This is a genomic window from Mesorhizobium sp. LCM 4576 (assembly GCF_001854815.1).
Lineage (GTDB): Bacteria > Pseudomonadota > Alphaproteobacteria > Rhizobiales > Rhizobiaceae > Mesorhizobium > Mesorhizobium plurifarium.
This window is the reverse complement of the sequence record NZ_MDDT01000024.1, coordinates 173,015-288,357: the sequence shown is the minus strand read 5'-3', so window position 1 is coordinate 288,357 and position 115,343 is coordinate 173,015. Positions and strand designations below refer to the sequence as shown.

Here is a 115,343-nt window from a genome sequence, read left to right as displayed (position 1 = left end):
GATGCCGTCGGAGAGCCTGTTCGCGGTCAGTACCTTCATTGCTCAACTCCTTGGGCGACAGCTGAAGCCGCGCCCTCATGCCCCGTATCTTCACATCTATGTGCCGCGAGCGGCTCGGATCGTTCGAAATTGGCGCCGGCAACGGCGTCGCCGATGATCGTCATCACCGGGCCGGTGAGGTCGGCGCGCGCCTCCAGGGACGGCAGGTCGGCCAATGTCCCATGGAAACGACGGCGAGTGCCGAGGCTGGCGTTCTCGACGACGGCGACGGCGGTGTCCGGCGACAGCCCGGCTTCGATCAGCCGGCCGGCGACCTCGGCGGCAACCGAACGGCCCATATAGACGGCGACGGTCGCGCCGGAGATGGCAAGCTTTGCCCAGTCCGGCAGCGAGTTGCCCTTGAGATCGTGCCCGGTGGTGAACACCATCGAGGAAGTCACACCGCGCAGCGTCAGCGGCAATTCGAAATCGGCGGCGGCGGCGAAGGCCGCGGTGACGCCCGGAACCACCTCATAGGCGACCCCGGCGCCGCGCAGCGCCGCCATTTCCTCGCCGGCGCGGCCGAACACCAGCGGGTCGCCGGACTTCAGCCGCACCACTTTGCTGCCGGCGCGGCCAAGCTCGATGAGCAGCGCGTTGATCTCTTCCTGGCTCTTGGAATGACAGCCCTTGCGCTTGCCGACCGGCAGGCGCTCGGCGTCGCGGCGGCCCATGGCCACGATCGCCTCGGGCACCAGCGCGTCATAGACGATGGCATCGGCCTCCATCAGCAGGCGGTGCGCACGCAAGGTCAAAAGATCCTCCGCGCCCGGGCCGGCGCCGACCAGCGCGATATGCCCTTCGACCGGGGCATCCTGGGTCAAAAGCTCGAGCGCCGCGCCATGCGCCTCGGCGAGTTCGCCTGCTTCGATGGCCTTGGCCGGTGCGCCGGCGAAGAAATCGCTCCAGAAGCGGCGGCGGCGATTGCCCTTCGGCAGTTTCTCGGCGGCGGTGCGGAACGACGCGGCGAGCGCCGCCAGCCGGCCGAGCGACGGCGACAGCATGCGATCGATGCGCCCGCGCAGCATCTGCGCCAAAACCGGTCCGGCGCCTTCGGTGCCGATGGCGACGGCGACCGGCGCGCGGTTGACCAGGGCCGGGGTAAAAAAATCGCAGAGCTCAGGCCGATCCACGACGTTGACCGGGATGCCCAGCCGCCGCGCGTCCTCGGCTACGCGACGGTCGAGCGCCTCGTCGCCGCTCGCGGCGAACACCAGGGCCGCATCCCGGAGATGCGCCGCTTCATATGCCGCCTCGATGCGAACGGCGCCGGCCGATGCGATGAAGTCCAACAGACCGCTGCTGGCATTGTCGGCAATGATGCGCAGCACCGCGCTCGACTGCGCAAGCAGCCTGGCCTTGGCAAGCGCCTCCTCGCCGTTGCCGACGATGGCCACGGCTTCGCCATCGACCCGCATGAAGACGGGAAAGGCATTGAGCTTGGTGTTGGTCGGCGGCATGGCAACGAGCAATATTGGAACAGTTTGGCAGTTTTACGCGGGCTGGCCAAAAACCAGAAGGCAAGCACTCGCGTGCCGCCGAACAGCAGGCAATCGCTTTTTCGCAGCCGCGAAGGGCAAGAGAAAAAAATTCTACTTTAAGAATGGGACGGACAGGGCGAGGTGAGAAACCGCCTTGATCCGTCGCAATTTTTAGCACCGGGTCGGGAAAGCGGCAAAACAGTTTTTTCTAAATTCTACTAACTTGGTAGATTAAAGCCGACCTTGCTGTTCGGCACCCGGCAACGCCTGGCCGGAGCAGTCGAAGGCGCTACCGCCAGATCGGAACCATCATGCTCCGCGGCTCGTTTGCCTAGCGATCATACTGTCGATCCCGAGCGCCGTCGATCGACAACAATGCAAAGCAAAGGAGGTAGGCCATGAGCGTCAAGCTGAAGCGCGGATTGTGGGTCATCGTGGCCGATGGCGAAAAGGCGCTCTTCCTGCGCAACCAGGGCGACAGCAAGTTCCCGAATCTGGAAGTGGTGCAGGAGATGGAACAGGAGAACCCGGCAACGCGCGAGCAAGGCAGCGACAAGCCGGGCCGGCAAAGCAATGAAGGCCCCCGCAGCGCCGTCGAAGAAACCGATTGGCACCGTCTGGGCAAGGAGCGCTTCGCCGTCGAGATTGCCGACCGGCTCTACAAGCTCGCGCATGGTGGTGCGTTCGACGCGGTCGTGCTGATCGCGCCGCCGCAGGTGCTTGGCGAGATGCGCCAGAAACTGCATAAGGAAGTCAGCGRCAAGGTGCAGGCCGAAATCCCGAAGACGCTCACCAACCACACGATTTCCGACATCGAGAACCTGCTGCAAGCGGCATAAGGCGGCGAAAAGAAAGCGGCTTCGAGGCTGGATCGCGTCCCGAAGCCGTCTCTTTGTCGGCGGGGCGCCGATTTTCCGGTCCGCGCACTCCTTGAGCGTCGTTTTCTGCGCGGCGGTGGTTGCGTCATCGCCGCTCCCTCTACCATATTGCCGAAGGCGACGGCCTCGGCGGGCGCCCATCCGACATCGTGAATTTTCGAAAGGCGCTCCATAGACAATGCCGCATGACACACCCCTTATCGCCACCATCGTCGCCGGTCTGGGGCTTGCATTCGTCTTCGGGGCGTTAGCCAACCGTTTCCGCATCCCGCCGCTTGTCGGCTATCTTGTCGCCGGCGTCCTGGTCGGCCCGAACACGCCGGGTTTCGTCGCCGACGCCAGCCTCGCCAACGAGCTCGCGGAGATCGGCGTCATCCTTTTGATGTTCGGCGTCGGCCTGCATTTTTCGCTGAAGGACCTTCTGTCCGTCCGCGCCATCGCCGTGCCGGGCGCCATCGTGCAGATCGGCTTCGCGACGCTGCTCGGCGTCGGGCTTGCCTGGCTGCTCGGCTGGTCGCTGGGCGCCGGCCTGGTCTTCGGCCTGGCGCTTTCGGTCGCCTCGACCGTGGTGCTTTTGCGCGCCATGCAGGAGCGGCGGCTGATCGAGACCGAGCGTGGCCRCATCGCCGTCGGCTGGCTGATCGTCGAGGATCTGGCAATGGTGCTGGCGCTGGTGCTGTTGCCRGCGCTCGCGGGCGTGCTTGGCGGCCAGGCGCAGGTCGATGACCATGCGAGCCTGCTTTCGCTGCCCGCCAGCTACGGCATATGGGGCGTCGTCGGCGCAACATTCGCCAAGGTCGCCGCCTTCGTCGTCGTGATGCTGGTGGTCGGCCGCAGGGTGATCCCGTGGATCCTGCATTACGTCGCCCATACCGGCTCCAGGGAATTGTTCCGGCTCTCGGTGCTGGCGATCGCGCTCGGCGTCGCCTTCGGCGCGGCGAAGCTGTTCGGCGTTTCGCTGGCGCTCGGCGCCTTCTTCGCCGGCATGATCATGAGCGAATCCGAACTCAGCCACCGCGCGGCGGAAGAATCACTGCCGCTGCGCGACGCCTTCTCGGTGCTGTTCTTCGTCTCGGTCGGCATGCTGTTCGACCCGCTCAGCCTGATCAGCAACGGCCTGYCGATCCTCGCCACATTAGCGATCATCATTATCGGCAAGTCGATCGCGGCTTTCGTCATCGTGGTCGCCTTCCGCTATCCGATCGCGACCGCGCTGATGATTTCGGCGAGCCTTGCCCAGATCGGCGAATTCTCCTTCATCCTGGCCGAGCTCGGCGTCGGCCTGAAACTGCTGCCCGAACAGGGCCGCGACCTGATCCTGGCCGGCGCGATCCTGTCGATCCTGCTCAATCCGCTGATGTTCCTCGTTGTCGACTGGATGAAGCCGTGGCTGGAAAAGCGCGCCGGCAAGACGGCTACGCCCGAGGAGGCAAAGCCGATCGGCCCGGCGACCGAGCCCGGCCAGGTCGCTTCGGTCCAGGCAACGTCAGGAAAGGAAGACGGCCCGCCGCCCAGGACCGCGCTTGCCGGCCATTCCATCCTGATCGGTTATGGCCGCGTCGGCAGTCTTGTGGGCGCGGCGTTGAAGGAAGCCGCCCTGCCCTTCCTGGTGATCGAGGACGCCGACAAGACGCTGGCGAAGCTGCGCGACGACGGCGTCGAGACCGTCGCCGGCAATGCCGCCAATGCGGATGTCTTCGCGGCCGCCAATCCGGAGGGCGCCAAGCGGCTGATCCTCGCCATTCCCAATGCCTTCGAGGCGGGGCAGGTTGTGCTCAGGGCCCGCGCGGCCAATCCGGAGATCAACGTCATTGCCCGCGCTCATTCCGACGCCGAGGTCGAGCATTTGAAAGGGCTCGGCGCCGACACCGTGATCATGGGCGAGCGCGAGATCGCGCGGGGGATCGTTGAGGTGGTGACCGGCAAAAACACCGGTCCGTCCGGTCCCGCCATGGTGGTCGATCCCCAACCCGCCTGACGTGGCTCATGCAACGAAGGCGGAGCCACCATTCCGCGCGATATCGCTGAGATATTTCGCCGGTGGCTTACCCAGCGCCTTYTTGAACATGGTAATGAAGGCGGTGACGGAGTGATAGCCGAGATCGCCCGACACCTGTTGCACACTGGCGCCGGATGACAGTTCCCTGAGCGCGACGATCAAGTGCAGTTGCTGGCGCCAGCGGCCGAAGCTCAAGCCCGTCTCCTTGACGATAAGACGCGCCAGGCTGCTTTCGCTCAGCGCCACGCGATCCGCCCACTGCGCCAGCGTGCCGCGATCGGCGGGGTCGTCGGCAAGCGCTTCGGCGATCCGTCGCAGCCGCGGCTCGGCCGAGATCGGCAGGTGCAATTGCTGCACGGGCATCAGCGGCAGTTCGGCGAGCAGGACCTTTCCCAGGAAATCGCACCGCGCGTCGTGTGGCGCGCATTCCGACAGTTCGATGATCACCTCGCGCAGCAGCGGCGAGATCGACAGCGTGCAGCACCGATCCGGCAGGTCGGCGGCGCCCGGCTCGATATAGACGAAGAAAATCCTCGCATTGGCCGTCGCGATGTTGCTGTGCTCCATGCGGCTCGGCACCCACACCCCGCAATGYGGCGGCACCATCCAAAGCTCGTTCGGAACGCGGCAGGTGACGGCACCGCCGAGCGCGAAGACAAGCTGCCCCTTGCGATGCCAATGCTCGCGCACCTCGGCCCTGGTCTCGGTGACGTCGACGCCAATTGCGATCGCCGGCGCGGCCACTTGATCGACATCGAAATCCAGCCAGGGCCAGCGGAGTGGCTGTCTCATGCTTGACGTCTTTTAGCGATCATTTGGCTTTATCTCTAAATTTTTCAAACCCAAAAGTCGATAGGTTAAGCCTTTCCGTCGCAGCCGATCGCGTCTCCCAGGCGTCAATTTCAAAGGTGGACCTATGCTCGCTCTCGCAATTTCTTCCGACAGCCCCAGCCGGCTGAAACTCACCGAAGCCGACGAGCCAAGCTGCAAGGCGAATGAAGCATTGGTGACAGTTCATTCGACATCATTGAATCGTGGCGAGCTGCGCCTGCTCGCCATCCGCCCTGATGGCTGGATACCCGGCCAGGACATCGTCGGCTTTGTCCAACGCGCGGCGGCCGACGGCTCGGGCCCGGCCGCGGGCACGCGCGTCGCGGCCTTGGTCGACCAGGCCGGCTGGGCCGAACATGTCGCCGTTCCGACCGACCGGCTCGCCGTCATACCCGAGGGCGTAAGCTTCGCCTCCGCCRCCACGCTGCCGGTGGCGGGCACGACGGCACTGAGGACCTTGCGCCATGGTGGCGATCTCGCCGGCCAGCGGGTCCTGATCACCGGCGCGAGCGGCGCGGTCGGCCGCTTCCAGATCCAGATCGCCCGCGAGCAAGGCGCTTCGGTGACGGCGATCGCCTCGGCCCGGCACCACGATGATCTTCGCGATCTGGGCRCCGGGCAGGTCGTCGAGTCGATCGAACTGGCGGAGGGGCCGTTTTCGCTGATCACCGAGTCGGTCGGCGGCAAAAGCCTCGCCGACGCGATCGAGCGCGTCGCCCCGGGCGGAACGATCGTCATGTTCGGCTCGAGCAGCGGCGAGCTCACGCCGGTTGGGTTCCGCCAGTTCGTCCCAGGCCACGAGGGCGCGAGGCTGCAGACCTTCGCCTATTACACGTCCGGCTCAGCCATAGGCGCCGACATCGCCTGGCTGCTTGGCTTGGCCGCCGCCGGCAGGCTGGAAACCCGCGTGGCCATGACCGTGCCGTGGACGGACATCGGCCAGGCCCTGGACGCGCTCCGGCAGCGCAGCTTCAGCGGCAAGGCCGTCGTCACCATGGCTTGAAGTTAGACGTGCTGGCCGCCATTGATGTGGATTTCCGAGCCGGTCACGTAGGACGACTGGCCCGAGCACAGGAAGTAGATGATGTCGGCCACTTCCGACGTGGCGCCCAGCCTTCTCAGCGGGATCGTCTCGACTATTCTGTCGGTGCCGGGCGACAGGATCGCCGTGTCGATCTCGCCCGGCGCGATCGCGTTGACGCGGATGCCGTGCGGACCGAAGTCATGCGCCATCTCGCGCGTCAGCGAGCCGAGCGCCGCCTTGGACGTCGCATAGGCCGTGCCGGCGAACGGATGCACGCGGGTCCCGGCGATCGAGGTGACGTTGACGATCGAGCCCTTGGCAGCGGCGAGCTCCTTGAACAGGCCTCTGGCCAGCATGATCGGCGCGAAGAAATTGACCTGGAACACGTCGCGCCAGACATGCATCGGCGTGTCGATCGAGTTCATCCGGCTGCCGTCCTTCAGCTTCGGCGAGATGCCGGCATTGTTGACCAGCGCGTGCAGCTGCCCGCCATGCGCTTCCAATCGGTGGCGGATTTCCGAAATGGCGATGCCGACATCCTCCTGGTCGGCGAGATCGACCTTGATGTGGTCTTCAGGCCCGGCCGGCCACGGGCAGTCCTCGGCAAAGGCCTGGCGCGAGCAGGTGATGACTCGCCAGCCTTCGCGCGAAAAGCGCTTCACCGTCGCATGGCCGATCCCCCGGCTGGCGCCGGTGAGCACGATGGTTTTTCTGCTGTCGGTCTCGGCCATGGTTCTGTCTCCGGCCGGACATGTAGCCGAAGGCGGCAGCCATTGCGAGAGGCGAAGTGCCGCTTCAGCCCCCGCTCAATATGTCGAGGATCGAGGTTCGGTGCTTCTTGGTCGGACCGCCGACATCGCCGGGCGGCACTGGATGCTTGATCGAGGCGGTCGACCCGTTGTCGCTCGGCATGTCAAAGCCGTCCGCATCGACGGTCTGGGCCGGGCGCACCTGACGTGCCGGCGCGGGCGCCTGGGCGGTGGGCGCCGGCTGGCCGACGGCGGCCGGCGGCGCGGGCGGCGGCTGCGAGGCATCCGCCGACGGGATCTCGTCGGGCACGATCGTATCGGACGGCGTCGACTTCCAGGTGCCGGGCAACGGCCTCACCGGCACACCTTCATGCGCGGCCACCATGAATTCGTGCCAGGCCTGCGCCGGCAAGGCGCCGCCGGTGACCTTCTTCATCGGGCTGCCGTCGTCATTGCCGAACCACACGCCGGTGGTGAGATTGGCGGTGTAGCCGACGAACCAGGCGTCGCGCGAGTTCTGGCTGGTGCCAGTCTTGCCGGCCGAGGGCCAGTTGAACGCCGCCTTCTTGGCGGTGCCGACCTCGACGGTGCCGGTCATCATCGAGTTCATCATGCCGACGATATCGGCCTTGATGACGCGCGGCGCGCTACCGGCGCTACCCTCGTAGAGCACCTTGCCGTTTGCTGTCGTGATGCGCTGGATGAAATGGATGTCCGGCTTGTAGCCGCCATTGGCGAAGGGCACATAGGCCGCGGTCAGCTCCAGCGGCGTCACCTCCGAGGTGCCGAGCGCGATCGAGGTGTTGGCCTGCAGATCGGACTGGATGCCCATCCGATGCGCGGCTTCCACCACGGCGTCGGGTCCGACTTCCATGGTGAGCTGTGCCGCCACCGAGTTCAGCGACTTGGCCAAAGCGGTGGCCAGCGTGACCTTGCCGTAATATTTGCCGCCGTAATTGTCGGGCGTCCATTTGCCGATTTTGATCGGCGCGTCGTTGCGGATGCTGTCCGGCGTGCGGCCGGCTTCCAGCGCCGCCATATAGACGAAGGGCTTGAAGGCGGAGCCCGGCTGCCGGCGCGCTTCCGAGGCGCGGTCGAACTGGCTGGTCGAATAGTCATAGCCGCCGACCATGGCGCGCACCGCGCCGGAATCGTCGATCGACACCAGCGCTCCTTGGGTGACGTTGAGCTTCTTGCCGCTCTCGTCGATCAGCCTCCGGATCGACTGTTCGGCAAGCTTTTGCAGGTTGAGGTCGACGGTGGTGTTGATGACGATGTCGCCGCGCACGTCGCCGATGAGGTCGGGGAGTTCGTCCATCACCGTGTCGGCGACGTAGTTTTCCGAGCCGGTCCAATAGGACGGCGCGCGCGTCGCGGGCGCGCTCAGCGCCGTCTTGTATTCCTTGTCGCTGATCTTGCCGGTCTCGCGCATGGCGGCGAGCACAAGCTGCGCCCGCTCCTCGGCCGCCTTCGGGTCGCGCGCCGGCGAAAGCTTGGACGGCGCCTTGAGCAGGCCCGCCAGCAGCGCCGCCTCCGAAAGCGACACGTCGCGCGCGCTCTTGCCGAAATACCRCCGCGAGGCCGCCTCGACGCCATAGGCGCCCGAGYCGAAATAGACCCGGTTGAGGTACATTTCGAGGATCTGGTCCTTGGTATGCTTGTGCTCGAGCCAGAGCGCCAGCAGCACTTCCTGCACCTTGCGCTCCAGGGTGCGGTCCGGCGTCAGGAAGAGGTTCTTCGCCAGTTGCTGCGTCAGCGTCGAACCGCCTTGCGAGAAATGGCCGCCGATGAGGTTGGTGACCATGGCGCGCGACAGGCCGATCGGGTCGATGCCGAAATGCGAATAGAAGCGCCGGTCCTCGATGGCGACCACGGCCTCCGGGATATAGGGCGACATTTCGTGCAGGCCGACGGCCTCGCCGCCCGACGCGCCGCGATTGGCGATAAGCTGCCCATCGACCGAGACGATCTTGATGTTCGGCGCGCGGTCCGGGACCGACCATGTCGTCGCCGCCGGCATCTTGGCGCCGTAATAGACGACGATGCCGGCCGCCGCGATGCCGCCCCAGATGCAGAACACGAAGCACCAGTAGWCAAGCCGCGTGGCGATGCCGAGCAGCCCGCGCCGACTGCGGTCGCGGCCACGTCCGCTACCTCGCGATTTCGCCTTGGCGGACCTGCCCTTCGAAGCGGATTTACGACTGCCCGGCACGACGCGATCCTCCTCGCTGACCGAAAAGCCCTCGGAGGATCTCGCGCGCGGCGATCCCTCGAAGCTCGGTTCGATGCGACTGTCTCTGCGGTTCGCCATACGCTCTTGCTTGCTGCCCCGGTGCCGATGGCGTTCGGGTTGAAGACTAGATGCGGCGGTTTAAAGGCGCGTTAAATTGATGGCCGCCCARCCATTTGAAATTCCTTGCGAATTTCTTAATCCGTTACCGCGCGTTACCGCTGCCGTTACCGCTCTGTTCACGGCGCTTAAGCCGCGCCTCGGCAAAGCGGTCGGCGGCTTCCAACACGGCGCGATCATACTTCTCTGTCGTCTTGGTCCCGGTGTGTCCGGCGACCTTGCTGGTATCGTCCAGCCTGGCGCCCGACGCCCTRCCCTCCGTGATACCGGACGCGCGCAGATCGCGAGCCCACAAGGTCGCCGGCAGGCCCGCCGCTTTGCGGTCCACCGTCCAGCGCTGCGCGAAGATCGAAGCCCGCCATGGCAGGCCGTTTTCTTCCGAAACGATCATTGGGCCAGTGCGCTGCTCAACCGGCCAGTGCTTCAACTCTTCCATCACCATCGGCGCTTTCTGCAGCGAATAGGAAATACTCGCTCCGGAGCTGTCGGCGGTCTTGGACGGCGTGTAGTGAAGCACCATGTCCGCGTCGATGTCTTCCCATCGCAGGCCGAACCATTTCAGATCTCGATCGGCATCAAGGATTTCTGAAATACCACCCATGTCCATCGGCCACCATTGCCCAATTACATCCCAAAGCCGCAAAACCGTCTCGAAGCACAGGGCGTAGGCAAGCGCCGATGATGGCCGGCCGTTCCGGTGGGCTGCGGCACGTGCAGCGATGATCTGTTGTGCCGACGCGGACTGGTTGCGCGGTTTCGGGTGCGGCAACGTCTTGGCGGTCGCGCGCATGACGGCTGCCAGCGTTGAACAGCCTTCTAGTCTCATCATGATCCCGAAGCTCACCGCGGCAAACAGCACTGCGCGCGCCGTGGTGGCGGCGGCGAGGTATCGGCCATTCTCCGACCACACGTCGTGCCAGTCCATGAGATCGACGCCAGTAGTTTGATCGATACGGACGCTGCCGATGTGGCCCTTCAGGTTCTTCAGATAGTGATTGTAAGGCCGGAGCGATCCAGGTCGTAGCTTCCGATAGGTGCTTCGCGGGTGTGTCTCATAGATCATCAGCAGCGACTTGATCGAGCCATCGAACTTCAGCGGATCGGCACGGTAGCCGGTACGCCAGAGAAGCATTTCCGCTTGCAGGGAATCGCACTTCGCCTTCAGCATTTCGGGCTGATCGGCGAGATAATACAGGTTCACCGTTTTCGGGATATAGCCGTTCTTCACATCAGCTTCGTCGGCAATCCAAAACGGCGTCCTGCCGTTGGCGCGCTTAATCCACTTCAGCCCTGGTGCCTTGGTCTGCTCTTCGTCTTCCATTGACTTGCGTCCGCTCTGCCTGGCGCCGCTGCCGGCGACTGGGCGGTGCCAAAATAACCTTCGTAGAAACGGCGTACGAGAGCAACAGGCCGACCGCCATGGAAATCGTCAACCGCCGGGAAGCCCGGCTTGCAAGATAGGGTCGGCAGTCGCTCGCGCATCCACCTTTCCGCATTCTCGCGACCGACAATCGCCTGGGCGATCTGCTGATCGGTAGCGAACAAGGGCAAATCGTCGAGCCGCAGTGGTGTTTCGGCGACCGTTCTCGGACGCATCAATAACTGAGTTTTTTTCATCGCTCATGCCCAGATTGCGACGTGCGATTGCAACGTCAGGGCAAGCATCGTCGAAATTGCTGGAATAGCGCATGGCCGTTGTGTACGCTCCTGTATCCCTTTCTGCTCTGATTTATTCCCCAGCTGAAATGTAGTCCCCGATTTCGCGCCGTGAGACTTATCAGAAGATTCGAGTCAGCTCCATGGAGCTAACTTTTCGTCGTCCGCTCGCTGATCCGACCAATATCTTCCAAGGCTGAGCGGATTTGCGGCCAGGGAAGTTCATCATCATCCTTTGACGGCTGCCCTTCCCTGAGTATGGCATCGAGCTTAGCTACCACTCCGGCAAGGGAACTTTGCTGGCGTTTCTGACAACGCCTTAAGCAACGGCTCCGCGCGATCGGCCGCCTCACTTTCAGCGCGCAACGCGGCAGAATAGCCAATTGCACGATCGAAGGCATCCCATCGCCTTTGATGAGCTAGCAGCTCGGCCTCGACCTTCGCGCCAATTGCTGGATCGACAGAACCTTCGCAAAGCATATCGCGAAGCGAATCCAGTGAATTMAGCGTGACGGTACTACCATCGGCAAGCTCGATCATCACATTCTTCGATTGGTGTCTTTCGAAAACGCTGTCGGCAACAGCTTTTGGCTTCGATCCCGCCATTGCAATTGCCGTTCGCGCAAGTAGGCTCCTGCGGGTGACGGGATGCAGAGTCGTGCTATTGTCGGAATCAGCCATGATCCGAGCTCCCTGAAGCTTAGACGTGGTCAGGCTAGGCGAGGTGCACTAACACCGCGTCTAGCCGAACCCCGGACCAAAGAGGGGCCAAGGGTATCTTTGATACCTTTGGATCATAGAGGAATGATCTAAAGGGATCAAGAAGAATTGGTAACTGCGGCACAGATGCGGGCGGCCCGAGCGTTGATCGGTCTCTCACAAGCGGAGCTTGCCCGTCGGGCTGGCGTCTCTATTCCGACAATAAAGCGCTGCGAGAGCGACAGTGAGCGCACTGCGGTCGTGGCTGCCGAGACCCAAGATAAGATTCGGGCTGTCCTTGAGACAGAGGGGGTAGAATTCACTAATGGCAATCGCCCTGGAGTCAGATTGCTCCGCACCTAACCGGCCAATGATCCATGAACGCGGTGCGGCAAGAAGATCACCGCCCCGATCTCATGCTCCAAGGTCGGGTTGAGCCAGAAGCATTCGTTCCGGTTTGGATCGATGGAAGCAAAAGCCGCCATTGCGCTACTAGTCAAAGGCGGCACCGTCCTGAAAGCGCGTATGGCAAGYCCTTCTCAGAAAAGAGCTTGACAGGCATGATTCGRCATTGGACCCTCCAGGCCGGAATTCCTGAGGGCTACACGCTTCATGGATTGCGCCGCAGGTTTTCACCTAAGCAGTACTCGTCCGCGGTTTTGAACCGTGGGCAAGGCGTGGGCAAAGCCRCTTTTTTCGCAATGAAATCAAAGGTCATGACGACGTGTCCCCGCAGATGACGTACGGGCGGCTCTTTGGCCTTGTGGCAGAGCACAAAATCGGCCCGTACTCCGGAGCATCGTTAGATGGCGCGGGGACACGCTATTGAACCTCGTCCAGGAAGCGGATAGGCGTAAGCGGCCATCGCGTCCGGACTTGAGTGCGCTGTCATTGTGAACGCGGAGGATGTTTCGCTCGCCACCCCGAGGCTCGGTTCCTGTGGCCGGAGTTCGCGCTGGATTCTGTGGRTTCTGACTGACTCCTCAGCTCGCTTGAGACGATAGTTAGCGCCCCTTTAAGTAAAGATGTTGCGTCAAAGGCCGCCAAATATTGYTTTACGTGCCTTCCTCGGGTTGTTTGACCCACTAAGCAGTGGCATAAAAGTGACCGGGCAGCTTGGGGTAAACGCCACAAATGGCACTTTTTCGTTATCTTAATGATGACGCGTTTCTGATCTTTTCACGCAAATTCCGATTCCTCTATGAGGCGGCGTTATTAGATGCCTACGAGCGCTTCTTCTCTCGTGGAGCATCCTTCCCTACGCCTCAGGAAGTCGTCCACGCAATCTACGATCTCATCAAACGAAAGCCTGAGCTTCTTGCCGAGGGCGACGATGTTGGTGAAGGCCTTCCCGACTTAGTGTCAAAGCGCCGTCGGCGGCTGAAGTTTGCAGGCGAGGCGAATGAGGCTGCGGAAACAGYGTTGCGGGTCGCAAGTGTTGCCTACCAGAAGCTGATCCAGACCGGTTGGCTCGAAGAGGAAGAATATGGGCTACGAGTGACCGTAGATATGCCCATGGGGGCAAGCTTGGTCATGCAGCTCCTGTCCAGTCTGAAGTCCGACGTGAGCCAGCGCTTTGGTGGCGTCGTTGTCAACGTCAAACAAAGTCTGGAGCTGGCGGCAAGACTCCAGCCAGGGTCTTCAGGAAAGGACGCCGTGGATGCTGCATATGCCGTGGTGCAGGCGAGAGAACACGCCACCGCCTTTCTCAAGACGCTCAGGGCGATCCTCTCGGACCTGAGGCGGATCCGCCGGACTATTATGGAATCGCGGAGCATGCGCGAGAGGGTAGACGCTTACTTTCAGGAATTCATCGGTGAATTGGTTCTAAAGGACTTCCAAGCCATCCACACTTTCAATCATCCCTTTAGATTCAAGGACCACATCCTTGACCTGGCTCGCGATATCTCTCTCCACCCCGAAATCATGAAGATGATCGCTTCGGGCTATGTCGAGAGCGGAATGGCCGATACCCACGAGGATGGGCTTAGAACAGCAGAGACCGACCTTCTATCGATTCAGGAAGTCTTTGATGGCATCGGCGAGATGTTCGACCGGATCGCCATCTTTCGCCGGCAGCTCGAACAGCGACTCCGCAACACGGTCAAATATGCGGAACAAGGGAGCAGTGGCATTTCGAGCCGGRCCGCATCGCTCATACACCGGCTTCACAAGGTAATGGACCAGCGCCMTACCCTTTCTGAGTTCGCTTGGGTACCCCTCCCGGTCGAGCCGATGCGAACGCCGTGGTCGGAAAGGCACCTCGCGCAGCCGCGGCAACCACGTAAGGCGCTGGAGTCAATGGCGGTCCCACCCAAAGTCCTGGATCCGTTGCTGGCGCTGCGTAAGAAACTCAAGAAGCAGTACATGGRAAGAATCGTTCCAGACGAGAAACAACTACTGCAATGGCTAAATGATAAAGTTCCGCTGGCGGTGACGAAAGAGGCACGTTTCCTGGAGATAGAAGACGTAGACTCATTCATTGCATTCGATGTGATCCGACGGTTTACCAAACCGGGCGAAGTTCCGCCTTCTATCGCGGCGGCGTTTGAGATCGTGGATGACTCTCAGGGACATCAGCATGATAGCGAGTGGATAAAGTGCGGTAACTTCCTCATCCGGAGACGGGTTGCCATGGCTGGAGGCGTGGATGCTGACTGAGTTCGAGGAGGTCGAGGCCCGATACGGCGGGGACAAGGGTGCCGACCTTCGGAAAGCTTGCCGATACCTCCTCCGTCATCAATTCGTCTATTCGGGCGATCGGGGTGTGGCGACCGTCTATGATGTAATTATGGATAGTCGCTTCAGAAAAGTGATCGACAATTTCTTTGATTGCATTGGCTACCGCGTCCACCGCGAGCAAGACGAACAGTGGGCGGGGATTGTGCTTGATGATGAGGAGATGTCGTCAACACCAAAAATGAGGGCTGACGAGACTATCGTGCTTCTGGTGGCAGCGGCTCATTGGCAGGACGAAGCGAACCAGGGCAACGTTGAAGAGCGTGCGACGGTCTTGACCACATTTAACGCCCTCTACGAGAAATACAGGGAAATGGCCGAAAGGGGCACAAAGATGCTTGTGTCCCAGTCGAGGTTCCAAGACGTTCTTGAGGATCTTGCTTCGCGCAACCTGATCTGGCTCGGAGAGTTCGATCGTGTCCTTCAGGATCGGGAGGTGGTGGTCCGGCCGATAATCAAGCTTGTTTCCGGATCCRACGCGTTGAGGCGCATTGAGGAGCAGGTTGCGCTGGAAGACTATGAACCCCGCCAGCTCGGTCCCGTCGAGGAAAAATTGCAATGATGGAACTCGTGCATCTCACGCTGGTGAATTGGCATTCGTTCACTGTCGAAGATATTCCGGTTAGCGGCCACGTCGGTGTCCTTGGTGAAAACGCGTCGGRCAAATCAACAATCCTGGACATGATCCAGGTGGTGCTCACCGGCGCCAGCGGACGCTACATGAACCTCAATCCAGTCGCTGGTGAGAGTCGTCGCAGAAGCGGTCCGAGGCGCACAGTACAGGGGTACTGCCTCGGTGCCCGTGGAGAGGGCGATTTTCGGCGCGAAGCCTGCCTTACCTATGTGGCCATTAGTTTTCGAGACGCCGATGGAGTGAAGCCCGACTTGACGGTAGGCCTCGCCATGGAGGCAAGGAAGACACAGCCAGCCGAAACCATACTCGGCCGTTTCGTCGTCCGCGGCAAAATATTGACAACAGCCAATTTCTTACGTGAGCGGGAAGGAAGGCAAGAATTCGCGCAATGGGAGGAAGTAAGGCAATCGCTGGAAAGGGAATGCGGTAACGGTTTCGTAAACCATCGCGACAGCGCCAGGGACCACATCCGGGAATATATGCGTGACTTGGTTCCACGATCGGCGCCGACTTCCGGAAACGCCGCCGCGCTTGCAAAGGCGATTGTGAACGGTATGACGCTTAATCAGGGCCTGTCCGCAACAGACTTCGTCAGGAACTATATCCTCGAGGAGTCTCCGATGAAGGTCGGTGAGCTACGAGAGTCGTTGAAGACTTACCGACAAGTCAACCAGACTATCAAGAACATGCGGGAGCGTGCGAAGCGGCTGAAAGTGGTCAAGGCGCGAGCGGAAGATTTTAGAAACTTCCTCAATGAACACGTCGAGGAGGACTGGATCAGTCGCAAGGCGAGGTACCTCGCGGCCTCGGCGGCGATGCGGGCACTCGAAGAAGAGGTCAAGGAAGCCGAGGCATCTCTTCTGGCCGAGAGGGAGGAAATTAACGACCTGACCACTTCGATCAACGAAGCGAACCAGGATGTGCACCGCATCATCAAGCAGATCGAAGCGATCAAAGCCAAGGTGGGCATTGACGATCTTAACAAGATGGCCGAAAGCCACTCCTTTTCCGCCGCAGATTGCCTCAAACGGATCTCTGAACGAGTGAAGCATATGCAGCGGATCGCCGCCGCGGCCGAAGTACTCGGAAAGGGTGAATCAAGCTCCCGCGAATTGGCCGCTCACGCGTCCGCGGCGGCCGAGGCGGTCAAGCGTGGGAACACGGAAGCCACGGCAGTGATCGAACAAGCGTTCCTGGCGTCGCTCCCCGTCACCGCCGAGAGAATTGGCAGGGCGCGCAGTGAGACGGAAGCCGCTTTGCATACCAAGAACGAGGAGGTCGACAAGCTGTCTCGGTCTATCGAGGCCGCCGCTTCCGGTTCACGGGATTCTCACCTCGGCGACCATACCCGCGAGTTGATGAGGCTCCTTCGCATGGCCGGGATGGCTCCGAGAGCGCTTTGCGACATCATTGACCTTATCGACAAGGATTGGGGACAAGCGGCTGAAGGTCTTCTTGGTCGAGATAGGGAAGCGATCTTCGTCGATCGCGACCACATCCACACGGCAACGACGATCCTGAGAGAAAACAGGCGGGATCTACGCCAGGCTTCCCTGGTCAGCCTAAACAAGCTCGAGCGATACAAAGATCCGGTCGAGTCAGGTTGGTTCCCTTCGCTCTTCAGGTCCGATGACCAAGACGCAGTCGCCTTCATGCAGCGCAGATATGGCAATGTGCGGCTAGCCCGCACCATGGAAGAGTTTAACCAACCCGGCCGCGCCCTCATGGCTGACGGCCTTTACGATGATGGGCTGTTACGGGGGACCCGCCTGGAGGAAGCCTTCCGCCTTAAGATYGGTAAGGCGGCGCAGGAGCAACTTTTCCTGGAGCAGAAAAGGCGGTTGGAGGTTCTGCGGGAGGAAATCGAAACCCTGTCCCAGCGCAGGCGCATCCTTTCCGAGGTTGACCGCAGCGTTGCCCTTGTGACTTCGCCTGCGGACGGCGAGACGGTGGCAGGCCTGCTTGAACGAGCGCAACAGCAGGAGAGGCTGGCAGGAGAGGCTCGATCCAGGCTGGAGGCGGTCGATCAAGGCGACCTGAAACGCCTATATGAGCTTGAAGAGAAGAAGAAGGTCCAACAGGCCTATGTCGACGCCAGAAATGTCGAGCTCAACTCAATCCAGAAGAGGCAGGGAGCTTACCAGAAACAAGCTGAAACCGCGAGAAAGACGCTCACGGGCCTTACCAACCAAGAGGGTTCGCGCCATTTGCGGAATCTCGCCCGCCGCATGTTCCAATATAGCTGGCGCTTGACGGCCGCTGTGYCAGCTAACCGCAGATACCGGGAGAGGATCGCGGGTAAACAAATCCCAAGTGATCCATCCGCCCATTACGAAGCACTGGCCGGGATCCATCGTGCGATTGGGCAGCGCGCGGAGGATCGCTCCAAGCAGGCAAAAGATAGAATGATGGAGGCCGACAGGAATGTGCGCGCCGCCATGAGGAGCTATTTTGACGTAGCTCCCATAAGCTCGGAGGTGGGAGCAGAAAGCGACATCCTGAAGAACATCCTGCCCTGGGTGGAGGCCACGCTACGCGATATCGAAGAGAACGAGCTCACGCGGCATGAAGCACTGGCAGCTGAAGCTTCCGAGCGAGTCTCATCTATCTTTCGCGGCGAGTTCGTCAACTCTCTCCACTCACGCATCTCCAAACTGAAGAGAGATATCGACTCGCTGAACCATAGTCTCCGCAATCACACATTCCACGGCGAGCGATATTCGTTCAGCAGGACGCAAGTGGCTCAGTACGCGCCGATCTTGAAAGCGGTCGAGATCTACGTGACTTCCGAGGATGCRCTGGATCTTCTGTTCAAGGGTGAGATACCCGAAGGCTCCCCCCACAAACCCGTGCTCGACGAGGTGAAGCRCATCCTTGAGGATCCCGATACCGACTTCGACAGTTTTGAGGACTATCGGAGCTTTTTCGTTTTCGAAATTCACATGGAGAACCTCGATACCGGACACAAGACACGCTGGGAAACTCGCCGTGGCACTGGTTCCGGAGCCGAGCAACAAGTCCCGCTTTACGTTGCCATCGGTGCCTCGCTGGCCTCCGTTTATGGGACCGCCGAAGGAAGATCGGGATCGCAACTTGGAATGGCACTTGCCGTCTTCGATGAAGCCTTTGCCAAGCTGGACGRCAAGAACCAGCGGCAAATGATGAGCTTCTATGAGAGCCTAGGCCTGCAGGTGATCGTGGCTGCGCCACCCGAGCGGCGGCCCTCACTGCTCGGCTATATGCATGCCATTGTTGAGGTCGACAACATTGGCAATGGGCAATCGGAGACGACAGTAGTCCAAGTCAAGGAAAAAGCTCGCAAGGAGCTGCAACGGATCAACCCCGAACTCATGGATGATGAAGCGCTGCGTAGGATGGCAGCCGAGTGAAATTCACCGATCCGATTGCACTTCTTTCTTATCTGCTGGATAGGCACGAAGACGGTCGGGCAGGCGCACGTGCTTATCCGGACAGCGGCGCCTTTTCAAATATCGGAGAGGCTGACCGTTTCCGGAAGAAGCTGGAAGAGGCAAGCCGGGCGGGTGCAATCGAGCTTCGAATGGAGATGGGGCGCCGGCGAGCCGGCGAAATCAAGTTCGTGCGCATCGCCGACGTGGCGAGGCTCTACTGTTTCGTCGAACGAAAACCTTCCAGCGAGCGCTCGGCGTCAGCGCTCGAGGATCTATTTCGTCGAGCTGAGCTGGCTGTCCCGTTCGCTGAGCATGCGCGGGAAGCTGCTGAAGCCTGGTCCAGAAATCGGCGGTGGGCGGGAATTGCTCCCGGCGACATAGGTTCGCTCGAGCGTGCGCTACTCCTCGCGCAAGCGATATACAGACGGCAACACTTAGGACTCGACTATCGCACTTTCTCCAGAAGGGCCGTTTCCGATAGCAAAGCATTGGAACGGCTGGAGGCAGCCGTCGCAAAGGTCCTTCGAGGTGTTGGCGCGAACATCCCGGAGGGCGCCACGCCCCGCGAAGCACTCGGTGCACTTGGGCTGGAAAAGGTGCCTCCTCCCCTCCTCCTTTCAGGACCGATCACTTTTGGAGCGTCCCAGCCTGACGTATCCTTCCTTGGCGTCCCCGCAGAAGCAATCAACACCGTCGGCTTCAGCCGCACCCCGGAATACGTCCTCGTAGTAGAGAACTACACGAGCTTCGTCAGGCACGTGACTGAGGCAGATCCGGACCGCCGAGGACTGGTCATCTACGGCGGCGGCTATCCGTCGACGGGAGTTCAGAAGGCATTAGGCTTGATCGCCGGTCGCTTTCCCGACGACATACCCTTTTACCACTGGTCCGACATCGATCCCGATGGCATCTGGATCTTCCTGACAGTTGAGAGAGCATTCGGCCRCAGACTACTCCCGCACCTCATGACCGTCGACTTGGCCGAAAAGCACGGTAGTAAGCCAGATCAAAAGGCAAGCAGAGTAGCCAGGGCTGAAGGATCGGTCCTCTTTGATTTGATCGCGTACCTTGCAAAGCCTGATGCAAAACACTTAGAGCAGGAAGAACTCGATCCTATTATTCCACGCCTACACCAGAGCGAGTGGCAAGCCTCGTGATGCAAACCAATTTTTGTCCTCGCCCAGTTGATCGGCATAGCTGGCGAAGGCGCTCCGCTTCCAAAACTGACCATCGCGCGGGTCGTCCGAAGTCCGAAGACCTGAAGGGGCAGGTGAACTGGCGGTACTGGTTTGCTGGTGCGGTCGAGACATACCTACAAACTGTAAGGCGTTTCGCTAGCGGGGATATCTGGTCGTAATTGAAGGCTGTACGAGACTTCGGATATTTGCGTGACTGTTGACGAACAGCCAACCCTTCGGGTGTCACAAATGGTCAAACAGCAACAGTCTTCTGAGTTCGACAAACCGGAGGATACCACAAATCGCCAGCAGAGCCTGTTTCCGACTTTGCCCCACATTGCGGCGAGTAGGGTAATGCGAACCATACGCCGGCCGCAGCTGAGAGAGATCGTTCCGCTGTCCGACACGACAATCTATGAGATGGAGCAACGCGGCGAATTCCCGCGCCGCTTCAATCTCAGCCCCCGCTGTGTTGTCTGGGACTTGGAAGAAGTCGAAGCTTGGATCGAAGAGCGGCGGAATGCGTCAAATGCGGGAAAAAGCGAGAGCCGGCCAGCTCCCAACGTAAGACTACGAAAGACCCGACCGGTCAAATCGGATCGAGCGTAATCGCTGCTCCCGTAGGCGGCTGAAGTGCAGGCGTGTGCTTCTTGCCTGCCGTCCACGAGTCGACCATATCAGCCCACTCCTGCAGCATATGACGACGCTGCAACTCATATTCAGCCCTATTGTAGACGCCCCGCGATGAGCGGCCGTCTTCGTKGGCAAGACATTTTTCAATCCAGTCGCGATTGAACCCGATTTCGTTCAAGAGTGTAGACCCGGTACGCCGGAGATCGTGCACCGTGAAGGGCGCAAGTGGAAGATCTTGCTTCCTTGCCCGCTCGACAATCGCTGCAGTCACGCGATTGAAGGTCGCGCGTGACATTGTTTCATCGGCATCGTAGCGAGACGGCAGCACGTACCGCGAATTAGCCGCGCAAGTTTTAAGCGCTATCATGATGTCGAGCGATTGCCGTGACAAGTACACATTATGCGGCTTCTTCCGCWTCATGCGTTCTTTTGGTATATTCCAGACGGCGTTCTCGAAATCGACCTCCTCCCACGTTGCGTCGAGCAGTTCACCCTTGCGGACCATCGTGAGCAAGATAAGCTTTAGGCCAAGCCGAATGGTCGGCAGCGTTGGCACATTCTCCAACTCTTTCAGCATGATCCGGATCTCTGCGGGCGACAGTGCCCTATCTTTCGCCTCGAACGTGGCTATCGAGGCCGGCCCCACTTCGTCCGCAGGATTGCTAATCTTTTTGCCATGCAGAATGGCGTGACCATAGATCTGCTTAACGATATCCCGGATATGAATGGCTGTTGCAGGCGCGCCGCGCTCCTTCACCCTCACGCAGAGTGCCCGCAGGTCGTCAGCTGTAATCTCGGTTAGGAGCCTTTTCTGCCAAATCGGCAAAATGTCTCGATCGAAAATCGCTTTCCGCATCGAACGGGTGCTCTCCGCCATCTTTGCGTCCTTGAACCAGCGTCTACTTGCATCGCCGAACGTCGCCGTGGCTGGCAGCCGATGCTTTTCGCGCTGCTTTTCCTGCGCGGGGGACTTTCCGGCCGCTACCATCTTCCGCGCTGAGAGGCAGCGGTCGCGCGCCTCCGCCAGCGTGATACCTCCCTCACCGTAGCGGCCCAGCGTCAGGGTCTCTCGCCGGCCATTCATCCGGTAGTCATACCGAAATGCAATCTGCCCCGTTGGAGAAACCATCGCGTACATACCGTCACGATCGGAAACCTTGTATTTTTTCTCCTTTGGTTTCAGCTTCTTAAGTGCAATGTCGGTTAACATGGCCCCACAAAAAATTGGGAAACACAAATCGATCTAACGCCAATTTTACCGTCAAAAATTTTACCGTCAACCTTTGTTGGTAATCCTTATATTTCAAAGGCTTGTCTGGAAAAGTTAGAATGACCTAGAAATTCGGCGACATGACGGTATGGGCGGAAAGAGGGAGGGCGGAAAAGAACGTACCGTCAGATTTACCGTCAGATGCTTCCGCTTAGGGGCGATAGTTGGCGATAGAGCCTAAAAGGAAAATTGATTTACTTCAGAGGTTTACGGAGCTTGCCTAGATAGCCACCGAAAGTCAGAGAACGACGCCGCCTCATTCCCACTCGATTGTGCCGGGCGGCTTCGACGTCACGTCGTAGACCACGCGGTTGATGCCCTTGACCTCGTTGATGATGCGCGTGGCGGCTGCGCCGAGGAAGGCCATGTCGTAGTGGTAGAAATCGGCCGTCATGCCGTCGACGGACGTCACGGCGCGCAGCGCGCAGACGAATTCATAGGTGCGGCCGTCGCCCATGACGCCCACTGTCTGCACCGGCAAAAGCACCGCGAAGGCCTGCCAGATGGCGTCGTAGAGGCCGGCCTTGCGGATCTCGTCGAGATAGATGGCGTCGGCCTCGCGCAGGATCTYCAGCTTCTCGCGGGTGATGCCGCCCGGGCAGCGAATGGCAAGGCCGGGACCCGGGAAGGGATGGCGGCCGATGAAGCTCTCGGGCAGGCCGAGTTCCTTGCCCAGCGCCCTCACCTCGTCCTTGAACAATTCGCGCAGCGGCTCGACCAGCTTCATGTTCATGCGCTCGGGCAGGCCGCCGACATTGTGGTGCGACTTGATCGTCACCGACGGGCCGCCGGAGAAGGAGACGCTCTCGATCACGTCGGGATAGAGCGTGCCCTGGGCCAGGAAATCGGCGCCGCCGAGCTTYTTCGCCTCTTCCTCGAACACCTCGATGAACAGCCGGCCGATGGTCTTGCGCTTCTTTTCGGGATCGGCCTCGCCTTCCAGCGCCGAGATGAAGCGGTCGGAGGCGTCGACCAGGATCAGCGGCAGGTTGTAGTGCTGGCGGAACATCTCCACCACGCCTTGCGCCTCGTCCTTGCGCATCAGACCGTGGTCGACGAGGATGCAGGTCAACTGCTCACCGACCGCCTCGTGGATGAGGAGCGCCGMGACCGAGGAGTCGACGCCGCCCGAGAGCGCGCAGATGACCTTGCCCTTGCCGACCTGCTTGCGGATCGTCTCGACCGCGTGCTCGCGATAGGCGCGCATCGTCCAGTCGCCCTCGATACCGGCGATGTTGTGGACGAAGTTGCGGAGCAGCCTGGCGCCGTCCGGCGTGTGCACCACCTCGGGGTGGAACATGATGCCGTACATCTTGCGCTCGATATCGCCGAAGATGGCGAAGGGCGAGCTTTCCGACTTGCCGAGCACCTTGAAGCCCGGCGGCAGTTCGATGACACGATCGCCATGGCTCATCCATACCTGATGGCGCTGGYCGGGCGCCCAGAGGCCTTCGAACAGCGGACTGTCCTTCTCGATCTCGACGAAGGCGCGGCCGAACTCGCGATGGTTGGAGCTCTCGGCGATGCCGCCCATCTGCACGCAGAGTGCCATCTGGCCGTAGCAGATGCCGAGCACCGGYACGCCGGCGTCGAAGACGATCTGCGGCGCGCGCGGGCTGCCGATCTCGGTGGTCGAGRCCGGGCCGCCCGACAGGATCACCGCTTTCGGCTTGATGCGCTTGAAGGCCGCTTCGGCCGATTGGAACGGCACGATCTCGGAAAAGACGCCGGCCTCGCGGATGCGGCGGGCGATGAGCTGCGTGAACTGGCTGCCGAAATCGACAATCAGGACGGTGTCGGGATGATTGGCTGTCGTCGTCATGGCGAGCCTTTAGAGAAAGAAACGAGTCGGCGCAATGGGTCGCGAGGTCGCGCCACTCACTTCGATTCCGCAGTTTCGTCTCGGGAATGGGTGGCCTTTTCCGGCTCATCGCCCCGCCCTGCGTCGAGTGCGCGCAAAGCTTCCATAAGCGCCGCGAACCGCCGCTCACCGATACGGTCGATGTAACCGCGCTCGATCTCAAGCTTGATACGATCGCCGTCGCGCAAGGCATCCAGACCCTTTGACGTATAGCGCACGAGCTTGYCGCGCCCGTCTCGCGGGTCGGGAAGCCGTTCCAATACACCTTCCGCCTCGAGTCCGTCGAGCAATTGCTGAACCGCCTGTTTGGACGTGGCCGCGCGCTMGATCAATGCCGACTGGCGCGTGYCGTTGCGGGGGATATGGCCAAGCAACCCGGCGCGCGCTTCGCTGAACCAGGCGTGTCCGGCTGCACGCATGGCGGCGGCGAATTCCGTCTGCCAGGCGCGACTCGCCTGCCACAATCGCCAACCGACATGATCGGKCAGCGGTTCGGATTTTTCGTCAAGCTCCTTGACCATTTGACTCAAACTCCATATAGTCAAGATACTTGACGATATTCCTGCCGTCGAGGCATTTCGCAACGCGAACCCATGGATGGGAACAATGACGATACTGAACAGGGACGCGCTGGCCATTATCATGGCCGGCACCACGCATGTCATCGACATGGGGGGCAAGAACGCCTTCATTTATTATGAAACCGATGATCGGGCGCACATGCTCTTGCCGGACGGCACACGCTACCACGGTGTCTGGACACTGCTCGACGACGGCTACGAGGTTGAATGGACAGACGGTCCCACCGGTTCCTGGAAACTCGACCACACACCGGGGGCGATCGACTATGTGGATGCAACCGGCGCTGCTCGCGGACGCATTTCACGCATCGATTTCGGGGATCCGCAACGCCTTTCCGCTTGATCCGATCGGCGGTCAACCGCCAAGCAGGCCGCCGCCGATCGCCTGCTCCAGCAAGCCAACGGCCGCAGCGAGCTTCTCATCGATCACGTGCAGATATTCCGTCCAGTCGTTGACGTGCCTGAGATCGGCCGCGCCGTCGGAAATGCCGCGCAGCCCGATCAGCGGCACGCCGAAGAGCTGAGAGGCGCGCAGGCAGGCGAAGGTCTCCATGTCGACCATGTCGGCGTCGATCGCGTCATAGGCGGCGCCGGAAATGATCGCGCCGCCGGTCGAGAGCGAGGCGGTCCTGAGGCCCGGGATGACGAAAGGCAGCGGCACCGCCACCGGCAGGTCGAGGAAAGGGGTCGCCCCCTTCTCGAAGCCGAGCGGCGAAGCGTCCATGTCGCGATAGCTCACCGACACGGCCTGGTAGATTTCGGCCTGCTCCAGCTTGCGGCTGCCGGCCGAGCCCAACGAGACGATCAGGTCCGGCAGCGCCCCCTCGGCCTTCAATGCCGCGAGTTCGGCGCCCAGCCGCACACCTGCCTCGACCGGACCGACACCGGTCATCAGCGGCGTGAACAGGTTTTTGAGGTGCGGGCCGTATTCGGCCTCCACCGCCATGACGAAGAGAACGGATTTTCCCGACAGGCGCGACACTTCGACAGTCATGAAGCTTTATCCCTATTTGCTACGACGACAAGAAAGGGACAACGTGCCCTTGCCGCCTTCCGGCCCTTYGCCATGATTCCGGGCGTTCTTTGCTCGGGAAGCCCATCGGGGGCGTTTGCCCGCTGCGCGGACGGTTTCTTATCCTTCAATCCCGTCGCGGCCAACCACCGTCATCATGGTGCCGGTCATGGTGGCGATCAGCTTGGCCTCGCCGTCGGCGGCAAAGGCATAGGCCTGCCCGTCGGCGACGATGATGGTGCGGCCGGGTTTTGTCACCGAGCCGCGGAACAGGAAGCGCTCGCCCCTGCCCGGCGCGAGCAGGTTCACCTTGAACTCGATGGTCAGCACGCCCGAATTCTCCGGCATCAGCGAGAATGCGGCATAGCCGCAGGCGGAGTCCAGCGCCGTGGAGATGACGCCGGCATGCAGGAAACCGTGCTGCTGCGTGAGCGCGGCCGAGTAAGGCATCTCGATCTCGATGATACCCGGCGTCACCACCGTCAACTCGGCGCCGATCGTCGCCATCGCCTTCTGCCGGGCGAAGGAGGCCCTGACGCGTTCCTCGAAATCGGGAGCGGGCACGATCTTGGCTGCCATGGAGCTTCGCCTCCTATTTGCTGGCGAAGCTTATTGCAGAGGCAGACAGGACAGGCAATCTCTTATGTTGCAGCGCAGCAAAAGCCCCGCGTCCTCAATCAGCCCTGCGCAAGGCGTGAAAATAGAAGCCGTCCGTGCCGCTCAGCGCCGGCGACAGCGAGATGCCGCCGGTATCGGCGATGCGCGCCGCCCCTTCGTGGCCGGGGAAGCGGCTGTCCCAGAGCTGGCGGTGATCGACCGGCGCGAAGCCTTCGTGGCGTTCGCGGAACGCCGCGACCTGCTCGCCGTTCTCGGCATCGAACACCGAACAGGTGATGTAGACCAGCAGGCCGCCCGGCTTGACGAAGGCTTGCGCGGTGTCGAGGATTGCCTGCTGCTCTCCCTTTCGGGTGTCGAGCTGCCTTTCCGTCAATCGCCATTTGGCGTCAGGCCGCCGCCGCCAGGTGCCGCTGCCGGTGCAGGGAGCGTCGATCAGCACGAGGTCCATATGCCCGGTGAGCGGCGCAAGCTCCGCGGGCTTGCTGACGACCTGGACGTTGCGGTTGTGCGACCGGCGGATCCGCTCGAAAATGGGCGCCAGCCGCACCTTTTCCGCGTCATGGGCGAAGAGTTGGCCTCGATTGTCCATCTCGGCCGACAGTGCCAGCGTTTTGCCGCCGGCGCCGGCGCAATAGTCGAGCACCTGCATGCCGGGCGCGGCGCCGGCAAGCGCCGCGGCAAGCTGCGAGCCCTCGTCTTRCACTTCGAACCAGCCTTTCTGGAAGGCGGGCTCGGCCTGCACGTTCGGATGCCTGCCGTCGCCGTCGATCGGCGGGATGCGGATGCCGTTCGGTGCGATCGCCGCGGGCGCGGCACCCGTGCCCTGTAGCTCGGCCAGCACCTTGGCGCGATCGGCCTGGAGCGTGTTGACCCTGAGATCCAACGGCGGGCGCTGGGCAAGCGCAGCACCCTCCTCGACCCAGGCGTCGCCATAGGCTTGCTCGAGCAAAGGCGCGCACCAGTCCGGGATATCGGCGCGCACCGCATCGGGCGCGTCGCCAAGCCCGCGCTCGGCGGCCGCCTTCAACTCTGACGCGCTGAGCAGCGGCGGCGCGAATTTGTCGCCGTCCAGCGCATCGTTGAGCGACTGCGCCGTCTGCCCCCACTCCAACAGAAGCGCGCCGAAGCCGATGGCGCGCGGTGTCTCCTCGCCGAACAGCCAGCCGGCCGAGCGTCTGCGGCGCAGCGCGTCATAGACGATGTTGCCGATCGCCGCGCGATCGCCGCCGCCGGCGAAGCGATGCGACAGACCCCAATCGCGCAAGGCATCGGCCACCGGCCGGTGGCGCCGGCCGATGTCTTCCAGAACCTCTATGGCCGCCGCCAGCCTTCCRCCCAGTCGCATCCCGTTTTCCGTAGCTGTTACAAATCGGTTTCCAGCCCGCTCATAAAGCCTTTCAGGCCAGGATTGAAACAGTTCCGTTCGGTTTGCCGATGAAATGGCGTTTCAAGAGCGGGCGATTTGGCCGAACGATTTTTCCATGGTGGGAGCCCGAGCCAGGAAACAAGAACAATCGATCAGAACATGAAAGACTTCTAATGTTTTTGATTGACACCTGCAAGAAAGCCAACCGGCTTAACCTCACAGCTTTTCAAGTGTTTCCGGCAGGAATACTCTTCCGGAGGTGATTCGCGACGCGGGAAACGCGATTTCGACGGATCCTATGAGGAGAGGGCAATGAAGACTTATCTGGCAGAAGTTCTCGGCACGTTTTTGTTGGTGTTCATCGGCACGGCCTCCGTGGTCACGGGCGGTTTCGGCGGCGCGCTGCCGCTCGGACAGGAARGCATCGGCCTGGCGTTCGGCATCGGCCTGATCGCCGCAGCCTACGCGATCGGCCCGATCTCGGGCGCGCATCTCAATCCGGCGGTGACGCTCGGCGTGTTCCTGGCGGGGCGGATGCCGGCCAAGGATGTCGTTCCTTACTGGATCGCGCAGATCATCGGCGCCATCATCGCTTCGCTGGCGCTGTGGATCATCGTTTCCGGCCAGGCCGGCGGCCACACCGGCGGCTTCGGCGCCAATGGCTGGGACGAAGCGAAATGGGGCATGAGCTCGGCCTTCCTGTGGKAGCTGATCGGCACCTTCACCTTCGTCACGGTAATCCTCGGCGTCACCAACGCCAAGCACACCACCGCCTTCGCCGGCCTGGTCATCGGCCTGACGCTGGCAGGCATCCACTTCGCCATGATCCCGGTGACCGGCACCTCGGTCAATCCGGCGCGCTCGATCGGCCCGGCGCTGTTTTCGGGCGGTGCTGCGCTCAGCCAGCTCTGGCTGTTCATCATCGCGCCGTTGATCGGCGGGGCGATTGCCGGTGTCGTCGCCAAGGCCGGCATCTTCGAAAAAGACTGACAGCTCCGTGGAAACGCAAAAAGGCGCGGGCATGACCCGCGCCTTTTTCTTGGGAGGTCCGACCTTACTTCGCGATGTCGAAGCGGTCGGCGTTCATCACCTTCGTCCAGGCCTTGACGAAGTCCTTGACGAATTTCGCCTTGGCGTCGCTTGAACCATAGACCTCGGACAGCGCGCGCAGCTGCGCGTGCGAGCCGAAGATCAGGTCGGCGCGGGTGCCGGTCCATTTCACCTGCTTCGTCTTGCGGTCGCGCGCTTCATAGACTTCATCGGAACCCGGCTCGGAGCCGGCCGCAGGCTCCCAGATGGTGGCCATCGAGAGCAGGTTGACGAAGAAGTCGTTGGTGAGCTGGCCCGGCCTGTCGGTGAAGACGCCGTGCTTCGAGCCGCCGACATTGGCGCCGAGCACGCGCAAGCCGCCGACAAGCACCGTCATCTCCGGCGCCGTCAGCGTCAGCAGCTGGGCGCGATCGACCAGCATCGCCTCGACCGACATCGGCAGCCTGCCGCGGGCATAGTTGCGGAAGCCGTCGACCTTCGGTTCCAGCGGCGCGAAGGAGGCAACATCCGTCTGCTCCTGCGAAGCATCCATGCGGCCCGGCGTGAAGGGCACCTTGACCTCATTGCCGCCATCCTTCGCCGCCTTCTCGACCGCGGCAACGCCGCCCAGCACGATGAGGTCGGCAAGCGAGACCTTCTTGTCGCCGGTCTGGGCCGCATTGAACTCCTTCTGGATGGCTTCCAGCTTGCCGAGCACCTTGGCGAGCTGAGCCGGCTCGTTGACCTCCCAGTCCTTCTGCGGCGCCAGGCGGATGCGGCCGCCATTGGCGCCGCCGCGCTTGTCCGAGCCGCGGAAGGTCGAGGCCGAAGCCCAGGCGGTCGAGACCAGCTCGGAAACCGAGAGGCCCGAAGCCAGGATCTTGGCCTTGAGCGAGGCGATGTCGGCCTCGCTCACCAGCTCATGGTCGATGGCCGGGATCGGATCCTGCCAGATCAGCTCTTCCTTCGGCACGAGCGGGCCGAGATAGCGCACGGCCGGACCCATGTCGCGGTGGGTGAGCTTGAACCAGGCCCGGGCGAAGGCGTCGGCGAACTGTTCCGGATGCTCATGGAAACGGCGCGAGATCTTCTCATAGGCCGGATCGAAGCGCAGCGCGAGGTCGGTGGTGAGCATGGCCGGCGCGTGGCGCTTGGACGGGTTGTGCGCGTCCGGCACGGTGCCTGCGCCGGCGCCGCCCTTCGGCGTCCACTGATGGGCGCCGGCTGGGCTCTTCGTCAGCTCCCATTCATAGTTGAAGAGGTTGTCGAAGAAGTTGTTGCTCCATTTGGTCGGYGTCGTCGTCCAGGTAACCTCGAGGCCCGAGGTGATGGCGTCGCCGGCAATGCCGGAGGCGTATTTGCTCGACCAGCCGAGGCCCTGCGCTTCGATGCCGGCACCTTCGGGCTCGGCGCCCACCAGCGAGGCGTCGCCCGCGCCATGCGTCTTGCCGAAGGTGTGGCCGCCGGCGATCAGCGCCACGGTCTCCTCATCGTTCATCGCCATGCGGCCGAAGGTTTCGCGGATGTCGCGCGCCGCCGCAACCGGATCCGGCTTGCCGTTCGGGCCTTCCGGGTTGACATAGATCAGGCCCATCTGCACGGCGCCGAGATGGCCGCGAAGCTCACGGTCGCCCGAATAGCGCTCGTCGCCGAGCCACTTGGTTTCGGAGCCCCAGTCCACGTCCTGCTCCGGCTCCCACACATCGGCGCGGCCGCCGGCGAAGCCGAAAGTCCTGAAGCCCATCGATTCCAGCGCGACGTTGCCGGTGAGGATCAAAAGGTCGGCCCAGGAGATCTTGCGGCCGTATTTCTGCTTGACCGGCCACAGCAGCCGGCGCGCCTTGTCGAGATTGGCGTTGTCCGGCCAGCTGTTCAGCGGCGCGAAGCGCTGCTGACCGGCGCCGGCGCCGCCGCGGCCGTCGCCGATGCGGTAGGTGCCGGCGCTGTGCCAGGCCATGCGGATGAAGAGCGGCCCGTAATGACCGAAGTCCGCCGGCCACCAGTCCTGCGAATCTGTCATGACCTTGTGCAGGTCCTTGATCACCGCATCGAGATCGAGGCTCGCGAACTCCTTAGCGTAGTCGAAGTCTTCATCCATCGGATCCGACAGGTTCGACTGCTGGTGGAGTACGGAAAGGTCGAGCTGGTTCGGCCACCAGTCCCRGTTGGTCCGTGCGGAGCCATGCGCCACCGGGCATTTGCCAGCGCTGTTGTCGTCRGTCTTCGCGTCCATCTTAGTCTCCCGATTCTGCCGAGGTTTTTGCCGAGGTTGATTTGCCGAAAATTTCCGGGGRCAGCCACTGGCCGCGCCAAACCCTGGAACGATTCCAGACTAGGCCGGCTTGCCGATAAAGACAAATTGCCTTTCCTGTTTCATTTGATAGGATTTTCTTATGATTGGCCTCACCGTCCGACAGATGCAATATTTCGACGCGCTGGCGCAGACGCTGCATTTCGGCCGCGCGGCAAAACTTGCCGGCGTCAGCCAGCCGGCCCTTTCCGCGCAGATCGCCGAGATGGAAGAGCGGCTGAACTGCCTGTTGTTCGAGCGCGGCGGCAAGACGGTGCGCATGACCGACGAGGCGCTTGCCCTGCAGCCGCGTATCGAGCGCATTCTGGCCGACATACGTGACGTCGAGACGACGGCCCGGCGCGGCCGCCCGAGCATGGAAGGGCGCTTCCGGCTTGGCATCATCCCGACCGTCGCGCCTTACCTCCTGCCGCATGTGCTGCCGGAGCTGAAGAAGCACTACCCTTCGCTCCAGCTCGAACTGCGCGAGGCGGTRACCGCATCGCTGGTCGAGGATGCGACGTCCGGCCGGCTCGACGCTTTCATCGCTGCCTTGCCGCTCGATCAGCCGGCGATCGTCACCGAAGGGCTTTTTCCCGACCRCTTCTTCCTAGCCGTTCCCGCCGGTGACCCGGCCTTCGCCTCGCCGCCGGTGCCGCCCGAGAGTCCCGCGCTCGAGCGGCTGATGCTCTTGGAGGAAGGCCACTGCCTGCGCGAGCAGGCTTTGGCCGTCTGCGGCAATGTGCGGCCTGTGGCGATGGCAAGCTATGGCGCGACCAGCCTCACCACGCTTTTGCAGATGGTGGCGCATGGGTTGGGGGTGACGCTGGTGCCGGAAATGGCGGCAAGTGCCGCCGGCGTCATGCCGGACCTGAGGATCGTGCCCTTCCAGGAGCCGATGCCGCAGCGCATGATCTGCATGGCCTGGCGGAAGAACAAGGTGCGCCAGGACGAGTGCGTGGAACTGGCGCGGATCATACGCGGGCTCGATCGGGCGGTGCTGGCGGCGTGAGGCGCCCTTCGAGGCTTCTCTGCGCCCAATGGCCGGCCTGCAACCATTCACGGCACGAAGATCAGAAATACATAGGTGAAAAACACCACGACATGGACCATGCCGGTCAGGAACGTCGTTCTTTCGGTGCTGAAGCTCACGCTGCATATGAAAAGCGCCAGCACCAGAAGCACGGCGTCCGAGGCCGGCAGCCCCAGGGTCAGTCCCCTGCCCGTCAGCAGGCTGGCGGCCGCGACCGCCGGTATCGTCAAACCGATGGTGGCGCAGRCCGAGCCCATCGCGACGTTCAGGCTGCGCTGCAGCTCATTCCTGAACGAGGCGCGGATCGCCGAGATGGACTCGGGCATCAAAACCAGTGCCGCGATCAATGCCCCCACAATGCTGTCGGCCTGGGTCACCTGGTAGGCGGCGAGCGCATCCTCCACACTCGCGGCGACCTGCTCGGCGAGCAGGACAATGCCGATGAGGCCGCTCAACAGCAGCAGGGCGCTGATGGAGATGCTGTCGCCGGAGACTGTTCGCATCGGAACGTCATGTGCCTGCCCCTGGACGAAATCCTCCCGGTGCCGGACGGTCTGGGCGAACACGAAGCTCGCATAGAGCAGCACCGAAAGGACGCTAACGAACCCAAGCTGAGYCGCCGAAAACGTGCCGGGATCCGTGGCCCGGGTGTAGGTCGGTAGAATAAGCGTCATCACGGTCAGCGCGATCAGAACCGACAGGTAGGCGCTGGTCCCTTGCCGGACGATCGCCTGCTTGCGATAGCGCCAGCCGCCAAGCGTGAGGCAGATGCCGACAACGCCGGTGGAAGTGATCATCACCGTCGAGAAGACGGACTCGCGCGCCAGGGTCGGGTTGTTCTCTCCATGCAGCATCATGGAGACGATGATCGACACTTCGATCGCCGTCACCGCAAAGGTCAGCACCAATGTTCCGTAGGGCTCGCCCACGCGCCGGGCCAGCGCCTCGGCATGGTCGAGCACCACGAAAATGGTGATGAACATGATGGCGCTCGACAGCGCCCCAACGATTATCCTGGCGTTCAGCGACCCTTCGTCGACCGAAATGCCGCTGGCCCTTACCGCGAGAGCCATCGCCAGCGCGGCCAACGGCATCGTGTAGGACGTCACCGACCGGGCATAACCAGTCATTCAAGCCCCCGAACGCCCATGCGTTCTCGTGAATTTAGCTGAAAAGCGCGTGGGGGACACCTCTCACGGGCATCTTAAAGCATTCAAAGTGTGATTGAGGATTGGCCACCATTTCTGGCGTCGAATGCCTCGATCGCCGCGCGAACCGCCCCGCAGAATCTTTCCAGAAGTTCCGGCTCGTTCCCCAGTCGGCGGCGCAACGAGAATGGCACTTCCAACTGTGCTCCCTTCCCCGTTAGTCCGCGGTTGACGATGTTCGAATCCTGGATGCCTGGAAAGGGATGGTTGTCCTTTTGCGTCTGAAAGCCGGCTTCCTGCAAGCGCCAGGCTATCTCCGAAATCAACGCGGCGTCCTTGCCGCCCAGGTAGACTGTCGAGGGATCGTCGCGATCCTGACGGCCGTGGATGGCGACGACGGTGGACTTGGTCCGCAACAGGTCCAGCGCGGTTGCCTCGTCGAAGTTCCTGGACGTGATGTGCAGCTCCCGGTTGCTTTCCGGCATAAGCCCTTCAAAGCAATACATATCGAGATCGTTCCCCGCTATCGTCTCGGTGATCAGCGAGGTGCGGGGCTCGATCTTGCCGCCGTGTGGGGCCATGACGATCGCACCGCCGGTTCGCGCGCCRCGCCGGATGACGATGCGATAATCTATGTTTTCGATTTTGGCGGCTTTCAGCGCCGCGAAATTTGGAAACTCGTTGTCCATAAATGCCGTTTTACGCCGTCTTCTGCGCCACCAGGCCCAATTCCTCCACCATCGCCGCGCGCATCAGGAATTTCTGCGGCTTGCCGGTCACCGTCATCGGCAGCTCCGTGCGGAAGCGGATGTAACGCGGCACCTTGTAGTGCGCGATCTGGCCGGCGCAGAAGGCCTTGATCTCCTGCTCCGTCGCTATCTGGCCGGGCTTGAGCACGACCCAGGCGCAGAGCTCCTCGCCGTATTTGGCGTCCGGAATGCCGAAGACCTGCACTTCCTTGATCTTGGGATGACGATAGAGGAATTCCTCGACCTCGCGCGGGTAGACGTTCTCGCCGCCGCGGATCACCATGTCCTTCACCCGGCCGACGATGTTGCAATAGCCCTCGGCGTCGATCGTCGCGAGATCGCCGGTGTGCATCCAGCCGTCGGCGTCGATCGCCTCGCGGGTCTTGTCGGCGTCGTCCCAATAGCCCTTCATCACCGAATAGCCGCGCGTGCAGAGCTCGCCCGGCTCGCCAACCGCCACCGTGGCGCCGTCGGCCGCGATCGCCTTGACCTCGACGTGCGGGTGGATGCGGCCGACGGTGGAGACGCGCTTTTCCAGCGGGTCGTCGACGCTGCTCTGGAAGGAGACGGGGCTGGTCTCGGTCATGCCATAGGCGATGGTCACCTGGCTCATGTTCATCAGCGATACCACCTTCTTCATCACCTCGATCGGGCACGGCGAGCCGGCCATGATGCCGGTGCGCAGGCTGGAGAGGTCAAAGCTGGAAAAATCGGCATGGTCGAGCATGGCGACGAACATGGTCGGCACGCCATAGAGGCCGGTGCAACCCTCCTGCGCGACCGCCTTCAGCGTCGCGCCGGCGTCAAAACCTTCGCCCGGGAAGACCATGGTCGCGCCCTTCGACACGCAGCCCATCGTGCCCATCGACATGCCGAAACAGTGATAGAGCGGCACGGGGATGYAGAGCCGGTCGTCGACGGTGAGTTTTATGGCCGAGGTGACGAAATTGCCATTGTTGACGATATTGGAATGCGTGAGCGTCGCGCCCTTTGGCGCTCCCGTGGTCCCGGACGTGAATTGGATGTTGATGGCGTCGCCGRGCTTCAGGCTCTCGGTGATGCGGTCGAGCTTGTCGTAGTCGTCGCGCGCGGCGGTGGCCAGCACGTCGCCGAAATTGAACATGCCGGGCGAATTGTCGTCGCCCATGCGGATGACGATCTTCAGCGCCGGCAGTTTCTTAGCCTTGAGCTTGCCGGGCTCCGCCTTGGCGATCTCCGGCGCCAGCGTTTCGATCATGCCGAGATAGTCGGACGTCTTGAATTGGGCGGCGGTCACGAGTGCCTTGCACCCGACCTTGTTGAGGGCAAATTCGAGCTCGGTCAGCCGGTAAGCCGGGTTGATGTTGACCAGGATCAGGCCGATGCGCGCGGTGGCGAACTGCGTCACCAGCCATTCCCAGCGGTTCGGCGACCAGATGCCGACGCGGTCGCCCTTTTCCAGGCCGAGCGCCAGGAAGCCGGCGGCCAGGGCGTCGACAGCATCCGACAGCTCGCTCCAGGTGAAACGCTTGTCCTGGCCGACGAAGACGGYGGCGTCGAGCGTCGAGTATCTRCTCACCGTTTCGGAGAACAATTCAGGGATGGTCTTGTCGAGCAGCGGCGCCGAGCGGTCGCCCGATACATGCGCCTTGCYGCCCAGCGGAGCGATGAAGGTGCCGCCGGCGCCGCGCCCGCGCAGATTGGTGGCGTTCATGAGCTCGTCGAGTTTGATCGCCATCGCCGTCTCCTCCCGGGATGATTGAGCCTATCAGCCTGCTGGGCTGGAGGAAATCCGCCAAAGGTCCCCCTCCTCCTTGAGGGAGGACAATCGCATAAGGCGCTCCCCCTCACCCAGCCTCCGCTTCGCTCGGCTGACCTCTCCCCGAGGGGAGAGGAAGCAGTCAGCGCCGGCGCCAACCTCTTCTCCCCTCGGGGAGAAGGTGGCCGCGAAGCGGCCGGATGAGGGGGCAGCGCCGACGCTATCCCGCTATTGCTGACATTTTCGCGGCAATGTCGCGCACCTGCGCCTCGTCGGCTGCATCTCGGGACTTCTTCGACGCCACCAGACAGGCCTGCGACTTCAGGATCGTGCCGTCGCCCAGCACCTTGAGGTGGTTGGCGCGCAGCGTCGAGCCGGTGGTGGTGATGTCGACGATGACGTCGGCAAGGCCGGCGGCCGGCGCGCCTTCGGTGGCGCCGAGGCTTTCGACGATGCGGTAGACCTGGATGCCGTGCTTGAGCGAAAAGAACTGCTGCGTCAGCCGCCAGTATTTGGTGGCGATCCTAAGCCGCCGACCATGGCGCTGGCGGAAATCGGCAGCGACGTCGTCGAGATCGGTCATGGTATCGACATCGAGCCAGATGTCGGGCACCGCCACCACGACATCGGCATGGCCGAAGCCGAGGCGCGCGACGATCTCGGCGCGCGCTTCCCAGTCGGCGAGGTTCTCGCGCAAGAGGTCCTCCCCGGTGATGCCGAGATCGACCGCGCCCTGGCCGATCTCGCCGGCGATCTCGGACGCGGACAGGAAGGCCACCTCGACATTGTCGAGGCCATCGATGCGGGCGCGGTATTTGCGGTCGTCCTCAGGCAAGGCGACAGCCAGGCCGGCTTTGGCCAGCACTTCCAGCGACTGCTCCTTGAGACGGCCTTTCGAGGGGATCGCCAGCGTGATCATTTCGCGCTCTCCCGCTGGGCTTCGATACGGTCGAGCCAGACCGAAAAGCCGACGCCCGGAATTGGCTTCTTGGCGCCGAGCAGCGTCAGCAGCCGGTCGTAGCGGCCGCCGCCGACCAGCGGGCGGTCGCCATCACCCGCGGCAATCTCAAAGACCAGGCCAGTGTAATAGTCGAGCGGGCGGCCGAAGGCGGCGTCGTAGCGGATTTGCGCCGCGGACAGGCCATGCGCCTCGATCGCCCTGGCGCGGGCGGCGAAATTCTCCAGCGCCGGTCCCAGCGACAGGCCGGCATCGGCGGCGAATTTTTCCAGCGCCGCGGTCGCGCCGTCGAGCGCGACGTCGATCCCGAGAAAACCCTTGAGCGCCGAGAAGGCGTCGTCGGACAGCCGCACGCTGCGCAGCTGCGCCTTCTCGATCAGCCGGCGCGCGATGTCGGCCGGGGCGCGGCCGGACGATGCCGACAACCCGGCTTCCTCCATGCCTTCGGCAATATGCGCGGCAAGGCCTTCCGCATCGCCGTCGAGCGCCAACAGGGCGACCGGACCGGAGAGCTGGCTGTTGCGCGGCGGGTTGGCGAGATCGGCAAGGGCCGCTTCCAGCATAGGCGCCGAGCCGAAGGCGCGCGCGAGCCGCATACGCCAGCCGCGCGGCAGGCCGAGCGCCGCCAGCACCGCCTCGAACAGGGTCTGATCGCCGAGCGTGATGGCGAGCTTCCGTCCGGGCAACACAAGCGAGAGCAACGCATGCGCGTCGGCCAGCGAGCGAGCGTCGGCGGCGGCCGTGTCGCGATCGCCGAGATCCTCGATGYCGGCCTGGAAGAACTCGTTGCCGCCGTCGCGGCGCTGACGGAACACTTCGCCGAGATAAGAGTAGCGGCGCGGCGTTCCGGCCTGGCTGGCGATGTGGTCGAGGCAGACGGGAATGGTGAATTCGGGCCGCAGGCACAGCGTCTTGCCGGTCTCGCTTTCGGTCAGGAAGATGCGGCGGCGCAGGTCCTCCCCCGCCATGTCGAGGAACGGATCGGCAGGTTGCAGCACAGCGACTTCGACGGCGTGCGTGTCGCGGGCGGCGAAGAGTTTCGTGATGTCGGTGGCGATGGCGGGACGGGAGGTCATAAAGCGCCACYTCCCCTTCTCCCCTTGTGGGAGAAGGTGGATCGGCGCGCAGCGCCGAGACGGATGAGGGGTGCTGGAAGGAATGAGACGCTGGCGTTCCCCGGAACACCCCTCATCCGACCGAGCTTCGCTCGGCCACCTTCTCCCACAAGGGGAGAAGGGGAGGTCGGCGCCCTATCGGCCACGTGCCCGCTCCTCGGCCTGCGCCGCGAGTATCTTCTTCACCTCGCCAACCAGCTCGCTCTCCGCCACTGTCACCTGCGCCGGGCGTGCCGCCCGCCACTCGGCATTGTCGGTGATCTCGGCCGACATGCGCGCGCCTTCGATCAGGTCCTTGATCTGCACCTCGCCCCTGGCGCGCTCGTCGCCGCCCTGGATGATGGCGACCGGGCTGCCGCGGCGGTCGGCATATTTCAGCTGCGCCTTCATGCCGGCGCCGCCGAGATACATTTCGGAGCGGATGCCGGCGGCACGCAGATCCGCGACCATCTTCTGGTAGCGGCCGAGGCTTTCGGTGTCCTTGTCCATGACCAGCACGACGACCGGGGCGATGACATCGGAGGTATCGAGCTTGCCGAGGTTCTTCAGCGCCGTCATCAGCCGCGAGACGCCGATCGAGAAACCGGTCGCCGGCACCGGCTCGCCGCGGAAGCGCGAGACCAGCCCGTCATAACGGYCGCCGCCGCCGACCGAGCCGAAGCGCACGATCTGGCCTTCATCGTTGGGGATTTCCGCCAGCAGCTCGGCCTCGAAGACCGGGCCGGTGTAGTATTCGAGGCCGCGCACGACGGAGGGGCTGATCCTGACCCGCTTCGTACCGTATCCGGATGCGGTCAACAACGCTGCGATGTCTCGGAGTTCCTGCAGCCCCTGCCTACCAATCTCCGTTTCCTCTAGAACGTCCTCCCATTCATCAATGGCTAACGCGTTGAGGACTTTGAAGCCCTCTCCCATGTTGRGCGAGGCGTCGTCATCATCTAGGACAACACCGTCGTACTGGGCCGCGTGAATGGAATGAATCCTTTCGGGCCCAAAGACATCAAGCAGCTTCGATATTTGCGCCTCATCGAGTCCGGCACCTTTTGTGAAGTCTCCGCTTTCATCCTTGCGACCCTCGCCCAAGAGAAGGCGAACTCCTTCCGCGCCGAGTTTATCCAGCTTGTCGATGGCGCGCAGTACCTGCAGCCTGCGCCCGGCATCCTCGTCACCTCCAAGACCAATTGCCTCCAGCACGCCGTCCAAAACCTTCCGGTTGTTGATGCGAATGACGTATTGGCCGCGCGGAATACCCAATGCCTCCATCACATCGGCCATCATCATCGCCATCTCGGCGTCGGCGGCGACGCCCGGCGTGCCGATCGTGTCGGCATCGAACTGCATGAACTGGCGGAAGCGRCCGGGGCCGGGCTTCTCGTTGCGGAACACCCAGCCGGAGCGATAACTGCGATAGGGTTTCGGCAGCTTGTCGAAGTTCTCAGCGACGAAACGGGCGGTCGGYGCGGTCAGGTCGTAGCGCAGCGACAGCCATTGGTCGTCGTCATCCTGGAAGGAAAAGACGCCCTCGTTCGGCCGGTCCTGGTCGGGCAGGAACTTGCCCAGCGCGTCGGTGTATTCGATCATCGGCTGGTCGACCGGCTCGAAGCCGTAGAGCTCATAGACCGAGCGGATGGTCGCCATCATCTTCTCGACGGCGCGGATGTCTTCGGCGCTGCGGTCGGCAAAACCGCGCGGCAGCCGCGCTTTCGTCTTTTCGGATTTGTCGGCCATGGGACTTCCAGTCAGTGGTGACTTACTTCGAGCGCGCGTTTCCTAAACGATGCCGCTTGGAGCGGCAAGGGTGGCGACCTCTCCTTCTCCCCTTGTGGGAGAAGGTGGATCGGCGCGATAGCGCCGAGACGGATGAGGGGTGTTCCAGCGGAGTGAGGCGCCGGCTTTCCCTGGAGCACCCCTCATCCGTCGCCTTCGGCGACACCTTCTCCCACAAGGGGAGAAGGAAAAACTGAAACAATTCCGCCACCGGCGCGGCATGCTGCCGACACAATCGGCGGCCATAAAGCGCGCCGAAACAAGGGGTTCGGGGCCATGATGACGGCTGACGACATCATCGAGAGCGGCAGATCGGCCGGGCTGCGGCCCGCCGGGGTGTCGACGCTGAAGCCGGCGCAGCAGCCGGCGGGACCGTTCGARGTTCCGACGCAGACACGTAAGCCGACGGCGCGCGACGCGCTGGTGACCGGCCTGCTGGTGATCTACCCGGCCTTCGCGGCCGTGGCGGCCATCATTGCCGGGCTGTTCCTGACCGGGGCCGGCAGCCTCTGACTTCACTCAACGATCGGGGGATCATCATGCAGCTGCAATTTGCGTGCGCGCTTGCCGGCGCGCTGGTCATTGGCGCGACCGGCGCGGCCAACGCCTGCCAGCCGGGCGATGCCCGTCTTGCCGGCCACTACTATCTGAACGGCGTCATGGAGGTCGGTTCCGAACTGCTGTTGAAGAAAGACGGCAGCTTCGAATTCGCGCTCGCCTATGGCGCGAATGACCAGTACGGCAAGGGCTGTTGGGTGAGGAAGGGCCCGACGGTCGAGGTCATCCCGGCCGGCCGCAGCTCCGCCTCCACGCATCACACACCGGACGATCGCGGCTTCAGCGGGCTGGTGCTGACGGTGTCCGGCTCCAGCCTGATCTGGGACATCAACGGCAGCGGCCATAAGGGCCGGTTCGAGAAGTGAGAGCTTACCCTCCCCCTTGTGGGGAGGGTCGACGCGCAGCGTCGGGGTGGGGGTCAGGAAGACTCTTCTACCCCCACCCGCGCCTTCGGCGCGACCTCCCCACAAGGGGGAGGTAGGAGTGACGCTACCTCGGCCTTTTGAGTTTCTTGCGCTCCGTCTCCACCTCCGCCCTGCAGTAGCAGCCTTCGAGATGGTCGTTGACCAAGCCCATCGCCTGCATGAAGGCGTAAACCGTGGTGGGGCCGACAAAGCTCCAGCCACGCTTCTTCAGTTCCTTCGAAATCCTGACCGACACCGCCGTCGTCGGATTGGCGCGCAGATGCGCCAGGTCGACGATTTCGGGACGCTCCTGCGGACCCGGCTCGAACTTCCAGAACCAGGCCGCCAGCGAGCCGAACTCGTCCACCATCTCGCGGGCGCGCTTGGCGTTGTTGATGGTCGAGACGATCTTGCCGCGATGGCGGATGATGCCGGCATTGCCAAGCAGGCGCTCGACATCCGCGTCGGTGAACCCCGCCACCTTGTCGAAGTCGAAGCCAGCGAAGGCCTCGCGGAAATTCTCGCGCTTGCGCAGGATGGTCAGCCACGACAGGCCCGACTGGAAGCCTTCCAAGCAGATCTTCTCGAACAGCCGGCGATCGTCCGTTACCGGACGGCCCCATTCATGGTCGTGGTAATGGAGATAATCCGGCAGGTTGCCGTGCCAGAAGCAGCGCGCCTTGCCGTCGGGGCCATCGAGAATGCCGGCATTTTCAGTTGCCATCGTCAGCAAATCCATCCGTTAACGCRCTTCAGCGCAGCTTTTACCGTGGCTTTACCAGATTCCTGAACCGCCCGGTAACCACACCAAAAGGTTTACTGACAAGTGAGCATTTTACGCATTCCGATTCATGTTTTGCTTGCCGCTCCGCGCCAAGGATCGCGAAACCGAGGGCGCCCTCTTAGCCCCGGATGAGTTCGATCAAGGTGCGTTCCGRTGAAGACAGCGTTTTGTTCCCTGCTCGGCGCGGCGGCCATTCTTGTCGCCGGCGCCACGACTTCGCTTGCCAATGACCGCTATGCCGACATGCCGCCGGTCATGGTGAGCCCCGACCTTTCGGCGCCCTGGGTGCTGCAGCTTGGTCACGCGCCGGGCATCGTGCGCCCGACCCGGCAGGCGACGCGGCAGCCGCTGCAGCGCCTGTTCCAGGCGCAGCCCGACCGGCAGAAGACRGCGGCCGTGCAGCAGCCGGCCAAGCGCATTGTGACGCGGCCGCAGATCAACCCGATCTACCTGCCGCAGGAAGTCGCCTATGACGGCCCGGCGAAGCCCGGAACCATCGTCATCGATACCCACCAGAACTTCCTCTACCTGGTCGAGAAGAACGGCAAGGCGCGGCGCTATGGCGTCGGCACCGGCAAGCCCGGTTTCGAATGGTCGGGCACGCACAAGATCACCGACAAGAAGGTGTGGCCGGACTGGCGGCCGCCGGCGGCGATGATCAAGCGCGAGGCCGCCAAGGGCCGCTATTTGCCGACCTATCTCGCCGGCGGCATCGAGAACCCGCTCGGCGCCCGCGCGCTCYATCTCGGCACCACCGAATACCGCATCCACGGCACCAACCAGCCCTGGACGATCGGCGGCGCGGTGTCTTCCGGCTGCATCCGCATGCGCAACGAGGATGTCGTCGACCTTTACGAGCGCGTGAATGTCGGAACCACGGTCGAGGTGATATAGTCGCAGCGAATCAGCCGGTTAGACGGCGCAGCACTTTTCTTCCGCTGCTGTTGCCGCCAAGTCATAGTGCGATCCTGCGGGATGTGCTTAAACCGGTGCCAGAGTTTACGGGGGACGGGCCGTGTGGGGATACGGCCGGTCGCAAAGGGCAGCGCGGGCAACCGCGCTGCCTTTTGGTTTTTGAGTTTTCCTTTGACGCATGGCGCGGCAAGTCGCCCCGAAAGCAGGCGGTTTCGCTTTCGGGGCTGATTTCCCGGCGCGCCTCTGCTATTGCAGCGCACAAATCCTGATCGTCACGCAATTCCGGACGCAACGCCGCTTACGCGCTTCGTTCTTAAATTGCTTCAGAAGGCAGAGGTGACGCCATGACCCGAACCGACGACAGCCGCTACCTGAAAGGCGGCCCGGTCGCCCAGCGCATCATCGCTTCGGTGCGCGAGGATGCGGCGATCGCCACGGCCGAAGGTTTCCCGCCGAAGCTGGTCTCGATCACCGTTGGCGACACCGACGCCGTCGACGTCTATGTGCGCAACCARCGCGCCAAGGCAGCCCTTGCCGGCATCGGCTTCGAGGAGCGGCGCTTCGCCGCCGACATCACCGCCGGCGAGCTGGAGGCCGCCATCCACGGCCTCAACGCCGACCCGCGCGTCACAGGCATCATCATCCAGCGGCCGGTGCCTGCGCATATCCCGATCAAGACGTTGCAAGCGGCGGTGCATCCGCTGAAGGACGTCGAAGGCATGCACCCGGCCTCGATCGGCAACATCGTCTACAACCAGCTCGACCTGGCGCCCTGCACGGCGGYGGCCTCGGTCGAGCTGCTCAAGGAAACCGGCCTCGATCTCCAGGGACTCGAAGTGGTCGTCGTCGGCCATTCCGAGATCGTCGGTAAACCGATCGCCTTCCTGTTGATGAGCGAGGGCGCGACGGTGACGGTCTGCCACCACATGACGCGCTCGGTCGCGGCGCATGCGCGCCRTGCGGACGCGCTGTTCGTCGCGGTCGGCAAGCCCAGGCTGATCAAGGCCGACATGGTGAAGCCGGGCGCCGCCGTCATCGACATCGGCATCAACTCCGAGATCGGGCCCGACGGCGAAACCCGCATCGTCGGCGACGTCGACACCGACAGCGTCAAGGAAGTGGCCTCGTGGATCACGCCGGTGCCGGGCGGCGTTGGCCCGCTCACCGTTGCTATCCTGCTGCGCAACACCATGGTGGCGCTCAACCGCCAGCGCGCGCTTTACCGCGCGAGCTATGGCGTGCCGGATCAGATCGCGGCGGAGTAGTTATTCGGCAGCGATCAAACCGGTGTCGGAAACACCTTCCGGCTTCGGGCCGCCATAGGCCCAGTCCAGCAGCTTGATCGTGTGCACCACCGGCAGTTTGGCGGCGGACGCAATCTGGGTGATACAACCGATATTGCCGGTGGCGACAATTGAAGCGCCGGTCGCCTCGATGTTTTTCACCTTGCGGTCGCGCAGCTTGGCCGAGATCTCGGGCTGCAGGATGTTGTAGGTGCCGGCCGAGCCGCAGCACAGATGCCCCTCGCGCGGCTCGCGCACGACGAAGCCCGCCTTGGCGAGCAACTCCTTCGGCTGACGCGTTATCTTCTGTCCGTGCTGCATCGAGCAGGCCGAGTGATAGGCGACGACCGTGCCTGGCTTGCGCACCGGCTCGGGCAGGTCGAGCGAGGCCAGATATTCGGTGACGTCCTTGGCCAGCGCCGAGACCCGCACCGCCTTTTCGGCRTAGGCCGGATCGAGACGCAGCATGAAGCCGTAATCCTTGATCGTGGTGCCGCAGCCGGACGCGGTGATGATGATGGCGTCGAGGCCGCCCTTCTCTATCGCGCGCGTCCAGGCGTCGACATTCTGTCTTGCTGAAGCGAGCGCCTGAYCCTCGCGGCCCATGTGATGGACGAGCGCRCCGCAGCAGCCCTCGCCTGCGGGCACCACGACCTCGACGCCGAGCCGTGTCAGCAGCGAGATGGTGGTGTCGTTGATGGCCGGGTCGAGCACCGATTGCGCGCAGCCGGTGAGGATGRCGACGCGGCCGCGTTTCTTGGTCCCCTGYCCGGCATGCGTGCCAGGCGAAGCCAGCGGCGATGCCGGCGGGATCGACGCGGGTGCGAGCTTCAGCATGGCCGCAACTGGCTTCAGCGCCGGCAGTTTGTCGAACAGGCCGATGAACGGACGGCCGAGCCCAGCGAGCTTGAGCACGGCGCGGAAGCGGCTCGGGTAAGGCAGTACGGCAGCCAGCATGGCGCGGGTCAGCCGGTCGAGCAGCGGCCGCTTGTAGGTCTCCTGGATATGGGCGCGGGCATGGTCGACCAGATGCATGTAGTTCACGCCGGAGGGGCAGGTCGTCATGCAGGCGAGGCAGGACAGGCAGCGGTCGATATGGGTGACGATCTCCTTGTCCGCCGGCCGGCCGTTCTCCAGCATGTCCTTGATGAGATAGATGCGGCCGCGCRGCGAATCCAGCTCGTTGCCCAGCGTCACATAGGTCGGGCAGGTGGCGGTGCAGAAGCCGCAATGCACGCATTTGCGCAGGAWCTTTTCCGATTCCGCGACATGCGGGTCGGCAAGCTGCGCGGCTGAGAAGTTGGTTTGCATCGCGTTTGCTCTAAGCCATGCGGCCGGGGTTGAGAATCTGCTTKGGATCGAACTCGGCCTTGAGTCGCGCCGACAGCGCGGCCAGATGCGGCGGCTGCGGTTCGAACACCGGTAGCGCCGCGCGATGCGGTGCGGACGCGCGCACCAGGGTCGCATGGCCGCCGCCATATTTGCGGATCAAGCCGCGCAGCAAATCAGCCTCGGGATCGTCCTCGCGCATCGACAGCCACACCAAGCCGCCCTGCCAGTCGTAGAAGGCGTCGACCGCCGCCTGCATGCGCAGCGCCATCACCATGTGATGCGCCTGTGACGGCGCCATCGACACGCGCCATACCGGCCGCGTGCCGCCATCGGCGAAAGGCCGGCAATCGCGGATGTCGCGCCAAATCGTCTTCGACGCCTCGCCGGCGATCTCTTCCAGCGGCCCGGCCTTGCCGAGCAATTTGCGCAACGCCTCGATGCGATAGACCACCGATGGGCCAAACCCCTCGACGCGCAGCAGCGTGGCGGCATCGCTGCCGTGCTTGCCGCCGGCGACCCGTGCGGCGATGCGCTCCGGCAGATGCGCGGCGCTCGACACTTCGGCGCTGGAGCCCAGCGCCAGCGCCATGGCGGCGACCGCRGCATCGTCGAGCAGGCCGCGAATGRCCAAGGTCACTTCGGTTTCCGCGGCTGGCAGCACCTTGAAGGTGACGTCGGTCAGCACCGCCAGCGTGCCCCAGCTGTTGGCCATCAGCTTGGAGAGGTCGTAGCCGGTGACGTTCTTGACGACGCGCCCGCCCGACTTGAACGCCTCGCCGCGGCCCGACACCGCCGATATGCCGAGGATATGGTCGCGTGCCGCACCCGCCTTGAGACGGCGCGGGCCGGAGAGGTTCGAGGCCAGCACGCCGCTAATCGTGCCCCTGCCTGGCGCGCCGCCGAGCAGCGGGCCGTAGTCCATCGGCTCGAAGGCGAATTGCTGGCCGTTTTCGGCAAGCAGTTGCTCGATTTCGGCGAGCGGCGTGCCGGCCTTGGCCGAGAGCACCAGCTCTGCCGGCTCATAGAGAGTGACGCCGGTGAGCTTCGAGAGGTCGAGCGTGTGTTCGGTCTGCAGCGGACGACCGATGCCCCGCTTTGAGCCGTGGCCGAGGGTTTCCAGCGGCGATTCCTCCGCTGCCGCCCATTGGATGGTGGAGAGGACCTCGGCCGATGTGGATGGGGTGAAGGTGGTCATGGGAATGACATGCGCTCGAATGCAGAAAGGCCGAGTTCCTTCACACCCCCCTCTGTCCTGCCGGACATCTCCCCCGCAAGGGGGAGATCAGATGTCGCCTGGGCTTTCGCCAATCGCCAACGTCGGCGGGAAGGCGGGGCGCCAAAGCTGCTAATCTCCCCCCTTGCGGGGGAGATGTCCGGCAGGACAGAGGGGGGTGTTCAAGCGCCAGCATAGCCACTCAAAACCTCGGAATATCCGGAAACGCCACCTGTCCCCGATGCACATGCATCCTTCCCAGCTCCGCGCAGCGGCGCAGTTGKGGAAAAACCTTGCCCGGGTTGAGCAGGTGGTTGGGGTCGAAGGCGCATTTGACGCGCATTTGCTGGTCGAGGTCGATCTGGTTGAACATTTCCGGCATCAGGTCGCGCTTCTCGACGCCGACGCCGTGCTCCCCGGTCAAGACGCCGCCAACCTCGACGCAAAGCCGCAATATGTCGGCGCCGAAGCTTTCGGCCTTGTCGAGCTCGCCCGGCACGTTGGCGTCGTAGAGGATCAGCGGATGCAGATTGCCGTCGCCGGCATGGAAGACATTGGCGACGCCGAGGCCGTATTTCTCGGAGAGATCGCGCATGCCGGCAAGCACCCGCGGCAGTTCCTTGCGCGGGATGGTGCCGTCCATGCAGTAATAGTCCGGCGAGATGCGCCCGACGGCCGGGAAAGCCGCCTTGCGGCCGGCCCAGAAGCTCAGCCGCTCCTGCTCGGATTGCGAGATGCGGCAGGTGGTCGAGCCGTTGCGGTAGGCGATCGCCTCGACGAGGCCGATCAGATGGTCGACCTCGACGCTCGGCCCGTCGAGCTCGACGATCAGCAGCGCCTCGACATCGAGCGGATAGCCGGCATGGACGAAATCCTCCGCCGCGTGGATCGCCGGGCGGTCCATCATCTCCATGCCGCCGGGGATGATGCCGGCTCCGATGATGTCGGCGACGCACTGGCCGCCCTCCTCGCTGGTCGGAAAGCCGATCAGGAGCGCGCGCGCCGTCTCCGGCTTCTTCAATATGCGCACCGTGACCTCGGTGACGACGCCGAGCAGGCCTTCGGAGCCGGTCATGACGCCGAGCAAATCGTAACCTTCCTGGTCGAGATGGCCGCCGCCGAGGCGCACCACCTCGCCATTCATCAGCACCATCTCGATGCCCAGCACATTGTTGGCGGTGAGCCCGTATTTCAGGCAGTGCACGCCGCCGGAATTCTCCGCGACGTTGCCGCCGATCGAGCAGGCGATCTGGGAGGATGGATCGGGGGCGTAGTAAAAGCCCTCCTGCTCGACGGCGGTGGTGATGCCAAGATTGGTGACGCCCGGCTGGGCGACGACGATGCGGTTCGGGTAATCGATCGCCAGGATGCGGTTGAAGCGGCTCATCACCAGCAGCACCGCGTCCTCGAGCGGCAGCGCGCCGCCCGACAGCGAGGTGCCGGAGCCGCGCGGCACGACGCGGATGTTGCGCTCGTTGCAGTATTTCAGGACGCGCGAGACCTGCGCCACCGTTTCCGGCAGCACCACGACCAGCGGCAGCTGCCGGTAGGCGGTCAGGCCGTCGCTTTCGAAGGCGCGCATTTCATGGGCCGCGTCGACGACCCCCTCGCCCGGCACGATGATGCGCATGTCGGCGACGATCTCGGCGCGCCGGCGCATCGTCTCGGCATCTGGCTTGGGCATGGCTAGGCCGGACATCGGTCATCTCGCTTGACTGGTCAAAATCTTTTACCAGCCTGACGGTTTTGTTGCAAACACTGCTTTGGTCGCATCGGGCGGCGAGCGTAACGCCAAGCTTCCGCAGCGGCAATCTGCCGCTACGCTCGGATCTCCCCCTTGAGGGGGAGATGGCCGCGAAGCGGTCAGAGGGGGTCGTCTAACGTAGATCGCCGACGTCTTCTGTCGTCAAGGAAGGCGCCGGCGCTCCACGCGCGGCGACCCCCTCTGTCGCCTTCGGCGACATCTCCCCCTCAAGGGGGGAGATTACTTACWCTTACTCGCCCGGATGCTTCGCCGGCTCGGAATGCGTTTTGCGCACCCGGCGCACGCCCCACCACACAAGCAGGATGGCGACCGGCACGGAGGCCGCGGTGACGACTTCGGGCGCGAAAGCGTGACCGAAGATCGAGGCGCCCTTGGCGACATAGCCGATGAGGCCGACGACATAATAGGACACGGCGGCCACCGACAGGCCTTCCACGGTCTGCTGCAGGCGCAGTTGCAGCCGGGCGCGGTTGTTCATCGAGGCGAGCAGGTCACGGTTCTGCTTCTCGACATCGACATCGACCCAGGTGCGCAGCAGAGTGGTGGCGCGGGTGAGTTTTCGCGACAGGTTGGCCTGGCGCTCCTCGACCGAGCGGCAGGTGYGCATGGCCGGCGCCATGCGGCGCTGCAGGAAACCAGCCCAGGTGTCATAGCCTTGCACCGGCTCCTCTTCCAGCGCCCCTAGCCGTTCGGTGACGATGCCGTCATAGGCGCGGCTGGCGCCGAAACGGTAGAGGCTCGACGCGGCGTCGGCCTCCAGCTCGGCGGCGAGCTCGGTGAGATCGGCGRGCAGCGTCTGGCTGTCGCGGGTCTCGACCGCCTTCATCTCCAACGTGGTCTGGGCCAGGCGGTCCTCGATGCGACGAGCGCGGCCGGACAGCGTCAACGCCATCGGCAGGCCAAGCATGGCGAGCGTCCGGTAGGTCTCGATGTCGATCAGCCGCTGCGACAAGGCGCCGGTGCTGGCCGGCGTCAGGCCGCGGTCGAGCACCAGCATGCGCGTCAGGCCGTCGCCGTCCTGGCGGAAGTCGGTGACGATGGCGGCGGCGCCCCGCTCGACCAGCGAATAGCACAGGCTGGTCGGATCGAAGCCGGCGATCAGCTTTTCGCTCGCCTGCGTCCATTTGCGGATTTCAAGGCGGATGCCGGAAATCACGGTGCCTGGGGGCGAGAAGCCGTTGCCGAAGGGTGAATCCTCCTGCCCCCGCCCATTCTCGGCCAGCGGCCCTTCCCAGAGATAGGTCGAGAATTCGGTATGCCGCTCCCAGCGCAGCGTGCCCTTGCCCCATTTCATGGCATGATGGCGCGCATTGCGCTCGGGCGCGGCGATGCCCAGCCGCCGCGATAGTTCCGAGAGCACCGCATGGTCGACCGCGGCGCCGCCTTCGGTCATGAAGGAAAGCTGGATCAGCACGCGCGGTTTTTCGATCAGCGGGTGCGGGCGGGCATGGACCTCGCCCAGCGCGCCAGGTCGCCCCTCATGCGCCGGGAAGCCCATCACGCTGCCTTGCGCGCGCGGCTGGAATTCAAGCTTGGACGTCTCGTCCGACACGGCTGGTCCCCCTGGTTTCGACCCATCGTGCAATCCGGTCGTCTTGCGGCAATAGGCGGGACGCGTAAACAGCAAATATTGGCATTCGGGGACGGTGACGCGCGGCAGGCGATGCAACCGGCGTGGGCGAATTGGATAAATAATTTGACCAGTTGGCGGCGGACGCTTTAATCTGCGCGACCTTCATCCCGTTCTCCAGGCGCCCCTTTGAGCGACATTTTCTCCAGGATCGAGCATTCGCGCACCGCCGACGAGGTGGTCCAGCAGATCGAGAGCCTGATCCTCGAAGGCGTGCTGCGCACCGGCGACCGGCTGCCGGGCGAGCGCGAGCTGGCGCGCCAGTTCGACGTGTCGCGGCCGATCCTGCGCGATGCGCTGAAGGCGCTGGAGGGGCGCGGTCTGCTCACGACCAAGGCCGGCGGCGGCACGTATGTCGCCGACGTCATCGGCCAGCTCTTCACAAAGCCGGTGACGGACCTGATCTCCACGCACCGCAAGGCGGTGACCGACTATCTGGAATACCGGCGCGAGATCGAGGCGGTGGCGRCCGAGTTTGCGGCGCGGCGGGCGACGCCCGAAGATMTGGCGCTGCTCGACCGCATCATGGCGCGCATGGACGAGGCGCACCGGACCGGCGATTTCGACGACGAGGCGGAAATCGACATCGAGTTCCATCACGCGGTGTGCGAATGCGCGCACAACATGATCCTGCTGCACACGCTGCGCTCCTGCTACCGGCTGCTGTCGGAGGGTGTGTTCCAGAACCGGCTTCTGGTGTTCAGCGTGCCCGGCGCGCGCGAGGCGCTGCTCGAGCAGCACCGGGCGATCCATGCCGCGATCAAGGCCGGCGATCCGACRGCGGCGCGCAAGGCGGCGATGGACCACATCACCTATGTCGAGCGCTCGATGGCGGAAGCCGAGCGCAGCGGAGACTGGCAGCGGGTGTCCAGGTTGCGCCTCAGGCAACGCTCGGAGGCCGGCGACATCGAACCCACACGAAAACGCTCCTAAGCAAATTTAGCAGGGACCACCATGAGCGAAATCCTCACCATCGCCGACCTTAAGGACCTGGCACGCCGCAGGGTGCCGAAGATGTTCTTCGACTATGCCGATTCCGGCGCCTGGACGGAGAGCACCTACCGGGCCAATGAAGAGGATTTCGGCAAGATAAAATTCCGCCAGCGCGTGCTGGTCGACATGAGCAACCGCTCGCTGGAATCGACCATGATCGGYGAGAAAGTGGCGATGYCGGTTGCRCTTGCCCCGACCGGGCTGACCGGCATGCAGCATGCCGATGRCGAGATGCTGGCGGCGCAGGCAGCGGAAGAATTCGGCGTGCCTTTCACGCTGTCCACCATGAGCATCTGCTCGATCGAGGATGTCGCCTCGGCGACCAAAAAACCGTTTTGGTTCCAGCTCTATGTGCTGCGCGACAAGGACTTCGTGCTCAACCTGATCGACAGAGCCAAGGCGGCGAAATGCTCGGCGCTTGTGCTGACGCTCGACCTGCAGATCCTGGGGCAGCGCCACAAGGACGTGCGCAACGGGCTCTCGGCGCCGCCCAAGATGACGCTTGCCAATATCCTCGACCTGGCGCTGAAGCCGCGCTGGTGCCTGGGGATCGCCGGCACGCCGCGCCGCACCTTCCGCAACATCGTCGGCCACGCCAAGGGTGTCGGAGACGTCTCCTCGCTGTCCTCCTGGACGACGGAGCAGTTCRATCCGCACCTGTCGTGGAAGGACGTAGCCTGGATCAAGGAGCGCTGGGGCGGCAAGCTGATCCTGAAGGGTATCCTTGACAAGGAGGACGCGCTGATGGCGGCCGAGACCGGAGCGGACGCGATCGTGGTCTCCAATCATGGCGGGCGCCAGCTCGACGGCGCTGCCTCCTCGATCTCGGTGCTGGAGGAAATCGCCGATGCGGTCGGCGACAGGATCGAAGTCCACATGGACGGCGGCATCCGCTCCGGCCAGGATGTGCTGAAGGCGCTCTGCCTCGGCGCCAAGGGCACCTATATCGGCCGGCCGTTCCTTTACGGCCTCGGCGCGATGGGCAAGGACGGCGTCACCAAGGCGCTCGAAATCATCCGCAAGGAGATGGACATCACGCTGGCGCTCTGCGGTAAGCGTCTGGTAACCGACATGGGCAAGGACCAGTTGCGGCGCTAGGCCTTATTCACCGATCCGCCCTAGTTTCCCGTGATCAACGAAACGGGAARACGCTCGCCTTGACTGAGACCGGCATCCATTATCTCGACGCGCGCGGGCCGGACGGCATGCGGCTCTACGCCATCGGCGATGTGCATGGCCGGCACGACCTGCTCGCCGCCATGCACCGGCGCATCGAAAGCGAACTGGAATATGCGCCCGCCTCCGACTGGCGCATCATCCATCTTGGGGACTATGTCGATCGCGGACCGGATTCAAAGAGCGTCATCGACTTCCTGATCGAGGCGCAGAAACGCGATCCGCGCAACATCATGCTCGCCGGCAACCACGACATCGGCATGCTCGAATTCCTGGCCGATGGCGAGCCGGACGGCCTGTTCATGAACTACGGCGGCGTGCAGATGGCGCAGTCCTATGGCGTGGATCTTCTGCGCGACGCCCACTGGTACGGCAAGGCGGAGGCGATCGCGCGCGGACACGCCGCGCTGACGAAAGCGGTGYCGCGCAGCCATGTCGACTTCCTGCAATCGCTGACGTTTTCGGCGACCTTCGGCGACTTCTTCTTCTGCCATGCCGGGATAAGACCGGGCGTGCCGCTCGACCGCCAAGACCAGCAGGACCTGATCTGGATCCGCGACGCCTTCCACGACCACCCAGGGCTTTTTTCCAAGGTGATCGTGCATGGGCACACGCCCGTCCCGGAAGCCGAGGTGAAGGCCAACCGCGTCAATGTCGACACACTCGCCTGGAAATCGGGAACGCTGAGCGCGCTGGCCGTCAATGGCGGCGACAAACGCATCGTCACCGTCCAGGGAAAAGCGCTTTAAAGCATGTCTCCCGAAAGTGGGAACCGGTTTCCGGTAAAGACATGCGTAGAATCAAAAACCTAAAGCGCATGGAGCGAATCTGAAAGATCGCGACGCGCTTTAGGCGCGCTCCCGGCGCGGGCGAGCTTCCGATTTTTGATTGGGCTTAGTTCAGCGAGGCGGTGACGCCATAGCCGTCAACGGCCCGGTGATTGGTCGCTGCATCGGCGGCATAGATGCCCAGGCCGCAGAGCACGATGGCAGACAGCATGACAAAAGACAGGAGAGCTGCTTTCACGGACGTCATCTCTGGTTAAGCTTTCTGCATCTGGGCACGAGGCGGTTACCAATGCGTTGAAACGATAAAATGCGTCTCAATGTTTCGACGATTTCGCGCTTCTAAGCAGATTCTGTATCGCCGGTGTGTCGGCTGGATCACACAAAAGGTTCATGGCGGTTGCACCGACGATACAAAGCGCGCCCTCTTAGGCGAGCGGCCGGACACAAACCAAGAAAGAAGAATGTTGTCCCCAAGCGGAAACCCGCGGGCGTGCCAATTATGCCACGCTTCGCCGATCAGGGATTGGATGTTCAGATCGTGGCCACCCAAGCGCGRGCTATCGCCAATCCGGCGGCGTCGGCGTCGGCGCCATTGCGGGCCAGTTCGTCGTCGAAGCGTTCGTTCCAGTCGGGATGGCGCTCGGCAATCGTTGYCGCGAAGGACGTGCTCCAGTCGCGCACCATCGGCGTATCGGCCTCGAAGTGGAACTGGAAACCATAGACGGCGCGGCCGAGGCGGAAAGCCTGGTTTTCGGCGACCGCGCTGCCGGCGAGCCRCACGGCGTTTTCGGGCAGCGCGAAGGTGTCGTCATGCCATTCGAAGATCGGAAATTTTTCGGGCAGCGCCGCCAGCACCGGGTCCGACTTGGCGGCCGGTGTCAGCGAGACTTTGTGCCAGCCGAACTCGGTGGCGCCGCCGATGTGGTTGTCGCCRCCGAACGCACGGGCAAGAAGTTGGCTGCCGAGGCAGATGCCGAGCACCGAGCGGTCCTTATCGGCGAAATCGCGCGTCAGTTCGAGAAGCGCCGGGAAATAGGGATAGTCCTCGTCGGCCAGCGCATTCTGCCCGCCGCCCAGCAAAACCATCGCATCATGCCCGCTTGCATCCTGCGGCAACGGATCGCCCTGATAGGGACGCCGCAGGTCGAGATCGGCGCCCGCTTCGGCCAGAGCGGCGCCGACCTGACCAAGGCCGGTATTGTCGTAATTCTGGACCACCAGCACACGCATCGAGAATCCTGCTGACATGAAAACGCTGGGGCGAGCGATATCATGCGGCCCGTATTTCAGCCAAGATGCGGATCGAGAGAGAAAGCTATGCCACTGCAGAACCGGGTCGACCCCTTCGGCGCCATCCATGCCGTGCCGGAACGCGGCCTGTTCACCGGCAATCGCGGCATCATCCATGATCCGGAGACCCGGACGCTGCTGAAGAAGCGCTGGGCCTTGCCGGCCTGGATCATCTGCGTCTGCGCGTTCCGCAACGTGCGGCGTGAGCCGATGGGCCGCAACAGGCCGGGCGGCAAGGCCGGTTGGACGGAGCTGTTCTTCCTCGACGAGGTGACCGCCCTGGCCGCCGGCCATCGGCCCTGTTTCTTCTGCCGGCGCGAGCGGGCGATYGATTTCGTCGGCCGCTTCGGCGAGGCGTTCGGCATCGATGAGCCGCGCGCGCCGATGGTCGACAAGCGGCTGCACAAGGAACGGCTGGCTTCGGGTGGGCAGCCGCCTAGTGTGCTCGTGGAAGGCCTCAACAGCTTGCCTGACGGCTCGATGATTGCCAGTGGCGATACTGCCTATGCGATCCGCGCCGGCAAGGCACTCGAATGGTCGTTCGCGGGCTATGCCGCTCCCCTGCCCTTCGAGCGCCTGGCAGGACAGAAGCTGCGGATGCTGACACCGGCCACCAGTGTTTCCGTATTGAAGCATGGTTTCACGCCGGTCTGGCATCCCAGCGGCGATACTTGACGACAGTCAACGCCTCGCCCATTCCTCAACCATGCGCGCCAATTACAAAATGCAGCGGCTGTTCGTGCCGGACGACCTTGGGCCCGGCCTCGAATTCGATGCCGGACAGCAGCAGAGTCACTATCTCGCCCATGTGCTGCGGCTCGGCGAAGGCGCCGAGGTCCTGCTTTTCAACGGCCGCGACGGCGAATGGTCGGCTTCGATCGCCGCGAAGTCCAAGAAGGCGGTGCGGCTGAAGGTGCTTGCGCCGCAGCGGCCGCAACCGCCGCTGCCCGATCTCGTCTATTGCTTCGCGCCGCTCAAGCAGGGCCGGCTCGATTACCTGGTGCAGAAGGCCGTCGAGATGGGCGCAGGCTTGCTGCAGCCGGTGATCACCCAGCATACGCAGGTGGCGAAGCCCGGCATCGACCGGCTGCGCGCCAATGTGGTGGAAGCAGCCGAGCAATGCGGCATACTGGCGGTGCCGGACGTGCGCGAGGCGGAAAAGCTGGAACGGCTTCTCGTCAATTGGGACAAGGAACGGCGGCTGATCTTCTGCGACGAGGATGCCGCGACCAACAATCCGCTGCCGGCCTTGCAAGCGGTCAAAGAGAAGAAACTTGCCCTTCTGGTCGGGCCGGAAGGTGGATTTTCCGAGGAGGAGCGCAAGATGCTGAGGGCTTTGCCTTTCGTCACCGCCATTCCRCTCGGACCCCGCATCCTGCGCGCCGACACGGCGGCGGTGGCGGCATTGGCGGTGATGCAGGCGACGATCGGCGACTGGTGATCAAATCCTGTTGAGGCCTGGCTCAGGATTTTTTGCTTGATCGTCTGCTAACATTTCGTCCATCTAGCGCCGCGGCCGTCCGGCCACTGCAGCACCGCGCCTCCTTTTCGTGGAGCAAAGGCCGCTGTAACACTTAAAAGACTTGCGCAGGACGTCCAGCGGAAATCGGTGCCGGTTTTCGGGGATCATGCGCACGGAGGGGCGAGATGGCGCGCGACACAACCGATACCCAGCCCATCGAAGGCATCGACGAACTCGTCGGCTATCTGGCCGCCGGCAACAAGCCGCGCGAAAAATGGCGCATYGGCACCGAGCACGAGAAATTCCCCTTCTATGTCGACGGCAACGCGCCGGTGCCCTATGGCGGCGAGCGCGGCATCCGCGCCATCCTGGAAGGCATGCAGGAAAAGCTCGGCTGGGATCCGATCATGGATGCCGGCCGCATCATCGGCCTTGTCGAGCCGACCGGCCAGGGCGCGATCTCGCTGGAGCCCGGCGGCCAGTTCGAGCTTTCCGGGGCGCCGCTGGAGTCCATCCACCAGACCTRCCGCGAGGGCAACGCGCATCTGGCGCAGGTGCGCGAGATCGCCGAGCCGCTCGGCATCCGCTTCCTCGGCCTCGGCGGCAGCCCGAAATGGTCGCTGKCCGATACGCCGAAAATGCCGAAGTCGCGCTACGAGATCATGACGCGCTACATGCCCAAGGTCGGCACCAAGGGCCTCGACATGATGTACCGCACCTGCACGATCCAGGTGAATCTCGACTTCGAGAGCGAGACCGACATGCGCCGCAAGATGCAGGTGTCGCTGAAGCTGCAGCCGCTGTCGACGGCGCTGTTCGCCAACTCGCCCTTCACCGAGAGCCGGCCGAACGGCCTGCAGAGCTGGCGCGGCGACATCTGGCGCGATACCGACAACCAGCGCTCCGGCATGCTCGAATTCTGCTTCTCGCCCGATTTCGGCTTCGCTGACTATGTCGAATGGGCGCTCGACGTGCCGATGTATTTCGTGATCCGCGACGGCCACTATCACGACATGACGCGCTACACGTTCCGCCAGTTCATGGCGGGCGCCGCCCGCAACGAGGTCCCCGACGGCCTGCCGACCATGGGCGACTGGGCGAACCATCTCTCCACCTTGTTCCCCGACGTGCGGCTGAAGCGTTTCCTTGAGATGCGCGGCGCCGATGGCGGGCCATGGCGGCGGATCTGCGCCCTGCCCGCCTTCTGGGTCGGGCTGCTCTATGACGAGCAGGCGCTGGACGCCGCCGAGGCGCTGACCGCGAGTTGGACCTACGAGGAAGCGCTGGCGATGYGCAACGCCGTGCCGGAACTGGGCATTGCGGCGCCGTTCCGCAACGCCACCTTGCGCGACGTCGCCCGCGATGTGCTCGCCATCTCGCGCATGGGCCTGAAGAACCGGGCCAAGAAGAACCGCGACGGCTATGACGAGACGTCGTTCCTCAACACGCTCGACGAGGTCGTGGCGCGCGGCACCACCAGCGCCGAGGAGATGCTGTCGGCCTACCACACGCGTTGGGGCGGTTCGATCGAGCCGGTGTTCATGGAGTATGCCTATTAACCCTCCGCCATGCGCCGAGCGGTTGGGCAGCAAAAGCCGCTTCAATCGGTGATGGAAACGAACTAGGCTCTCCGATGAGGATATTCTCGGAGGAGAACCCAAATGGCTTCCCTGTTCGACATTTTCGCCCAGGCCCAGAACGGCGCCGGCATGCAGGCGCTGGCACAGCAATACGGGCTTTCGATGCAGCAGACGCAGGCCGCGGTGCAGGCGCTGCTGCCCGCGTTCTCGCAAGGATTGCAGCGCAACACCGCCGATCCTTACGGGATGGGCGCATTCATGACCGCGATGGCGAGCGGCCAGCATGCCAAATATTTCGAGGACGCCACGAGGGCTTTTTCGCCGCAGGGCATCAATGAGGGCAACGRCATTCTCGGCCATCTGTTCGGCTCGAAGGACCTGTCCCGCGCCGTGGCTAGCCAGGCCGCGCAGGCAACGGGATTGAGCCAGCAGGTGCTGCAACAGATGCTGCCGGCCCTGGCCTCGATGATGATGGGCGGCCTGTTCAAGCAGACCAACAACCAGATGCAGGCCGCCGGCGGTTTCGGCGGCGGCAACAATCCGCTCGGCGAGATCATCGAGGAGATGATGCGGCAAGGCGGCGTCGCRCCGGCGCCGCAGCAACGCCAGGCGCCGCAGCCGGCGCCCAATCCCTATGGCGAGAACCCGCTCGGCAAGGTGCTGCAGGACATGTTCGGTGGCGGCGCGTCCCAGTCCCAACCGCAGAGCCAGCCGCAGCAATCGCCCAATCCCTACGGCGAGAACCCGCTCGGCAAGGTGCTGCAGGATATGTTCGGCGGCGGCGCGGCGCAGCAGCCGCAAGGCCGGCCGCAGCAGACGCAGCCGCAACAGACGCAAAGCCCCTATGGCGACAACCCGCTCGGCAAGATTTTCGAAGAGATGCTGCGCCAGGGCGGCGGCGGTTTCGGCCTGCCCGGCGGRCAGCCGGCGCCGCAGCCGCAACAACGCCAGCCGCAGCAGAGCGCGCCGCAACAGCCGCAGACCAACCCGAGCGGCAGGCCGCGAAACCCGTTCGACGACATCTTCGGCAAGATGTTCGAGACCGGCGCGCAGCAGCGCGACGAATATGAAAAGAACGTCGGGACGATCTTCGACCAGTTCAAGCGCGACATGGACCGGCGGTAGGTAGCGAACACTTCCAGAGCGCCTTCTGTGAGCAAGAAGCTTGAACAAATGCGCCGCAATCCCCGCGGCGACTGGTCGATGCGAGATGTTAAGGCGGTCTGTGACGAGGCCGGCATTCAATGTGTGCCGCCGAGATCCGGTGGATCGCACTACAAAATCTATCACTCAGCAATGGCCGACATTTTGACGGTGCCTTTCAAACGCCCGATCAAGCCCGTATATATTCGAAAACTCGTGGCATTTATCGACGAGGCAAAAAGGCATGACGGACAAGCTTGAATATCCTGTCGTCATCGCACCACTCTCGACTGAGGACGGTGGCGGGTTCTCCGCCTATGTCCCGGATCTTCCCGGTTGCATGAGCGACGGCGAAACTCCCGAGGAGGCGATCTCGAATGTTCAAGATGCTATCGCAGCTTGGATAGAAGCGGCGCACGAACTTGGCCGATCAGTGCCAAGGCCGTCGAGAAAATTGGCTTTCGCCTGATATCCCGAAGCAACATCCGACAAAGGCACATCAAAAAAAAAATGCCCGGTCCTGGAGGAGGAACCGGGCAGTGTGCAGGCTGGCCGGCGGGGAACCGGCAGGGAGTGTGGGAGCCTGCATGAAGCTTGGTCGCGCCGAGCCGTGAAAAGGTTCAACGCGACCGGAAATCCAGGCAACGCGGCCGTTCAGGCCACCTGACGAGCGAGGTCCTCGATCGTATCGGCGCGCTCGCTGGCGATGGCGCGCAGCTTCACCGTCGGATCGCGGCCGAAGGGCACCGCGACCGCGACATGGAGGTCGGCGCGGGTCAGGCCGATATCGGCAAGCTCGGCGTCCGACATCTCGCCCAGGCGATAGAAGGCACGGCGGTTTTTCCAGKCGACATAGGCGTTGGCGAGAGCATTGAGCACGCGCGTCGCAACGGCCGGACGCGTGGTGATGCGCGGGGTCTCGGAAGCGAATTCAATCGTGGTCATGTCAGTCTCTCCTTCCAGGAGTCGAGCGGACGAAACCATGCAATCGGCGCCTGGGAGAAGCGCCGTTCCGGTCTCGATACACATGCTGTCATGTGGACATTCGCAATTTGCCATCGCGCGATTGATTAATCCAACGAATGTTTTTAATCTCTAGCATCAACATCAATGATAGGTTGGACCGATGAAAGCGCCGCTCGACCTCGATCAGTTGCAAACCTTCATCTCGATTGCCGACACAGGAAGCTTCACCCGCGCGGCCGAGGAAGTGCACCGGACGCAGTCGGCCGTGTCGATGCAGATGCGCCGGCTGGAGGAGCGGATCGGCAAGCCGCTGTTCGAAAAGGATGGCCGCACCAACAAGCTGACCGAGGAGGGCGACCGGCTGCTTTCCTATGCGCGGCGGCTGATCTATCTCAACCGCGAGACGCTTGCCGCCTTCGACGACCAGCGGCTCGAAGGCACGATCCGCATCGGCACGCCGGACGACTATGCCGACCGCTTCCTGCCCGAGATCATGGCGCGCTTCTCGCGCTCCAACCCACGCGTCGAGCTGACGGTCGTCTGCGAGCCGACGCCGGGGCTGGTCGAGCACATCAAGCGCGGCAATCTCGACCTGGCGCTGGTGACGCATAACGACACGCGCGRCCAGTCGGAAGTGGTGCGGCGCGAGCCGCTTTTGTGGGTGACCTCGGCCAATCACGCCACGCATGAACAGGAAACCCTGCCGATGGCGTTCGGCCGGCCGAACTGCATCTGGCGACGCGCCGCGGTCGACGTGCTCGACCGGCAGARCCGCGACTACCGTGTGCTGTTCTCCAGCTTCTCGGCCACCGTCATCACCGCGGCCGTGCTTTCGGGCCTGGCGGTCTCGGTGCTGCCGGAATGCGCGCTCAGGCCCGGCATGCGCGTGCTCGGCGAGGCCGACGGCTTCGGCCAGTTGCCGGATTGCCGCATCGGCATCATGCGCGGCCAGACGTCGCAGCCGGAGATCGTCGACGCCTTGGCCCGCCACATCGCCGAGAGCCTCGACAACATTTCCGTGCCGGTCAGCGAAGAGGCGGGAAGCTTCGACTTCGCCGCGCTCGYCTTCGCCAAGATGAAGCGTGTCAAGGCGAACCAGATCATGCCTGGATGGTAACGTCAGGCCCGAGCCACGGAACGCTCCCGGTCGGCTGACGAGACACCGGGCAGCGCAAGCAACTGGCCGGGCTCCAGCGGCGGCGACAGCAGATAGCCCTGCATCTGGCGACAACCCATGCCGACCAGCAAGGCCTTTTGCGCCTCGGTCTCGACGCCTTCGGCGGTCACCTCGACCTTGATCGCCAGCGCCAGCTCGATCAGCGTCTTGACGATTGCGCGGGCGCTTTCGTCCTCGTCGAGCAGACGCACGAAGGAGCGGTCGATCTTCAGCTTGTCGATCGCGTGGCGGCGCAGATAGCTCAACGAGGAATAGCCGGTGCCGAAATCGTCGAGCACGATGCGCACGCCGGACTGGCGCAGCGCGTCAATCACCGTGCCGATCGTGTCATTGTGCTCGAGCAGAACGCTTTCGGTGGTCTCGAGCTGCAGGCGTGAGGGGTCGAGTCCGGTTTCGCTCAGGACCGCGGAGACCTGTTCGGCAAAGCCGATATCGCGCAACTGCATCGGTGAGATGTTGACCGCGACCCAGGGCAGTTCGGTCCTGACGGCGAAGCGGCAAGCTTCGCTCAGGGCCCATTTGCCCAAATCGCCGATCAGGCCGCGCTCTTCGGCAATGGCGATGAATTGCGCCGCGGGCAAGGCGCCATGCACCTCATGCCCCCAGCGGATCAGCGCCTCGGCCCCGAGAATCCGGCAGCCGTCGGCCGCGAAAACCGGCTGATAGGCGAGCTTTATGCCGCCTTCGCCCTCCAGCGCCTTGCGGAGTTCCGATTCGACCTTGCGCTTGCGCAACAGGAGATCGTCCATGTCGCCGGCGAACACCTCGTAGCGGCCGCGACCGTTCTTCTTGGCCTCGTAAAGCGCGATGTCGGCCTTGCGCAGCAGGTCGTCCGCGTCCGCCTCCGATCCGGACGACAGCGCGATGCCGACGCTCGCGCTGACGAAGACCTGGTCGTAGATGAGCCGGAACGGCTGACGCAGCTTCGCCAGCAGCCTTTCGGCGATATCCTTGGCGCTTCCGGCGTCGGGAACGTCGAGCAGGATGATGGYGAACTCGTCGCCGCCGAGCCGGGCGACGGTATCGACTTCGCGGATCGTGTGYCTGAGCCGCGCCGCCGTCTGGCGCACGAGCTCGTCACCGGCCGGATGGCCGAGCGTGTCGTTGATATGCTTGAAGCGATCGAGATCGAGGTAAAGCAGCGCCACGCGGGTTCCGTCCTGGCTGGCGAAGAGCAGCGTGCGCCGCAAGCGGTCCTCGAACAGCGCGCGATTGGGCAGGCCGGTGAGCGTGTCGTGGAAGGCGAKATATTGCGCCTGGTCCTGGCTTGTCTGCAACGCGGCCGAGGCGCGACGCAACCTACGCAGCAGGAACACCAGCACGCCGCCCGCCAGGAGCAGYGCGATCGCCAAGGCAGGAGCGATCTTACGCACCAAAGCAAGGCCGGGCCGGAGTTGGTCCCAGCCGATATAGCCGAGGATCACGCCGCGCGCATCCACCAGCGGCACGGCAGCCGGGCCCACCGGCTCGGACAACGGCACCAGACGCGCGCCCTCGAGCAGATACTTTCCGGCGATCTTGCCGATGACCGCGTCGCTGATGAATTCGACCGAGACATGCAGATATTCGGTGCCGGGCGCCTGAGCGATCCTGTCCGAGCTCGGCACCAGCGGCATGACGCTCAAGATCGCCGGCTTGCCGTCGAGCGACACCAGATCCTCGGCGACCGCCTTCACGGGCTGGCCGGACGTGTCGGCTTCGGGCGGTCGCGCGAGGATACCGCGCAGTTTTTCGATGGTGGGGAGAAGGACGGGCCGATCCTCGCCATAGGCGGATGTATCGACCACCTTGCCCTCGCGCATGGCGTGGATCGGACGGTTGGCGCCATCCAGAATGTAGATCCGGTTATGGCCGTAATAGGTGTACATCCAGACGCTGAGATTGTCGGCCATCCAGGCCTGGTTGCCGGCCTTTGCGTTGACGACGGAATCGTCCCAGACCGAAACGCTTTCCTGCTCCCGCTCGACGGCCGCGATCTGGTCCTGCAGGCCATCGGCGATGAACATCTTCTGYCGTTCGAGCGAGGCGTTATCGGCCTGGCCGGCAACGTAGAAGACGAAGCCGAAGACGATGGCCAAGGCGAAAGCCGCGAGCGTCAGCACGGTCAGCGTGACCTGACGCGTCAACGGGCTGCTGTCGTGGCGTGCGCTCATCGCGTCCCTGGCCGGCTCTTGTGCCGCCAGTCAAAGCAAATCTGGCTTAAAATCGCGTTATAATATTAGCGAGGTTTCTCCGCGCTTGACGCGGGCCGATAAGCGCTCCCCAATCGCCAAATGAGTGAAACAGCAACCGAATCACGCAGCAACGCCACCGAATACACGGTGAGCGAGATTTCCGGCGCGCTGAAGCGCACTGTCGAGGACRCTTTCGGCAATGTGCGGGTGCGTGGCGAGATTTCCGGCTATCGCGGCCCGCATTCGTCCGGCCACGCTTACTTCGCGTTGAAGGACGACCGCGCGCGGATCGACGCCGTGGTCTGGAAAACCACCATGGCGCGGCTGAAATTCCGCCCCGAGGAAGGCATGGAGGTGATCGCCAGCGGCAGGCTGACGACCTACCCCGGCAAATCCAACTACCAGATCGTCATCGACAATCTGGAGCCGGCGGGCGCCGGCGCGCTGATGGCGCTGCTCGAAGAACGCAAGCGCCGGCTGCAGGCCGAAGGCCTGTTCGACGCCGGCCGCAAGCGGCGGCTGCCGTTCATGCCAAAAGTCATCGGCGTCGTCACCTCGCCGACCGGCTCGGTGATCCGCGACATCATCCATCGCATCAAGGACCGGTTCCCGCTCCATGTGCTGGTCTGGCCGGTGCGGGTCCAGGGCGAGACGACCGCCAAAGAGGTGACTGCAGCCGTCAACGGTTTCAACGCGTTGACATGGGACGGACCCATTCGCCAGCCCGATCTTCTGATCGTGGCGCGCGGCGGCGGCAGCCTCGAAGACCTCTGGGGCTTCAACGACGAAGGGCTGGCACGCGCGGTTGCAGCCTCGGGCATCCCGGTGATCTCGGCCGTCGGGCACGAGACCGACACGACCCTGATCGACTTCGTCGCCGATATTCGCGCGCCGACGCCGACGGGCGCGGCCGAGATCGCCGTGCCGGTGAGGGCGGACCTGGAGGCAACCTTGGCCAGCCTCGGCGCGCGGCTCAACGCCTGCGCCTCGCGGCATCTGGAGCGCAAGCGCCAGGCGGTCCGGGCCGCGGCACGCGCGCTCCCCTCGCCCGACCAGTTGCTGGCGCTGCCGCGCCGCCGTTTCGACGATGCGACCAGCCGCCTCGGCCGCGGGCTGACGGTGAATATCGAGCGCAAGCGGGCCACGCTGGAGCGRCAAAGGCTGACACCGGCGACCCTGTCGCGGCGCCTGAACGAAGCGCGCACGCTGACCGGCCGCGACATCGCGCGTGCCCGCGCGGCCTTCTTCGCCATCGTGCGCGAGCGGCGCGCGCGTTTCAAACGCACCCAAGTCAGGCTATCGCCGGCGCCGATCGAGAGAAGGCAAAGGCAGCAGGACGACGCCTTGGCCGGACTGACACGGCGTCAGGACCAGGCGGCGGCTCGGCAGTTGGACAGGCTGCGCGCTGCGCTGACCCAAGCCGACCGGCTGCTTTCCACGCTGTCGCACAAGGCCGTGCTGGCGCGCGGCTTCGCGCTGGTCAAGGATGCCGACGGCGCTGTCGTCAAACGGGTCGCGGAACTGGCGCCGGGCGCAGCGCTGCAGCTGGAATTCGCGGACGGCACCGCCGAGGCCATCGCAACCTCCGGCGGCGCGCGGCCGAAGCTGGCCGCGAAGTCGCCCGCCAGGGCCAAGGAGCCGGGCAATCAGGGCTCGTTGTTCTGAGGGTTTCCATGAGCAGCCACGACCCGCATCTTCGCACCCCGTCGGGCAAGCCGCGCCTGCGCGCGTTCGGCATCGCGCTCGACGGGACGCCGGGCCGGTTCAACGCCATCACAGATGTGCCGGGCGTGTCGGTGGGCTACACGACGCTGGTTTCCGGCGATGGTCCGCTGCGAGTCGGCAACGGGCCGGTGCGCACCGGCGTCACCGCAATCCTGCCAAGGCCGGTTCAAGAGCTCGCAACGCCGGTGTTCGCCGGCGTGTTCAGCCAGAACGGCAATGGCGAGCTGACAGGCACGCATATCATCGAGGAGACCGGCGCCTTCAACTTCCCCGTCACCATCACCAACACGCATTCCTGCGGCGTCACCCGCGACGCCACGCTGCGCTGGATGCACAAGGTGTTGCCGGTCGCGCTCGACACAGGCTGGGGCCTGCCGGTGGCGGCCGAGACCTATGACGRCTTCCTCAACGACATCAACGGCCATCATGTCGGCGCCGACCACGTGGTGGCGGCACTCGACAACGCCATCGGCGGCGCCATCGAGGAAGGCAGCGTCGGTGGCGGCACCGGCATGATCACCTTCGGCTTCAAGGCCGGATCCGGTACCGCCTCGCGTGTCGTTGAGTGGCAGGACAGGCGTTATACGCTGGGCGTCTTCGTGCAGTCGAATTTCGGCCAACGGCGCAATTTCACCATTCGTGGCCGGCGCATCGGGTCGGAGCTTGTCGACCCGGTGGTCCGCGAGGCGACGGCGCGCGCCGAAAAAGGCTCGATCATCGCCGTCGTCGCCACCGATGCGCCGTTCCTGCCGCATCAGATGAAGCGGCTCTCCCGGCGCGTGCCGCTCGGTATCGCCATGACCGGCGGCTATGGCTATCACAGCTCGGGCGATATCTTCCTGGCGTTTTCGACCGCCAATCCGGAGGCGGCGCTTGGCGCTTCGGGGCGCATCGGACGGGCGGAGTTCATTCCCGACGTCGATATCGACCCGTTCTTCGACGCGGTCGTGCAAGGCGTCGAGGAGGCGATCCTCAACGCGCTGGTCGCCAATGAGGATATGACAGGACGCGACGGCAATTTCGTGCCGGCGCTACCGAAGGAATGGCTGAACGAAAAATTCGGATAGAGCGCCGCCGGCTCGTGCCAGGCCGGTCTTTATTCCGCTGGCTTGTCGGGACTCGTTTCGCCGGTGTCCTCTTCGGCGGCTTCCTCGAGGCGCGACGCGATCAGCTCCTGGATGTCGCCGACCTCTTCCTGGATGTCCTCGAGCAGAATGCCTGCCTCGGCGGCCTTGGCGCAGCATTCCTTGGCAAGGGTCTCGGCCTGCTCGATCTTGATCGGTGAATGCTGGCATTGGACTTTCTCGCCAATCCACCCACGCAGGAACTCGATCGCATGTTCACTCATATTGCTTCTTCCCTAGCRGCAAAGCCGGTTGGTAGCCATGAACGTCCGCACCCCCACACAGAATGCATGCCCCATTCGAGCCGAGTCGGCCTCGACCGGCAAGACATCTTGCCCGTGGGACGCGGAGCCGAAGGAATGGAGGGGGACGAGGTGCACGTTCAGATCATTGAGAATGATKGGATCGTCGGCCGGGATCGATAAAAGGCCGCTATTGTTGTTTTTGCTTGCTTTTTTCTAACTTTGACAGCGCATTTGTATCACAAACCGTATCGCAGTTTCCCGGTCGATGCTGCCCCGGCCTCAGCCGGAGCAGGCGCTATATAGTGGTATCCTCATGCAATGTCGACTCGGGCTCCGCCATCCGGGCGGCTACCTCCCCAGAAGATTGCGCTCGACCGTCCTCAGATGCGTCAGCATGGCAGCGCTGGCGCCTTCGGAGTCGCGCGCCAGCAACGCATCCAGGACGAGCTGGTGCTCGCTGCAATAGGTGGCGCGGCGTTCCTCCGAGAAGGAACGCTTCTTCATCTCGAACCACGGCCGCTGATTGCGCAGGACGCGCATGAGATTGTGGATCTCCTTGAGGAAGTCGTTGCGCGAGCATGCGAAGATGCGGTGGTGGAATTCCGCGTCCCAGTGCTCGAACGTCGGCATATCCTGGGACGCGCAGGCGATCTTGTGCGCCTCGCGCACGGCGTTCAATTCGCCGGCGCTTGCGTTGGTCGCGGCAAAGGACGCCGCCGCCGGCTCCAGCAACTGCCTGATCTCCATCATGTCCGCAGGGCTGGTTCCTTCCATGCGCGCGACGGTCGCGGCCATGGAATCGGGGTTGCCCGCCGTCAAAAAGGTCCCGCGGCCCACATGCCGTACGACCGTGCCGTCATCCTCCAGCATGCCGACGGCGCGCCGCACCGTGTTGCGCGCCACGCCGAACTCGCTGGCGAGATCGCGCTCCGGCGGCATGCGGCCGTTCTCCAGYCACTCGCCCAGAGAAATGCGCTTCTTCAGGGCAATGGCGATATCGTTGGCAACCAGTTTGGGCATGTTTGGCAGCAGCTATCTGATCCAATAGTGAACCATTTATAGCAGCTTTTCTTGCCCCCGTCCATCGTGCAAGCCGAAAGCATCTCAGCGTTTGCGCGTCGCAGGCGTTGGATTATTTCATGAAACCAATCAGAATCCGGCTTGCGGCCTAAGCCAATTGACGTTAGCGTGTTTCAAAAGAGCGGAAAATTGGCTCAAAATTGGTTCACGGGAGGAACTTCATGCGGGTCGCGACTTTCTCGCTCGCCGGCGAAAGGCGGGTCGGCTTGGTCGATCTTGCCRCCCAGACCGTCGCCCCCTTCGATCTTCCCGTCGAGCGCGCCGAGGCCGGGTTGCTCGCGCTGATCGAACGCAACGGAGCCGGGCTGCCGCGCACCCTCTCCCCGATCCCGCTGGCGGGGGTGGAGATCGAAGCTCCGATCCCACAGCCGCGCCGCAATATCTTCTGCGTCGGCAAGAATTACCACGAGCACGCGCACGAGTTCGCCCGCTCAGGCTTCGATTCCAGCGCCGGCGCCGGCGCGGTGCCGAAGCATCCGATCATCTTCTCAAAGGTGCCGGAATCGGTCGTCCCCAACCATGCCAGCGTGCTGATCGATTCCACTGTCTCGGCGGCGATCGACTATGAGGCGGAGCTTGCCGTCATCATCGGCAAGGGCGGGCGCGGYATCTCGAAGGAGGACGCCCTCGACCACGTCTGGGGCTACACGATCATCAACGACGTCACGGCACGCGACCTGCAAGGCAAATACAGCCAGTGGCTGATCGGCAAATCGCAGGACACGTTCTGTCCGATGGGGCCTTGGGCCGTCACCAGGGATGAGTTCGATCTCGCCAACGCCGRCATCCGCTGTTTCGTCAATGAGGACCTGCGCCAGGACTCCCGGATATCGCTGCTCATCTTCGATATCCCGACTATCATCGCCACGCTCTCGCAAGGCATCACGCTGAAGCCCGGCGACATCATCGCCACCGGCACGCCTGTCGGGGTCGGCATCGGTTTCGATCCGCCGAAATACCTCAAGCCTGGCGACGTCGTGCGCATCGAGATCGACGGCATCGGCACGCTGGAGAACCGTTTCGTGGAGAGGCCGCAATGACGACCGTGACTGTCGGCCAGGTCGTCGCGGAAGTGACCGGCGAAGGCGCGGCCGTGGTGATGATCCACGGTCTCGGCGGAACCTCGAACATGTTCCAGCCGCAGACGGGCGCGCTCTCCGGCYACCGCGTCATCCGGCTCGACCTGCCCGGTTCGGGCCGCTCGCCGCGCCCGATCGAGCCGCTCACCATCGAAGGAATGAGCGAAGCCGTGATCCGCGCCATGGCCGGTATGGGTGTGACGTCGGCGCATTTCGTCGGCCATTCGATGGGCACCATCGTGTGCCAGCAGATCGCGGCGACGCAGCCCGCGCTGGTAACATCGCTGACGCTGTTCGGCGCCCTGGCCGAGYCGGGCGAGGCAACCCGGCAGGGGCTCGGYAACCGTGCGCGCCTGGCGCGCTCCGGCGGCATTGCCGACATCGCCGATCAGATCGTCGCCAACGCGATCTCGGCGCACACGAGGGAGACGTCGCCCGCGGCGGCGGCCTTCGTGCGGGAATCGATCACCCGCCAGGACCCCGAATCCTATGCCCGCACCTGCGAGGCCCTGGCGAAGGCCACCGCGGTCGATGCGCGGCGGATTTCGGCGCCGACGCTGCTCGTCACCGGCGATGCCGACACGGTCAATCCGCCGGGCGTCGCCCAGGCGCTTGCCGACAAGATCAAGGGAGCCGTATTCTCCTCGCTCGATCGGTGCGGACACTGGGCCACGGTGGAAAGTCCGCGCGAGAGCAGTTTGAGGCTCGCCGATTTTTTGAGACGGGTTGATAGGTGAGGATTTCGCATCGGGCGTAGACTTACGCGCTCGGCAAGTTGGGAGGCTTGTTATGGCAGACGAAAGCTGGGCCGGAAACGGGTCGGGAAGCACGCTCTTCACCAATGTGCGCGTGCTCGACGCGACTGGTGAATATCCCTACACCGGCGAGGTGCTGGTGCAGGGCAACCGCATCAAGCAGATCACCAAGGGTTCGTCCCGCTTCGGCGCCTCCTCRTCGTCTTCCTACAATGGCGGCGCTACCGTGATCGACGGCATGGGCGCGACGCTGATGCCCGGCATGATCGACGCGCATCTGCATCTGTCCTGGAACAACGCGCCCGGCATCGATCCCATCCAGATGATGGAGATCGAGGAGCACATGCTGGTCACCATGGAGATGGCCAAGCTGGTGCTAGATGCCGGATTCACCGCTGGACGGGGCGCGGCCRCCRCCAAGCCGCGGCTCGAYGTCGTCGCCAAGAAATTCATCAACCAAGGCCGATTTCCCGGCCCGCGTTACCTCGCGGCCGGTCCGGAGATCACCACGGTCGGCGGCCTCGGCGATTCCGCGCCCTCGCATATCCCGCATGAGGGCCTCAATCTCGGCATCGTCGTCTCGGGTCCGGAGGAGATCCGCCGCACGGTGCGCCAGCTGATCAAATACGGCGTCGATTCCATCAAGCTCAACCTCTCCGGCGAGAGCATCACCGGCATGGGGGCGGAGGAAACCCCGATGTCCGAGGAAGAGGTCGCCATGGCCGCTTCCGAAGCGCGCTGCCGCAACAAGGTGCTGTCGGCGCACGCGCGCTCTTCCGGCTCGGTCAAGCAATGCGTCCGCCACGGGATACAGAACATCTACCACGCTTCCTTCGCCGACGAGGAAGCGCTCGAYATGCTTGAGGCGGTCAAGGACAAGCACTTCGTCGCGCCCGGCATCGCCTGGCTGATCAACACCRCGCGCCATGCCGAGCAGTGGGGCATCAAGCCCGGCTCGCCGCTGTCGCTCGAATATGAGCGCGAGCTGGAAATGTGCATCGACACGATGAAGAAGATGCATCGGCGCGGCATCCGCGTCCTGATCGGCGGCGACTACGGCTTCGCCTGGACGCCGCAGGGCACCAACGCCAAGGACATCCAGACCTTCGTCGAGATGCTCGGCTTCTCGCCGATGGAGGCGATCCAGGCCGCGACCAAATATGGCGGCCAGATCATGGGCATGGGCGACGAGCTCGGCCTGATCAAGGAAGGCTATCTCGCCGACATGCTGCTGATCGACGGCGACCCGATATCCGACGTGCGCATCCTGCAGGACAAGAACCGCATCCTCGCCATTATGAAGGACGGCAAGTTCCATAAGGCGCCGCGCATGAACGAGCAGCGCCGGCGGCTGACCGCATGAGCATACTCGACCAGCCATCGTCCTCGTCGCTGTCGGGCGGCGGCATGACGCGCCGCCAGGCCTGGGGCCTGGTCGGCCTGCTGGCCGTCGCAGCGGTCGCCTGGCTGGTCTTCGCCGTCTGGCCCCAATGGCTGAATGCGATCCTGATCTCCAAGAAGGCCTTCGTCAGYGCCATCCTCAACGGCCTGACGCTCGCCGGCCTCTATTTCCTGGTCGCCAGCGGGTTTACCCTGATCTTCGGACTGATGCGCAACATCAATCTGGCGCACGGCTCGCTTTACCTGCTCGGCGCCTATATCGGCTACGAGGTCACCAGCCGCACCGGCTATTGGCTGCTCGGCGTCGCCGCCGGCTTCGCGGTGCTCGCCATCATCGGTGTGGTCATGCAGGTCTTCGTCTTCCGCCGCCTGGAGGGCGACGACCTCAGGCAGACCCTGGTCACTATCGGCATCTCGATCGTCGCCGCCGACCTGATGCTGGCGGTCTGGGCCGGCGGCACCTACCAGATCGCCACGCCGGAATGGCTCGACGGGGCCTTGACCTTGCCCATCATCACCGCTGTGCGCTCGAACGGCGCTTCGGTGTTCCTCACCTATCCGCTTTACCGCGTGGTCGTGCTGGCGGCGGCGATCGTCATCGGGGTCGGGCTCTGGCTGATGCTCAACAAGACGCGCGTCGGCATGATGATCCGCGCCGGCGTCGACGACCGCGCCATGCTGTCGGCATCCGGTGTCAATGTGCATGCGGTGTTCGCCATCGTCTTCGCGGTCGGCGCCGGACTGGCGGGTTTCGCCGGCGTCGTCGGCGGATCGGCGCTCTCGGTCGCGCCGGGCGAAGACGTGCGCTACCTGCTTGCCTCGCTGGTCGTGGTCATCGTCGGCGGCATGGGCTCCATCACCGGCGCGGCGATCGGGGCGCTGCTCATCGGGCTGGCCGAACAGATCGGCCTCGTCTATTTCCCGACCTACGGCGTGGTGCTTACCTTCGTCATCATGGTGGTGACGCTGGCGGTTAGGCCGCAAGGCATCATGGGGAAGGCGCGATGAGCCTGGCCACAGCCGCCGACGGCGCGGCGCCGCAGCAGAACTGGCTGGACAAGATCGGCGCAGGTCACGTCATCCTCGGCACGGCGCTCCTGCTCTACCCGCTGGTGGCGTCGGATTTCTTCCTGACGCAGATCGCCGGCTATTCTATGATCTTCGGCGTGCTTTCGCTGTCGCTGATGCTGCTGGCCGGCTATGGCGGAATGCTGAGCCTGGCGCAGATCACGGTCGCTGGCATCGCCGCCTACGCCGTCGCCATCCTCGGCAGCAACAATTCCAGCGTGTTGGGCTTCGGCTGGCCCTGGTGGATCGTCGTTCCCTTCGCCRTTGCCGCGGCGGCGGTGTCCTCGGCGCTGATCGGCTGGATCTCGGTGCGCACGGAAGGCATCTACACGCTGATGATCACCCTGGCGATCGCGACGGCGACCTTCTACTTCGCCCAACAGAACTACGCGATCTTCAACGGCCATTCCGGCTATGCCGGCATCCACGCGCCGGTCTTCTGGGGTATCAACTGGAGGGACCCGAAACCCTTCTACTACCTCTGTCTTGGCCTTGCGATGCTGTCCTACGCGGCGGTGCTCTATGGCTCCCGCTCCACCTTCGGCATGACCTTGCAGGCGATCCGCGACAACCCGCGCAGGATGCGGGCGCTGGGCTACCACGTCACCGCGCACAAGGTCTTCGCCTGGTTCCTGGCCGRCATCCTCGCGGGGCTGGCCGGCGCGCTTCTGGTCTGGTTCAACGGRCGCGTTTCGCCCGGCACGATCGGCGTCGACGTGGCGATCGACATCCTGATCATCGCCGTCATCGGCGGCCTGCGCCATCCGATCGGTCCGTTCGTGGGCGCGATCGTCGTCATACTGATGCAGACCTTCGCCATCGACATTGTCGGCGCTGAGCGTTTCAACACGCTGATCGGCCTGGTGTTCCTGGTGATCGTCTTCGTCTCGCCGGATGGAATTCTTGGGTTGTGGGGGAGGATCAAGCCACATCTTGCCCAGGAGTCCTTGCGCGCCGGCCCCTAGCGGCCGACGCGGATGAAGCACCGCAGATCAATGCAATTCAATGGGAGGAACTGAGGATGCATAGACGTACACTGCTGGCCCTGGCGCTGTTCACCGGGCTGACCGCGCCTTCGATGGCGCTCGCCGCCGACGACACGATCAAGATCGGCCTGCTCGCCACTTTCGAGGGGCCGTTCACGGTGCTCGGCGAGGACGGCGAACGCGGCGCCATGACGGCGATCGCCGAGACCAACGRCACCGTCGCCGGCAAGAAGATCGAGATCGTCAAGGGCTCGTCCGACGCCTCGCCCGACAGCGCGGTGCGCGCGGCGCGCAAGCTGGTCGAGCAGGACGGCGTGAAGGTGCTGGTCGGTCCGCTTTCGGGCGATGAAGGCCTCGCCGTCAAGGACTACGCCAAGACCAAACCGGACGTGACGTTCATCAACGGCACCTCGGYCGCGCAGGACACGACGCTGCGCAATCCGGCCGAGAACTTCTTCCGCTTCTCCACCGACGGGGCGCAGTGGATGGCCGGCCTCGGCACCTATGCCTTCAACGACAAGGGCTACAAGAAGGTCGCGACGGTCGCGGAGGATTACTCCTTCCCCTACACGCAGGTCTTCGGCTTCATGGCCGAGTTCTGCAAGGCCGGCGGGCACGTGCCGTCGAAATCCTGGGTGCCGATCGGCAACAAGGATTTTTCTTCGGTCATCGCGGCGATCCCCGAGGATGTCGATGCCATCTATGTGGCGCTCGGCGGCGCCGACGCCGTCAACTTCCTGACCCAATACCAGCAGGCCGGGGGCACGGCTCCGCTGATCGGCGGCTCGATCACCGTCGACCAGACCGTGYTGACCTCGAAAGRCAAGCTGCKCGACGTGCTCAAGGGCACGCCCTCGGCCGGACCGACCGCCGACACCAATGACGCGCCGGCCTGGAAGTCGTTCGTCACGGCCTATGCCAAGCAGCCGGGCGCCTTCCCCTCGCCGTCGCTCTTTGCCCATGGTTATTACGTGAACATGAAGGCGACGCTTTTGGCGCTCGACCAGGTCGGCGGCGACGTCTCCGACGGCGGCAAGAAGCTGCGCGAGGCCTTGTCTAAGCTGTCCTTCGACACGCCGACCGGCAAGGTGTCGCTCGACAAGAACCRCAATGCCGTCGCCGACATCTTCCTGACCGAGGTCACCGAAGGGTCGGACGGCAATCTCCTGAACAAGCTGGTCAAGGTCGTGCCGCAGGTCAACCAGACGCTCGGCATTCCCGAGGACGAGTTCATGAAGCTCGGCGCGGTCAACCGCGACAATCCGAGCTGCCCGTAACGGTACCTGCGAGAGCATCGTCAGTGACCGAAAACCTGGCCGCGAACCGTCTGCAGAGCTCCGGTGCCTACGCGCTGGAGCTCGATGGCGTTGCGCGGCATTTCGGAGCGCTGGTGGCGCTTTCGGGCATCGACATGAGGATCGCGGCCGGCGAGCGGCGCGCGGTCCTCGGCTCCAACGGCGCCGGCAAGACCACGCTCTTCAACGCCGTGACCGGCGACTTCCTGCCGACCGCCGGACGCATCCGCTTCTTTGGCGAAGACATCACCGACCTGCCGCCGCATGAGCGCATCCGCCGCGGCCTGCGCCGCACCTATCAGATCTCGCAGCTGTTCAAGGGCTTGTCGGTCCTTGATTCCATCTTTCTCGCCTGCCGCGGTGTCTCGCGCCGGCGGTTCTCGCTGCTGAGGCCCGCCGCTGCCGACGTCAACATGGTGCAGGCGCGATCGATCCTCGAGGCTGTCCATCTCGAGGCCCATCGCGACGCCTTGGTGGCGACGCTGAGCCACGGCCAGCAGCGCCAACTGGAAATCGCGCTGGCGCTTGCCGGCGCGCCGCGCTTCATCCTGTTCGACGAACCGGCGGCGGGTCTTTCGCCGACCGAGCGGCGCGACCTCGTCGCCATCCTCAACGCACTGCCGAAGCACATCGGCTTCATCATCATCGAGCACGATCTCGACGTCGCGCTGCGCGTGGCGGACTACGTGTCGATGATGCACAATGGGCACCTGTTCAAGGAAGGCACGCCGCAGGAAATCGAGGCCGATCCGGAGGTCCAGCAGATCTATCTCGGAGGCAAGCATGGCTGAACGCTCCGCCGGCAARGGCGCCAGGGCGGTGCTGAAGATAGAAGACCTGCAGGTCTTCTATGGCGAGAGCCATGCCCTGCAGGGGATTTCGCTGACGCTGGAAAGCGGCGTGCTTTCCGTCGTCGGCCGCAACGGCATGGGCAAGTCGACGCTGTGCAACACCATCGTCGGACTGAAGCGTGCGCGCTCCGGCTCGATCCGCTTCGACGGCCGCGAGATCACCGCGCTCGAGCCGCACGAGATCCATCGCCTCGGCGTCGGCTATGTCCCGCAAGGGCGTCGCGTCTGGCCGAGCCTGACGGTCGACGAACATCTGCGGCTTGCCGCCGGCAACCGGCGCGACGCCGCCTGGACGGTCGAGCGCGTCTACCAGACTTTTCCACGCCTGGCGGAGCGGCGGCACAATGGCGGATCGCAGCTCTCGGGGGGCGAGCAGCAGATGCTCGCCATCTCGCGCGCGCTGCTCAGCGACCCGAAACTGCTGGTGATGGATGAGCCGACCGAGGGCCTGGCGCCGATCATCGTCGACCAGGTCGAAAAGATGCTGGTCGAGCTGGCCGCGGAAGGTGAGATGGCGGTGCTCGTCATCGAGCAGAATATCGGCGTCGCGACCGCCGTCTCCAGCCAGGTCGCGATCATGGTCAACGGCCGCATCAATCGGCTGATGGAGGCGGCAGCACTGGCCGCCGACCGCGATTTGCAGCAGCGGCTGCTGGGCGTCGGACGCCATGCCGAGGAAGCGCCAGTCACGCCGGCGGAAGCGGCGCAGGCAAAGGAGCAATTAGCGGCGGTCTATCGCGTCGACCGCGCGGCGGTCGGATCGGCCGAGCCGGCGGTGCATGACGGCGTCTACCGCCCTGTCACCCAATTGCCCAACCGCTGGAACGTGCCGGTCACCGAACTGAGGCAGGCGGCTGTCGACAAGGCCGCGCCCCAGGACGACCCGAGGAAGGTCTTCGCCATCCCCTTTGCCGAGCGCATCGGCAAAACCGTGYTGGTCGTCGGCACCTTCGATACCAAGGGCAAGGAATTGCGCTTCGTCGCCGACCGGCTGAAGTCGCTCGGACTGCCCGTCCGCACCGTCGACCTGTCGACATCGGGAAAGCCGTCGAGCGCGGACGTGCCCGCCATGCAAGTGGCCGGCATGCATATCCACGGGTCCTCGGCGGTCTTCACCGACGATCGGGGCGGCTCGGTCAGCGCCATGGCGGAGGCCTTCGCCCGCTGGATCGAGCGGGAGCCGCGCATCGGCGGCGTCATTTCTGCCGGTGGCTCGGGCGGCACGACGCTGGCGACGGCTGGCATGCGGGTCCTGCCGGTCGGCATCCCCAAGCTGATGGTCTCGACGGTGGCTGCGGGCGATGTCGMCAAATATGTCGGCGGCGCCGACATCATGATGTTCCATTCGGTCGCCGACGTTCAGGGGCTGAACTCCATCACCGAGCAGGTGCTGTCCAACGCCGCGCATGCCATGGCCGGCATGATCGCGCAGTTGCCCAATGCGGAAGCGTGGGAAGCAAAGCGCAAGCTGGCGCGGCCGGCCGTCGGCATCACCATGTTCGGCGTCACCACGCCGGCCGTGCAAGCAGTGACCAGGCGCCTCGAAGCCGACTATGACTGCCTCGTCTTCCACGCCACCGGCATCGGCGGGCGCGCCATGGAGAATCTCGGCGACTCGCGCCTGCTGTCGGCTTTCCTCGATCTCACCACGACGGAAGTGGCCGACATGATCGTCGGCGGCGTGTTCCCCGCGACAGAGGATCGCTTTGGCGCCGCCATCCGCAGCGGACTGCCCTATGTCGGATCGACGGGAGCGCTGGACATGGTCAATTTCGGTCCGCGCGGCAGCGTGYCGGAGAAGTTCCGCGGCCGCAAATTCGTCATCCACAATCCCAATGTCACGCTGATGCGCACGACGCGCGACGAGRACCGCGCTTTCGGCGAATGGATCGGCGCGCGGCTCAACGCCATGAACGGCCCGGTGCKCTTCCTGCTGCCCGAAGGCGGCGTCTCGATGCTCGACGCGCCCGGYCAGCCCTTTCACGATCCGGAAGCCGACAACGCGCTGTTCGAGGCGATCGAAAAGACCGTTCGCCCGACGCCGTTGCGCCATGTCGAGCGGGTGCGCGCCAACATCAACGACACGCCTTTCGTCGATGYGGTGATCGGCGCGTTCAACGCGATCGGCCCAAGGCTGCAGAGGCGGGCATGACGAATTGGGCTTTACCTGACGGCGGACGGATCTTTGAATTGGCGCCTGGCGCCGACCGGATTGTGTAGGGGAGAATAAATCATGGACGCRCAGAGCTTTGGCGCTTTCCTGTTGTGGCTGATCGTCGCCGCGGTCGTCGTGGTGATCGCCGTCTACATCCTGCRGTGGCTCTATCGCCGCTCGACCAAGGAGACGGCATTCGTGCGCACCGGCTTCCTGGGCGAGAAGGTGGTGGTCAACGGCGGCGCCTTCGTCATCCCCGTGCTGCACGAGATCACCCCGGTCAACATGAACGTGCTGCGCATCGAGGTGCGCCGCGAGGACGCGCTGGCGCTGATCACCAGGAACCGCATGCGCGTCGACCTCATCGCCGAGTTCTTCGTCCGCGTCGGCGCGAGCCGCGAGTTCGTCGCCGCCGCGGCGCAGACGCTCGGCCGCCGCACGCTGCAGYCCGACAATCTGCGCGAATTGCTGGAGGGCAAGTTCGCCGGCGCCATGCGCACCATCGCCGCCCAGATGACGCTGGAAGAGATGCATGAGTTGYGCGGCGACTATGCCGAAAAGGTCCGGGCGCTCGCCTCGGATTCGCTGGCCGCCAACGGGCTCGAGCTGGAGAGCGTCGCCATCGTCGACCTCGACCAGACCAGCCTCGAATATTTCGACCCGTCCAACGCCTTCGATGCCGAAGGCCTGACGCAGCTGACGGAATCCATCGAGACCAGGCGCCGCATGCGCAACGAGATCGAGCAGCGCACTTTGGTCGACATTCGCAACCAGAACCTCGATACGCAGCGCAAGGTGCTGGAGATCGAGCGCGACACCGAATACGCCCGCCTCGAACAGGAGCGCGAAGTGGAAATACGGCGCGCGGCGCAGCGCTCCGAGCTCGCCAGGGAGCGCGCCGTGCGCGACCAGGAAGCCGAACAGGCGCAGCTTTCGGCGCGCGAGGCGGTGGAGAAATCGCGCCTCGCCCAGGAGCGCAGCATCACCGAGGAACGCATCCGCAGCGAGGAAGACACGCAGCGCCGCGAGATCGCGCGCCGCCGCGCGCTCGACGAGGCCGAGATGAAGATGCGCGAACTGACTGAGCGCGAGCAGATCGCCCTTGGACTGGCGCTGGAGAAGGCGCGCATCGAGCGTGAGGGCGCGCAGAGCGGGCTCGAGATCGAGCGCAAGAAGTCGCTGGAGATCGCCGAGCTCGAACGCCAGATCGCGCTGGCCGAAAAGGCGCTCGAAGTGACCAGGGCGGAAGCCGAGAAGCGCCGCGCCGAAATCGTCGAGAACCAGGCGACCGAGACGGCGCRCATCGAGCAGGAACGTGCCGTCGACGAGGTGCGGATCGACAGGGAGCGCCACCTCGAAGCGCTTCAGATCGCCAAGCGCCAGGCCTTCGAGGAAGCCGAGATCGCGGCGGCCGAGGAAGTGGAGCGGGCGCGCATCACCACCGAGCGCGGCATCGAGGAAGCCAAGCTCGTCAAGGAGCGCGAGCTGCGCCAGCTCGCCGTCGACCGCGACCAGAAGGTGGAGATCGCCGAAATCCAGAAGGCCATCGACATCGCCAAGAAGACGCAGGAACGCTCCTCGGCTATCGCCGCTTCGGAAGCCGTCCGCGCCAAGGCCGTCCAGGCCGAGGAACAGGCCCTGACCGCCCGCGAACGCGAGATCGCCGAGCGCCGCAAGCTGACCGACCTGATCGCCGCTCAACGCGAGGCGGAGCGCGAGGCGCTTCGCGTGACGGCCGCCGCCGAGGCCGAGATGAAGGCCGCCAAGAGCCTGGCGGAGGCGCAGAAGATCGCGGCCGTCGCCGCCGCGGAGGCGGAAAAGATCCACGCCCTTGCCGCCGCCCAGCGCTACGAAGTCGACGCGGCCGGCCATCGGCAGATCAACGAAGCGGAGAACCTTCTTTCCAGCGAAGCGCGCGCCGGACGCCTGCGCGGCAAACTGCTCGATCACATGGAAGGCATCATCCGCGAGAGCGTCAAGCCGATGGAAAAGATCGACGGCATCAAGATCCTGCACGTCGACGGCATCAATGGCGGGGCGGGCGGCAACCGCAACGTCACCGACGAGGTGATCGATTCGGCGCTGCGTTACCGCGTGCAGGCGCCGATGATCGACAATCTGATGAAGGAGATCGGCATCGAGGGCGGCTCGCTCGGACGGATGACCGATGTGCTGCGCGACGCCAAGGACATTTCCAACCTCGCCCGCGACAAGAAAGGCAAAGGCAAGACCGCCAAGGATGATGATGACGACCGCGACCATTGACCAGATGTCCGCAAGGTCGTTTCCCGAGGGCGGACGACTCCGTAGTTATCTCGGCGGTCGCCCGGCATGACCAAGGTCTATGTCTCTTCGGTCATCCCGGCTCCGGCCGCGGACGTCTGGAACGTCGTGCGCGACTTCAACGGCTTGCCGGGCTGGGCGCCTTTCGTGGCCGAGAGCCRCATCGAGCAGAACGCGCATGCCGACCGGATCGGCTGCATCCGCAATTTCACGCTCAAGGACGGCGGACGGATCCGCGAGAAACTGCTGGCGCTGTCGGACTACGACCTCTCCTGCAGCTATGCGATCCTGGAGAGCCCGATGCCGGTGGAGAACTATGTCGCCACCCTGTCGCTGACGCCGATAACCGACGGCAATATGACGCTGGCCGAATGGCAGGCGGAATTCGATTGCACGCCTGAGCGCGAGGCGGCGCTGACGCAGCAGATCGGCGGCGGCGTGTTCCAGGCCGCGTTCACCGCGTTGAAGCAGCGCTTCGGGCGCTGACCGCCGCGCATGGTCCAGGTCCGCCAGAGCACGATCATCGATGCCCCGATTGAGGAGGTCTGGGCGATCCTGCGCGATTTCAACGGCCACGACCGCTGGCACCCGGCCATCGCGGCGAGCGAGATCGACGGCGGCGAGCCGGCCGACGCGGTCGGCGCCGTGCGCCATTTCCGCCTGGCCGACGGCGGCGAACTGCGCGAACAGCTTCTGGCGCTGTCCGACAAGGACCGCCGGCTGAGCTACTGCCTGCTCGAAGCGCCGCTGCCGTTGATGGGCTATGTCGCATCGATACGGCTGAAGCCGGTAACCGACGGCAACGCCACCTTCTGGGAATGGCGCTCCGAATTCCACCCGCCGGCGCATCGCCGCGACGAACTGGTGAAGCTGGTCGCCGAAGACATCTATCGCGCCGGCTTTGCCGCGATCCGCAATCTGCTGGGGCGCCCGGACGCCGCCACGCCGGCCGAGGCGAGGCCTTCGCCGGCGATCATGCCGTCGAGGCCAACAGGCGTTGCGGCCCGCCCGGTCCCCTCACCGGCGATCCTCGCACCGTCCYGGAACACGGCAGAAACGACGCGCGCGATCCTCGTCGAGCGCTATGGCGGGCCGGACGTGCTGCAGCTGAAGGAGATCGCCTTGCCGCCGCCGGCGCCCGGCGAGGTGCGGATCCGCCACACGGCGATCGGCGTCAACTTCATCGACGTCTATTGCCGCACCGGCTTCTTCGACCTTATGCGGCTGCCCGGCGTGCCCGGCATGGAAGCGGCAGGTGTCATCGAGGCTGTCGGCGCGGCGATCTCCGGCCTGTCGGTCGGCGATCGGGTGACCTATGCCTGCCCGCCTGTCGGCGCCTATGCCGAACGCCGCAACATGACGGCCGACCTGTTGGTGCGCCTGTCGGACGACATACCGGACGAAGCCGCCGCCGCGAGCCTGCTCAAGGGCGTGTCGGCCAGCTTCCTGCTGCATGACGTCCATGCCGTTCGGCCGGACGAGGTCGTGCTCATCCACGCCGCCGCCGGCGGCATCGGCCAGTTGCTGGTGCAATGGGCGCGCCATCTCGGCGCCACCGTGATCGCAACCGTGTCGAGCGACGACAAGGCGCGCATCGTCGAGCGGCTCGGCGCGCACCATGTCATCGTCTACTCCCGGGAGGATTTCGCGGAAGCGGTCATGCGGCTGACCGCCGGCGCAGGCGCCAACGTCATCTACGACGCCGTCGGCGCCGACACATTCGCCGGTTCCCTCACTGCCCTTTCCGTGCGCGGTCATCTCGTCAGCTTCGGCCAGGCGTCGGGTCCGGTCGGCAGTTGGGACATCGACCGCCTGGCCTCGAAGTCGATCACCGTTTCGCGGCCCAATTATGCGCATTACACAGACACGCCCGAGAAGCTCGCGCCGCATGTCGACCGCTTCTTTACGGCCTTTCGCCAGCGCGCCGTCAGGGTCGGGCAGCCCGCGGCCTATGGTCTGGCCAATGCCGCGGACGCCCACCGGGACCTGGAAGCCCGCAGGACCAGCGGGGCGCTCGTTCTGGTGCCGTAGCCACGGATCGAGCCGGTCTAGTAAACGGCCTCATAGGCCTTGCATTGCTCGAGCACGCTGCGGTCGCCGAGGAATTTCAGTTCGCCGAGCTTGTGGTCACGGTAGACCTCGCAGAAGCCGGCGGGGAACCAGCCGCGCACCGTCTCGTTGGCCATCATCCGCTCGATCGCCTCACTGAGCGATTGCGGCAGCCGCGTGAAGCCGCGGGCGGCGAGCGCCGCGGGATCGAGCAGCGAGAGATCTTCCTGCGTCGCCCGCGGCGCCTCGAGCTTCTCCACGATGCCCTGCACGCCGGCATGAACGATCGCCGCGAGCGCCAGATGCGGCGACGCGGCGGCGTCGGCCGCGCGGAATTCGATGTTGTACTGCCTGGCCACGCCCTCCGGGTCACGTGCGGTGGTCGGGCATATCCGCACCGACGCTTCCCGATCGCGGACACCGAGATTGTTGAAGGCGGCACTCCAGCGATGYGGCGTCAGCCTGAGATAGGAAACCGACGACGGCGCCGTGAAGGCGACGATGCTGTCGAGATATTTCAGCACGCCCGCGACGAACGCTTGCGTGATCGCGGACATGCCGTGCGGACCATTCTCGTCATAGGTCGCGGGCCGGCCGCTGGAATCCTCGAAGCTGAGATGGATATGGACGCCATTGCCGACGCCGTCGGGGTGGCGGATCGGGGTGAAGCTCGCCTCGTCATCGAAGCGCCGCGCGGTGGCGCGGACCATCTCGCGCAGGACAAGGCCGGCATCGGCCACGCGCAAGCCGCGCTCCGGGCTGATCGTCACCTCGTATTGGCCGACGCCGTATTCCTTCATCACCGTGTCCGGCTTCAGGCCGGCCGTCTTGATCGCAGCCATCAGCGTCGCCGCGAATGCCGCCCGGTTGCGGTAGCCCTCCATGGAATAGGCGCCGCCGCCTTCGCCGGCCTTGAGGTGGAACTCGTGTTCGAAGGCGCCGACCAGCCGGACACCCGCGACATCCTCCAGCTTCTTCAGCGCCGATTTCAGGATGGAGCGCGTGCAGCACTCCCACGGAACGCCGTCGAGGGTCAGGATGTCGCCGAGCATGAAGTCCTCGGCAGGGCTGCCATCCTCGAAATCAACCGTCACGCGGCTGTCCCGGTCGGGCACCAGCAGGAGATCGCCGAGCGAACCATACGGGCTTTCGGCAATGGCATCGAAGCAGGTGATCTGCACGTTGGTGGGCGTCCAGCCCACGCCGCGCCCTGCCCGCCTCTCGATCAGATCGAGAGGAAATGCCTTGCCCCRAACGCGCCCCGAAACGTCGCATGTGGCGACGAAGAGCAGGGGTTCCCTTATCATTTTGTCGRCTTCCTTTCCTTGTCCAGCCGCAAGGCGTCCCAGGCGCGGATGCGGCTGCTTGTGGAATTCCAATCGCGTTCGGAAATGTGGGTGATCATGGCGTCCACCGTGACCATGGCGGCGATGTAGGTGTCCCATGCCGTTCCATTGTCGATCGCGAGCGCGATGACCTYGGTTGCCTCGCTGGAGACCGGCGACRACCATTTGTCGGTGAAGAGCAGCACTTCGATGCCGCTCGCCCRCTTGGCCGTGCGCACGAGCTGCTCGAGGCGCGGCTGGTAGCGGCGAAAATCGAACACAACGAAGACGTCGCGCGCCTTCATCCGCAAGATGTATTCGGGCCAGACTTCCGGATCGGGCGGGATATGAAAGACGTCGCGCCGGATCTGGCGCAGATGGCGCGAGAAATGCTGGGCCATGGGGTCGCTGATGCGGCCGCCGATCAGATAGATGGCCCGCCTTTCATCCGCCACCATGCCGCAGATGCGCTCGAACTGCACTTGCGTCAGCGTTGCGGGAAGCGCGCGCACAATCTGGCTCGCGCGTTCGACATAGGCCTCGAGGAAGTTCGCGCCGTGCGAGCTTTTGCTGTGCAGCTCGACCGGCGAGCGATGCCACTCCTTGAGCTCGCCGATCAGCTTGTGCTGGAAATCCTGGTAGCCCTGGCAGCCCAGCTTGGCAACGAAGCGCGTGATCGAGGGCGCCGACACGCCCGTCTTGTCGGCGAGCGTCTGGATCGTCTGCAGCCCGGCAAACGGATAGTCCGCCAACAGCGTCGAGGCCAGCTTGCGTTCAGCCGGCGTCAGCGCGCTCTCAAGCTCTTCGATCTGTGCCCTGAGTTCCATTCCCGCCTTCCTCCCACGCAGAAAAAATTTAGTCAATTATCATTTTGGATTTGACATTGATGAAAAACTTTCATCATCCTGACTCCAACAAAGAAGGCATCATGAATATTTCCAATCAACCACAACCGACCCTTCTCGGCGCATCCGATCCCGCGCCCGTGGAGATCGTCAATCCCGCCGGCAGCGGCGACGTGCTCCTCGTCTGCGAACATGCCGGCCGGGAGATCCCATCCTCCCTGGGAGACCTCGGCATCGCGRCGAGCGAGATGGACAGGCATATCGCCTACGACATCGGCGCGCGCGATCTTGCCTTGATGCTCTCCGAGCGCCTCGACGCGCCCCYCGTCGCGCAGCGATACAGCCGGCTGGTCATCGATTGCAACAGGYCGACGGAAGCCGACGACTCCATCCCGCCGGTCAGCGACGGGACCGAAATACCAGCCAACAGGAACCTGGATGCAAGGGAACGGGCGCAGCGGGCGACGGAGATTTTCGAGCCGTTCGACCGCGCGCTGGCGGGAGCGATCCGGGATCGCAGGCCGAAGGCCATTTTCGCGATCCACAGCTTCAATCCGGTGCTGCGGGGCGTGTCGAGGCCGTGGGATATCGRCTTCCTCTACAGGAAGGACGGGCGGACGTCCCCGGCGCTCCAACGATATCTGCTCGCGGCCGCGCCGGACCTTTCGATCGGCATGCAGGAGCCTTACGCGATCAGCGATCAATCCGATTGGTTCGTACCGGTGCATGGCGAGCGCAACGGCATCGCCCACAGCCTGATCGAGGTACGCAACGACCACATTTCGCACCCTGAAGGCGTGGCGCGTTTCGCCGGCCTTCTCGCGGGCGCGATCGGCGATTTCATGAAGAAGGGCGACTAAGGAATGGAACTGACACGCAACGTTCCGCTGGTGCCGGAACAATCCTGCATCCTGTTCATCGATGTGCAGAATTTCTCGGCGCATCGCGACGGCGGCGAGTTCAAGGACCTCGGCAAGGCCGAGTTCGAGGAAAAGTACGGCTGGTTCTTCAAGCGCATCCAGAGCGAGACCATCCCGAACATGAAGCGTCTGCTGGATGCCTTCCGCGCCGGCGGGATCGAGGTGATGCACACGACGATCGAAAGCCTGACCAAGGACGGCCGCGACCGCAGCCTAGATTACAAGATCACCGGCTTCCATGTGCCGAAGGGATCCTGGGACGGCAAGGTCATCGACGAACTGGCGCCCGCGGACGACGAGATCTGCCTTCCCAAAACCTCGTCCTCGGTCTTCGTCTCCACGCATATCGACTACATCCTGCGCAATCTCGGCGTGCGCCAGCTCGTGATATCCGGGCTCCTGACCGACCAGTGCGTGGAAAGCGCGGTCCGCGACGCCTGCGACCTTGGATATCTCGTCACCCAGGTGACCGACGCCTGCGCGACCTATTCGCAGGAGCGCCACGACAATTCGCTGCGCACCATCAAGGGCTATTGCCGCCAGGTGACCACCGATCAGCTTCTCGATGAATTGAAGGGGCTCGCGAAATGAGCGACACGATTTCCGCCGTCTGGAAGGCCGTCGAAGAGGACCGTGACTATGTCGTCGGGCTGACCCGGGACATCGTGCGGATACCATCCGTCAATCCGAAGTTTCAGGCCGATCCCGCCATCAACCGCGAGGCCGACGTACAGACCCGTCTCGCCGGCGAACTGGAAGCGCTCGGCTTCGGCGTCGATCGTTGGGACGTGTTTCCGGACCGGCCGAACCTGACCGGCGAGTGGGCGGGCAGCGACGAGAAGAGCCTTATCCTCTGTGGCCATGTCGACGTCGTGCCGGTGGGCGATCAGTCGAAATGGAACTGCGATCCGTTCGGCGGCGACATCAAGGACGGCCGCATCTGGGGCCGCGGCGCGATCGACATGAAGGCAGGCGTCGCCGCCTGCGTGGCGGCGGCGCGCGCGGTCCGCAACGCAGGCATCAAGCTCGATGGCCGGCTCGCCATCCACACCGTGGTCGACGAGGAGGCCGGCGGCTTCGGGGCGATGGACCTCGTCAAGCGCTCGCGCCTGGCGAAGAGCGCTATCATCGCCGAGCCGACCTGGGGCAACATCGTGCCGGCCGAAGGCGGACTGACCTGGGTGCGCGTGACGATTTTCGGCAAGCAGGCGCATGCCGGCTGGCGCTTCAACTCGATCTGGCCGCAGCCGCATGTCGAGGGCCGTCTCACGCCCGGCGTCAATGCGATCGAGCTCGCCACGCGCTTCCTGATGGCGCTGCGCGACTTCGAAACCTCGCGCTGCCGGGACAACTGGCATCCGCTGGTGCCTGCAGGCCTTGCCACGATCAATCCAGGCGTCATTCGCGGTGGCGCGGGCATGGGCCCCGACGGCACGCCGGCGATCATGACCAACGCGGCCATCATCCCCGACATCGTCACCATCGATCTCGACTACAAATTCATGCCGCAGGAGAAATTCGAGGACGTGAAGGCGGAGTTCGAAAACTTCGTCCACCACTTCGCCGCCTCCGACGCCTGGATGCGGGATCATCCGCCAGCGATCGAGTGGGATCTCTTCGACCTCAACTTTCCGCCGATGAACACGCCGGTCGACGCACCGATCGTGCAATCGCTCAACAGGCGCGCCACGCAGGCGCAGGCCAAGGCGCCCGTGATCAAGGGGTTCGAAGCTGTCACCGACGCCGCGCATTACGCCGGCGCCGGCGTGGTGCCGGTTATCTACGGACCGGCCGGCGACGGCTTTCACGGCGACAATGAATGCGTGGAGATCGAAAGTCTGATCGAGACCACGAAGGTCATCGCCGCGGCCATCATCGACACGTGCGGCACCGCCTGAACGAACCGGCCAACAAACCAACAAAGCAAGAATATCAAGGGGTAACGAAATGATCACCAGACGCGTTCTTATGGGAGCAGTATCGGCCGCGGCRCTCTTTTCCACGTCCGCATTCGCCTATGCCGACACCGTCAAGCTCGGCGTGCTCGCGCCGCTCACCGGCCCGGCCGCGGCCGACGGGCAGGAAATCGTCAACGGCGCCAAGCTTGCCGTCRACGAGCTGAATGCCGCCGGCGGTATAGCCGGCCACACCTTCGAAGTGGTCGTGGCCGATGTCGGCGACGGCAATCCCGACAAGGTCGCGACGGCGGTCGAGCGGCTGCTCGGCGATCACGATATGGGCGGYGTGTTCACCAATTATGCCTCGAGCACCAATTTCGAGATCGAGATGATGGCCGAGCAGGACATGGTCTACATGATCGCCGCCAACTCGCAGCAGACCCACGACATCATCGCGCCGAACCCCGAGAACTTCCCCACCGTATGGTCGCTGACCCCGTCCTATGACGGCTACAACACCGAGATCGTCCCGGTGATCAAGGAGCTGTCGGAGACGGGCAAGATCAAGCTGCCCAACAAGAAGGTCGCGATCATCTCGTCCGACAACCCTTATTCCAAGGGCATCGCGGAAGGCATGGCCAAGGCCTTCGGCGCCGACGGCTGGGAGATCACGCAGAACGATCTCGTGCCGTTCGGCGAAGTCAGCGACTGGCGCGCCTTCCTGGGCAAGGTGCGCAAGGACCCGCCGGCGCTGCTGATCAACACCGACTATCTGTCGGCCAATGCCGCGACCTTCATGACCCAGTTCATGGAGAATCCGACCGACAGCCTCGTGTTCATCCAGTACGCGCCGTCGGTTCCCGAATTCCTGAAGCTGACCAAGGAGAAGTCGTCCGGCGTGGTCTACAACATGCTGGGCGGCCTGCTTTTGTCGCCGAAAAATCCGCGCGCGCAGGAAGTGCTCGACAAGTACAAGGCGAAGTACAACATCGAATCCGGCGGCGCGGGCGCGCTGACCTACGAAGAGGTCATGATCTACGCCGACGCGCTGGCCAAGGTCGGCGACCCGACCAAGCGCAAGGAAGTCGGCGAACAGATCGGCAAGACCGACAAGCAGACCTCGATCGGGCGCATCACCTTCGACCCGGCGACGCATCTGTCGGTGCAGAACACCGACGGCGTTCCGCTGCAGTTCTACCAGATCCAGGACGGCAAGCGCGTCCTCTTCTATCCAGGCAAATATGCGACCGGCGACTTCGTCCAGCCGGCCTGGATGAAGTGACACGGTCCGATGAACGACACGATCCTTGAGGTCGTCGACGCCAGCAAGCACTTCGCCGGGTTGAAGGCCGTCAACGGCGTGAGCTTCGGCGTAACGCGCGGCGAGATCCTGGGCATTGCCGGCCCGAACGGCTCGGGCAAGAGCACGCTCTTCAATCTCATCACCGGCGTGCCCTTCGGCCCGACCTCCGGCGAGATACGCTTCCAGGRCCAGCGGATAGACCGCTGGCCCGCCCACCGCATCGCCCGCGCCGGGCTTGCCCGAACGTTCCAGAAGGATGCGGAATTTCCGGACCTGACGGCCGACGAGACATTGCTGGTCTGCGGCACCTATAACGGCCAGCTCGGCCGCGTCGCGGCGCGGACGCGTTCCGACGAGGTGCTCGGTCTCGTGGGGTTTGCCGACACGCGGCGCGGCATCCCCTCACGCAACCTGTCGGTCTATGAAAAGAAGCAGCTGATGATCGCCTCGGGGCTGATGTCGCGCCCGGCCGTGCTGATGCTCGACGAGCCGGCGTCCGGCCTCACCAAGCCCGAGATCGAGAGCCTGGACAGGCTGCTCGTCGCGGTCAACGCCTCCGGCGTGACCGTGCTCTTGATCGAACATGTTCTCAGCCTGCTGCTTTCGATCTCCCAGCGGCTCATCGTCCTCAACCAGGGTTCGGTCCTGGCCGAAGGCAACCCGGCCGAGGTCGTCCGCAACGAGGCGGTGATCACCGCCTATCTCGGAGGGCGCAAGCAATGATGCCCCTCCTCGACGTCAAGGACGTGCAGGCCGGTTATGGCGACATGCGCGTGCTGCACGGTCTTTCGCTGCACATCGGACCGCAGGAATCGATCGGGCTCTTCGGCCCCAACGGCCATGGCAAGACGACCTTGCTCAAGACCATCTCCAGCCTTGTGCGGCCCACGGCAGGCTCGATCACCTTCGACGGCACCGACATCACCGGCCGCAAGCCGCCGGCCATCGTCGAGGCCGGCCTGATCCATGCGCCGCAGGGCAACACGCTGTTCGGCAACATGCGCATCGCCGAGACGCTCGAACTGGCCGCCTTCAGCAAGCGGGCAAGCACCGGCGCCCAGAGGCGGCTCGATGACGTCTACGCCCTCTTCCCGCGCCTGGCCGAGCGCAAGACGCAGCTCGCCAAGACCTTGTCGGGCGGCGAGCGGCAGATGCTGTCGATCGGCTGCGCGCTGATGTGCGCGCCGCGCCTTCTGATGCTGGACGAGCCGACGCTCGGCCTCTCTCCCCGCCTCAAGGAGGARCTCGGCGCGGCAATCGGCGAGATTTCCAAAAGCGGCGTGCCGCTGATCGTGGTCGAGCGGACATCGAGTTCCTCCTCTCCCTCACCGACCGGCTCTACCTGGTGGAGCACGGCGTCGTCGTGCGCGAGATCGACCGAGCGAGCGCGCCCGATCATGAAGAGGTCATGCGGCTCTATTTCGGCGAAGGAGGCACGCATTGATGGATACGCTCCTCGCCACGCTGGTCTCCGGCCTGGTGCTCGGCTCGCTCTATGCCCTGATGGCGAGCGGACTCAGCCTGGTCTGGACGACGCTCGGCGTCTTCAACTTCGCGCATGGGGCGCTGATGATGGTCGGCGCTTTCATCGCCTGGACGGTCAGCGAAGCGGTCGGCGCCGGCCCTGTTGCAGGCRTCGTCGCAGGCACGCTCGGCGCCGGCCTGATCGGCATCGTCATCGAGCGGCTCGTCATCCGGCCGTTCTATGCCAGCCGCAACATGCTGCTCGTCACGGCCATGACGACGCTCGCCGTCACCATCATCCTCGAACGCGGCGCGCAGATGATCTGGGGACCGCGCCTGAAGCAGCTTCCGCCGCTCGTCGACGGCGAGATCAGGCTGTTCGGCAACGCGATCTCCGCGCATGAAGCCTTGCTGCTGGTGGCGGCGCCCGTCATCCTCATCGCGCTGTGGCGCTTCACGGTCTCGAGCAAGATCGGACGCAGCCTGCGCGCCGTCGGCCAGAACCAGGATTCGGCGGCGCTGAWCGGCGTCGACGTGCCGACCGCCTTCGCGCTCGCCTTCGCGATCTCGGCAGCACTCGCGGGCCTCACCGGCGCGCTTCTCGGCTCGATCCGCTTCATCACGCCCGCCATGGGCAGCGAGCCGCTGACCAAGGCGATGATCGTCGTCATCTTCGGCGGTCTCGGCAGCCTCGGCTCGACGGCAGGCGCCGCCTATCTGATCGGCTTCATCGAGGCCTTCCTGGTGCTCTGGGTCGGCCTCTACTGGACGCCCTTCGCGCTCTTCCTGCTGATGATCCTCGTCCTCCTGCTCAGGCCGAACGGAATATTCGGAAAGAGATGATGACCAGAAACAACCTCCTGCTGCTTGCGCTCTTCGTGGTCCTGGCTTTCGTGCCGCAGGTCTTCACCGACGGCTATGTCAGGCACCTCTTCATCATCGCCTTCATCTACGCGATCATCGCGTCGAACTGGAACCTCAGCCTCGGTCATTGCGGCATCTTCAATTTCGGCCACATGACCTTCTTCGGCATCGGCGTCTACACGGCGGCGATCCTGACCAAGACCGCCGGCGTCAATCCCTGGCTCGCAATTCCCGCCTGCGCGGTCACGGCGGCGATCTCGGCCGTGATCATGGCGGCGCCGGTCGCCCGGCTCAAAGGCATCTATGTCGTGCTCGTCACCTTCGCGGTCAATCAGCTGATGGTGCAGCTGGTGCTCAGCCAGGCCGACCTGACGGGCGGCGCAAAGGGCCTGGTGCGCCTGCCGTTCCTCACCATCGGCGACTACAGCTTCATCCGCGACTACAAGCTCGGCTATTACTACCTGGCGCTGATCCTGCTCGGCCTGTCCACGGCTTTCCTGATCCTTGTCGCCGGTTCGCCCTTCGGCAAATCGCTCAAGGCAGTGCGCGACGCCGAGGACTATGCGACCGCGCGCGGCATCTCGGTGGCGCGCACGCGAATTTCAGTGCTGGTGCTGAGCGCCATCTTCACCGGCATCGCCGGCGGCTTCTACACCGTCTATCTGCGCGTCGCCTCGCCCGAGGTCTTCGGCTTCGGGACGATGTCGCTGGTGCTCTCGATGGTGCTGATCGGCGGCATCAACAGCGTTCTCGGCCCGGTGATCGCGGCGCTGGCGCTCACTTTCGCCAGCGAAGCCATGGCGGGGATTGGCGGCTTCGAGGACGCGCGCTACATCGTCATCGCGGTCGCCATGATCCTGGTGCTGAGGCTTGCGCCGGGCGGCCTGATCCAGATCCTCGAAAGGCTGGCGCCGACGGGGCAAAAGCAGGCGACGCCGACGAGGAGCCCAGCCTGATCCGGGAGCATCGATAATCATGAGCCAAGAGGAATTCGCCGTCGAAGGCCTGAGCTCGACGGCCAGCATCGTCGTCGACCGCTGGGGCATCGCCCATGTCCGAGCCGAAAGTTTCCTCGATATGTTCTTCGTCCAGGGCTTCAACGCGGCGCGCGACCGGCTCTGGCAGATCGATCTGTGGCGCAAGCGGGGCCTTGGCGTGCTGGCGGCGGATTTCGGCCCGGGTTACCTCGAGCAGGACCGCGCCGCCCGGCTTTTCCTCTATCGCGGCGACATGCGGGCGGAATGGGACGCCTATGCCCCCGACGCCGAGTCGATCTGCCGCCATTTCGTCGCCGGCATCAATGCCTATGTCGAGCTCTGCGAACACCAGCCGCACAGGCTGCCGCCGGAATTCGCCGCCCTTGGCACCCGCCCAGCCACATGGCAGCCGGAAGACGTCGTGCGCATCCGCAGCCATTCGCTGATGCGCAACGCCGTCTCGGAGGTGATCCGCTCCAACATCCTTGCGGAGCTCGACGCCGAACTCGACGCGCTCCGGCAGAAGCTGGAACCGCCGCATGACCCGCTTGCCGGCCGCGACCGCCCTGCCCCGCTGCCGCTCGACTGCCTCGACACGTTCAAGCTCGCCATCGCCCCCGTCACCTTCGGCAGAGAAAGGCTGACGGCCTGCATCGGCGATGCCCGCGCCTGGCGCAAGATGACGCCGCTCGGCGACGTCGTGCGCGACACCAGCCTGCAGGGCTCCAACAACTGGGTGGTGTCGGGCGCCAGGACCGCCAGCGGCCGGCCCATCCTGGCCAACGACCCGCACCGCACCCATGCGGTGCCGTCGCTGCGCTACATCGTCCACATCGCCTCGCCCGAATTCAACGGCATCGGGGCCGGCGAGCCGGCGCTGCCGGGCATCTCGATCGGCCACAACGGCCATTCGGCCTTTGGCCTCACGCTCTTCCTCGGCCATGACCAGGAAGATGTCTATGTCTACGAGACGCATCCGGAGGACCCCGGCCTCTACCGTTACGGAGACGGCTGGGAGGCTTTTCGCGACATCGGCGAGACCGCCTCGGTCAAGGGTTGCGGAGAGGCCGCGCTCGCCCTGCGTTTCACCCGCCACGGGCCGGTGATCGCCGAATATCCGGACCGGCATCTGGCGGTGGCGATCCGCACTGTCTGGACCGATCCCGGCACGGCCCCCTACTTCAAGAGCATCGCCGCCATGCGGGCGACCAGCTTCGAGGCGTTCCGCGACCATATGGGCGGCTGGGGCGTGCCGGCGGTCAACCAGGTCTATGCCGACGCCAAGGGCGATATCGGCTGGGCCGTCGGCGGGTTCTCTCCCATACGCCCCAACTGGGACGGGCTTCTGCCGGTGCCCGGCGACGGGCAGCATGAATGGCAGGGCTTCCTGCCGGGTCATGCGCTGCCCTTCAGCCGCAATCCGGCGAAGGGCTATTTCGCCACCGCCAACGAGTTCAACCTGCCGGCCGATTGGCCGATGGACCAGCCGATCGGCTATGAATGGCTGGAGCCCTCGCGCGCCCAGCGCATCGACGGCGTGCTGGCCGCCGACCAGCGCCATACCGTTGACGCGTCCCGCCGTCTTCAGACCGATGTGTTCTGCGTGCCGGCGAAGCGGGTCGTCGGCTTGCTGTCGACGCTGTCCGGACGCAACGAAGCGGAGACGGCGGCCCTGGAGTTACTCGCCAGCTGGGATTTCCGGCTGGCGGCCGACAGCCCCGGCGCCGCGCTCTACGAAGTCTGGTGGGYGAACCACTTGCACGTGGCCATCATTGCCGATGCCGTCGGCAAGCCGGAGTTGAGGCCATTGTTCGCGCCCGGCGACACCGCCGGCATCCTCGATCGGCTTGAAGCCATCGCGGCCGGGACCCCGGTGGCGTTTGCCGCGCTGGCGCTGGGCAGCCTGGCGAAAGCCTACGACGCATGCCGGCAGGCGCTCGGCCCCGACACCGATGAATGGGCATGGGGCCGCCTGCACGAGGCGCTTTTCGAGCACCCGGCAGGAGCGGTCGCCAATGCCGGGGGCCGATGGAATGTCGGCCCCTTCCCCTTCGGCGGCAGCGGCAGCACGCCGATGAACGGCTCGTACCGCCCCACCGACTTCCGGCTCACCATCGGCGCCTCCTTCCGGATTGTCGTCGATGTCGGCGGTTGGGACAACAGTGTCTGCATCAACACGCCGGGCCAATCCGGCGATCCGCGGTCGGACCATTACGGCGACATGGCGCCGCTCTGGGCCGCGGGCGACTACGTGCCGCTGCTCTACACCGACAAGGCCGTCGACGCCGCGGCGGTGCTGACCTTGAAGCTCACGCCGAAGCGAGCCGCATAGGCTGGACCATGGCGCGCTTCGGYACGCCGGATGCCCTGCCGAACTCATGCAGCGACGCCGCACCGCAGCCGCTCCTACGAACCGCCCAGACGCGCTTCGAACGCCCACGGGACATCGTTTCCGGAGCGGTGTGGAGAATAGTCGTCAGGACGTCCATGTTAGCCTTGTAGGCGTCGCTGACGCTGACTACAGTCACGGATATGAAATTAAATTCCATGTACTAGGTACGAATGYGTCCCGCGAGCGATCAGTCTCTTGTTGTGGTGGAGAGCCGCCCGTTCGACAATGTGGGGTTGGTCGAGATCAACCGCCCCGAAGTCCGCAACGCAATCAATCTCGAAGTGCGGGAGAAGCTGGCTGCTGYGGTGGCAAGCTTCTCAGACGACGCGGAGATCCGTTCCATCGTCATTGCCGGGCGCGGCGCCAACTTTGCCGCCGGCGCCGACGTCAGAGCGTTTGAAAAGCTCGGCTCCGCCGACCTGCTTCTTCAACGCACCCATCGCTACTGGGATGTGATCGCGAAATGTCCGAAACCGGTTATTGYCGCGGTCGAGGGCTTTGCGCTGGGCGGTGGCTGCGAGCTTGCAATGCATGCCGACATCATCGTGGCGGCGCGCACAGCCACTTTCGGGCAGCCAGAGGTCAAACTCGGCCTCATGCCGGGCGCCGGCGGCACCCAGAGGCTGCTGAGAGCAATCGGCAAGTACAAGACGCTGATGCTCGTCCTGACCGGCGATATGTTCCCGGCGGAAGACGCCGAGCGCGCCGGCCTCGTCAGCATGCTCACGGATGAGGGCGATGCCCTGCGGCAGGCGCTGCAGATCGCCCAGAAGATCAGCCGTCTCCCGCCGTTGGCCGTCGAGCAGATCAAGGAAGCCGTCGTCAATGGCGAGGACGCTCCCCTGGAAACGGCGTTGCGCCTCGAGCGCAAGGCATTTCAACTGCTTTTCGATACGGCCGACAAACGGGAAGGCATCGCCGCCTTCCTGGAAAAGCGCAAAGCGTCATTTACGGGGCGCTGACTTGGCGGACGCGGGAGGGGTGTCGAGAAGTCGGGTCGAAAAAGCCGGTGTCGTGGGCGCCGGGGTGATGGGCTCCGGCATAGCGGAGGTTCTGGCGGCGGCGGGCGTCGACGTGATGATCGTCGACGAAGCGCCGGGAAAAGCCGCAGCCGCCCTCGAGCAGATCGCGTCGCGTCAACGCGCCAGGGCCGCCGCGGGCAAGGTCAGCGCGGAAACGGTCGAAAAACTGCTTGCCCGTATCGAACCCGTCGAGACGCTGGGCCGCCTGGCCGGCGCCGACCTGGTCGTGGAAGCCATCGTCGAACGTCTCGAGCCCAAGCGTCAGCTCATCGAGACGCTGGAAAAGATCGTCGGGCCGGACGCAATCATAGCGACCAACACATCGTCCCTGTCGGTGACGGCGATCGCCTCCGCGGCCAGCCGCCCGCAGCGGATCGCAGGCTATCATTTCTTCAACCCCGTCCCGGTGATGAAGCTGGTGGAGGTCATCTCCGGCGCCCATACGGCGCCTGAGGTCGAGCGCGCGCTGGTCGCGCTCGCGGCCCGCTTTGGCCATCGCCCCGTCATCGCCGCCGACACGCCCGGCTTCATCGTCAATCACGCTGGCCGCGCCTTCGGCACGGAAGCCCTGGCGATGCTGCGCGAAGGCGTCGCGCCGGTCGACGACATCGATGCGATCCTGCGGGACGCCGCCGGATTCAGGATGGGTCCGTTCGAGCTGATGGACCTGACCGGGCTCGATGTCTCGCATCCGGTCATGGAAAGCATCTACAACCAATTCTACCAGGATCCGCGCTATCGCCCGTCGGTCCTCGCCGCCCGGCGCGTGGAGGCCGGTCTTCTCGGCCGCAAGACCAAWCGCGGGTTCTACGACCATGGCGATGGCCGACCGATCCCTCCCGCGGGACCGGTGGAAGCGGTCGGCGCCGAAGGGGCTTTGCCGGGTCGTGTCACCGTGATCGCCGACAACGAGGCCTCGGGCATGCAGGAACTCGTCGACTCGTGCGCCACCGACCGGACAATCGACGGCGACCACCTCATTCTCATCGGCCTGGAGGGCGAGGACGTGGCCGGCGCCGCGGTGYGRCTCGGTCTGYCGGCTTCGCTTTGCGTCGGCTTCGATCCGTTTTTCGGCATCGACCRCCACGTGACGCTCGTGGYCTCCGCCGCAACGTCYGACCGGACCAGGGAAGCGGCCTTGAGCCTGGTCCGCCGCGCCGGCCGCAAGGCGACCATGGTGGAGGATAGCTGCGGGGCCGTCTGCCAGCGCATCATCGCCATGATCGTCAATATCGGCAGCGAAATCGTCGAGCAGAAAATCGCTTCGGCACCCGATCTCGACGCGGCGGTCAGGCTTGGCCTGGGCTACCCGCTGGGGCCGCTGGAATGGGGCGACAAGATCGGCCCCAAACGCGTTCTGCGCATCCTGGACACGATTTATGACCGCACCCGCGACCCTCGCTACAGGGCAAGCCTATGGCTGCGGYGACGCGCGGAGCTAGGCCTTTCTTTGCAATAGGCCGAGCGGGAGGAGACGAGTTGGCCCAAAAGCATGAACTGAAACCATCGGCACCCTGGTACCGGATCGAGGCGGACGAATCCGACTGGAGCGCCCTTCCCGCTCGGGAGTTGGTTCGCCTTTATGCTCAAATGAAGCTGATCAGGCGCTTCGAGGAGAAAATTCTCGATCTGGAGAAAGCCGGCCTGATCCATGGTCCAGCGCATTCCAGCATAGGTCAGGAGGCGGCGGCTGTCGGCGCGGTGTCGATGCTGCGCGCCAACGACCAGATCAATGGCACGCATCGYGCGCACCATTACGATCCGTCGGTGTTTCCGGACCCGGAACGCTTCGATATCAACCGGATCCACGCCGGACTGACCACCTTCGGCAAGGRCATCCACATTTGCCCGGGAAGGCATCTGGGAGTGATGTTGATACGGGTTCTTCTGGATGTCTTTCTTGAAAAAGATATCGAGGTTGAACTTTCCGGTGATCGCGTCACCTGGATTCCTCGCCATATGGTCAATCAGCTCAGTGCCATGCCCGCGATCGTGAAGAGACGCACGGGGTGATCAACACCACGACACTATGGTGCATCGGCCTACTTGCGATCGCATGCCCGRCAAACCATTGCGGCGCCAAGGATTGGCTGGACCGTCAAGTTGCTGAAAGCAAGTCGCTGATCGGCCTTCGCGTCGTTCCGGGATAGCAAGATGGTTGGTGGCCAACACTCAAGCCCACTAAAGCATGTCTCCCGAAAGTGGGAACCGGTTTCGGGATGAGGACATGCGTGAAATCGAAAACCTAAAGCGCATGGAGCGGACCTGAAAGATCGCGACGCGCTTCAGATCACTGCTTCCTCCAGGAACGGCTCGTTGCGCGGGATCCTTTCATAGCGGAAGGGCGACAGGTCGAGCGTCTGGAAGGCRCCATGGACGATCAGCTCCGACACCGCACGGCCGACCGCCGGCGACTGCTGCAGGCCGTGGCCTGAGAAGCCGTTGGCGAACATGAAATTCTTGATCTCCGGGTGGAAGCCGACGATGCCGTTGTGGTCGAGCATGTTGTATTCGTAATGGCCGGTCCAACTCGTCTGCACCTTCAGCGCGTCGAAGGCCGGGATGCGGTGCCAGAGAGCCGGCCAGATATAGTCGTCAAATTCCTCGAAATGCATCTCGAAGTCGTCATAGTCTGCCGGCCCGTCGCCCTGCGGCGTGTTGCCGGTGAGGAAGAGCTCGCCTTCCGGGCGCACGAATGTGCCGGAGAGATCGATGACATTGGGCATCCGGCCCGGAATCGGATTGGCGCTGGCAAAAACGAAGCTGTAGCGCTTGTAAGGCGCGACGGGGATGGAAAGGCCGGCCATGGCGGCGACCTGCTGTGCGCGCGGACCCGCCGCGTTGACGAGCGTTCCGCAAGCAACCGTCTCGCCGGTCGCAAGGCGAACGGAGACGACCCGCCCATCGGCGAGGTCCAATCCCGTCACGGCATTGTCGACATATTCGACGCCGCTGCCGCGCGCGGCGCGACGGAAGCCGTTCAGCAGGCCCATGGAATCGAACCAGCCCTCTTCGCGGGAACCCCAGGAGCCGCCGCCGAGATCCTCGACATTGAGCCACGGAAAACGTTCCTTCAACGCGCCTGGTTCGAGGAAGACGGTATGGGCGCCGAGGCTGCGCTGCAGCTCGACCCGTTCGCGCGCCGCTTCCACCCCCTCGGGCGAGCAGCAATAGAGATATCCGTGCTCCTTGAAGCCGAGATCGGGCGCCGGCTCATTCGGGTAGAAAGGCGCCATCCGCTCGGCAAAACCACGGATGATCTCGATGCCGAACTGGCTGATCTTCACATTGATCGGATTGGAATATTGCTGGCGGATGGCGCTGGTTGAGAGCGCGGTGGAGGAAAAGGTGTAGCTCGAGTCGCGCTCGACCACGAGGATCGAGGCGCCGCTGCCCAGCGCCTGGCTCAGCCAGTAGGCCGTCGAGGAACCGACGACCGCGCCGCCGACGATGACGATGTCATAGGCGTTGCGCGCCGGGGCCTTGTAAGGGGGGATCGCCACTTCTGTACTCCGCTCTACTGGTTGAACGATGCGATCAAGGCGTCCGAGCCCCGCGCCAGCAGGCCGAGGTCGGAGCCGACAGCCACCATCGTGAAGCCGTCGGCGAGATAACGGTCGGCGTCGGCCTTCACGGGAGCCAGGATGCCGCTGGCCTTGCCTGCCGAGGCGGCGGCCCTGCGCACCGACGATATCGCTTCCTGCACATGGTCGGCGCCTGGATTGCCCATCGAACCCATATTGGTGGAGAGGTCGCCGGGTCCGACGAAGAGAACGTCGACACCGTCCACCGCGGCGATTTCGGCGGCATTGGCCACACCGGTTTCGTCCTCGATCTGCACCGCCAGCAACTGCTGCTCRCGCGCCTTGGCGTGATAGCCGGCGATGCGGCCGAAAGCGTTGGCGCGGTGGCCGACCGAGAAGCCGCGGAAGCCGCCCGGCGCATAGGTCATCGCGGCGACGATGGCGCGCGCCTGCTCGGCGGTGCGCACGTTCGGTATCATCAGGCTGCGGGCGCCGACATCCAGCGCCTGTTTCATCAGATTGGGATCGTCGGATGGCAAGCGCACGACCGCCTCGCAGGGAAACGCCGCCGCGACCTGCAGCTGCGCCATGATGCTGCGCAGGTCGTTCGGGCTGTGCTCGCCRTCGATCAGCAGCCAGCCCGCCCCGGAGCCCGCGACGATCTCGGTGGTGAGCGCCGAGGCCAGCGAGCACCAGATGCCGATATGAGCCCGGCCGGCCTGAACGGCCGCCTTCAGCGAATTGACGCGCTCCTGCATTTTGCGATCGGTCTCCAGCCGTGAAGAGATGGATTGAAATTTGTATGATGTCCTATATCATATGCCTTCGACGAGCTGCAAGATGGTCTGACGAAGTACGGGAGGTTGCGTATGAAAATCGGCTTCATCGGACTTGGCGTCATGGGCGCTCCGATGGCGCGGCATCTCGCCGATGCCGGACATGAGATCGTCACGGTCCTCAATCGCTCCCCACTTCCAAACGACCTGAAAGCAACGGTCACCGCCTCTCCCGCCGAGGTGGCGCGGGCGTGCGAGATCGTCATCACCATGCTGCCCGACACGCCCGACGTCGAGCGCGTGCTGTTCGGGCAGAACGGCGTGCTGGAGGGAATTTCAGCCGGCAAGCTGGTCATCGACATGAGCTCGATCAGCCCGATCGCCACGGCCGAGTTCGCGGCAAGGATCAGGGGAGCAGGCGCCGGCTATCTCGATGCGCCGGTCTCCGGCGGCGAGGTCGGCGCCAAGGCGGCCAGCCTCACCATCATGGTCGGCGGGCCGGCCGCCGAGTTCGAGCGCGCACGGCCGATCTTCGAGAGGCTCGGCAAGAACATCACATTGATCGGCGAAAACAACGGCGCCGGCCAGACCTGCAAGATCGCCAACCAGATCATCGTCGCGCTCAACATCGAGGCCGTCGCCGAAGCGCTGGTCTTCGCCAGCAAGGCCGGCTGYGATCCCGCCAAGGTGCGCAGCGCGCTGATGGGCGGCTTCGCCTCCTCGCGCGTGCTCGACGTGCATGGCGAGCGGATGATCGCACGGACCTTCGCGCCGGGCTTCCGCGTCCGGCTGCACCAGAAGGATCTCAACCTTGCGCTGGAAAGCGCGCGAGCGCTGGGCGTCGCCCTGCCGGGCACGGCAACAACGCAGCAGTTGATGAATGCCTGTTCGGCCCGAGYCGGCGGCGCGGAGGCGGATCACTCGTCGCTCGTGCGGGCCCTCGAAATCCTGGGCGATCACGAACTCTCAAATGGAAAGGAATAACCGATGCGTGGAACCGGCAAGGCCGATGTCTTCGTCATGCTGGCCCATCCCGTGGGCCATGCGAAGAGCCCTGGGATCTTCAACGAGATCTTCGAGCAAAAGGGGCTCGACAGCCTGATGGTGCCGTTGAGCTGCCGTCCGGAGGATTTCGACACTTTCTGGGCCGGCATCACCGCGGCGGAAAACATCCGCGGCGTGATCATTTCGGTGCCCTACAAGGTTCTGGTCTACCACAAATGCGCGGCGGCTCATGACCGCGCTTCGCGTGTGCAAAGCGCCAACTCCGTGCGCCGGCAGGCGGACGGCAGCTGGTATGYCGACAATTTCGACGGCGTCGGCTTCATCGAGGGGCTGAAGGCGGGCGGGCACCAGATCGCCGGCAGGCGCATCCTCCAGGTCGGCGCCGGCGGCGCGGGCGCATCGCTGACTTACTGCCTTGCCGAAGAAGGCGCGGCGGAAATCCGTTTGACCGATATCGACAAGGAACGCGCGCAAAAGCTCGCTTCGCTGGTCAACAAGACTTTTCCCAACTGCCGCATCGAGGTCGGCCAGCCCGATCCGTCCGGGATGGACATGGCGATCAACGCCACGCCGTCAGGGCTGAAGGCCGGCGATCCGCTGCCGATGGACGTGAGCAAGCTGACGCCGAACATGACCGTGGTCGACATCATCATGGAGCCGGCCGAGACGCCGCTGCTCAAGGCGGCGAAGGAGATCGGCTGCCGCATCCAGCCGGGACGCCCGATGATGGATTTCCAGGTCGAGGCCATGGCCGAATTCTTCGACATCGAGCGGAAGGATCGCCGCAATGGCTGACGTATCGACCGCCGTTGTCATCGGTGGCACGTCCGGCATCGGCCGCGCGATGGCCGAGCGCTTCGCCGAGGATGGCTATCAGGTGGTCGTCGCCGGCCGCGATGCTGCCCGGGGCAAGGAAGCCGCCGATGCCTGCGAGCGCGGCGGCGCGCCGCGCGCCCTCTTCGTCCAGACCGACGTCGCCGATCCCGTCTCGGTCGAGGCCCTGGCGGCGGGCGTCGTGAACACGTTCGGCACGCCACATGTCGTCGTCAACTGCGCCGGTATCCTGCAAAGCGGCAAGCATGTGCTCGACCAGGATCTCGACGAAGACGAAAAGATGTGGCGCATCAACTATCGCGGCACGCTGCTTGGCTGCCAGGTGTTCGGGCGGCTGCTGTCGRCCGCCGGGCGCGGCGCGATCCTCAATGTCGGCTCGCTCGCCTCCTTCGCGCCGCTGTCGTTGCCGGCCTACACGCCCGGAAAGCATGCGGTGCTGGCGCTCACCCAGATGCTGGCCGCCGAGCTCGGCCCGCACGGGGTTCGYGTCAATGCGGTCGCGCCCGGCTACACGCTGTCGGACGGACTGAAGGCGAAGATCGCCAAGGGCGAACGCAAGCCCGAAGCGATCCAGGCCACGACCGCGCTGCGCCGCTTCGTCGAGCCGCGCGATGTCGCCGAGGCAGCCTTGTTCCTCTGCTCGGACCGCRCCGCCTCGATCACCGGCGTCACGCTTCCGGTCGATGCCGGCTGGCTCGTCCAGGCGCCCTACGCGCAGTACCTGCAGGGCAACCCCATCCGGCAGACGCCGGCAATCTGAGAGGCATACCGTGAGCGATATCCAGCGCTTCGACTTCGACACCCGAATCCATCACGGCGTCATCCACAACGGCACGCTCTACCTCACCGGCCAGGTGGCGAGGCCGGGCCAGCCCGCGGCCGACCAGATGCGCGAGGTTCTCGCCAAGATCGACGCGCTGCTCGCCAAGGCTGGCACCGACAAGACCCGCATCCTGCATGTCCAGATGTGGCTGGACGACGTGCGCGATTTCGACGAGGTCAACACGGTTTGGGACGCCTGGATGCCGAAGGAGCATGCGCCGGCGCGTTCCTCCGGCGAAGGCCGGATGGCGAAGCCCGGCATGCTGGTCGAACTCATCGTCACAGCGGCGGTTTGAATGGTCCTGCCGGTTCGGGCATCATCCCGAATCTGAACTTGAACGGAAGAACCTGAATGACGAAGCGCAAGCCGCTTTCCACCGTCGTGGCGGAAAGCCTGGCCGAAAAAATCCGCTCCGGTGAGTTGCAACCTGGCGCGCAACTGCCGACCGAGGCGGAGCTTTGCGCCGAATATGATGTCAGCCGCACCGTGGTGCGCGAGGCGGTCGCGCGGCTGCGCTCGGAGGGTATGGTGGTGCCGCAGCAGGGACGCGGCATGTTCGTCAGCGAAACACCCGCTCCACGCAACTTCTCGATCCCGGACGAGGCGCTGCGGACCTTGCCGGAAACCATCGCCTTGCTCGAATTGCGGCTGAGCGTCGAAGTGGAGTCCGCCGGGCTCTGCGCGGAACGGCGGACCGAAAAGGAAGCCCGCGATATCCGCGTCATGATGGATGACATCGACGCCCGGCACGCCGACCCCGCCGCCGTCCAGATCCACTACGACTATGACTTCCACCTCGCGATCGCCAAGGCGGCGCGCAACGAATTCATCCACGGCTTTCTCGCCTATCTCGGGCCGATGATCGTGCCGCGTTTCCAGCTCGGCTATGTGGTCGAGYCGGCGCTCAAGGACAGCTACTACGCGCGCATCCACARCGAGCATAAAGCCATCGTCGACGCCATCGAAAGGCAGGACGGCGGCAAGGCCCGGCAAGCCATGCGCAAGCATCTGCAAAACAGCCTGGGTCGTGTGCGCGCGCTGGCGAAGGCGTCGGGGATCGAGGCGACGGATGCCGAGCAAAAGGCCGCCGCGGCTTCGCTCTTCACGAGGATGAAAAGACCGCTGCCAACAGGGGCATAGGCCTCGAGCCTGAACACGCAAACCGTCACGCGGTTGCGAAAGCCATGTTTTGCTTCGGCTGGCGGCCGGATCCCGTTCTCTCGCCGTTGAAGGCGTTGTTTTTCTTTGGTTTGCGGCCTCGCCGATCACGCGTGCAGCGCGGAACGTTTCGAGCGCCGAAACCATTTTCGAAAGTTTATCTTTCCTTTTTGCTGCTTTTCTTGGTTTCGCGACATCGGCCCAAGCCGCAAACTGAGCATCAAGCAACCGGGGAAGCCCTACGTGACGACAGCCTTCATCACAGGTGCGACGAGCGGCATAGGGCGCGCCATGGCGGTCGCCTTGAGCGATGCCGGCTACGAGGTCTATGCGGTCGGGCGCAGCAAGGCGGCGCTTAAGGAACTGCAGGCCGAACGCCCAGGCATCGTGCCGATCGCCGTCGACGTCACCGATCGCGAAGCGCTGGAATCGGTGCTGGCCGATCTCACCATCGACGTCTTGATCAACAATGCCGGCATCATGCCGCCGCTCGGCAATTTCGCCGAGATGAAGATCGCCGACATCGACACCACCCTCGAAGTGAACCTCAGCGCGGCGATCCTGCTCACCCGGCTCGTCGTGCCGCAGATGCGCGAGCGGCAGTCGGGCCACATTTTGTTCACTGGCTCCGTCGCCGGCCACGCGGCATTCTCCAACATCGCCGTCTATGCGGCCACCAAGGCCGCCATCTCCGGTTTTGCCGGCGCGCTGCGCGCCGACCTCTCTCCATCCGGTATCCGCGTCACCGAGATCGTCGCYGGTCGCGTCGAGACGCAACTCTACAACGACATCCTCGACGCCAAGGCGCGCGAAGCCATGTACGCCAGCAAAGTGGTGCAGCCGGACGACGTGGCCAGGATGGTCGTCGGCGTGCTCGCGCTGCCGGCGTGGGCCGACGTCACCCGTTTCGACATCATGCCGACCTGGCCGACTTCGCCGAGCGGCACCAAGTAAGGAAAACAGGATGAAAGACCTATCCGTTCTGATCGTTGGCGGCGGCGCCGGTCTCGGCGCCCTTCTGGCCAAGATGGCTGTCGACGCCGGCGCGGCGAAGATCGGCATCATCGACATCAACAAGGAAGCCGCCGAGGGCGCGCTCGAACCGGCGAAAGCCAAGGGCCTGCCGACGGCAGCGGCGACCTGCGACATCCAGGTCGGCCCGCAGTGCCACGCCGCCTTCGACGCCATCGTCGCGAAGCTTGGGCGCGTCGACACGCTGATCAACTGCGCCGCGATCTATCCGCGTCGGCCGCTGCTCGAAATCACCGACGCCGAGTGGGACGCCTCCAACGGCATCAACATCAAAGGCACCTACCACATGATGGTGGCGGCCGTTCGCCATATGCAACGCCAAGAGCCGAAAGCCCAGGTGCGCGGCCGCATCGTCAACCTGACATCCGTCGACGCCTTCAAGGCGCATCCGCAGAACGCGCACTACGCGGCCACCAAGGCCGCCGTCGTCAGCCTGACGCGCTCCTTCGCCCATCACGTCGCCAAGGACGGGATCCTGGTGAATTCCGTCGCGCCGGCCGGCATGGCCACCGAGAAGGCCAAAGCTCTCGGCTTCCTCGAGGAACTGGCCAAGGCGAGCCCKCTCGGCCGCGGCGCCGAGCCGACCGAAATCGCCGAATGGGTGCTCATGACCGGTGGGCCCAAGAACACCTACATGACCGGCGAAAATGTCATCGTTTCAGGCGGTTACATCTACGCCTGACAAACGTCGCCAGCCGGGCGCGGCTGACATCCGGCAGTGCCTGACCGACGGAGTCTCGAACGAAAGGAGGCGGAATTCACCATGACCGGCAAGCTTCGCCTCCCTTCGCTCAACGCGCTGCRCGTCTTCCACGCGGTCGTGCAGCACAAGAGCTTCCRCCAGRCCGCCGACGAGTTGCTGGTGAYGCCGCAGGCGGTCGGGCAGCAGATCAAGCTCCTGGAAGACACGCTTCAGGTGACRCTGTTCGAACGCAAGGGCCGATCGATCGAACTGACCGAGTCGGCGATCCTGCTCTCGCACTACGTCAAGGCAGGCTTCGACGAATTCTCCGAAGGCGTGCGCCGCGTCACCAAGTCGAACTACCGCGACCGCATCAACCTCAATGCCAGTCCCTACTTCGCCACGCATTATCTGCTGCCCCGACTCTCGCTCTTCCGCGAGATGCTGCCGGGCGCCGACCTGCGCCTGACCACAATGGTCGACCTGCCCGACTTCGGCCGCGACGATATCGATATGACTGTGCAGTGGGGCTACGGCAACTGGCCCGACTACGAAGTCACGCTGCTGGTGCCGGATCCGAAGATCATCTGCTGCACGCCGGCGATCGGCGAGAAGATCAGCTCGGCGCGAGACCTGACGAAATTCACGCTGCTCGACACGGTCAAGTCGAAGCGCCTGTGGCCGGATATTTTGCGGCACCTCGGCGTCGAGCTGTCGGACGRCAACCGCAGCATCAGCTTCGACGACGCTGCGACGATGCGCCGGGCGACTCTGCAAGGCATCGGTGTCGGCCTGGTTTCCGTCATCGACGCCGAGGAGGACTTCCGCTCCGGCGCCCTGGTCGCACCGATCGGCCGCGACGCCATTGCCGACATGAAGCCGGAGGAAGTCCCCGGCTTCTATCTCGTCGTCCCGCGCGGGCATCTGCGCGTGAAGGCGGTGGCCGCGCTGCATCGATGGCTCGCCCAGGAGGACTGGCGCAGCGACCTCAAGCTCTCCTTGCCGAAACCGACACCGCTTTCCGACTGAGAAGCGGCTTCGAGACCGAGTTCCGTAAGACGTCTTGCGGGGCTCCAACAACAAGAAACGGAACAACCTCAACAGTGGAGACTATCAAACATGAAAATGATCAAATGGGGGGCCGCCGCCATGGCCCTGGGCCTTATTCATCTGGCAGCACCGGCCGAAGCCGCCGGCGGCAAGACGCTCGAAACCGTCAAGGCGCGCGGCGTGCTCAACTGCACCGGCCATGACGGCTCCTATCTCGGYTTTGCCGAGGTGGACGACAAGGGCAACTGGAAAGGCATGGACATCGACCTCTGCAAGGCGGTGGCCACCGCCGTGTTCGGCGATCCGGCGAAGCTGAAGATCGTTCCGATCAGCTGGGCGCAGCGCTGGCCGTCGCTCCAGTCGGGCGACGTCGACATCATCATCAAGGMCTCGGGCGGCACGCTCAGCCGCGACACCGAGCTCGGCCTGCAATTCTCCAATTCCTATTATCTCGGCACGACCAAGGTGATGGCGCATAAGGAGCTCAACCTGAAATCGCTCAAGGATGCCGATGGCGGCACGATCTGCATTCCCGCCGGCACCTCGCAGGAGCAGCAGGTCGCCGCCTACGCCCAGAAGCTCGGCATCAAGCTCGAGCCGGTGCTGATCGAGAAGACCGAGGAGCTCGAGCAGGCCTATTTCTCCGGTCGCTGCGATCTCTATGCGCAATGGGGCCCGACRCTCGCCATCGCCCGCATCGCCAAGAGCAAGGTCGAGGACCACGTGATCCTGCCCGACGTGCTCGCGGTCGAGCCTGAAGTGATGATCATGCGCCAGGGCGACGACAACTGGGTCGACATCGCCAACTGGACGCTGAGCACCCTGATCTTCGCCGAGCAGGAAGGCATCACCTCCAAGAATGTCGACGAGATCAAGGCCAAGCCGACCTCGCCGCAGGTGGCGAAATTCCTCGGCGTCACCCCCGGCATGGGCAAGGGCCTCGGGCTTTCCGACGACTGGGCCTACAACGTGATCAAGAAGGTCGGCAATTACTCAGAGATCTTCGAGCGCGATCTCGGCAAGGACTCGCCCTACAAGATGGATCGCGAGCTCACCAATCTGTGGAACAATGGCGGCGTCCTGTTCCCGCTGGTGATCGACTGATCCCCTTGGTGATCGATTGATCCATTCCTAACRCATCCGCTTTGAGCTCCGCCCGGCTGCCTGCCCGGCGGAGYCGGCGCCAATTCGGGAAGATCCTGATGGTCRGCCTGCTGAGAAATCAGAAGGTCCGCAACGCGCTGTTGCAGGCCCTTTACGTCGGCTCACTCGCCGCGATGGTCCTTGCCTGCGTGATGATCGCCCGGCGCAACCTTGCCGAGCAAGGCATCACCTCCGGCTTCGACTTCCTGTTCAAGTCGACCGGCTGGGACGTGAATTTCTCGCTGCTGCCGGCCACCGCCAACGATCCCTACTGGTGGTTCTTCCTGATCGGCATCGTCAACACGCTGTTCCTCGGAACCACCGGCCTTATCCTGGCGACGATCGTCGGCACGATCGTCGGTCTGGCGCGCACGTCATCGAACGAGTTGGCACGGCTGCTCGGCCGCACCTATGTCGACATCTTCCGCAACATCCCACTGATCCTGCAGGTCTTCTTCTGGTACGCTTTGATCACGCATCTGCCGACACCGCGCGCCGCGCATGAGGCATTCGGCATGCTGCTGACCAGCCGTGGTCTCTATGTGCCTATTCCCAATGTCGGCGGAACGGCGCTGGCGCTGGCCGTTTTGGCCGTGATCGCTGCGATCGCGCTGCCGGTCTGGCTCGGCCGCACATCGCAGATCAGCCAACCGGTCGGCGAACGTTCTGCCGTCCAGTTCGCCGGTGCGGCAGTGGCGCTCGCCTGCGCGGTTGTCATCCTGATGATCGGTCGCCTGCCGGATGCACCACTGCTCGACTTTCCTGCCCTACAAGGCCTCAACCTGAAGGGTGGATTGCGCATCCCGCCTGAATTTTCCGCTTTGGCCGTGGCCATCGCCATCTATGGCGGCTCCTACATCGCCGAGATCGTGCGCGGCGGCTTCAAGGCCGTCAGCAAGGGCCAGATGGAGGCGGCGCTCTCGTTGGGCTTGAGCCCCTGGCGTGTCTTCACGCTGGTCAGGCTGCCGCTGGCGCTGCGCGCAATGCTGCCGATCCTCGCCAACCAGTATGTCTGGCTGATGAAGGCAACCACGATGGGCATTGCGGTGGGCTTCACCGACTTCTTCATGATCGTGGCGCTGACGATCAACCACTCCGGCCAGACGCTCGAGGTGATCGGCATTCTGATGGCCGGCTTCCTCGCCATCAATCTCAGCCTTGCCGCGGTATTCAACCGCATCAACAAGGCCATCGCCCTCAAGGGCAATCAGCTGAGGGGATGACAGAAATGGAGATGGTCGTTGTCGCTCCCCCTGCCCCGGGCAGGCTCGAAGACCTGAAGCGCCGCTTCTTCGCAACGCCGCTTCAGGCGCTGCTGTCGCTGATATCCCTGACGATCATGGCTTTCATCGTCTGGAAGCTGCTCGACTGGGCCGTCTTCTCGGCCGTGTTCACCACGACCGGCGGGCCTGAGGCCTGCCAGGCGGCGGCCGGCGCCTGCTGGTCGGTCATYGCCGCCCGGTGGCGCATCATCCTGTTCGGTCTCTATCCCTTCGAGGAGCAATGGCGCTCCGCGCTCGCCTGCGTCAGCGTGGTGGTCATGACGGTGCTGAGCTGCATCCCGGCCTTCTGGACCGGCCGCCGCATCGCTCTCATCTGGGGCACAGGAACAGGCCTCTACTACGTGCTGATGAAGGGCGGCGTGCCCGGCCTGCCCTATGTCGGCGAGGAGGCCTGGGGCGGGCTGGCGCTTACCCTCTTCATCTTCGTCACCACCTGCCTGATCGGCTTCCCGCTGGCGATCTGCCTGGCGCTGCTGCGCCGCTCGGACCTGCCCTGGATATCGCGCACCACCGGCCTGATCATCGATGGCGTCCGCTCGCTGCCGCTGATCTCGATCCTCTTCACATTTGCCGTCGTTCTGCCTTTCGCCCTGCCGCAATGGCTGCAGGGCGACAAGCTCTACCGGGTGATCCTGGGTTCCGCCCTGTTCTTCTCCGCCTATCAGGCCGAGATCGTGCGCGGCGGCATRCAGGGCGTTCCGGCGGGACAGGAAGAAGCCGCCATGGCGCTCGGCATGAGCTACTGGCAGCGCATCGGCCGCATCGTGCTGCCACAGGCGATGCGCAACGCATTGCCGGCGACGATCAACCAGTTCGTCATCTCGTTCAAGGAAACCTCGCTGGTGGTCATTGTCGGCTTCTTCGAGATCCTGGCCTCCGGCAACGCCGCCTACGGCACCGGCGAATGGCGCTTCGCCTATGTCGAGGTCTATGYCTTCATCGCCTTCATCTATTTTGTCTTCGTCTTCAGCCTGTCCCGCTACGGCGCTTACCTCGAGCGGCGCATGGCGGTCGGCGAACGCTAGGGAGGCGCACTTGGATTCGACGCTCCCATCCGGCCCGGCCGTCCGTATCGAAGGCCTCGACAAGCATTACGGGTCGTTCCATGCGCTGCGGAAGGTGAACCTCTCCGTCGAGCGCGGAGAAAGGATCGTCATCTGCGGTCCGTCAGGCTCCGGCAAATCCACGCTGATCCGCTGCATCAACCGGCTCGAAGAGCACGAAGGCGGCCGCATCACCGTGCTCGGCACCGAGCTCAACGACGATATCGGCRACATCGACGGGATCAGGCGCGAGGTCGGCATGGTGTTCCAGCACTTCAACCTGTTCCCGCACATGACCGTGCTTGAAAACTGCATGATCGCGCCGATGATCGTGCGCAAGCGGCCGCGCGCGGAGGCYGAGAGGACGGCCAGGCGCTTTCTGGAGAAGGTCCGCATCCCCGAGCAGGCGATGAAGTTTCCCGGCCAGCTCTCCGGCGGCCAGCAGCAACGCGTGGCGATCGCGCGGGCGCTTTGCATGCAGCCGCAGATCATGCTGTTCGACGAGCCGACCTCGGCGCTCGACCCGGAGATGATCGCCGAGGTGCTGGACGTCATGGTGACGCTCGCCGCCGAGGGCATGACCATGATCTGCGTGACCCATGAAATGGGCTTCGCCCGCCGCGTCGCCGACCGGGTGATCTTCATGGACGGCGGCGAGATCGTCGAGGAAGCGCCGCCGGAKGAATTCTTCACGTCCTCCCGAAACGAGCGCACCCGTCAGTTTTTGTCGCAGGTGCTGGGTCATTGAACGGCATGCCGAGAGATGCGACGTTCCGCGCGCAGCACATCAGCAGGAATTTCAATGACCGATCCTACAATCGCCTTGCGCGAGATACTCGGACCGAAAGGCTGGCTTTCGGGCGATGATGCCCAACCCTACCAGCGCGATTGGCTCAACCGTTATGGCATCCGGCCCCTGGGCGTCGCCCGCCCCGCGAATACCGCGGAGGTGGCCGCGGTGGTCAAGGCTTGCAGGCAGGCCCAATTGGCAGTCGTGCYACAAGGCGGCAACACCGGCCTGTGCGGCGGCGCCGTCGCCGATCAGGCCAACGCGGTGATCGTCTCGCTGTCGCGCATGACGGCAATCGGCGAACCGGACCTGGAGAGCGGGTCTATCCTGGTCGATGCGGGCGTGGTTCTCGCCGGGCTGCATGAGGCGCTGGAACCGCATGGGCTGATGTTCCCGATGCATCTCGGCGCCGAAGGCAGCGCCAGGATCGGTGGCCTGATCGGCACCAATGCCGGCGGCAGTCACGCGTTCCGGTTCGGCATGATGCAGGATCTTGTCCTTGGCCTCGAAGTCGTGATGCCGGACGGCACGGTGTGGGACGGTCTTCGCGCGGTGCAGAAGGACAATGCCGGCTATCAGCTGCGCAAGCTGTTCTGCGGGTCGGAAGGCACGCTCGGCATCGTGACGCGCGCGGTGCTCAGGCTCTATCCCACGCCAAAGCAGCAGGCGAGCGCGCTCCTGGTGATGTCCGACTTCGCGGCGGCCGTTTCGTTCGGCGCCTTCCTGCGCGGCGAGGCCGGCGAATTCCTCGCCGGCCTCGAATTCTTTTCGGATGTCGGCCTGACGCTGGCGCTCAAGCATCTGCCTGACCTTGCCTATCAGCTGGAGACAAGGGGCGACGTCTATCTGCTCGTCGAGATGGCGTCGGGCTCGACACGCGTTCCCCTCGACGAGATCCTGTCCTCGGCGCTGGAATGGGGCATGGAGCAAGGGCTGGTCGTCGATGGCGCGCTGGCCAATTCGGGCGCGCAGCGGGCGCAGTTCTGGCGGTTGCGCGAGGAACAGCCGGAGGGCCAGCGGCTGGAAGGCGAGCAGCTCAAGCACGACATCTCCGTGCCGCCGGGCGCGATCGCGCGCTTCATCGAAGCGGGCGCGAAACGATGCCACGACATTCTTCCGGGCGTGCGGATCAACCCGTTCGGCCATCTCGGYGACGGCAACATCCACTACAATCTGTCGCCGCCGGAAGGCCGCGCCGATTTCGACGGCAAGGCCGCAGCGTTCGCCGAGGCGCTGGCCGCTTTAGCCACCGACATGGGCGGCAGCTTTGCCGCCGAGCATGGGCTCGGCCGCGCCAAGATCGCCATGGCTGACCGGAACAGAAGTCCGGTGGAGCGGGAGCTCATGGCACGGCTGAAGGATGCGTTCGATCCGTCGGGCACGATGAACCCCGGTGTTTTGGTGCGGATTTCATAGCAAAGAAAAACTTTCGTATCGATCGCATTTCTTGATTTCGCGCCGGCCGGCCGCAGTGCAGGTATAAATCCGAAAGGCAGGCTCGGTCCGCTTGCCGCCGGATTAAGAGGATGTCGAAGCATGGTCCGCAATGGCGGTCGCCTTCTTGTCGAGTGCCTGACCGCCTTGGGCGCGACAARGAGCTTCGGCGTTCCCGGCGAAAGCTATCTCGCCGTTCTCGACGCGCTGCACGATACCAAGGGCAAACTGGATTATGTGCTTTGCCGCAACGAAGGCGGCGCGGCCTTCATGGCTTCCGCCTATGGCAAGCTGACTGGATCGCCGGGCATCTGCTTCGTGACCCGAGGCCCGGGTGTGACCAATGCCAGCATCGGCGTCCACACCGCCATGCAGGACTCCTCGCCGATGATCCTGTTCGTCGRCCAGGTCGGCACCGACATGAAGGGCCGCGAAGCCTTCCAGGAGATCGACTACCGGGCGGTCTACGGGACCGTCGCAAAATGGGTGGTCGAAATCGACRACGTCGAACGACTTCCCGAGATCGTGGCGCGGGCCTGGACTACGGCCCTGACCGGAAGGCCCGGCCCCGTCGTGGTCGCACTGCCGGAAGACATGCTGACCACCGCGACCGAAGCCGCGCCGCTCAACGGCCCTGCTTCGATCTTCGAAGCCGCTCCCTCACAGGATGCCATCACGGCGGCGCTCGAGATGCTGGCTGCAGCCGAGAGGCCGGTGCTGCTCATGGGCGGCGCCAACTGGAAAGCGGATGGACGCGCCGCGCTCCAGGCCTTTGCCGAGGCTTCCGACATCCCCGTCATCGCCGCTTTCCGCTACCAGGATCAGTTCGACAACCATTCCCCGGTCTTCGTCGGCGAGGCCGGCGTCGGCATGGTGGCGCATGTCAAGACATTGATCCGCGATGCGGATGTGATCCTGGCCGTCAATGTCCGCTTCGGCGAGATGACGACGGACGGCTACACGCTGCTCGACGTTCCGGTGCCGCGCCAGAAGCTGATCCATGCGCACGGCTCCGACCGGGAGATCGGCAAGATCTATGTGCCGGCCATCGGCATCCATGCCGGCCCGAATGCTTTCGCCAAGGCGCTGATGCCGGTGAAGGGTGGCTGGGCCGGGTGGCGCGCTGCGGCGCGCAAGGCCTATGAGGGCACGTTCGCCGCGCCGGTGCAGCCCGGCCCGGTCGACATGGTCGCGGTCAGCGCCTGGCTGCGCGAGACCTTGCCGGCCGACGTCATCCTCACCAACGGCGCCGGCAATTTCACGGTATGGCCGAACAAGTTCTTCAAGTTCGGACCTAAGGCGCGGCTGCTCGCGCCGCAATCCGGCGCCATGGGCTACGGCCTGCCGGCGGCAATTGCCGCGAAGGTCGCGTATCCGCAGCGCACGGTGGTCTGCTTCGCCGGCGACGGCGATTTCCAGATGAACTGCCAGGAGCTCGGCACCGCCATGCAGGCCGGCGCRCAGCCCATCGTGCTCATCATCAACAACGGCATCTACGGCACGATCCGCGCGCATCAGGAGCGCAACTATCCGGCCCGCGTTTCCGGCACCTCGCTCGAGAACCCCGACTTCGTGGCGCTTGCGAAGGCCTACGGCTTTCACGCCGAGCGCGTCGAGGCAACACAGGATTTCGCGGCGGCATTCGAGCGGGCGCTCAACTCCGTGACCGGCGCGGTCCTCGACATCGCCATCTCGCCCGAAGCGCTCACGCCCCGGCAAACCCTTTCCCAGATGCGCGACGCCGCRCTCGCTTCGCAGAAGGCCAAGGCATGACCTCCAGATCAGACGACATCCGTCTCGGCGCGGACATCGGCGGCACCTTCACCGACATCGCGCTCGATGTCAGGGGAACGATGTTCTCGACCAAGGTGCTGACCAATTATGCGGCGCCCGAGCAGGCGATCCTCGACGGCATCGACGTGGTCATCCGCGATGCCGGAATTTCGGCAGCCGAGATCGGCATCATCATCCACGGCACGACGCTCGCCACCAATGCGCTGATCGAACGGCGCGGCGCCAGGACCGCGCTCATCACGACCGAAGGGTTCCGCGACGTGATCGAGATGCGGACGGAAAACCGCTTCGAGCAATATGACCTCAACCTGCAGCTGCCGACGCCGCTGATCCCGCGCGAGGACCGCTTCACGGTCAAGGGCCGCATCGGCGCCGAGGGCCAGGAATTGCAGCCGCTCGACGAAGCCGCGCTCGAGGAGATAGCCGATCGGATCGCCGCCGGCAATTTCGGCTCGGTGGCGATCGGCTTCATCCACGCTTACGCCAACCCCAGCCACGAGCGCCGGGCGCGCGACATCCTCGCCCGCAAGCTCAGCATCCCGATTTCGATCAGCGCCGAAGTCTCGCCGCAGATGCGCGAGTTCGAGCGCTTCAACACCGTCTGCGCCAACGCCTATGTGCGRCCGCAGATGGCCGACTACCTCGCCCGCCTGCAGACGCGCCTGAAGGACATGGGCGCCGACTGCCCGGTTTTCATGATCCATTCCGGCGGCGGCCTGATCTCGGTGGAAACCGCTTCGGAATTCCCGGTCCGGCTGGTCGAATCCGGCCCGGCCGGAGGCGCCATCTTCGCCVCCGACATCGCCCGTCGCTTCGGGCTCGAAAAGGTCGTCTCCTATGACATGGGCGGCACCACCGCCAAGATCTGCCTGATCGAGGACTATGCGCCGCGCACAGCACGAACCTTCGAAGTGGCACGCACCTACCGCTTCTCAAAGGGCTCGGGCATGCCGATCTCCATTCCGGTGATCGAGATGATCGAGATCGGCGCCGGCGGCGGCTCGATCGCCTGGGTCGACGCCATGGGTCGCATCCAGACCGGACCGGAAAGCGCCGGCTCGGAACCCGGCCCGGCCTGCTACGGCCGCGGCGGCAAGCGTCCGGCGATCACCGACGCCGACCTGGTGCTCGGCAAGCTCGATCCCGACAATTTCGCCGGCGGCGCGATCAGGCTCGACACCGCCGCCTCCGAGCAGGCGATCCTGCGCGATGTCGGCGAGCGCCTGTCGCTGAATGYCATGGCGACCGCCTTCGGCATCTGCGAGGTGGTGGACGAGAACATGGCCAACGCCGCGCGCGTCCACGCCGTCGAGAACGGCAAGAACATTTCCGACAATCTGATGATCGCTTTTGGCGGCGCCGCGCCGCTGCATGCGGCAAGGCTGTGCGAAAAGCTCGGCATCGACCAGTGCATCGTGCCGCGCGGCGCCGGCGTCGGGTCGGCGATCGGCTTCCTCAAGGCGCCCTTCGGCTACGAAGCTTTGGCGTCGAAGCTGACGCGCCTGTCCCGCTTCAAGGCGGCCGAGGTGAACGCGCTCCTCGCCGACCTCAAAGCCTCCGCCGAAGGGTTTGTGCGCAGCGGTGCCAGCGGAAAAATCGTCTGCGAGATCACCGCCTTCATGCGCTATGCAGGCCAGGGTTGGGAAATCCCCGTGCCGCTGGCGGACGAGCCGTTCGGCGACGACGCGGTGGTGAAGCTCAAGGACCTGTTCGAGGAGAACTACCAGCGCTTCTTCGGCCGCGCCATCGAAGGGCTCGACGGGCTGGAGATCGAGATCGTCACCTGGTCGGTGAAGGCGACGGATGTTCGGCCCGCGGTTGCGCGGCATGAGCTCACCATGGGCGAGAAGACCGGTAAACCGACAACGACGCGCGAGGTGTTCGACCCGGTCAGTGGCCGGCCGCGCAGCTATGGCATCGTCGAGCGCGACACGCTCTGCGCCGGCGATCGCATTGCGGGACCTGCCGTCATCGTCGAGCGCGAGACATCCACCGTCGTCACCACCAGCTTCGACGCCGTCATCCAGAGCGACGGCGCGATCCTCCTGATCCGCAAAGGCAGCCGCGCATGAGCGATATTGGCGAAATCCGCATGCAGGTCATGTGGAACCGGTTGATCTCGGTGGTCGAGGAGCAGGCGCTGACTTTGCTGCGCACCGCCTTCTCGACCTCGGTGCGCGAATCCGGCGACCTGTCGGCCGGCGTGTTCGATCCGCGCGGCCAGATGCTGGCGCAGGCGGTGACCGGCACGCCGGGCCACGTCAACACCATGGCCGAGGCCGTGCTGCATTTCATGAACGCGATCCCGCGCGAGGAGATGTTCGAAGGCGACACCTATGTCACCAACGACCCCTGGCTCGGCACAGGCCACCTGCACGACATCACCATGGTGTCGCCGTCCTTCCTCAACGGCGAGCTCGTCGCCTTCTTCGCCTGCACGGCGCATGTCGTCGATGTCGGCGGCCGCGGCTTCGGCGCCGACGGCAAGTCGGTCTATGAGGAAGGCATCCAGATCCCGATCATGAAGTTCGCGGAGAAGGGCAAGGTCAATCTCGACCTCGTCCGCATCCTGCGCGCCAATGTCCGCGAGCCGAACCAGGTCGTCGGCGATTTCTATTCGCTTGCCGCTTGCAACGAGGTCGGTCACCGTCGCCTCGTCGACATGATGAAGGAGATCGGGCTGACCTCGCTGGACGGGCTCGGCGACTTCATCTTCTCGCGTACCCGCGACGCCATGCTCGAGCGCATCGAGGCGCTGCCCAAGGGAAGCTGGTCGAACGAGCTGGTGACCGACGGCTATGACGAGCCGGTGAAGCTCGCAGCCACCGTCTCGGTCCGCGACGACCATGTCGAGGTCGACTTCACCGGCACCGACCCGATGAGCCGCTGGGGCATCAACTGCCCGATCATCTACAGCAAGGCCTATGCCTGCTATGCGCTGAAATGCATGGTGGCTCCCGACATCCCCAACAATGCCGCCTCGCTCGCCTTCTTCACCGTTTCGTCGCCGGTCAATATCCTGAACGCCGTGCGGCCGGCGCCGGTGGCGCTCAGGCACATCTTCGGCCACATGGTTCCCGATCTGGTGCTGGGCGCCTTCGCCAAGGCGCTGCCCGGCAAGATCCTCGCCGAGGGCGCCGGCGCCTTGTGGAACATCCACATCTCGGCACGCCCGGCCGCCGGCGCATCCGGCCGCCGCGCCGAGGTGCTGATGTTCAATTCCGGCGGCATGGGCGCCCGCCCCGGGCTCGACGGCCTGTCGGCGACGGCTTTCCCTTCGGGCGTGCACACAATGCCGATCGAAGCCACGGAGCATACCGGCCCGATCGTCATCTGGCGCAAGGAGCTGCGGCCCAATTCCGGCGGCGATGGTGAATTCCGCGGCGGGCTCGGACAGGTCATCGAGATCGCCGCGACCGACGGCCACGAGTTCGACTTTTCCGCCATGTTCGACCGCGTCAATCATCCGGCCCGTGGGCGCAATGGCGGCAAGTCAGGCGTCGCCGGCGTGGTCAAGCTCGACGACGGCACCAAGATGCGCCCCAAGGGCTGGCAGCATGTGCCGGCGGGACGCCGGCTGATCCTCGAACTGCCGGGCGGCGGCGGCTATGGCGATCCGGCCAAACGCGAGGCGGCCGCGCGGGCCAACGACCGATCCAAGGGTTACATCACGGAGAACGACTGATGAGCTATGTTGCCTCCCGCCTCTCGGTGGTGAAGCCCTCCGCATCGATGGCCGCCTCGCAGGCCGCCAAGGCGTTGCGCGCCAAGGGCGTCGACGTGATTGATCTCGGCCTGGGCGAGCCCGATTTCCCAACGCCGCTGCACATCATCGATGGCGCCCATTTCGCGGCGAAGGCCGGGCAAACGCTCTACACCGCTGCCGCCGGTACAGCCGAAGTGCGTGAGGCCATCGCGGGAAAATTCCGGCGCGAGAACGGGCTGGACTACACGGCCGACGATATCGTGGTGGCGAACGGCGCCAAGCAGATCATCTTCAACGCGCTTATGGCGACGTTGGAAACAGGCGACGAGGCGATCCTGCCGGCGCCCTACTTCGTCTCCTATCCCGAAATGGTGAAGCTGCTCGGCGGCACGCCGGTCGTCGTCGAATGCCCTGAGACCACCGGCTTCCGGCTGACGCCGGCGCTCTTGGAAAAGGCAATCACGCCGCGGACGAAGTGGCTCTTCCTCAACATGCCGGGCAACCCCTCCGGCGCGGTCTATTCCGGGTCCGATCTCCAAGCGCTGGGCGCGGTGCTGGCAAAACATCCGCAGGTGCTTGTCCTCTCCGACGAGATCTACGAGCACATCCTGTTCGACGGGCGCGAGTTCGTCTCCTTCGGCAAGGCGTGCCCGGAGCTCAGGGACCGCACGCTGATCGTCAACGGCGTCTCT

Annotated in this window: 105 protein-coding genes and 1 pseudogene (2 of these 106 running past the window's edge); 69 read left to right on the top strand and 37 right to left on the bottom strand. The window is 64.2% G+C overall.

The window, feature by feature from the left end; genetic code table 11:
• Together LCM4576_RS14395 and cysG are read right to left on the bottom strand one after the other, a co-directional pair.
• On the bottom strand, positions 1-39 hold the start of the coding sequence (locus LCM4576_RS14395; RefSeq protein ID WP_040990335.1) for a DUF2849 domain-containing protein. Its footprint begins 255 nt before the window's first position; the window shows 39 of its 294 coding nt (coding positions 1-39); its start codon is at positions 37-39; the stop codon falls past the left edge of the window.
• Positions 36-1,499 (bottom strand): siroheme synthase CysG, encoded by a 1,464-nt coding sequence (gene cysG / locus LCM4576_RS14390; protein ID WP_071032674.1) that lies wholly within the window; start codon positions 1,497-1,499, stop codon positions 36-38. Before cysG ends, LCM4576_RS14395 begins: the two co-directional genes overlap by 4 nt.
• A 419-nt stretch (positions 1,500-1,918) precedes the next feature.
• On the opposite strand from cysG, the gene LCM4576_RS14385 reads away from it, so the two are divergent.
• Together LCM4576_RS14385 and ybaL are read left to right on the top strand one after the other, a co-directional pair.
• Complete coding sequence (locus LCM4576_RS14385) at positions 1,919-2,359, top strand: host attachment family protein (RefSeq protein ID WP_071032673.1); 441 nt, start codon at positions 1,919-1,921, stop codon at positions 2,357-2,359.
• A gap of 217 nt (positions 2,360-2,576) precedes the next feature.
• On the top strand, positions 2,577-4,376 hold the full coding sequence (gene ybaL, locus LCM4576_RS14380; protein ID WP_071032672.1) for a YbaL family putative K(+) efflux transporter: 1,800 nt from the start codon (positions 2,577-2,579) through the stop codon (positions 4,374-4,376).
• Between the two features lie 6 nt (positions 4,377-4,382).
• Here ybaL and LCM4576_RS14375 read toward each other — a convergent pair whose 3' ends face one another.
• Positions 4,383-5,189: a helix-turn-helix domain-containing protein gene (locus LCM4576_RS14375; protein ID WP_071032671.1), complete on the bottom strand. Its 807-nt coding sequence runs from the start codon at positions 5,187-5,189 to the stop codon at positions 4,383-4,385.
• 124 nt (positions 5,190-5,313) lie between these two features.
• Between LCM4576_RS14375 and LCM4576_RS14370 the strand changes: the two genes are divergently transcribed.
• Positions 5,314-6,231 carry a zinc-binding dehydrogenase gene (locus tag LCM4576_RS14370; RefSeq protein ID WP_071032670.1) on the top strand — a complete coding sequence of 306 codons (918 nt, stop codon included), beginning with the start codon at positions 5,314-5,316 and terminating at the stop codon, positions 6,229-6,231.
• Between the two features lie 2 nt (positions 6,232-6,233).
• Here the strand turns inward: LCM4576_RS14370 and LCM4576_RS14365 are convergent, their stop codons facing one another.
• From LCM4576_RS14365 to LCM4576_RS36305, 5 genes are all read right to left on the bottom strand, one after another.
• Positions 6,234-6,983 carry an SDR family NAD(P)-dependent oxidoreductase gene (locus LCM4576_RS14365; RefSeq protein ID WP_040990340.1) on the bottom strand — a complete coding sequence of 250 codons (750 nt, stop codon included), beginning with the start codon at positions 6,981-6,983 and terminating at the stop codon, positions 6,234-6,236.
• A 64-nt stretch (positions 6,984-7,047) separates the two neighbouring features.
• Complete coding sequence (locus LCM4576_RS14360; protein WP_071032669.1) at positions 7,048-9,312, bottom strand: transglycosylase domain-containing protein; 2,265 nt, start codon at positions 9,310-9,312, stop codon at positions 7,048-7,050.
• A 124-nt stretch (positions 9,313-9,436) separates the two neighbouring features.
• Entirely contained in the window at positions 9,437-10,672 is a 1,236-nt protein-coding gene (locus LCM4576_RS14355; protein ID WP_040973896.1) for a hypothetical protein, read from the bottom strand.
• The gene (locus LCM4576_RS34840; RefSeq protein WP_244510802.1) at positions 10,636-10,968 is read right to left on the bottom strand and encodes a hypothetical protein; all 333 of its coding nucleotides are present in this window, start codon (positions 10,966-10,968) and stop codon (positions 10,636-10,638) included. The genes LCM4576_RS14355 and LCM4576_RS34840 overlap by 37 nt, the downstream gene beginning before the upstream one ends.
• A gap of 309 nt (positions 10,969-11,277) precedes the next feature.
• Entirely contained in the window at positions 11,278-11,688 is a 411-nt protein-coding gene (locus tag LCM4576_RS36305; RefSeq protein WP_131614276.1) for a hypothetical protein, read from the bottom strand.
• Positions 11,689-11,853: 165 nt separating this feature from the next.
• On the opposite strand from LCM4576_RS36305, the gene LCM4576_RS37525 reads away from it, so the two are divergent.
• The 6 genes from LCM4576_RS37525 to LCM4576_RS34830 all read left to right on the top strand — a co-directional run bounded on the left by LCM4576_RS37525 (position 11,854) and on the right by LCM4576_RS34830 (position 20,276).
• Positions 11,854-12,069: a helix-turn-helix transcriptional regulator gene (locus tag LCM4576_RS37525; protein WP_050070783.1), complete on the top strand. Its 216-nt coding sequence runs from the start codon at positions 11,854-11,856 to the stop codon at positions 12,067-12,069.
• Between the two features lie 771 nt (positions 12,070-12,840).
• Positions 12,841-14,367, top strand: a complete 1,527-nt coding sequence (locus LCM4576_RS14350; protein ID WP_071032668.1) for a Wadjet anti-phage system protein JetA family protein — start codon at positions 12,841-12,843, stop codon at positions 14,365-14,367.
• A complete protein-coding gene (locus LCM4576_RS14345; RefSeq protein WP_071032667.1) occupies positions 14,357-15,007 on the top strand; it encodes a DUF4194 domain-containing protein in 651 nt (216 codons plus the stop codon). The genes LCM4576_RS14350 and LCM4576_RS14345 overlap by 11 nt, the downstream gene beginning before the upstream one ends.
• Positions 15,004-18,468 (top strand): SbcC/MukB-like Walker B domain-containing protein, encoded by a 3,465-nt coding sequence (locus tag LCM4576_RS14340; RefSeq protein WP_071032666.1) that lies wholly within the window; start codon positions 15,004-15,006, stop codon positions 18,466-18,468. Before LCM4576_RS14345 ends, LCM4576_RS14340 begins: the two co-directional genes overlap by 4 nt.
• On the top strand, positions 18,465-19,646 hold the full coding sequence (locus LCM4576_RS14335; RefSeq protein WP_071032665.1) for a Wadjet anti-phage system protein JetD domain-containing protein: 1,182 nt from the start codon (positions 18,465-18,467) through the stop codon (positions 19,644-19,646). Before LCM4576_RS14340 ends, LCM4576_RS14335 begins: the two co-directional genes overlap by 4 nt.
• Before the next feature lie 270 nt (positions 19,647-19,916).
• The gene (locus LCM4576_RS34830; protein WP_407067381.1) at positions 19,917-20,276 is read left to right on the top strand and encodes a helix-turn-helix transcriptional regulator; all 360 of its coding nucleotides are present in this window, start codon (positions 19,917-19,919) and stop codon (positions 20,274-20,276) included.
• Here the strand turns inward: LCM4576_RS34830 and LCM4576_RS14330 are convergent.
• From LCM4576_RS14330 to LCM4576_RS14320, 3 genes are all read right to left on the bottom strand, one after another.
• Positions 20,257-21,510, bottom strand: coding sequence for a site-specific integrase (locus LCM4576_RS14330; RefSeq protein WP_071032664.1), 1,254 nt, complete (start codon positions 21,508-21,510; stop codon positions 20,257-20,259). The genes LCM4576_RS34830 and LCM4576_RS14330 overlap by 20 nt on opposite strands.
• A 316-nt stretch (positions 21,511-21,826) precedes the next feature.
• Positions 21,827-23,392 (bottom strand): glutamine-hydrolyzing GMP synthase, encoded by a 1,566-nt coding sequence (gene guaA, locus LCM4576_RS14325; protein WP_071032663.1) that lies wholly within the window; start codon positions 23,390-23,392, stop codon positions 21,827-21,829.
• 56 nt (positions 23,393-23,448) lie between these two features.
• On the bottom strand, positions 23,449-23,952 hold the full coding sequence (locus tag LCM4576_RS14320) for a MarR family winged helix-turn-helix transcriptional regulator (protein ID WP_071032662.1): 504 nt from the start codon (positions 23,950-23,952) through the stop codon (positions 23,449-23,451).
• A gap of 85 nt (positions 23,953-24,037) precedes the next feature.
• Between LCM4576_RS14320 and LCM4576_RS14315 the strand changes: the two genes are divergently transcribed.
• The gene (locus LCM4576_RS14315) at positions 24,038-24,355 is read left to right on the top strand and encodes a hypothetical protein (RefSeq protein ID WP_040990711.1); all 318 of its coding nucleotides are present in this window, start codon (positions 24,038-24,040) and stop codon (positions 24,353-24,355) included.
• A gap of 12 nt (positions 24,356-24,367) precedes the next feature.
• Here the strand turns inward: LCM4576_RS14315 and LCM4576_RS14310 are convergent, their stop codons facing one another.
• From LCM4576_RS14310 to LCM4576_RS14300, 3 genes are all read right to left on the bottom strand, one after another.
• A complete protein-coding gene (locus tag LCM4576_RS14310; protein ID WP_071032661.1) occupies positions 24,368-25,006 on the bottom strand; it encodes a 5'-methylthioadenosine/S-adenosylhomocysteine nucleosidase in 639 nt (212 codons plus the stop codon).
• A 138-nt stretch (positions 25,007-25,144) separates the two neighbouring features.
• Positions 25,145-25,603 (bottom strand): PaaI family thioesterase, encoded by a 459-nt coding sequence (locus tag LCM4576_RS14305; protein WP_040990706.1) that lies wholly within the window; start codon positions 25,601-25,603, stop codon positions 25,145-25,147.
• Positions 25,604-25,697: 94 nt separating this feature from the next.
• On the bottom strand, positions 25,698-26,987 hold the full coding sequence (locus LCM4576_RS14300) for an RsmB/NOP family class I SAM-dependent RNA methyltransferase (RefSeq protein ID WP_071032660.1): 1,290 nt from the start codon (positions 26,985-26,987) through the stop codon (positions 25,698-25,700).
• A 333-nt stretch (positions 26,988-27,320) separates the two neighbouring features.
• Between LCM4576_RS14300 and LCM4576_RS14295 the strand changes: the two genes are divergently transcribed.
• On the top strand, positions 27,321-27,998 hold the full coding sequence (locus tag LCM4576_RS14295) for an MIP family channel protein (RefSeq protein ID WP_071032659.1): 678 nt from the start codon (positions 27,321-27,323) through the stop codon (positions 27,996-27,998).
• A gap of 64 nt (positions 27,999-28,062) precedes the next feature.
• Here LCM4576_RS14295 and katG read toward each other — a convergent pair whose 3' ends face one another.
• Positions 28,063-30,270: a catalase/peroxidase HPI gene (gene katG, locus LCM4576_RS14290; RefSeq protein WP_071032658.1), complete on the bottom strand. Its 2,208-nt coding sequence runs from the start codon at positions 30,268-30,270 to the stop codon at positions 28,063-28,065.
• A gap of 160 nt (positions 30,271-30,430) precedes the next feature.
• On the opposite strand from katG, the gene LCM4576_RS14285 reads away from it, so the two are divergent.
• Positions 30,431-31,339 (top strand): hydrogen peroxide-inducible genes activator, encoded by a 909-nt coding sequence (locus LCM4576_RS14285; RefSeq protein WP_071032657.1) that lies wholly within the window; start codon positions 30,431-30,433, stop codon positions 31,337-31,339.
• 47 nt (positions 31,340-31,386) lie between these two features.
• On the opposite strand, the gene LCM4576_RS14280 is transcribed toward LCM4576_RS14285, so the two are convergent.
• On the bottom strand, positions 31,387-32,343 hold the full coding sequence (locus tag LCM4576_RS14280; protein WP_244510801.1) for a calcium:proton antiporter: 957 nt from the start codon (positions 32,341-32,343) through the stop codon (positions 31,387-31,389).
• Between LCM4576_RS14280 and LCM4576_RS37520 the strand changes: the two genes are divergently transcribed.
• Complete coding sequence (locus tag LCM4576_RS37520; RefSeq protein ID WP_274534964.1) at positions 32,336-32,461, top strand: hypothetical protein; 126 nt, start codon at positions 32,336-32,338, stop codon at positions 32,459-32,461. The genes LCM4576_RS14280 and LCM4576_RS37520 overlap by 8 nt on opposite strands.
• Positions 32,462-32,573: 112 nt before the next feature.
• Here LCM4576_RS37520 and LCM4576_RS14275 read toward each other — a convergent pair whose 3' ends face one another.
• From LCM4576_RS14275 to hisS, 5 genes are all read right to left on the bottom strand, one after another.
• Complete coding sequence (locus LCM4576_RS14275) at positions 32,574-33,197, bottom strand: poly-gamma-glutamate hydrolase family protein (protein ID WP_071032655.1); 624 nt, start codon at positions 33,195-33,197, stop codon at positions 32,574-32,576.
• Between the two features lie 10 nt (positions 33,198-33,207).
• Complete coding sequence (locus LCM4576_RS14270; RefSeq protein WP_071032654.1) at positions 33,208-34,974, bottom strand: AMP-binding protein; 1,767 nt, start codon at positions 34,972-34,974, stop codon at positions 33,208-33,210.
• A gap of 241 nt (positions 34,975-35,215) precedes the next feature.
• Positions 35,216-35,914: an ATP phosphoribosyltransferase gene (hisG, locus tag LCM4576_RS14265; RefSeq protein ID WP_071032653.1), complete on the bottom strand. Its 699-nt coding sequence runs from the start codon at positions 35,912-35,914 to the stop codon at positions 35,216-35,218.
• Complete coding sequence (locus LCM4576_RS14260; RefSeq protein WP_071032652.1) at positions 35,911-37,029, bottom strand: ATP phosphoribosyltransferase regulatory subunit; 1,119 nt, start codon at positions 37,027-37,029, stop codon at positions 35,911-35,913. Before LCM4576_RS14260 ends, hisG begins: the two co-directional genes overlap by 4 nt.
• A gap of 174 nt (positions 37,030-37,203) precedes the next feature.
• Positions 37,204-38,796, bottom strand: coding sequence for a histidine--tRNA ligase (gene hisS, locus LCM4576_RS14255; protein ID WP_071032651.1), 1,593 nt, complete (start codon positions 38,794-38,796; stop codon positions 37,204-37,206).
• Positions 38,797-39,111: 315 nt separating this feature from the next.
• Here hisS and LCM4576_RS14250 point away from each other — a divergent pair, with 315 nt between their 5' ends.
• Together LCM4576_RS14250 and LCM4576_RS14245 are read left to right on the top strand one after the other, a co-directional pair.
• On the top strand, positions 39,112-39,348 hold the full coding sequence (locus LCM4576_RS14250; RefSeq protein ID WP_244508236.1) for a hypothetical protein: 237 nt from the start codon (positions 39,112-39,114) through the stop codon (positions 39,346-39,348).
• 26 nt (positions 39,349-39,374) lie between these two features.
• Entirely contained in the window at positions 39,375-39,758 is a 384-nt protein-coding gene (locus tag LCM4576_RS14245) for a hypothetical protein (protein ID WP_041008916.1), read from the top strand.
• A gap of 124 nt (positions 39,759-39,882) precedes the next feature.
• Here LCM4576_RS14245 and LCM4576_RS14240 read toward each other — a convergent pair whose 3' ends face one another.
• Positions 39,883-40,521: a DNA-3-methyladenine glycosylase I gene (locus tag LCM4576_RS14240; RefSeq protein WP_071033141.1), complete on the bottom strand. Its 639-nt coding sequence runs from the start codon at positions 40,519-40,521 to the stop codon at positions 39,883-39,885.
• Positions 40,522-40,734: 213 nt separating this feature from the next.
• On the opposite strand from LCM4576_RS14240, the gene LCM4576_RS14235 reads away from it, so the two are divergent.
• Positions 40,735-41,475, top strand: coding sequence for a L,D-transpeptidase (locus LCM4576_RS14235; RefSeq protein WP_071032650.1), 741 nt, complete (start codon positions 40,735-40,737; stop codon positions 41,473-41,475).
• A gap of 365 nt (positions 41,476-41,840) precedes the next feature.
• Positions 41,841-42,761 (top strand): bifunctional 5,10-methylenetetrahydrofolate dehydrogenase/5,10-methenyltetrahydrofolate cyclohydrolase, encoded by a 921-nt coding sequence (locus LCM4576_RS14230; protein ID WP_071032649.1) that lies wholly within the window; start codon positions 41,841-41,843, stop codon positions 42,759-42,761.
• Here LCM4576_RS14230 and glcF read toward each other — a convergent pair whose 3' ends face one another.
• From glcF to LCM4576_RS14210, 4 genes are all read right to left on the bottom strand, one after another.
• On the bottom strand, positions 42,762-44,090 hold the full coding sequence (gene glcF / locus LCM4576_RS14225) for a glycolate oxidase subunit GlcF (protein WP_071032648.1): 1,329 nt from the start codon (positions 44,088-44,090) through the stop codon (positions 42,762-42,764). It lies immediately after the preceding gene.
• Positions 44,091-44,100: 10 nt separating this feature from the next.
• The gene (locus tag LCM4576_RS14220; RefSeq protein WP_071032647.1) at positions 44,101-45,306 is read right to left on the bottom strand and encodes an FAD-binding protein; all 1,206 of its coding nucleotides are present in this window, start codon (positions 45,304-45,306) and stop codon (positions 44,101-44,103) included.
• A gap of 220 nt (positions 45,307-45,526) precedes the next feature.
• Positions 45,527-47,023, bottom strand: a complete 1,497-nt coding sequence (locus LCM4576_RS14215; RefSeq protein WP_041004369.1) for an FAD-linked oxidase C-terminal domain-containing protein — start codon at positions 47,021-47,023, stop codon at positions 45,527-45,529.
• 295 nt (positions 47,024-47,318) lie between these two features.
• On the bottom strand, positions 47,319-48,641 hold the full coding sequence (locus tag LCM4576_RS14210) for a DUF3422 family protein (RefSeq protein WP_071032646.1): 1,323 nt from the start codon (positions 48,639-48,641) through the stop codon (positions 47,319-47,321).
• Positions 48,642-48,848: 207 nt separating this feature from the next.
• Between LCM4576_RS14210 and LCM4576_RS14205 the strand changes: the two genes are divergently transcribed.
• The 3 genes from LCM4576_RS14205 to LCM4576_RS14195 are packed head-to-tail and all read left to right on the top strand — an operon-like array spanning position 48,849 to position 51,637.
• Entirely contained in the window at positions 48,849-49,652 is an 804-nt protein-coding gene (locus LCM4576_RS14205) for a FadR/GntR family transcriptional regulator (RefSeq protein ID WP_071032645.1), read from the top strand.
• Between the two features lie 21 nt (positions 49,653-49,673).
• On the top strand, positions 49,674-50,810 hold the full coding sequence (locus LCM4576_RS14200) for an alpha-hydroxy acid oxidase (RefSeq protein WP_071032644.1): 1,137 nt from the start codon (positions 49,674-49,676) through the stop codon (positions 50,808-50,810).
• Between the two features lie 59 nt (positions 50,811-50,869).
• Complete coding sequence (locus LCM4576_RS14195; protein ID WP_071032643.1) at positions 50,870-51,637, top strand: metallophosphoesterase; 768 nt, start codon at positions 50,870-50,872, stop codon at positions 51,635-51,637.
• 145 nt (positions 51,638-51,782) lie between these two features.
• Here the strand turns inward: LCM4576_RS14195 and LCM4576_RS37515 are convergent, their stop codons facing one another.
• Together LCM4576_RS37515 and LCM4576_RS14190 are read right to left on the bottom strand one after the other, a co-directional pair.
• Positions 51,783-51,914: a hypothetical protein gene (locus tag LCM4576_RS37515; protein WP_263481599.1), complete on the bottom strand. Its 132-nt coding sequence runs from the start codon at positions 51,912-51,914 to the stop codon at positions 51,783-51,785.
• A 293-nt stretch (positions 51,915-52,207) separates the two neighbouring features.
• The gene (locus LCM4576_RS14190) at positions 52,208-52,906 is read right to left on the bottom strand and encodes a type 1 glutamine amidotransferase (protein ID WP_071032642.1); all 699 of its coding nucleotides are present in this window, start codon (positions 52,904-52,906) and stop codon (positions 52,208-52,210) included.
• A gap of 87 nt (positions 52,907-52,993) precedes the next feature.
• On the opposite strand from LCM4576_RS14190, the gene LCM4576_RS14185 reads away from it, so the two are divergent.
• From LCM4576_RS14185 to LCM4576_RS34815, 6 genes are all read left to right on the top strand, one after another.
• Positions 52,994-53,641 (top strand): hypothetical protein, encoded by a 648-nt coding sequence (locus LCM4576_RS14185; protein ID WP_071032641.1) that lies wholly within the window; start codon positions 52,994-52,996, stop codon positions 53,639-53,641.
• A gap of 31 nt (positions 53,642-53,672) precedes the next feature.
• Entirely contained in the window at positions 53,673-54,407 is a 735-nt protein-coding gene (locus LCM4576_RS14180; protein WP_071032640.1) for a 16S rRNA (uracil(1498)-N(3))-methyltransferase, read from the top strand.
• A gap of 206 nt (positions 54,408-54,613) precedes the next feature.
• Positions 54,614-55,987, top strand: coding sequence for a glutamate--cysteine ligase (locus LCM4576_RS14175; RefSeq protein WP_071032639.1), 1,374 nt, complete (start codon positions 54,614-54,616; stop codon positions 55,985-55,987).
• 102 nt (positions 55,988-56,089) lie between these two features.
• Positions 56,090-57,133 (top strand): DUF937 domain-containing protein, encoded by a 1,044-nt coding sequence (locus tag LCM4576_RS14170; RefSeq protein WP_071032638.1) that lies wholly within the window; start codon positions 56,090-56,092, stop codon positions 57,131-57,133.
• 27 nt (positions 57,134-57,160) lie between these two features.
• Positions 57,161-57,412, top strand: a complete 252-nt coding sequence (locus tag LCM4576_RS34820) for a hypothetical protein (RefSeq protein ID WP_082048759.1) — start codon at positions 57,161-57,163, stop codon at positions 57,410-57,412.
• Entirely contained in the window at positions 57,396-57,620 is a 225-nt protein-coding gene (locus LCM4576_RS34815; RefSeq protein ID WP_041004348.1) for a type II toxin-antitoxin system HicB family antitoxin, read from the top strand. The genes LCM4576_RS34820 and LCM4576_RS34815 overlap by 17 nt, the downstream gene beginning before the upstream one ends.
• Before the next feature lie 185 nt (positions 57,621-57,805).
• Here LCM4576_RS34815 and LCM4576_RS14165 read toward each other — a convergent pair whose 3' ends face one another.
• Positions 57,806-58,096 (bottom strand): DUF1127 domain-containing protein, encoded by a 291-nt coding sequence (locus LCM4576_RS14165; RefSeq protein WP_071032637.1) that lies wholly within the window; start codon positions 58,094-58,096, stop codon positions 57,806-57,808.
• Positions 58,097-58,277: 181 nt separating this feature from the next.
• On the opposite strand from LCM4576_RS14165, the gene LCM4576_RS14160 reads away from it, so the two are divergent.
• On the top strand, positions 58,278-59,234 hold the full coding sequence (locus LCM4576_RS14160) for a LysR substrate-binding domain-containing protein (protein ID WP_071032636.1): 957 nt from the start codon (positions 58,278-58,280) through the stop codon (positions 59,232-59,234).
• A 2-nt stretch (positions 59,235-59,236) separates the two neighbouring features.
• Here LCM4576_RS14160 and LCM4576_RS14155 read toward each other — a convergent pair whose 3' ends face one another.
• Positions 59,237-61,447, bottom strand: a complete 2,211-nt coding sequence (locus LCM4576_RS14155; protein ID WP_071032635.1) for an EAL domain-containing protein — start codon at positions 61,445-61,447, stop codon at positions 59,237-59,239.
• Positions 61,448-61,567: 120 nt separating this feature from the next.
• Between LCM4576_RS14155 and xseA the strand changes: the two genes are divergently transcribed.
• Together xseA and LCM4576_RS14145 are read left to right on the top strand one after the other, a co-directional pair.
• Positions 61,568-63,133, top strand: a complete 1,566-nt coding sequence (gene xseA, locus LCM4576_RS14150) for an exodeoxyribonuclease VII large subunit (RefSeq protein WP_071032634.1) — start codon at positions 61,568-61,570, stop codon at positions 63,131-63,133.
• Between the two features lie 8 nt (positions 63,134-63,141).
• Positions 63,142-64,260 carry a P1 family peptidase gene (locus LCM4576_RS14145; protein WP_071032633.1) on the top strand — a complete coding sequence of 373 codons (1,119 nt, stop codon included), beginning with the start codon at positions 63,142-63,144 and terminating at the stop codon, positions 64,258-64,260.
• Between the two features lie 29 nt (positions 64,261-64,289).
• Here LCM4576_RS14145 and LCM4576_RS14140 read toward each other — a convergent pair whose 3' ends face one another.
• A complete protein-coding gene (locus tag LCM4576_RS14140) occupies positions 64,290-64,541 on the bottom strand; it encodes a DUF768 domain-containing protein (protein WP_040990651.1) in 252 nt (83 codons plus the stop codon).
• Between the two features lie 369 nt (positions 64,542-64,910).
• Positions 64,911-65,582 (bottom strand): FadR/GntR family transcriptional regulator, encoded by a 672-nt coding sequence (locus LCM4576_RS14135; RefSeq protein WP_071032632.1) that lies wholly within the window; start codon positions 65,580-65,582, stop codon positions 64,911-64,913.
• A 221-nt stretch (positions 65,583-65,803) separates the two neighbouring features.
• Between LCM4576_RS14135 and LCM4576_RS14130 the strand changes: the two genes are divergently transcribed.
• The 11 genes from LCM4576_RS14130 (at position 65,804) to LCM4576_RS14080 (ending at position 79,546) form a co-directional block, all read left to right on the top strand.
• A complete protein-coding gene (locus LCM4576_RS14130; RefSeq protein ID WP_071032631.1) occupies positions 65,804-66,682 on the top strand; it encodes a fumarylacetoacetate hydrolase family protein in 879 nt (292 codons plus the stop codon).
• Complete coding sequence (locus LCM4576_RS14125) at positions 66,679-67,458, top strand: alpha/beta fold hydrolase (protein WP_071032630.1); 780 nt, start codon at positions 66,679-66,681, stop codon at positions 67,456-67,458. Before LCM4576_RS14130 ends, LCM4576_RS14125 begins: the two co-directional genes overlap by 4 nt.
• A 52-nt stretch (positions 67,459-67,510) precedes the next feature.
• Positions 67,511-68,839, top strand: coding sequence for an amidohydrolase family protein (locus LCM4576_RS14120; RefSeq protein ID WP_071032629.1), 1,329 nt, complete (start codon positions 67,511-67,513; stop codon positions 68,837-68,839).
• Positions 68,836-69,885, top strand: a complete 1,050-nt coding sequence (locus LCM4576_RS14115; RefSeq protein WP_116397935.1) for a branched-chain amino acid ABC transporter permease — start codon at positions 68,836-68,838, stop codon at positions 69,883-69,885. Before LCM4576_RS14120 ends, LCM4576_RS14115 begins: the two co-directional genes overlap by 4 nt.
• Entirely contained in the window at positions 69,882-70,910 is a 1,029-nt protein-coding gene (locus LCM4576_RS14110; RefSeq protein ID WP_071032628.1) for a branched-chain amino acid ABC transporter permease, read from the top strand. The genes LCM4576_RS14115 and LCM4576_RS14110 overlap by 4 nt, the downstream gene beginning before the upstream one ends.
• A 56-nt stretch (positions 70,911-70,966) precedes the next feature.
• Positions 70,967-72,208 carry an ABC transporter substrate-binding protein gene (locus LCM4576_RS14105; protein ID WP_071032627.1) on the top strand — a complete coding sequence of 414 codons (1,242 nt, stop codon included), beginning with the start codon at positions 70,967-70,969 and terminating at the stop codon, positions 72,206-72,208.
• Between the two features lie 23 nt (positions 72,209-72,231).
• The gene (locus LCM4576_RS14100; protein ID WP_116389989.1) at positions 72,232-73,017 is read left to right on the top strand and encodes an ABC transporter ATP-binding protein; all 786 of its coding nucleotides are present in this window, start codon (positions 72,232-72,234) and stop codon (positions 73,015-73,017) included.
• Positions 73,010-75,229, top strand: coding sequence for an ABC transporter permease (locus tag LCM4576_RS14095; RefSeq protein ID WP_071032626.1), 2,220 nt, complete (start codon positions 73,010-73,012; stop codon positions 75,227-75,229). The genes LCM4576_RS14100 and LCM4576_RS14095 overlap by 8 nt, the downstream gene beginning before the upstream one ends.
• Before the next feature lie 81 nt (positions 75,230-75,310).
• Positions 75,311-77,497 carry a flotillin domain-containing protein gene (locus LCM4576_RS14090; protein WP_071032625.1) on the top strand — a complete coding sequence of 729 codons (2,187 nt, stop codon included), beginning with the start codon at positions 75,311-75,313 and terminating at the stop codon, positions 77,495-77,497.
• Between the two features lie 66 nt (positions 77,498-77,563).
• Complete coding sequence (locus tag LCM4576_RS14085) at positions 77,564-78,001, top strand: SRPBCC family protein (RefSeq protein ID WP_071032624.1); 438 nt, start codon at positions 77,564-77,566, stop codon at positions 77,999-78,001.
• A 9-nt stretch (positions 78,002-78,010) separates the two neighbouring features.
• Complete coding sequence (locus tag LCM4576_RS14080) at positions 78,011-79,546, top strand: SRPBCC family protein (RefSeq protein WP_083361403.1); 1,536 nt, start codon at positions 78,011-78,013, stop codon at positions 79,544-79,546.
• A 17-nt stretch (positions 79,547-79,563) separates the two neighbouring features.
• Here the strand turns inward: LCM4576_RS14080 and LCM4576_RS14075 are convergent, their stop codons facing one another.
• Together LCM4576_RS14075 and LCM4576_RS14070 are read right to left on the bottom strand one after the other, a co-directional pair.
• Positions 79,564-80,871, bottom strand: coding sequence for a glutamine synthetase family protein (locus tag LCM4576_RS14075; RefSeq protein ID WP_071032623.1), 1,308 nt, complete (start codon positions 80,869-80,871; stop codon positions 79,564-79,566).
• A complete protein-coding gene (locus LCM4576_RS14070) occupies positions 80,868-81,716 on the bottom strand; it encodes a MurR/RpiR family transcriptional regulator (RefSeq protein ID WP_071032622.1) in 849 nt (282 codons plus the stop codon). The genes LCM4576_RS14075 and LCM4576_RS14070 overlap by 4 nt, the downstream gene beginning before the upstream one ends.
• Before the next feature lie 44 nt (positions 81,717-81,760).
• Between LCM4576_RS14070 and LCM4576_RS14065 the strand changes: the two genes are divergently transcribed.
• The 6 genes and pseudogenes from LCM4576_RS14065 to LCM4576_RS37180 form a co-directional block, all read left to right on the top strand.
• Entirely contained in the window at positions 81,761-82,594 is an 834-nt protein-coding gene (locus tag LCM4576_RS14065) for an N-formylglutamate amidohydrolase (protein WP_244510800.1), read from the top strand.
• Positions 82,595-82,597: 3 nt separating this feature from the next.
• Positions 82,598-83,245 carry an isochorismatase family cysteine hydrolase gene (locus tag LCM4576_RS14060; RefSeq protein ID WP_040990630.1) on the top strand — a complete coding sequence of 216 codons (648 nt, stop codon included), beginning with the start codon at positions 82,598-82,600 and terminating at the stop codon, positions 83,243-83,245.
• Positions 83,242-84,552 (top strand): M20 family metallopeptidase, encoded by a 1,311-nt coding sequence (locus LCM4576_RS14055; protein WP_071032621.1) that lies wholly within the window; start codon positions 83,242-83,244, stop codon positions 84,550-84,552. Before LCM4576_RS14060 ends, LCM4576_RS14055 begins: the two co-directional genes overlap by 4 nt.
• Before the next feature lie 49 nt (positions 84,553-84,601).
• Positions 84,602-85,834: an ABC transporter substrate-binding protein gene (locus tag LCM4576_RS14050; RefSeq protein ID WP_071032620.1), complete on the top strand. Its 1,233-nt coding sequence runs from the start codon at positions 84,602-84,604 to the stop codon at positions 85,832-85,834.
• A 9-nt stretch (positions 85,835-85,843) separates the two neighbouring features.
• A complete protein-coding gene (locus LCM4576_RS14045; RefSeq protein ID WP_071032619.1) occupies positions 85,844-86,578 on the top strand; it encodes an ABC transporter ATP-binding protein in 735 nt (244 codons plus the stop codon).
• Positions 86,575-87,009 (top strand): annotated as a pseudogene (locus LCM4576_RS37180) (ABC transporter ATP-binding protein); the annotation flags it as partial. The gene LCM4576_RS14045 and the pseudogene LCM4576_RS37180, both read left to right, overlap by 4 nt.
• On the opposite strand, the gene LCM4576_RS37175 reads toward LCM4576_RS37180, so the two are convergent.
• Positions 86,934-87,296, bottom strand: a complete 363-nt coding sequence (locus tag LCM4576_RS37175) for a hypothetical protein (RefSeq protein WP_071032617.1) — start codon at positions 87,294-87,296, stop codon at positions 86,934-86,936. The pseudogene LCM4576_RS37180 and the gene LCM4576_RS37175 sit on opposite strands and share 76 nt — an antisense overlap.
• A 2-nt stretch (positions 87,297-87,298) precedes the next feature.
• Between LCM4576_RS37175 and LCM4576_RS14030 the strand changes: the two genes are divergently transcribed.
• From LCM4576_RS14030 to LCM4576_RS37735, 6 genes are all read left to right on the top strand, one after another.
• On the top strand, positions 87,299-88,162 hold the full coding sequence (locus LCM4576_RS14030) for a branched-chain amino acid ABC transporter permease (protein ID WP_071032616.1): 864 nt from the start codon (positions 87,299-87,301) through the stop codon (positions 88,160-88,162).
• Complete coding sequence (locus LCM4576_RS14025) at positions 88,162-89,139, top strand: branched-chain amino acid ABC transporter permease (RefSeq protein WP_071070421.1); 978 nt, start codon at positions 88,162-88,164, stop codon at positions 89,137-89,139. Before LCM4576_RS14030 ends, LCM4576_RS14025 begins: the two co-directional genes overlap by 1 nt.
• A gap of 19 nt (positions 89,140-89,158) precedes the next feature.
• Complete coding sequence (locus LCM4576_RS14020) at positions 89,159-91,492, top strand: penicillin acylase family protein (RefSeq protein WP_071032614.1); 2,334 nt, start codon at positions 89,159-89,161, stop codon at positions 91,490-91,492.
• A 230-nt stretch (positions 91,493-91,722) separates the two neighbouring features.
• The gene (locus LCM4576_RS14010; RefSeq protein ID WP_071032612.1) at positions 91,723-92,514 is read left to right on the top strand and encodes an enoyl-CoA hydratase-related protein; all 792 of its coding nucleotides are present in this window, start codon (positions 91,723-91,725) and stop codon (positions 92,512-92,514) included.
• Between the two features lie 19 nt (positions 92,515-92,533).
• Positions 92,534-94,033: a 3-hydroxyacyl-CoA dehydrogenase gene (locus LCM4576_RS14005; RefSeq protein WP_071032611.1), complete on the top strand. Its 1,500-nt coding sequence runs from the start codon at positions 92,534-92,536 to the stop codon at positions 94,031-94,033.
• 20 nt (positions 94,034-94,053) lie between these two features.
• Complete coding sequence (locus LCM4576_RS37735) at positions 94,054-94,587, top strand: cytochrome P450 (RefSeq protein WP_407067378.1); 534 nt, start codon at positions 94,054-94,056, stop codon at positions 94,585-94,587.
• A gap of 272 nt (positions 94,588-94,859) precedes the next feature.
• On the opposite strand, the gene LCM4576_RS13995 is transcribed toward LCM4576_RS37735, so the two are convergent.
• The gene (locus LCM4576_RS13995) at positions 94,860-96,077 is read right to left on the bottom strand and encodes an FAD-binding oxidoreductase (RefSeq protein ID WP_071032609.1); all 1,218 of its coding nucleotides are present in this window, start codon (positions 96,075-96,077) and stop codon (positions 94,860-94,862) included.
• A 14-nt stretch (positions 96,078-96,091) separates the two neighbouring features.
• Positions 96,092-96,856 (bottom strand): HpcH/HpaI aldolase/citrate lyase family protein, encoded by a 765-nt coding sequence (locus LCM4576_RS13990; protein ID WP_071032608.1) that lies wholly within the window; start codon positions 96,854-96,856, stop codon positions 96,092-96,094.
• Between the two features lie 111 nt (positions 96,857-96,967).
• Here LCM4576_RS13990 and LCM4576_RS13985 point away from each other — a divergent pair, with 111 nt between their 5' ends.
• The 17 genes from LCM4576_RS13985 to LCM4576_RS13905 all read left to right on the top strand — a co-directional run.
• Positions 96,968-97,858, top strand: a complete 891-nt coding sequence (locus LCM4576_RS13985; RefSeq protein WP_071032607.1) for a 2-hydroxy-3-oxopropionate reductase — start codon at positions 96,968-96,970, stop codon at positions 97,856-97,858.
• Between the two features lie 3 nt (positions 97,859-97,861).
• Complete coding sequence (locus tag LCM4576_RS13980; RefSeq protein WP_071032606.1) at positions 97,862-98,674, top strand: shikimate dehydrogenase; 813 nt, start codon at positions 97,862-97,864, stop codon at positions 98,672-98,674.
• A complete protein-coding gene (locus tag LCM4576_RS13975; protein ID WP_071032605.1) occupies positions 98,667-99,473 on the top strand; it encodes an SDR family NAD(P)-dependent oxidoreductase in 807 nt (268 codons plus the stop codon). The genes LCM4576_RS13980 and LCM4576_RS13975 overlap by 8 nt, the downstream gene beginning before the upstream one ends.
• Positions 99,474-99,483: 10 nt before the next feature.
• Positions 99,484-99,831, top strand: coding sequence for a RidA family protein (locus tag LCM4576_RS13970; protein WP_071032604.1), 348 nt, complete (start codon positions 99,484-99,486; stop codon positions 99,829-99,831).
• A gap of 56 nt (positions 99,832-99,887) precedes the next feature.
• Positions 99,888-100,676 carry a FadR/GntR family transcriptional regulator gene (locus LCM4576_RS13965; protein ID WP_071032603.1) on the top strand — a complete coding sequence of 263 codons (789 nt, stop codon included), beginning with the start codon at positions 99,888-99,890 and terminating at the stop codon, positions 100,674-100,676.
• Positions 100,677-100,937: 261 nt separating this feature from the next.
• Entirely contained in the window at positions 100,938-101,648 is a 711-nt protein-coding gene (locus LCM4576_RS13960) for an SDR family oxidoreductase (protein WP_041004257.1), read from the top strand.
• 10 nt (positions 101,649-101,658) lie between these two features.
• Entirely contained in the window at positions 101,659-102,408 is a 750-nt protein-coding gene (locus tag LCM4576_RS13955; RefSeq protein ID WP_071032602.1) for an SDR family NAD(P)-dependent oxidoreductase, read from the top strand.
• A gap of 81 nt (positions 102,409-102,489) precedes the next feature.
• On the top strand, positions 102,490-103,437 hold the full coding sequence (locus LCM4576_RS13950) for a LysR substrate-binding domain-containing protein (protein ID WP_071032601.1): 948 nt from the start codon (positions 102,490-102,492) through the stop codon (positions 103,435-103,437).
• 90 nt (positions 103,438-103,527) lie between these two features.
• The gene (locus LCM4576_RS13945; RefSeq protein ID WP_071032600.1) at positions 103,528-104,562 is read left to right on the top strand and encodes an amino acid ABC transporter substrate-binding protein; all 1,035 of its coding nucleotides are present in this window, start codon (positions 103,528-103,530) and stop codon (positions 104,560-104,562) included.
• Positions 104,563-104,660: 98 nt separating this feature from the next.
• Positions 104,661-105,824 (top strand): ABC transporter permease subunit, encoded by a 1,164-nt coding sequence (locus tag LCM4576_RS13940; RefSeq protein WP_083361402.1) that lies wholly within the window; start codon positions 104,661-104,663, stop codon positions 105,822-105,824.
• 5 nt (positions 105,825-105,829) lie between these two features.
• Complete coding sequence (locus tag LCM4576_RS13935) at positions 105,830-106,909, top strand: amino acid ABC transporter permease (protein WP_071032599.1); 1,080 nt, start codon at positions 105,830-105,832, stop codon at positions 106,907-106,909.
• 10 nt (positions 106,910-106,919) lie between these two features.
• Positions 106,920-107,675: an amino acid ABC transporter ATP-binding protein gene (locus LCM4576_RS13930; protein WP_071032598.1), complete on the top strand. Its 756-nt coding sequence runs from the start codon at positions 106,920-106,922 to the stop codon at positions 107,673-107,675.
• A gap of 54 nt (positions 107,676-107,729) precedes the next feature.
• Entirely contained in the window at positions 107,730-109,133 is a 1,404-nt protein-coding gene (locus LCM4576_RS13925; RefSeq protein WP_071032597.1) for an FAD-binding oxidoreductase, read from the top strand.
• Between the two features lie 120 nt (positions 109,134-109,253).
• On the top strand, positions 109,254-110,924 hold the full coding sequence (locus LCM4576_RS13920; protein WP_071032596.1) for a thiamine pyrophosphate-dependent enzyme: 1,671 nt from the start codon (positions 109,254-109,256) through the stop codon (positions 110,922-110,924).
• The gene (locus LCM4576_RS13915; protein ID WP_071032595.1) at positions 110,921-113,017 is read left to right on the top strand and encodes a hydantoinase/oxoprolinase family protein; all 2,097 of its coding nucleotides are present in this window, start codon (positions 110,921-110,923) and stop codon (positions 113,015-113,017) included. The genes LCM4576_RS13920 and LCM4576_RS13915 overlap by 4 nt, the downstream gene beginning before the upstream one ends.
• On the top strand, positions 113,014-114,630 hold the full coding sequence (locus tag LCM4576_RS13910) for a hydantoinase B/oxoprolinase family protein (RefSeq protein ID WP_071032594.1): 1,617 nt from the start codon (positions 113,014-113,016) through the stop codon (positions 114,628-114,630). Before LCM4576_RS13915 ends, LCM4576_RS13910 begins: the two co-directional genes overlap by 4 nt.
• Positions 114,630-115,343, top strand: the 5' portion of a protein-coding gene (locus tag LCM4576_RS13905; protein WP_071032593.1) for a pyridoxal phosphate-dependent aminotransferase. 489 nt of this gene lie beyond the right edge of the window; only the first 714 of its 1,203 coding nucleotides appear in the window; the start codon lies at positions 114,630-114,632; the stop codon falls past the right edge of the window. Before LCM4576_RS13910 ends, LCM4576_RS13905 begins: the two co-directional genes overlap by 1 nt.

What these genes read in the sequence shown, in the direction of transcription:
- LCM4576_RS13910 (WP_071032594.1), top strand. Translation starts at nt 113,014, where the DNA reads ATGAGCGATATTGGCGAAATCCGCATGCAGGTCATGTGGAACCGGTTG.
- LCM4576_RS14140 (WP_040990651.1), bottom strand. Translation starts at nt 64,541, where the DNA reads ATGAGTGAACATGCGATCGAGTTCCTGCGTGGGTGGATTGGCGAGAAA.
- hisG (WP_071032653.1), bottom strand. Translation starts at nt 35,914, where the DNA reads ATGATCACGCTGGCGATCCCCTCGAAAGGCCGTCTCAAGGAGCAGTCG.
- LCM4576_RS14305 (WP_040990706.1), bottom strand. Translation starts at nt 25,603, where the DNA reads ATGGCAGCCAAGATCGTGCCCGCTCCCGATTTCGAGGAACGCGTCAGG.
- LCM4576_RS37520 (WP_274534964.1), top strand. Translation starts at nt 32,336, where the DNA reads ATGAACATGATGGCGCTCGACAGCGCCCCAACGATTATCCTGGCGTTC.
- LCM4576_RS14365 (WP_040990340.1), bottom strand. Translation starts at nt 6,983, where the DNA reads ATGGCCGAGACCGACAGCAGAAAAACCATCGTGCTCACCGGCGCCAGC.
- LCM4576_RS14025 (WP_071070421.1), top strand. Translation starts at nt 88,162, where the DNA reads ATGACCAGAAACAACCTCCTGCTGCTTGCGCTCTTCGTGGTCCTGGCT.
- LCM4576_RS14240 (WP_071033141.1), bottom strand. Translation starts at nt 40,521, where the DNA reads ATGGCAACTGAAAATGCCGGCATTCTCGATGGCCCCGACGGCAAGGCG.
- LCM4576_RS34840 (WP_244510802.1), bottom strand. Translation starts at nt 10,968, where the DNA reads ATGAAAAAAACTCAGTTATTGATGCGTCCGAGAACGGTCGCCGAAACA.
- LCM4576_RS34815 (WP_041004348.1), top strand. Translation starts at nt 57,396, where the DNA reads ATGACGGACAAGCTTGAATATCCTGTCGTCATCGCACCACTCTCGACT.
- LCM4576_RS14055 (WP_071032621.1), top strand. Translation starts at nt 83,242, where the DNA reads ATGAGCGACACGATTTCCGCCGTCTGGAAGGCCGTCGAAGAGGACCGT.
- cysG (WP_071032674.1), bottom strand. Translation starts at nt 1,499, where the DNA reads ATGCCGCCGACCAACACCAAGCTCAATGCCTTTCCCGTCTTCATGCGG.
- LCM4576_RS14310 (WP_071032661.1), bottom strand. Translation starts at nt 25,006, where the DNA reads ATGACTGTCGAAGTGTCGCGCCTGTCGGGAAAATCCGTTCTCTTCGTC.
- LCM4576_RS37525 (WP_050070783.1), top strand. Translation starts at nt 11,854, where the DNA reads ATGCGGGCGGCCCGAGCGTTGATCGGTCTCTCACAAGCGGAGCTTGCC.
- LCM4576_RS14315 (WP_040990711.1), top strand. Translation starts at nt 24,038, where the DNA reads ATGACGATACTGAACAGGGACGCGCTGGCCATTATCATGGCCGGCACC.
- LCM4576_RS34830 (WP_407067381.1), top strand. Translation starts at nt 19,917, where the DNA reads ATGGTCAAACAGCAACAGTCTTCTGAGTTCGACAAACCGGAGGATACC.
- LCM4576_RS14245 (WP_041008916.1), top strand. Translation starts at nt 39,375, where the DNA reads ATGCAGCTGCAATTTGCGTGCGCGCTTGCCGGCGCGCTGGTCATTGGC.
- LCM4576_RS14060 (WP_040990630.1), top strand. Translation starts at nt 82,598, where the DNA reads ATGGAACTGACACGCAACGTTCCGCTGGTGCCGGAACAATCCTGCATC.